121 protein-coding genes, 2 tRNA genes and 1 pseudogene (2 of these 124 only partly in view) are annotated in these 107575 nt (G+C 66.2%); 64 read left to right on the top strand and 60 right to left on the bottom strand.

What is annotated here, in order from left to right; genetic code table 11:
- Positions 1-34 carry the end of an endonuclease MutS2 gene (locus tag H8F27_RS04395; RefSeq protein ID WP_370594465.1) on the top strand. It extends 2399 nt beyond the left edge of the window, so 34 of the gene's 2433 nt are visible here — the last part of the coding sequence; the start codon falls outside the window, past its left edge; it ends in the stop codon at positions 32-34.
- Positions 35-86: 52 nt separating this feature from the next.
- Here H8F27_RS04395 and H8F27_RS04390 read toward each other — a convergent pair whose 3' ends face one another.
- Positions 87-353 carry a Txe/YoeB family addiction module toxin gene (locus H8F27_RS04390; RefSeq protein ID WP_197151518.1) on the bottom strand — a complete coding sequence of 89 codons (267 nt, stop codon included), beginning with the start codon at positions 351-353 and terminating at the stop codon, positions 87-89.
- On the bottom strand, positions 350-586 hold the full coding sequence (locus H8F27_RS04385; protein ID WP_370594490.1) for a type II toxin-antitoxin system Phd/YefM family antitoxin: 237 nt from the start codon (positions 584-586) through the stop codon (positions 350-352). Before H8F27_RS04385 ends, H8F27_RS04390 begins: the two co-directional genes overlap by 4 nt.
- 109 nt (positions 587-695) lie before the next feature.
- On the opposite strand from H8F27_RS04385, the gene H8F27_RS04380 reads away from it, so the two are divergent.
- Entirely contained in the window at positions 696-1400 is a 705-nt protein-coding gene (locus tag H8F27_RS04380; protein ID WP_197151516.1) for a Uma2 family endonuclease, read from the top strand.
- Between the two features lie 47 nt (positions 1401-1447).
- Here H8F27_RS04380 and H8F27_RS04375 read toward each other — a convergent pair whose 3' ends face one another.
- Positions 1448-1645, bottom strand: a complete 198-nt coding sequence (locus H8F27_RS04375; RefSeq protein ID WP_231596513.1) for a nucleotidyltransferase family protein — start codon at positions 1643-1645, stop codon at positions 1448-1450.
- A gap of 26 nt (positions 1646-1671) precedes the next feature.
- Positions 1672-2892 carry an ABC transporter ATP-binding protein gene (locus H8F27_RS04370; protein ID WP_197151514.1) on the bottom strand — a complete coding sequence of 407 codons (1221 nt, stop codon included), beginning with the start codon at positions 2890-2892 and terminating at the stop codon, positions 1672-1674.
- A gap of 38 nt (positions 2893-2930) precedes the next feature.
- Between H8F27_RS04370 and obgE the strand changes: the two genes are divergently transcribed.
- The gene (gene obgE, locus H8F27_RS04365) at positions 2931-3941 is read left to right on the top strand and encodes a GTPase ObgE (RefSeq protein WP_197151512.1); all 1011 of its coding nucleotides are present in this window, start codon (positions 2931-2933) and stop codon (positions 3939-3941) included.
- A gap of 23 nt (positions 3942-3964) precedes the next feature.
- Here obgE and H8F27_RS04360 read toward each other — a convergent pair whose 3' ends face one another.
- From H8F27_RS04360 to H8F27_RS04345, 4 genes are all read right to left on the bottom strand, one after another.
- Complete coding sequence (locus H8F27_RS04360; RefSeq protein WP_197153361.1) at positions 3965-4183, bottom strand: CP12 domain-containing protein; 219 nt, start codon at positions 4181-4183, stop codon at positions 3965-3967.
- 105 nt (positions 4184-4288) lie between these two features.
- Positions 4289-6211, bottom strand: coding sequence for an ABC-F family ATP-binding cassette domain-containing protein (locus H8F27_RS04355; protein ID WP_197151511.1), 1923 nt, complete (start codon positions 6209-6211; stop codon positions 4289-4291).
- On the bottom strand, positions 6208-6855 hold the full coding sequence (locus tag H8F27_RS04350; protein WP_197151510.1) for a DUF2301 domain-containing membrane protein: 648 nt from the start codon (positions 6853-6855) through the stop codon (positions 6208-6210). The genes H8F27_RS04355 and H8F27_RS04350 overlap by 4 nt, the downstream gene beginning before the upstream one ends.
- Complete coding sequence (locus H8F27_RS04345) at positions 6842-7819, bottom strand: glutathione S-transferase C-terminal domain-containing protein (protein ID WP_197151508.1); 978 nt, start codon at positions 7817-7819, stop codon at positions 6842-6844. Before H8F27_RS04345 ends, H8F27_RS04350 begins: the two co-directional genes overlap by 14 nt.
- 77 nt (positions 7820-7896) lie before the next feature.
- On the opposite strand from H8F27_RS04345, the gene H8F27_RS04340 reads away from it, so the two are divergent.
- Positions 7897-8862, top strand: coding sequence for an aspartoacylase (locus tag H8F27_RS04340; protein ID WP_197151506.1), 966 nt, complete (start codon positions 7897-7899; stop codon positions 8860-8862).
- Here H8F27_RS04340 and H8F27_RS04335 read toward each other — a convergent pair.
- A complete protein-coding gene (locus tag H8F27_RS04335) occupies positions 8841-9230 on the bottom strand; it encodes a hypothetical protein (RefSeq protein ID WP_197151505.1) in 390 nt (129 codons plus the stop codon). The genes H8F27_RS04340 and H8F27_RS04335 overlap by 22 nt on opposite strands.
- A 49-nt stretch (positions 9231-9279) precedes the next feature.
- Complete coding sequence (locus H8F27_RS04330) at positions 9280-9612, bottom strand: hypothetical protein (protein WP_197151504.1); 333 nt, start codon at positions 9610-9612, stop codon at positions 9280-9282.
- A 249-nt stretch (positions 9613-9861) separates the two neighbouring features.
- On the opposite strand from H8F27_RS04330, the gene psbA reads away from it, so the two are divergent.
- Together psbA and H8F27_RS04320 are read left to right on the top strand one after the other, a co-directional pair.
- Positions 9862-10941, top strand: coding sequence for a photosystem II q(b) protein (gene psbA, locus H8F27_RS04325; protein ID WP_197147936.1), 1080 nt, complete (start codon positions 9862-9864; stop codon positions 10939-10941).
- A gap of 325 nt (positions 10942-11266) precedes the next feature.
- Positions 11267-12289 carry a fatty acid desaturase gene (locus tag H8F27_RS04320; protein ID WP_197151502.1) on the top strand — a complete coding sequence of 341 codons (1023 nt, stop codon included), beginning with the start codon at positions 11267-11269 and terminating at the stop codon, positions 12287-12289.
- 8 nt (positions 12290-12297) lie between these two features.
- On the opposite strand, the gene H8F27_RS04315 is transcribed toward H8F27_RS04320, so the two are convergent.
- Positions 12298-12369 (bottom strand) — tRNA-Thr (locus tag H8F27_RS04315).
- Between the two features lie 62 nt (positions 12370-12431).
- Between H8F27_RS04315 and H8F27_RS04310 the strand changes: the two genes are divergently transcribed.
- A complete protein-coding gene (locus H8F27_RS04310) occupies positions 12432-12686 on the top strand; it encodes a DUF3493 domain-containing protein (protein WP_197151501.1) in 255 nt (84 codons plus the stop codon).
- On the opposite strand, the gene H8F27_RS04305 is transcribed toward H8F27_RS04310, so the two are convergent.
- The 6 genes from H8F27_RS04305 to H8F27_RS04280 all read right to left on the bottom strand — a co-directional run bounded on the left by H8F27_RS04305 (position 12603) and on the right by H8F27_RS04280 (position 19116).
- The gene (locus H8F27_RS04305; protein ID WP_197151500.1) at positions 12603-13295 is read right to left on the bottom strand and encodes a low-complexity tail membrane protein; all 693 of its coding nucleotides are present in this window, start codon (positions 13293-13295) and stop codon (positions 12603-12605) included. The genes H8F27_RS04310 and H8F27_RS04305 overlap by 84 nt on opposite strands.
- Before the next feature lie 5 nt (positions 13296-13300).
- Entirely contained in the window at positions 13301-16480 is a 3180-nt protein-coding gene (infB, locus tag H8F27_RS04300) for a translation initiation factor IF-2 (RefSeq protein ID WP_197151499.1), read from the bottom strand.
- Between the two features lie 83 nt (positions 16481-16563).
- On the bottom strand, positions 16564-16842 hold the full coding sequence (locus H8F27_RS04295) for a YlxR family protein (RefSeq protein ID WP_197151498.1): 279 nt from the start codon (positions 16840-16842) through the stop codon (positions 16564-16566).
- The gene (gene nusA, locus H8F27_RS04290) at positions 16839-18188 is read right to left on the bottom strand and encodes a transcription termination factor NusA (protein WP_197151497.1); all 1350 of its coding nucleotides are present in this window, start codon (positions 18186-18188) and stop codon (positions 16839-16841) included. Before nusA ends, H8F27_RS04295 begins: the two co-directional genes overlap by 4 nt.
- A 31-nt stretch (positions 18189-18219) precedes the next feature.
- Positions 18220-18693, bottom strand: coding sequence for a ribosome assembly cofactor RimP (locus H8F27_RS04285; protein WP_197151495.1), 474 nt, complete (start codon positions 18691-18693; stop codon positions 18220-18222).
- 123 nt (positions 18694-18816) lie between these two features.
- Positions 18817-19116, bottom strand: coding sequence for a hypothetical protein (locus H8F27_RS04280; RefSeq protein ID WP_197151494.1), 300 nt, complete (start codon positions 19114-19116; stop codon positions 18817-18819).
- Positions 19117-19150: 34 nt separating this feature from the next.
- Here H8F27_RS04280 and H8F27_RS04275 point away from each other — a divergent pair, with 34 nt between their 5' ends.
- Genes H8F27_RS04275 through rpiA form a run of 3 tightly spaced genes read left to right on the top strand, consistent with a single transcriptional unit; the run spans position 19151 to position 21884 of the window.
- Complete coding sequence (locus tag H8F27_RS04275) at positions 19151-19921, top strand: metallophosphoesterase (protein ID WP_197151493.1); 771 nt, start codon at positions 19151-19153, stop codon at positions 19919-19921.
- Positions 19922-19979: 58 nt separating this feature from the next.
- Positions 19980-21134, top strand: a complete 1155-nt coding sequence (locus H8F27_RS04270; protein WP_231596512.1) for a trypsin-like peptidase domain-containing protein — start codon at positions 19980-19982, stop codon at positions 21132-21134.
- 36 nt (positions 21135-21170) lie between these two features.
- Positions 21171-21884 carry a ribose-5-phosphate isomerase RpiA gene (gene rpiA, locus H8F27_RS04265; protein WP_197151491.1) on the top strand — a complete coding sequence of 238 codons (714 nt, stop codon included), beginning with the start codon at positions 21171-21173 and terminating at the stop codon, positions 21882-21884.
- Between the two features lie 26 nt (positions 21885-21910).
- On the opposite strand, the gene H8F27_RS04260 is transcribed toward rpiA, so the two are convergent.
- The gene (locus tag H8F27_RS04260; RefSeq protein ID WP_197151490.1) at positions 21911-22354 is read right to left on the bottom strand and encodes a secondary thiamine-phosphate synthase enzyme YjbQ; all 444 of its coding nucleotides are present in this window, start codon (positions 22352-22354) and stop codon (positions 21911-21913) included.
- Between the two features lie 21 nt (positions 22355-22375).
- On the bottom strand, positions 22376-23701 hold the full coding sequence (hisD, locus tag H8F27_RS04255) for a histidinol dehydrogenase (protein ID WP_370594464.1): 1326 nt from the start codon (positions 23699-23701) through the stop codon (positions 22376-22378).
- Positions 23702-23799: 98 nt separating this feature from the next.
- Here hisD and rpsT point away from each other — a divergent pair, with 98 nt between their 5' ends.
- From rpsT to rlmN, 7 genes are all read left to right on the top strand, one after another.
- Positions 23800-24132 (top strand): 30S ribosomal protein S20, encoded by a 333-nt coding sequence (rpsT, locus tag H8F27_RS04250; RefSeq protein WP_197151487.1) that lies wholly within the window; start codon positions 23800-23802, stop codon positions 24130-24132.
- Between the two features lie 9 nt (positions 24133-24141).
- Entirely contained in the window at positions 24142-24924 is a 783-nt protein-coding gene (locus tag H8F27_RS04245; protein ID WP_231596511.1) for a TatD family hydrolase, read from the top strand.
- A gap of 207 nt (positions 24925-25131) precedes the next feature.
- The gene (rpoB, locus tag H8F27_RS04240) at positions 25132-28422 is read left to right on the top strand and encodes a DNA-directed RNA polymerase subunit beta (protein ID WP_197151485.1); all 3291 of its coding nucleotides are present in this window, start codon (positions 25132-25134) and stop codon (positions 28420-28422) included.
- Positions 28423-28485: 63 nt separating this feature from the next.
- Entirely contained in the window at positions 28486-30390 is a 1905-nt protein-coding gene (locus H8F27_RS04235) for a DNA-directed RNA polymerase subunit gamma (protein ID WP_197151484.1), read from the top strand.
- Positions 30391-30463: 73 nt separating this feature from the next.
- The gene (locus H8F27_RS04230) at positions 30464-34570 is read left to right on the top strand and encodes a DNA-directed RNA polymerase subunit beta' (RefSeq protein ID WP_197151483.1); all 4107 of its coding nucleotides are present in this window, start codon (positions 30464-30466) and stop codon (positions 34568-34570) included.
- Between the two features lie 17 nt (positions 34571-34587).
- Entirely contained in the window at positions 34588-34761 is a 174-nt protein-coding gene (locus H8F27_RS04225) for a chlorophyll a/b-binding protein (RefSeq protein ID WP_197151481.1), read from the top strand.
- Positions 34762-34802: 41 nt separating this feature from the next.
- Positions 34803-35852: a 23S rRNA (adenine(2503)-C(2))-methyltransferase RlmN gene (gene rlmN, locus H8F27_RS04220; RefSeq protein WP_197153358.1), complete on the top strand. Its 1050-nt coding sequence runs from the start codon at positions 34803-34805 to the stop codon at positions 35850-35852.
- Positions 35853-35876: 24 nt separating this feature from the next.
- Here rlmN and H8F27_RS04215 read toward each other — a convergent pair whose 3' ends face one another.
- Positions 35877-37145 carry an MFS transporter gene (locus H8F27_RS04215; protein ID WP_197151479.1) on the bottom strand — a complete coding sequence of 423 codons (1269 nt, stop codon included), beginning with the start codon at positions 37143-37145 and terminating at the stop codon, positions 35877-35879.
- Positions 37146-37213: 68 nt separating this feature from the next.
- On the opposite strand from H8F27_RS04215, the gene H8F27_RS17940 reads away from it, so the two are divergent.
- The 5 genes from H8F27_RS17940 to H8F27_RS04195 all read left to right on the top strand — a co-directional run bounded on the left by H8F27_RS17940 (position 37214) and on the right by H8F27_RS04195 (position 39353).
- Positions 37214-37339 carry a hypothetical protein gene (locus H8F27_RS17940; RefSeq protein ID WP_254931544.1) on the top strand — a complete coding sequence of 42 codons (126 nt, stop codon included), beginning with the start codon at positions 37214-37216 and terminating at the stop codon, positions 37337-37339.
- A 22-nt stretch (positions 37340-37361) separates the two neighbouring features.
- Entirely contained in the window at positions 37362-38207 is an 846-nt protein-coding gene (locus tag H8F27_RS04210; RefSeq protein WP_231596510.1) for a HEAT repeat domain-containing protein, read from the top strand.
- Positions 38208-38272: 65 nt separating this feature from the next.
- On the top strand, positions 38273-38509 hold the full coding sequence (locus H8F27_RS04205) for a DUF2997 domain-containing protein (protein ID WP_197151478.1): 237 nt from the start codon (positions 38273-38275) through the stop codon (positions 38507-38509).
- Between the two features lie 41 nt (positions 38510-38550).
- Positions 38551-38940: a DUF1257 domain-containing protein gene (locus tag H8F27_RS04200; RefSeq protein ID WP_197151476.1), complete on the top strand. Its 390-nt coding sequence runs from the start codon at positions 38551-38553 to the stop codon at positions 38938-38940.
- A gap of 17 nt (positions 38941-38957) precedes the next feature.
- Positions 38958-39353 carry a ferredoxin gene (locus H8F27_RS04195; RefSeq protein ID WP_197153356.1) on the top strand — a complete coding sequence of 132 codons (396 nt, stop codon included), beginning with the start codon at positions 38958-38960 and terminating at the stop codon, positions 39351-39353.
- Here the strand turns inward: H8F27_RS04195 and rsmG are convergent.
- On the bottom strand, positions 39319-40092 hold the full coding sequence (gene rsmG, locus H8F27_RS04190) for a 16S rRNA (guanine(527)-N(7))-methyltransferase RsmG (RefSeq protein ID WP_197151474.1): 774 nt from the start codon (positions 40090-40092) through the stop codon (positions 39319-39321). The genes H8F27_RS04195 and rsmG overlap by 35 nt on opposite strands.
- Before the next feature lie 68 nt (positions 40093-40160).
- Here rsmG and H8F27_RS04185 point away from each other — a divergent pair, with 68 nt between their 5' ends.
- Positions 40161-40631: a J domain-containing protein gene (locus tag H8F27_RS04185; protein WP_197151472.1), complete on the top strand. Its 471-nt coding sequence runs from the start codon at positions 40161-40163 to the stop codon at positions 40629-40631.
- Entirely contained in the window at positions 40628-40894 is a 267-nt protein-coding gene (locus tag H8F27_RS04180) for a DUF3143 domain-containing protein (protein ID WP_197151470.1), read from the top strand. Before H8F27_RS04185 ends, H8F27_RS04180 begins: the two co-directional genes overlap by 4 nt.
- Positions 40895-40912: 18 nt before the next feature.
- Here H8F27_RS04180 and H8F27_RS04175 read toward each other — a convergent pair whose 3' ends face one another.
- Genes H8F27_RS04175 through H8F27_RS04155 form a run of 5 tightly spaced genes read right to left on the bottom strand, consistent with a single transcriptional unit; the run spans position 40913 to position 44376 of the window.
- Positions 40913-41068, bottom strand: coding sequence for a hypothetical protein (locus tag H8F27_RS04175; protein ID WP_197151468.1), 156 nt, complete (start codon positions 41066-41068; stop codon positions 40913-40915).
- A 17-nt stretch (positions 41069-41085) separates the two neighbouring features.
- Complete coding sequence (gene bioD / locus H8F27_RS04170) at positions 41086-41739, bottom strand: dethiobiotin synthase (protein ID WP_197151466.1); 654 nt, start codon at positions 41737-41739, stop codon at positions 41086-41088.
- Complete coding sequence (locus H8F27_RS04165; protein WP_197151464.1) at positions 41736-42530, bottom strand: methyltransferase domain-containing protein; 795 nt, start codon at positions 42528-42530, stop codon at positions 41736-41738. Before H8F27_RS04165 ends, bioD begins: the two co-directional genes overlap by 4 nt.
- Positions 42527-43210, bottom strand: coding sequence for an alpha/beta hydrolase (locus H8F27_RS04160; RefSeq protein WP_197151463.1), 684 nt, complete (start codon positions 43208-43210; stop codon positions 42527-42529). Before H8F27_RS04160 ends, H8F27_RS04165 begins: the two co-directional genes overlap by 4 nt.
- Positions 43201-44376 (bottom strand): aminotransferase class I/II-fold pyridoxal phosphate-dependent enzyme, encoded by a 1176-nt coding sequence (locus H8F27_RS04155; RefSeq protein WP_370594489.1) that lies wholly within the window; start codon positions 44374-44376, stop codon positions 43201-43203. Before H8F27_RS04155 ends, H8F27_RS04160 begins: the two co-directional genes overlap by 10 nt.
- Positions 44377-44607: 231 nt before the next feature.
- Here H8F27_RS04155 and H8F27_RS04150 point away from each other — a divergent pair, with 231 nt between their 5' ends.
- From H8F27_RS04150 to H8F27_RS04140, 3 genes are all read left to right on the top strand, one after another.
- The gene (locus H8F27_RS04150; RefSeq protein WP_197153355.1) at positions 44608-47355 is read left to right on the top strand and encodes an RNA helicase; all 2748 of its coding nucleotides are present in this window, start codon (positions 44608-44610) and stop codon (positions 47353-47355) included.
- A gap of 61 nt (positions 47356-47416) precedes the next feature.
- A complete protein-coding gene (locus H8F27_RS04145; RefSeq protein ID WP_197153354.1) occupies positions 47417-47857 on the top strand; it encodes a 23S rRNA (pseudouridine(1915)-N(3))-methyltransferase RlmH in 441 nt (146 codons plus the stop codon).
- Positions 47858-47881: 24 nt separating this feature from the next.
- Complete coding sequence (locus H8F27_RS04140; protein ID WP_197151458.1) at positions 47882-48283, top strand: OsmC family protein; 402 nt, start codon at positions 47882-47884, stop codon at positions 48281-48283.
- A gap of 35 nt (positions 48284-48318) precedes the next feature.
- Here H8F27_RS04140 and purB read toward each other — a convergent pair whose 3' ends face one another.
- Together purB and H8F27_RS04130 are read right to left on the bottom strand one after the other, a co-directional pair.
- Positions 48319-49614: an adenylosuccinate lyase gene (gene purB, locus H8F27_RS04135; protein WP_197151457.1), complete on the bottom strand. Its 1296-nt coding sequence runs from the start codon at positions 49612-49614 to the stop codon at positions 48319-48321.
- Between the two features lie 53 nt (positions 49615-49667).
- On the bottom strand, positions 49668-49853 hold the full coding sequence (locus tag H8F27_RS04130) for a hypothetical protein (protein ID WP_197151456.1): 186 nt from the start codon (positions 49851-49853) through the stop codon (positions 49668-49670).
- Between the two features lie 112 nt (positions 49854-49965).
- Between H8F27_RS04130 and H8F27_RS04125 the strand changes: the two genes are divergently transcribed.
- Entirely contained in the window at positions 49966-50835 is an 870-nt protein-coding gene (locus H8F27_RS04125; RefSeq protein ID WP_197151454.1) for a TlyA family RNA methyltransferase, read from the top strand.
- Positions 50836-50862: 27 nt separating this feature from the next.
- Here H8F27_RS04125 and H8F27_RS04120 read toward each other — a convergent pair whose 3' ends face one another.
- Positions 50863-51201, bottom strand: a complete 339-nt coding sequence (locus H8F27_RS04120) for a P-II family nitrogen regulator (protein WP_197151453.1) — start codon at positions 51199-51201, stop codon at positions 50863-50865.
- Positions 51202-51392: 191 nt separating this feature from the next.
- Between H8F27_RS04120 and queF the strand changes: the two genes are divergently transcribed.
- Positions 51393-51812 (top strand): preQ(1) synthase, encoded by a 420-nt coding sequence (gene queF, locus H8F27_RS04115; protein ID WP_197153353.1) that lies wholly within the window; start codon positions 51393-51395, stop codon positions 51810-51812.
- Here the strand turns inward: queF and H8F27_RS04110 are convergent.
- From H8F27_RS04110 to H8F27_RS04080, 7 genes and pseudogenes are all read right to left on the bottom strand, one after another.
- Positions 51809-53104, bottom strand: coding sequence for a cytochrome c biogenesis protein ResB (locus tag H8F27_RS04110; protein WP_197151451.1), 1296 nt, complete (start codon positions 53102-53104; stop codon positions 51809-51811). The two genes, queF and H8F27_RS04110, sit on opposite strands and share 4 nt — an antisense overlap.
- Complete coding sequence (locus H8F27_RS04105) at positions 53101-53844, bottom strand: cytochrome c biogenesis protein CcdA (RefSeq protein ID WP_197151450.1); 744 nt, start codon at positions 53842-53844, stop codon at positions 53101-53103. The genes H8F27_RS04110 and H8F27_RS04105 overlap by 4 nt, the downstream gene beginning before the upstream one ends.
- 9 nt (positions 53845-53853) lie before the next feature.
- Positions 53854-54996 (bottom strand): FtsW/RodA/SpoVE family cell cycle protein, encoded by a 1143-nt coding sequence (locus H8F27_RS04100; protein ID WP_231596633.1) that lies wholly within the window; start codon positions 54994-54996, stop codon positions 53854-53856.
- Between the two features lie 238 nt (positions 54997-55234).
- Positions 55235-55435, bottom strand: coding sequence for a phycobilisome linker polypeptide (locus H8F27_RS04095; protein ID WP_197151449.1), 201 nt, complete (start codon positions 55433-55435; stop codon positions 55235-55237).
- 33 nt (positions 55436-55468) lie between these two features.
- A complete protein-coding gene (gene apcB / locus H8F27_RS04090) occupies positions 55469-55957 on the bottom strand; it encodes an allophycocyanin subunit beta (protein ID WP_197151448.1) in 489 nt (162 codons plus the stop codon).
- A 42-nt stretch (positions 55958-55999) separates the two neighbouring features.
- Complete coding sequence (locus H8F27_RS04085) at positions 56000-56485, bottom strand: allophycocyanin (RefSeq protein ID WP_197151447.1); 486 nt, start codon at positions 56483-56485, stop codon at positions 56000-56002.
- Between the two features lie 908 nt (positions 56486-57393).
- Positions 57394-59646 (bottom strand): annotated as a pseudogene (locus H8F27_RS04080) (phycobilisome rod-core linker polypeptide); the annotation flags it as partial.
- Positions 59647-59788: 142 nt separating this feature from the next.
- Between H8F27_RS04080 and H8F27_RS04075 the strand changes: the two are divergent.
- The 15 genes from H8F27_RS04075 (at position 59789) to H8F27_RS04005 (ending at position 70840) form a co-directional block, all read left to right on the top strand.
- Entirely contained in the window at positions 59789-60988 is a 1200-nt protein-coding gene (locus tag H8F27_RS04075) for a bifunctional 2-polyprenyl-6-hydroxyphenol methylase/3-demethylubiquinol 3-O-methyltransferase UbiG (protein ID WP_197151446.1), read from the top strand.
- 45 nt (positions 60989-61033) lie between these two features.
- Positions 61034-61459, top strand: coding sequence for a hypothetical protein (locus H8F27_RS04070; RefSeq protein ID WP_231596509.1), 426 nt, complete (start codon positions 61034-61036; stop codon positions 61457-61459).
- A 57-nt stretch (positions 61460-61516) separates the two neighbouring features.
- Complete coding sequence (gene atpB, locus H8F27_RS04065; protein WP_370594463.1) at positions 61517-62236, top strand: F0F1 ATP synthase subunit A; 720 nt, start codon at positions 61517-61519, stop codon at positions 62234-62236.
- Between the two features lie 133 nt (positions 62237-62369).
- Complete coding sequence (gene atpE, locus H8F27_RS04060) at positions 62370-62618, top strand: ATP synthase F0 subunit C (RefSeq protein ID WP_106502337.1); 249 nt, start codon at positions 62370-62372, stop codon at positions 62616-62618.
- Between the two features lie 96 nt (positions 62619-62714).
- On the top strand, positions 62715-63185 hold the full coding sequence (locus H8F27_RS04055) for a F0F1 ATP synthase subunit B' (RefSeq protein WP_197151445.1): 471 nt from the start codon (positions 62715-62717) through the stop codon (positions 63183-63185).
- Entirely contained in the window at positions 63182-63706 is a 525-nt protein-coding gene (locus H8F27_RS04050) for a F0F1 ATP synthase subunit B (RefSeq protein ID WP_197151444.1), read from the top strand. Before H8F27_RS04055 ends, H8F27_RS04050 begins: the two co-directional genes overlap by 4 nt.
- Entirely contained in the window at positions 63706-64254 is a 549-nt protein-coding gene (gene atpH, locus H8F27_RS04045; RefSeq protein WP_197151443.1) for an ATP synthase F1 subunit delta, read from the top strand. The genes H8F27_RS04050 and atpH overlap by 1 nt, the downstream gene beginning before the upstream one ends.
- 63 nt (positions 64255-64317) lie before the next feature.
- Positions 64318-65835 carry a F0F1 ATP synthase subunit alpha gene (atpA, locus tag H8F27_RS04040; RefSeq protein WP_197151442.1) on the top strand — a complete coding sequence of 506 codons (1518 nt, stop codon included), beginning with the start codon at positions 64318-64320 and terminating at the stop codon, positions 65833-65835.
- Positions 65836-65851: 16 nt separating this feature from the next.
- Positions 65852-66805: a F0F1 ATP synthase subunit gamma gene (locus H8F27_RS04035; protein WP_197151441.1), complete on the top strand. Its 954-nt coding sequence runs from the start codon at positions 65852-65854 to the stop codon at positions 66803-66805.
- Positions 66806-66928: 123 nt separating this feature from the next.
- Positions 66929-67195: a hypothetical protein gene (locus H8F27_RS04030; protein ID WP_197151439.1), complete on the top strand. Its 267-nt coding sequence runs from the start codon at positions 66929-66931 to the stop codon at positions 67193-67195.
- A gap of 17 nt (positions 67196-67212) precedes the next feature.
- Positions 67213-67980 (top strand): putative 2OG-Fe(II) oxygenase, encoded by a 768-nt coding sequence (locus tag H8F27_RS04025; RefSeq protein ID WP_197151438.1) that lies wholly within the window; start codon positions 67213-67215, stop codon positions 67978-67980.
- A gap of 445 nt (positions 67981-68425) precedes the next feature.
- A complete protein-coding gene (locus H8F27_RS04020) occupies positions 68426-69067 on the top strand; it encodes a hypothetical protein (RefSeq protein ID WP_197151436.1) in 642 nt (213 codons plus the stop codon).
- Between the two features lie 47 nt (positions 69068-69114).
- On the top strand, positions 69115-69468 hold the full coding sequence (locus H8F27_RS04015; RefSeq protein WP_197151434.1) for a 2Fe-2S iron-sulfur cluster-binding protein: 354 nt from the start codon (positions 69115-69117) through the stop codon (positions 69466-69468).
- Positions 69465-69677: a hypothetical protein gene (locus H8F27_RS04010; protein ID WP_197151432.1), complete on the top strand. Its 213-nt coding sequence runs from the start codon at positions 69465-69467 to the stop codon at positions 69675-69677. The genes H8F27_RS04015 and H8F27_RS04010 overlap by 4 nt, the downstream gene beginning before the upstream one ends.
- Entirely contained in the window at positions 69674-70840 is a 1167-nt protein-coding gene (locus H8F27_RS04005; protein WP_197151431.1) for a DUF3326 domain-containing protein, read from the top strand. Before H8F27_RS04010 ends, H8F27_RS04005 begins: the two co-directional genes overlap by 4 nt.
- Here H8F27_RS04005 and ald read toward each other — a convergent pair.
- The 5 genes from ald to H8F27_RS03980 are packed head-to-tail and all read right to left on the bottom strand — an operon-like array spanning position 70752 to position 76601.
- Positions 70752-71864 carry an alanine dehydrogenase gene (ald, locus tag H8F27_RS04000; protein WP_197153348.1) on the bottom strand — a complete coding sequence of 371 codons (1113 nt, stop codon included), beginning with the start codon at positions 71862-71864 and terminating at the stop codon, positions 70752-70754. The two genes, H8F27_RS04005 and ald, sit on opposite strands and share 89 nt — an antisense overlap.
- A 60-nt stretch (positions 71865-71924) precedes the next feature.
- Positions 71925-73649 carry an NAD+ synthase gene (locus H8F27_RS03995; RefSeq protein WP_197151430.1) on the bottom strand — a complete coding sequence of 575 codons (1725 nt, stop codon included), beginning with the start codon at positions 73647-73649 and terminating at the stop codon, positions 71925-71927.
- Entirely contained in the window at positions 73649-74284 is a 636-nt protein-coding gene (locus H8F27_RS03990) for a nicotinate-nucleotide adenylyltransferase (protein WP_197151429.1), read from the bottom strand. The genes H8F27_RS03995 and H8F27_RS03990 overlap by 1 nt, the downstream gene beginning before the upstream one ends.
- Positions 74281-75588 (bottom strand): GTP-binding protein, encoded by a 1308-nt coding sequence (locus tag H8F27_RS03985; RefSeq protein WP_197151428.1) that lies wholly within the window; start codon positions 75586-75588, stop codon positions 74281-74283. The genes H8F27_RS03990 and H8F27_RS03985 overlap by 4 nt, the downstream gene beginning before the upstream one ends.
- Complete coding sequence (locus H8F27_RS03980) at positions 75585-76601, bottom strand: CNNM domain-containing protein (RefSeq protein ID WP_197151427.1); 1017 nt, start codon at positions 76599-76601, stop codon at positions 75585-75587. The genes H8F27_RS03985 and H8F27_RS03980 overlap by 4 nt, the downstream gene beginning before the upstream one ends.
- A 106-nt stretch (positions 76602-76707) precedes the next feature.
- On the opposite strand from H8F27_RS03980, the gene H8F27_RS03975 reads away from it, so the two are divergent.
- Positions 76708-78027 carry an aminopeptidase P N-terminal domain-containing protein gene (locus H8F27_RS03975; protein WP_197151423.1) on the top strand — a complete coding sequence of 440 codons (1320 nt, stop codon included), beginning with the start codon at positions 76708-76710 and terminating at the stop codon, positions 78025-78027.
- A gap of 3 nt (positions 78028-78030) precedes the next feature.
- On the opposite strand, the gene H8F27_RS03970 is transcribed toward H8F27_RS03975, so the two are convergent.
- Together H8F27_RS03970 and H8F27_RS03965 are read right to left on the bottom strand one after the other, a co-directional pair.
- Positions 78031-78840, bottom strand: coding sequence for a TIGR01548 family HAD-type hydrolase (locus H8F27_RS03970; protein ID WP_197151422.1), 810 nt, complete (start codon positions 78838-78840; stop codon positions 78031-78033).
- Positions 78840-79499 carry a transaldolase family protein gene (locus tag H8F27_RS03965; RefSeq protein WP_197151420.1) on the bottom strand — a complete coding sequence of 220 codons (660 nt, stop codon included), beginning with the start codon at positions 79497-79499 and terminating at the stop codon, positions 78840-78842. The genes H8F27_RS03970 and H8F27_RS03965 overlap by 1 nt, the downstream gene beginning before the upstream one ends.
- Positions 79500-79543: 44 nt before the next feature.
- Here H8F27_RS03965 and H8F27_RS03960 point away from each other — a divergent pair, with 44 nt between their 5' ends.
- From H8F27_RS03960 to H8F27_RS03950, 3 genes are all read left to right on the top strand, one after another.
- Entirely contained in the window at positions 79544-80047 is a 504-nt protein-coding gene (locus H8F27_RS03960; protein WP_197151415.1) for a 30S ribosomal protein PSRP-3, read from the top strand.
- Positions 80048-80159: 112 nt separating this feature from the next.
- The gene (locus H8F27_RS03955) at positions 80160-80885 is read left to right on the top strand and encodes a response regulator transcription factor (protein WP_197151414.1); all 726 of its coding nucleotides are present in this window, start codon (positions 80160-80162) and stop codon (positions 80883-80885) included.
- Between the two features lie 3 nt (positions 80886-80888).
- Complete coding sequence (locus tag H8F27_RS03950; RefSeq protein WP_197151412.1) at positions 80889-82268, top strand: sensor histidine kinase KdpD; 1380 nt, start codon at positions 80889-80891, stop codon at positions 82266-82268.
- Here the strand turns inward: H8F27_RS03950 and atpC are convergent.
- Both atpC and atpD read right to left on the bottom strand, forming a co-directional pair.
- A complete protein-coding gene (gene atpC / locus H8F27_RS03945) occupies positions 82207-82614 on the bottom strand; it encodes an ATP synthase F1 subunit epsilon (RefSeq protein WP_197151411.1) in 408 nt (135 codons plus the stop codon). The two genes, H8F27_RS03950 and atpC, sit on opposite strands and share 62 nt — an antisense overlap.
- Before the next feature lie 29 nt (positions 82615-82643).
- Positions 82644-84104 carry a F0F1 ATP synthase subunit beta gene (gene atpD, locus H8F27_RS03940; protein ID WP_197151409.1) on the bottom strand — a complete coding sequence of 487 codons (1461 nt, stop codon included), beginning with the start codon at positions 84102-84104 and terminating at the stop codon, positions 82644-82646.
- A 266-nt stretch (positions 84105-84370) separates the two neighbouring features.
- Here atpD and groES point away from each other — a divergent pair, with 266 nt between their 5' ends.
- The 4 genes from groES to H8F27_RS03920 all read left to right on the top strand — a co-directional run bounded on the left by groES (position 84371) and on the right by H8F27_RS03920 (position 87658).
- Positions 84371-84682, top strand: a complete 312-nt coding sequence (gene groES, locus H8F27_RS03935; RefSeq protein WP_094561335.1) for a co-chaperone GroES — start codon at positions 84371-84373, stop codon at positions 84680-84682.
- Positions 84683-84759: 77 nt separating this feature from the next.
- Complete coding sequence (gene groL / locus H8F27_RS03930; RefSeq protein ID WP_197151408.1) at positions 84760-86394, top strand: chaperonin GroEL; 1635 nt, start codon at positions 84760-84762, stop codon at positions 86392-86394.
- A 199-nt stretch (positions 86395-86593) separates the two neighbouring features.
- Entirely contained in the window at positions 86594-87277 is a 684-nt protein-coding gene (locus tag H8F27_RS03925; protein ID WP_197151407.1) for a hypothetical protein, read from the top strand.
- Between the two features lie 177 nt (positions 87278-87454).
- Complete coding sequence (locus H8F27_RS03920; protein ID WP_197151405.1) at positions 87455-87658, top strand: hypothetical protein; 204 nt, start codon at positions 87455-87457, stop codon at positions 87656-87658.
- Here the strand turns inward: H8F27_RS03920 and msrB are convergent.
- From msrB to gpmI, 3 genes are read right to left on the bottom strand one after another with little or no spacing between them, the layout of a single operon-like run.
- The gene (gene msrB, locus H8F27_RS03915; protein WP_197153347.1) at positions 87616-88098 is read right to left on the bottom strand and encodes a peptide-methionine (R)-S-oxide reductase MsrB; all 483 of its coding nucleotides are present in this window, start codon (positions 88096-88098) and stop codon (positions 87616-87618) included. The genes H8F27_RS03920 and msrB overlap by 43 nt on opposite strands.
- A gap of 22 nt (positions 88099-88120) precedes the next feature.
- Positions 88121-88351, bottom strand: coding sequence for a preprotein translocase subunit SecG (gene secG / locus H8F27_RS03910; RefSeq protein ID WP_197151404.1), 231 nt, complete (start codon positions 88349-88351; stop codon positions 88121-88123).
- 39 nt (positions 88352-88390) lie between these two features.
- Positions 88391-89965 (bottom strand): 2,3-bisphosphoglycerate-independent phosphoglycerate mutase, encoded by a 1575-nt coding sequence (gene gpmI / locus H8F27_RS03905; protein ID WP_231596508.1) that lies wholly within the window; start codon positions 89963-89965, stop codon positions 88391-88393.
- Positions 89966-90212: 247 nt separating this feature from the next.
- On the opposite strand from gpmI, the gene pyrR reads away from it, so the two are divergent.
- The gene (gene pyrR / locus H8F27_RS03900; protein ID WP_197151403.1) at positions 90213-90749 is read left to right on the top strand and encodes a bifunctional pyr operon transcriptional regulator/uracil phosphoribosyltransferase PyrR; all 537 of its coding nucleotides are present in this window, start codon (positions 90213-90215) and stop codon (positions 90747-90749) included.
- A gap of 12 nt (positions 90750-90761) precedes the next feature.
- Here the strand turns inward: pyrR and H8F27_RS03895 are convergent, their stop codons facing one another.
- The 3 genes from H8F27_RS03895 to H8F27_RS03885 all read right to left on the bottom strand — a co-directional run bounded on the left by H8F27_RS03895 (position 90762) and on the right by H8F27_RS03885 (position 93535).
- Positions 90762-90980, bottom strand: coding sequence for a ferredoxin-thioredoxin reductase variable chain (locus H8F27_RS03895; RefSeq protein ID WP_197151402.1), 219 nt, complete (start codon positions 90978-90980; stop codon positions 90762-90764).
- Positions 90981-91032: 52 nt separating this feature from the next.
- Positions 91033-91824 (bottom strand): hypothetical protein, encoded by a 792-nt coding sequence (locus H8F27_RS03890; protein WP_231596507.1) that lies wholly within the window; start codon positions 91822-91824, stop codon positions 91033-91035.
- Between the two features lie 106 nt (positions 91825-91930).
- Positions 91931-93535, bottom strand: coding sequence for an Hsp70 family protein (locus H8F27_RS03885; RefSeq protein WP_197151400.1), 1605 nt, complete (start codon positions 93533-93535; stop codon positions 91931-91933).
- A 62-nt stretch (positions 93536-93597) separates the two neighbouring features.
- Here H8F27_RS03885 and H8F27_RS03880 point away from each other — a divergent pair, with 62 nt between their 5' ends.
- From H8F27_RS03880 to H8F27_RS03870, 3 genes are all read left to right on the top strand, one after another.
- The gene (locus H8F27_RS03880; RefSeq protein WP_197151399.1) at positions 93598-93828 is read left to right on the top strand and encodes a DNA-directed RNA polymerase subunit omega; all 231 of its coding nucleotides are present in this window, start codon (positions 93598-93600) and stop codon (positions 93826-93828) included.
- Positions 93829-93838: 10 nt separating this feature from the next.
- Complete coding sequence (locus H8F27_RS03875) at positions 93839-94213, top strand: DUF1818 family protein (protein ID WP_197151396.1); 375 nt, start codon at positions 93839-93841, stop codon at positions 94211-94213.
- A 433-nt stretch (positions 94214-94646) separates the two neighbouring features.
- Complete coding sequence (locus H8F27_RS03870; RefSeq protein ID WP_370594488.1) at positions 94647-94859, top strand: DUF2811 domain-containing protein; 213 nt, start codon at positions 94647-94649, stop codon at positions 94857-94859.
- On the opposite strand, the gene H8F27_RS03865 is transcribed toward H8F27_RS03870, so the two are convergent.
- The 6 genes from H8F27_RS03865 to H8F27_RS03840 form a co-directional block, all read right to left on the bottom strand.
- Positions 94792-95547 (bottom strand): hypothetical protein, encoded by a 756-nt coding sequence (locus tag H8F27_RS03865; RefSeq protein ID WP_197151394.1) that lies wholly within the window; start codon positions 95545-95547, stop codon positions 94792-94794. The genes H8F27_RS03870 and H8F27_RS03865 overlap by 68 nt on opposite strands.
- Complete coding sequence (locus tag H8F27_RS03860) at positions 95544-96002, bottom strand: EVE domain-containing protein (protein WP_197151393.1); 459 nt, start codon at positions 96000-96002, stop codon at positions 95544-95546. The genes H8F27_RS03865 and H8F27_RS03860 overlap by 4 nt, the downstream gene beginning before the upstream one ends.
- A gap of 50 nt (positions 96003-96052) precedes the next feature.
- A complete protein-coding gene (gene murD, locus H8F27_RS03855; RefSeq protein WP_197151390.1) occupies positions 96053-97444 on the bottom strand; it encodes a UDP-N-acetylmuramoyl-L-alanine--D-glutamate ligase in 1392 nt (463 codons plus the stop codon).
- Positions 97445-97539: 95 nt separating this feature from the next.
- A tRNA-Val gene (locus H8F27_RS03850) sits at positions 97540-97611 on the bottom strand.
- A 34-nt stretch (positions 97612-97645) separates the two neighbouring features.
- Entirely contained in the window at positions 97646-98428 is a 783-nt protein-coding gene (locus tag H8F27_RS03845) for a photosystem II S4 domain protein (protein ID WP_231596505.1), read from the bottom strand.
- Between the two features lie 18 nt (positions 98429-98446).
- On the bottom strand, positions 98447-98950 hold the full coding sequence (locus H8F27_RS03840) for a hypothetical protein (RefSeq protein ID WP_197151389.1): 504 nt from the start codon (positions 98948-98950) through the stop codon (positions 98447-98449).
- 81 nt (positions 98951-99031) lie between these two features.
- On the opposite strand from H8F27_RS03840, the gene serA reads away from it, so the two are divergent.
- The 4 genes from serA to H8F27_RS03820 all read left to right on the top strand — a co-directional run bounded on the left by serA (position 99032) and on the right by H8F27_RS03820 (position 102443).
- Positions 99032-100618, top strand: a complete 1587-nt coding sequence (serA, locus tag H8F27_RS03835) for a phosphoglycerate dehydrogenase (protein ID WP_197151387.1) — start codon at positions 99032-99034, stop codon at positions 100616-100618.
- A complete protein-coding gene (gene prmA / locus H8F27_RS03830; protein WP_197151381.1) occupies positions 100618-101538 on the top strand; it encodes a 50S ribosomal protein L11 methyltransferase in 921 nt (306 codons plus the stop codon). The genes serA and prmA overlap by 1 nt, the downstream gene beginning before the upstream one ends.
- Before the next feature lie 141 nt (positions 101539-101679).
- Positions 101680-101979: a ferredoxin gene (locus H8F27_RS03825; protein WP_197151379.1), complete on the top strand. Its 300-nt coding sequence runs from the start codon at positions 101680-101682 to the stop codon at positions 101977-101979.
- Between the two features lie 80 nt (positions 101980-102059).
- Entirely contained in the window at positions 102060-102443 is a 384-nt protein-coding gene (locus tag H8F27_RS03820) for a hypothetical protein (RefSeq protein ID WP_197151378.1), read from the top strand.
- Here the strand turns inward: H8F27_RS03820 and psbV are convergent.
- The gene (psbV, locus tag H8F27_RS03815) at positions 102434-102955 is read right to left on the bottom strand and encodes a photosystem II cytochrome c-550 (protein WP_197151376.1); all 522 of its coding nucleotides are present in this window, start codon (positions 102953-102955) and stop codon (positions 102434-102436) included. The genes H8F27_RS03820 and psbV overlap by 10 nt on opposite strands.
- Positions 102956-103053: 98 nt before the next feature.
- Complete coding sequence (gene rnz / locus H8F27_RS03810) at positions 103054-104013, bottom strand: ribonuclease Z (RefSeq protein WP_197151375.1); 960 nt, start codon at positions 104011-104013, stop codon at positions 103054-103056.
- Between the two features lie 72 nt (positions 104014-104085).
- Between rnz and H8F27_RS03805 the strand changes: the two genes are divergently transcribed.
- From H8F27_RS03805 to H8F27_RS03790, 4 genes are read left to right on the top strand one after another with little or no spacing between them, the layout of a single operon-like run.
- Positions 104086-105309: a SpoIID/LytB domain-containing protein gene (locus tag H8F27_RS03805; protein ID WP_197151373.1), complete on the top strand. Its 1224-nt coding sequence runs from the start codon at positions 104086-104088 to the stop codon at positions 105307-105309.
- Positions 105310-105311: 2 nt separating this feature from the next.
- Positions 105312-106079, top strand: a complete 768-nt coding sequence (locus tag H8F27_RS03800; protein ID WP_370594462.1) for a glucosamine-6-phosphate deaminase — start codon at positions 105312-105314, stop codon at positions 106077-106079.
- Between the two features lie 57 nt (positions 106080-106136).
- A complete protein-coding gene (locus H8F27_RS03795; protein WP_231596632.1) occupies positions 106137-106643 on the top strand; it encodes a proline iminopeptidase-family hydrolase in 507 nt (168 codons plus the stop codon).
- A 39-nt stretch (positions 106644-106682) separates the two neighbouring features.
- Positions 106683-107084: a hypothetical protein gene (locus tag H8F27_RS03790; RefSeq protein WP_197151371.1), complete on the top strand. Its 402-nt coding sequence runs from the start codon at positions 106683-106685 to the stop codon at positions 107082-107084.
- 31 nt (positions 107085-107115) lie between these two features.
- On the opposite strand, the gene H8F27_RS03785 is transcribed toward H8F27_RS03790, so the two are convergent.
- Positions 107116-107575: the 3' portion of a YebC/PmpR family DNA-binding transcriptional regulator gene (locus H8F27_RS03785; protein ID WP_197151370.1), read on the bottom strand. The gene runs 326 nt beyond the window's last position; the window shows 460 of its 786 coding nt (coding positions 327-786); its start codon lies off the right edge, out of view; it ends in the stop codon at positions 107116-107118.

Genomic DNA, 107575 nt, shown 5'->3' with positions numbered 1-107575 from the left:
GGGCGCGGGCTGCAGCGTGGTGTGGGTGAAGTGAGGGGGCTGCCCTTCGGCAGGGACATGACGCTCGCCCCAGCCAGTCACGCCTATTAGTTGCGAGTCCACATGCGTAACACCTTCACCAGGCGCAAGTCCTCCAGCACTTGATACACCAACCGGTGTTGGATGTTGATCCGCCTGGAGCAGCATCCGCTGAGATCTCCCACCAGGGCTTCGTAGGGCGGTGGTTGTTGGTAGGGATCAGCAGCCAACAGATCAAGCAGGGCCTGGGCTTTCTGCTTTAGAGCAGGCGAGGCGGAGGCAAGTTTGCGGGCATCCTTCTGAGCCTGTTTGGTGAATAAAACGGTCCAGCTCACCAGCCTGGTTCGCTGCTCAGTTCTGAGGCTTCGGTGGCCATTCCTTCCAGGATCGACTCGCGCATCCCGGGAATGGCCAACAGATGGAGCGTTTCCTCAATCGAGTGCCAGTCGGCCTCGGAAATCAGGACCGCGTTCCCCCTCTTGCCGTGGATCTGCACCGGTTGATGGGATTGCCCCACCTCATCAATTAAGGCGTAGAGGCGCCTGCGAGCTTCCGTGGCCGACACAATGGTCGCACGGACCTCGGAGAACGTACGTAAAAGCGTACCGCGAGACCCGAGACGATGTTGTGATATATGGGATGCTGCCTTTAGCCTTGGGCCATCCTTCGGCAGGGACATGACGCTCGCCCCAGCCAGTACCGAAGCGCCGCTCTCCCCCAAGCCGCCCTGCACTGGCTCGCCCTGCCCTGGGCTTTTGATCCCGGAACAACCGTGCGGCTCGCTGACTCTGCCGCTGCCGCTCAGCGGCAGCCTGAGGCTCAACCCGGAGCAGTTCGCCGAGCTGTGCCAGGCCAATCCTGAGGCCGTGCTTGAGCTGGCCGCTGATGGCTCCCTGATCCCGATGACTCCTACCGGAGGCGAAACAGGAGCCCGCAACGCCAACCTGCTCTTTCAGATTCAGGCCTGGACGCGTACCGCCGGCGGCTGGAAGGTGTTCGACAGCTCCACCGGTTTCCGCCTGCCGGACAACTCGGTGCTCAGTCCTGATGTCTCGCTGGTTGACCTGGATCGCTGGCAGGCCCTCAGCGGGGCAGAGCGCCGTGGCTTCGCGCCGCTCTGCCCCGATCTGGTGGTGGAACTGGCCAGTCCCAGCGATGACGGCCCGCGCGGGATCACCGCATTGCGCCAGAAGATGGCCGCCTACCAGCGCAACGGGGCCAAGCTGGGCTGGTTGCTGATCCCAGCAGAGCGGACCGCGGAAGTGTGGGGACCGCTGGCCGATGGCAAGCAGGGCTGGCGGATCGGGGCTGCCACCCGGCTGGATGGGGCGCCCCACTTTCCCGCTCTGGTGCTGGAGCTGGAGGAAATCTGGGCGGGCTGAAGGGGGTGCGAGCCGCGCGGGCCATGGCGGTGCCGGAGGCGATCAGTTCACCGTGCTCGGCGGGAGTGAACACCAGGGCACAGCAGATCCAGGTCGCTGCCCACGCCGGCGTCGCCGCGGCCGTAGCTGCCGAAAACGCCCACCCGCTCCAGGCCGGGGTGCTGCACCGCCATCAGTTCGGCCCAGCCGAAAACCTGGTGAAGCACCAGCTCCGGCTCAGGCCAGCGCAGTAGTGATTGCGTCAACGATCGAACGGGCATGGCGCTGGGCGTCACGGCAGCTTCAGTTCCGGCAGCGCGGCCCGAGGCCTCGATGGGGGCAGGGCATCGCCAGCCCGATCGAACAGGCGCCAGCCGCGGGGATCCACATCCAGGTGCAGGCTTGCCCCCGGCGGCAGGCTTACCTCTGGGCCGACCCGAACCTGCACCAGGTGACCGCCCTCCTCCAGCCGGCAGGTGAGCAGTTGTTCGTTGCCCAGGGCTTCGCCATGGCTCACCTCGGCCCTCAGGTTGCGGTTGGTGGCGGGAGCTAGCTGGAAGTGCTCCGGCCGCAGCCCACCGGTGAGCTCCTGGCCGGTGCGGGCCGCCAGCGCCTCGGCCAGGGGACCCTCCACTGCAAGCTTGCGGCTGCCCAGCTGCACCTGAGCCGAGCCGATCGCCTGCACCGGCAGCAGATTCATCGGCGGGCTGCCGATGAACTGGGCCACAAACAAATTGGCGGGCCACTGGTAGAGCTCCATCGGTGTGCCCAGTTGCTGCAGCCGGCCGGCGTTGAGCACGGCGATGCGGTGGCCCATGGTCATGGCCTCCACCTGGTCGTGGGTGACATACAAGGTGGTGGTGCCCAGGCGCCGCTGCAGCTCAACGATTTGGGTGCGGGTGCCGGTGCGCAGCTTGGCGTCGAGGTTGCTGAGCGGTTCATCCATCAGGAACACCGCCGGCTGCCGGGCGATGGCCCGGCCCAGGGCCACACGCTGCTTCTGGCCGCCGGAGAGTTCCTTGGGCAGCCGCTCCAGCAGCTGGCCTAGCTCCAGGGTTTCGGCCACCTCGGCGATCCGCTCGGCAATGCGCCCTTCCCGTGGCGAGTGCAGCTGCAGTCGCCGCGGCAGGCCCCGGCTGGCCAGGTGCAGGCTGTCCTGCAGCTGCTGCAGGAGGCTGCGCCGGCGGCTGCGCCGCAGCCCGAAGCCGATGTTGTCGGCCACGCTCAGGTGGGGATAGAGCGCATAGCTCTGAAACACCATGGCCACGTCGCGCTGGGCCGGGCGCAGCTGGCTCACGGGCCGGCTGCCCACGTAGATCTCGCCGCCAGTGGGCTGTTCCAGGCCCGCCAGCAGGCGCAGCAGGGTGCTCTTGCCGCAGCCCGACGGCCCCACCAACACCAGGAATTCGCCGTCCTCGATATCGAGATCGAGTTGGCGCAGCACCTCCACCGGCTCGCTCCCCCGGCGGGGTGGGTAGGTCTTGCTGACCTGCTGGAAGCGAACCTCTGCCAAGACGGGCCTTCAGACGGCGCGATCCTAGGTTTGGAGCAATGCAGTTCATCGATCAGGCCCGGATCGCGGTCAAGGCCGGCCGCGGGGGTGACGGAATCGTCACCTTTCGGCGCGAGAAATATGTGCCCGCCGGTGGGCCCTCCGGCGGCGATGGCGGTCGTGGCGGGGATGTGCTGCTGGTGGCCGATGCCAACCTCCAGACCCTGCTGGATTTCAAGTACAAGCGCCTGTTTGCCGCCATCGAGGGGCGGCGGGGCGGCCCCAACCGCCGCACCGGTGCCAGCGGTGATCACCTGGTGATCAAGGTGCCCTGTGGCACCCAGGTGCGCGACGCCCGCACGGCAATCCTGCTCGGCGATCTCACCGACCCCGGCGAGGAGCTGCTGGTGGCCCTGGGCGGCCGCGGCGGCCTGGGCAATGCCCACTACCTCAGCAACCGCAACCGGGCGCCGGAAAAGTTCACCGAAGGCAGGGACGGCGAAGACTGGCTGCTGCAGCTGGAGCTCAAACTGCTTGCCGAGGTGGGGATCATCGGCCTGCCCAATGCCGGCAAGAGCACCCTGATCGCCGTGCTGTCAGCGGCGCGGCCCAAGATCGCCGACTACCCATTCACCACCCTGGTGCCAAACCTGGGCGTGGTGCGCAGGCCCAGTGGCGATGGCACCGTCTTTGCCGACATCCCCGGCCTGATCGCCGGTGCGGCCCGGGGGGCAGGCCTGGGCCACGACTTCCTGCGCCATATCGAGCGCACCCGCCTGCTGGTGCATCTGCTCGATTCCAGCTCAGGCGACGTGCTGGCGGATCTGCAGGTGGTGGAAAGGGAGCTAAGCGCCTATGGCCATGGCCTTGATCAACGGCCGCGCCTGGTGGTGCTCAGTAAGATCGAGCTGTTGGAACCTACAGAGCTGGCGAGCAAGCTCAAGATCCTGAATCGCCATGTGGCGGGCCAGGGTGGCCAGCCGGTGCTGGCCATTTCGGCGGCGGCAGCCAGGAATTTGCCGGAGCTGCTGGCCGCGGTGTGGCAGCAGCTCGGCATTGCCTCGGCATAACCTCTGGGGTAGTCCCTGGGGCCTCAGTCGTCGTAGACGCGGCACTCGGGGGCTGAGGGGTTCAGGTCGCAGAACACCTCCAGGGGGGAGGGGTCGTGGCTGTCCTCGGGATGGTGCTCCTTGAACTCCTTGAGCCCCTGGAGCTCCTCTTCCAGGTGGCGAACCTTGCCCATGTCGCCAGCGGCACGAGCGGCTTCTATCTCGCTCTGGTCTTGCTGGATGTGCTCATCGATGTTCTTCATACGAAAACCGGCCGGATCGGACCGGAGCTGATCGCGGCCCACCTTACGGCCGTGGTCTCGCCCACGTGTTGGCTTGGCAACAATCCGGCCCCGCCGTTGGGCCCCTCAGCCCGCCAGCTCGCTCAGGGCCAGCCAGCGCTCCTCGCCCTTGCTGATCCGCTCGCCCAATTCGGCCAGCTGCTGGGTGCACCTCTCCAGGGCGGTGTAGTCGCTGCCGGCTGAGCTCAGGGCCTGCTCCAACTGGCGGCGCTGCTCCTCCCAGACCGGCAGGCTGGTTTCCAGATCGGCCAGTTCCCGGGTCTCCTTGAAGCTGCGTCGCCGGGGCTGGTTTGCGGCGGTTTTGACCTGGGGCTGGAGGGGGCTGGTTTTCTTGGCGCCACCGCTGGCAGCTCCGGCAGCTCCGGCAGCTCTGGCCGCCAGGCGGCTGGCGCTGGTCTCCAGGTAGGCGCTGTAGTTGCCCTCAAAGCGCTGCAGCTCGCCGTTCTCGAAGCAGAACAGCCGATCCACGGTGCGATCGAGGAAGTAGCGGTCGTGGGAGACCACCACCACGCAGCCGCGGAAGTCTTCGAGGAAGTCTTCGAGCACGCTCAGGGTCTGCACATCCAGGTCGTTGGTGGGCTCGTCGAGCAGCAGCACGTTGGGGGCCCCAATCAGCAGCCGGCAGAGATGGAGCCGTCGCCGCTCGCCGCCGGAGAGCTTGGCCACCGGTTGGTGCTGCTGGGCCGGTGGAAACAGGAAGCGCTCCAGCAACTGGGAGGCACTGAGCTCCTCGCCGTCCACCGCAACCCGGCTGGCGGCGGCCTGCACCACCTCCAGCACCTTCTGGTCGGGCTTGAGCAGCACGTCGCTGTGCTGGTCGAAGTAGGCGAGCTTCACGGTGGCGCCCAGCTCCAGGCTGCCGCTGCTGGGCTGGCGCCGGCCGGCGATCACCTCCAGCAGGCTCGATTTGCCTACGCCATTAGGCCCGATGATGCCAACCCTGTCTTCCGGGCTGAAGTCGTAGCTGAAGGCCCGCAGCAGGGCCCTGGCCTCGGCCCCTTCGCCCGCACTTACCCCCAGCTCCTCGGCGGTGATGGCCCGCTTGCCCAGCCGCCGGCTGCTGGTGGCCAGGCTCACCAGGCCCCGGCCTTGGCGCTGGGGGGCCTCTCGCATCTCCTCAATGCGCTGGATGCGGGCTTTCTGCTTGGTGCTGCGGGCCTTGGGGCCCTGCCGCAGCCAGGCCAGCTCCCGCCGCAGGGTGCCCTTGAACTTGGCGGCCGAGGAGGCTTCCGATGCCTCCTCCTCGGCCTTGTGGGTGAGATAGGTGGCGTAGTTCCCGGCGTAGCTGCGGGCCAGACCCCGATCCACCTCCACGATCCGACGGGTGACCCGATCGAGTACGTAGCGGTCGTGGGTCACCAGCACCAGGGCACCGGGGAAGCGCCCGAGGTAGCTCTGCAACCACTCCACCCCGTTGGCGTCGAGGTGGTTGGTGGGCTCATCCAGCAGCAGCACGTCGGGCTCGGCCACCAGGGCCGCCGCCAGGGCCACCCGCTTGCGGTAGCCGCCGGAGAGGTCGCCCACCTTGCGCTCGATGTCGGAGATGCCGAGCCGCTCCAGCACCTCGCGGCACTGCTGCTCCAGCCCCCAGGCATTGAGCTGGTCCATGCGGCCATGGAGGTCGCTGAGCTGGGCCAGGGCGATGGCGTTGTCGGGGCCATCAGCCACCGCCTGACTCAGGGCCGTGTGCTGCCGCAGCAAAGCCATCTTCTCGCCGCTCCCGGCAAACACCTGCTCCAGCACGGTGTGCTCCGGGTCCAGCCCGGGTTCCTGGTCGACGAGCACCACCCGGGTGCGGGGGGCGCAGCGGCGCTGGCCGCTGCCCAGGGGTTCAATTCCCGCCAGCACCTTCAGCAGGGTGCTCTTGCCGGCGCCATTGGGGCCGATCAGCCCCAGCCGCTCGCCTGCGCCGATGTGCAGGCTGAGGTTTTCAAACAGGGTGCGGATGCCGAAGTCCTTGCCGGCATCCACCAGGCTGATCAGGCTCAAGGTGTGGCTCCTTCGGCACCGCTCGCCTGGGCCTTGAGGTAGGCGAAAACGCTTTTGTCGCCCACATCCGCCGCCGCGGGCATCGGGAACTTGCGCAGGCAGAGCACCAGCAGCAGCCCACTCTCGAGGGCCAGCAGGCTCGTGGTAACCCGGCCGTCCAGCAGGCCGACCAGATGGCCGAGCAGGGCGATCGGCAGCAGCAGCGTCACGCCGATGGCCTCGGGCCTGCGGAAGCAGAAGAACTCCTTAAAGCCCACCCCGGCCAGGGCTGCGAAGAAGGGGCCGATCGCCAGGATCCAGAGGGGCTGGCTTGCTACGGCCGTCACCATGGCGCCCGGGCCGCTGCGGGCCGCCAGCACCAGGGCGCCAGCGCAGCCCAGTAGCCAGAAGAGCTGCAGGGCCCGGTGCAGGGGCACTAGGTAGATGTGGATCCAGCGCAGGGCCAGGCCCAGCCCCACCGCCATCAGCACCATCCAGGGCCACACCAGCTCCGGGCCCAGCTGGCGCCACTGCAGCATCAGCCCGGCCTGGCCCAGGGCCACGGCGGTGAGGGCCAGCCGGTAGCCCAGCACTTCGCGTCGGTCGGTGGCATCGATGGTGTAGGTGCCATAGACCCCTTCAAACACCGGGTCAGTCATGGTCATGTTGCAGGCCTCGGGGGGCTGGTCGGCTTCCAACCAGTGTGGCTAGGGGCGGCCCGGCCGGGATGATCCCGGAGGGATGCAGGGGAAAAAGGGCTCCGAAATAGTCGCGCCGCCAGGCCTCAGGCCAGCAGGTGGCGGCCACGCCGGGCAGGTGGAAGAAGCGTTGGCGCCATTCCCACAGCGCCGGCAGCTGCCAGAGCGGCAGCCGGCTGCAGCCAAACAGCGGCGCATAGACCAGCTCCAGGCGGATCAGGGTGGGAAACAGCACCACATCGGCCAGGCTCAGCTCAGCTCCAGCTAGCCAGGGGCTTTCCTGCAGGACCCGATCCGCTTCGGCCAGGGCGCCAAACAGGGCGGCCTCAGCCCGGTCGTAGGCCGCCTGGGTGCGGGCGAAGCCGCAGCGATACACCCCATCGTTGACATCGCTCTGCAGCAGCTCGCGCCAGCGCAGGGTGGCCTCCTGCTGGGCCCCAGGCTCCAGATCGGGCCCGTCGGGGGCGGGCCAGCGGTTGAGCAGCTCAATCAGCCGGGCACTCTCACTGACCAGGATGCGCTCCTGCCGGCGCGAATAGAGGGCCGGCACCGTGGCCCGCTGGCCGGAATCGGCGCCGGAGCGCTGGTAGAGCTCGATCAGGTTGGCGCAGCCCCCGAAGGGTTCGGCGAAGCGCCAGCGCCCCTCGGCGGGATCGGGATCCACTACCACCAGCGTGATGCTGGCGTCGAGGCGGCGCAGAGCCCACACCAGCCAGGCCCGGTGGGCCCAGGGGCAGCTGCGGCCGACAATCAGCACATGGCCATCGGCGCTGGCTGCTTCGCTGGGCAGGGGCGGCAGGCTGGTGAAGGCCCCAGCGGGCCGCTGGTAATTGCCGGCGGCATCGGCCGGGCCCAGGCCCCCCATCAGTTGGCACCACTGCCAGTGCCAGATGGCCCGCGCCGTGCGCACCAGGGGAGCGGGAGGGGCCATGGTCAAGGCGGCGGCAGAACCCCGAATCTGCGTCAGGCTGGGCCTGAAATCCAGTGCCAGGCGCGAGCCTTCCGTTGATGGGCCCCAATTCGAACCCGGCCAAGGTGCTCGTGGTGGCAGGCACCCACGGCAATGAGCGCAATGGGCCCTGGCTGCTCGAGCACTGGCGGAGCCGGCCTGGGGCCCTCCAGAGCCATGGCCTGGCGCTGGAGCTGGTGCTGGGCAACCCCGCTGCCCATGCCCAGAACCGGCGCTATCTCGAGCGGGATCTGAACCGCTGTTTTGCCCCATCCCTGCTGGCCGATGCCAGCCTCGATGGGGCCGATCTGCAGCGTGCCCGGGAGTTGCTGCTCCGCCATGGCCCCGCAGGGGAGGCACCGTGCCTGGTGGTGCTGGATCTGCACAGCACCACCAGCGCCATGGGCAATGCGCTGGTGGTCTACGGCCGCCGCCCGGCGGATCTGGCCCTGGCGGCGGGCGTGCAGGGGCTGCTGGGCCTGCCGATCTATCTCCATGAGGCCGACCATGCCCAGACAGGTTTTCTGGTGGAGAGCTGGCCCTGCGGCCTGGTGATCGAGGTGGGCCCCGTGCCCCAGGGGGTGATCCAGGCCCAGATCTGTCGCCAGACCCAGCTGGGCGTTGAGGCTGCCCTGGAGGTGCTGGCGGCGGCCCAGCGGGGGCCATTGCGGTTGCCCGCCGAGCTGGTGGTGCATCGCCATCTCGGCAGTCTCGATTTGCCGCGGCGCCCGGATGGCTCTCCTTCTGCCTGCCTGCATCCGGCCCTGCAGCACCGCGACTGGCATCCGCTCCAGCCGGGGGACCCCGTTTTTCTCGATTCCCATGGGGCGACCTTGGGCTTCGTGCCGCCCAGGGGCCTGGAGGGCCAGCCCGTCTGGCCCGTATTTGTCAATGAGGCGGCCTATGGCGAGAAGGGCATTGCCCTGAGCCTCACCAGCCGGGAATGCTGGCCCGTCAGCAGCGAGTGGCCCAAGGCCCTCGAAGCCCTCTCGAACCGGCTGGCTCAGCGGGGAGCACCGTTGTAATCCACCCCTAAAACGCTTTTTCCATCGCTGGAAATCCGGATCTCCGTCTCCACGCTGGGGGCTATGTCGAGCTGCTGCCAACCGGGTACCCCGCCAAGGAAGCGGAACTGGTAACCGTCACTGGAGCTGATCAGGCACTGGTTCCCTGCCCCGGCGGTTTCAAACATGCATTTGGCGGGGCGATAGACGTTGAGGCCCCCGTTCAGTTGCACCGCCGTGTTACGGGCCAGGTTGAGAGCCCGTACGGCGCTGAAGGGCACTGGTGCGTCCTGGGCCAGGGCCGCCTTGGGGGCCAGCATCGGCACGCTGCCGGCGAGCAACCCCGAACCCAGCACCGCTGCTGTGATGCCTATCAGGCGAAAAACCATGGTTCAAAGTCGACTAGCTCCCCCAGCTCAACGCGGGGTCAGGGGCCTGTCAACCGCATACCAGGGTGGCCTGCTCCTGCTTGCAAGGCAGGTTTGTGGTGCTGCCGTCGGCCCAGTAAATGCGCAGGCGGTCGTCTGCGGTGCCGCTGCGGTAGGTGAGTGATTTGATGGCGCCGGCGGGGGGCTTGCCGGCCGGGTCGGCACCGTTGCCGGGAGCCACGGCATTGAGCTTCTGCTCCAGTTGCTGGATCTTGACCTCGACCTGTTCCTGGCGCTGCTGCATCTGCTGCAGCTCGGCGGAAGGCTGGCGTTGGCAGCTGGCCAGCAGCAGGGCGGCGCCAGCCCCGGCGGCCAGGGCTTGAAGCGAAGAGATGCGGGCCATGCCGAAAAGGGCCTGTGCAGCTGTCTTCTTAGCAGTGCGGGCAGCCCCTGGCTACGGATTCCCGTCCCTGGCACCGCCCAGCAGGGGAGCAATAGAAATTCTTCCCAATTGCCTCTCAGGCTCAGCGCAATCTTCCGTTACAGTTGCGAGAGACGGGATTCCGTCCGGCGGTTTCCGCTTCGGCTGCCTCGGCAGACCGGATTCCCGCCTTCCATACCCGTTCCCTAGGAACACTCTCTTCTCGTTCTCATGACAACCACTATTCAGCAGCGCCAAGGCGCTTCTGCGTGGAACCAGTTTTGCGACTGGGTCACCTCCACCAACAACCGCCTCTACGTGGGCTGGTTCGGTGTGCTGATGATCCCCTGCCTGCTGGCTGCCACCATCTGCTTCATCGTGGCCTTCATCGCCGCACCCCCTGTCGACATCGACGGCATCCGTGAGCCCGTAGCTGGCTCCCTGATGTATGGCAACAACATCATCTCCGGTGCCGTTGTGCCCTCCAGCAACGCCATCGGCCTGCACTTCTACCCCATCTGGGAAGCCGCCAGCCTCGATGAGTGGCTGTACAACGGTGGGCCTTTCCAGCTGGTGGTCTTCCACTTCCTGATCGGCATCTACGCCTACATGGGCCGCGAGTGGGAACTCTCCTACCGCTTGGGCATGCGCCCCTGGATCTGCGTTGCCTACAGCGCCCCTGTGGCAGCAGCGTCTGCTGTGTTCCTGGTGTATCCCTTCGGTCAGGGCTCCTTCTCGGATGCCATGCCCCTGGGTATCTCCGGCACCTTCAACTACATGTTGGTGTTCCAGGCTGAGCACAACATCCTGATGCACCCCTTCCACATGCTGGGTGTGGCTGGTGTCTTCGGTGGCAGCCTGTTCTCTGCCATGCACGGTTCGCTGGTTACTTCTTCGCTGGTTCGTGAGACCACCGAGAGCGAGAGCCAGAACTACGGCTACAAGTTTGGCCAAGAGGAAGAGACCTACAACATCGTGGCTGCCCACGGTTACTTCGGTCGCCTGATCTTCCAATACGCCTCGTTCAACAACAGCCGCAGCCTCCACTTCTTCCTGGCTGCCTGGCCCGTGGTTGGCATCTGGTTCACCGCCCTGGGCGTGAGCACGATGGCCTTCAACCTGAACGGTTTCAACTTCAACCAGTCGATCCTCGACGGCCAAGGCCGCGTGGTGAACACCTGGGCAGACGTGCTGAACCGCGCTGGTCTGGGTATGGAAGTGATGCACGAGCGCAACGCTCACAACTTCCCGCTTGACCTGGCTGCTGCCACCGCCACCCCCGTGGCACTGACCGCACCGGCTATTGGCTGAGGCTTTACAACCTGGCTAACGCCAACCCATAAACGGAATCCCCCCGGCCCCCTCGCAAGAGGGGGTTTTTTGTTGGCTCGACAACAGCCAATCAGTCGCGGCTTGAGGGCCCCTATTCCTAGGGTTTGGAGGAATCCTTTCAGCGTGATTCGTCTCCCCTTGTCATGTGGCAGCGTCCTTGAAGTCGTCTGAATTCCTGCTCGCCCAATCCCAGTCCCATCTTTCCTCGACGCCCACTACCTACCCCAGCAAGGCGCAATTGCTGGCCTGCCTTCCTGCCTCCCTGCTGACCATTGACCCCGTCAAGGCCTGGGGAAGTTTGGCCATGTCTCTAGGCCTGACCCTGCTTGCCTACGGCGTGGGCACCCAGATACCCCTCCGGCTAAGCGCTACGCCACTCTGGCTGCTCTATGCCACGGTGACAGGGACTGTGGCGGGCGGTTGCTGGGTGATTGCCCATGAGTGCGGGCACCGCGCCTTTCACCCCAACCCCCGGGTGGAAACGGCGGTGGGCTTTGTGCTCCACAGCCTGCTGCTGGTGCCCTACTTCAGCTGGCAGCGCAGCCATGCGGTGCACCACGCCAATTGCAACCACCTCGAAGCAGGTGAAACCCATGTGCCTCCCCGTTCCAATTCCGCTGAGGGCAGGCTGCTTAAAGGGGTGCTCAGTCGGATTGGGCCGGAACTGTATGGCGTCTACGCCCTGATTTTCCACCTGCTGGTGGGGTGGCCGCTCTATTTACTTTTTGGAGTTACAGGGGGCGCAGATTATGGCGCTCCCACCTCCCATTTCTCGAATTCATTGCCTTTTAACAAGGGCAAAAAGCAGCTGTTTCCGGATTCCGTTCGGAAGCTGATGCTGCTATCAAACCTGGGCCTGCTGGCCATGCTTTTGGTGTTGGTGCTGGCCTCATTTAATTATTCTTTTTTGCGGGTTTTGTGCGTCTATGGGCTCCCATATCTGGTGGTCAACGCCTGGCTGGTTGCCTATACTTGGCTGCAGCACAGTGATACCGATATTCCCCATTTTTCTTCGGGCGACTGGACCTGGGCGAAGGGTGCTCTTCAGACTGTGGATCGTCCCTACGGGCCCCTGTTGAACTTTCTTCACCATGGGATTGGTTCAACCCACGTGTGCCACCACGTTAACTCCCGAATTCCCCACTACAACGCCTGGCAGGCCACTGCCCTTTTGAGGCAGCAGTTTCCGGCACTGGTGCGCCATGACCCCACAGCAATACATACCGCGCTCTGGCGGGTGGCAAGTCGCTGTGTGGTCGTATCCCAGGCCCCTTCAGGCGACGGATACTTTTACGAGCCCCAAATCAGCTCTTTGGCTGATAATTGAGGCCCAAAAGCCGGTGATCGGATTTGAACCGACGACCTACTGATTACGAATCAGTTGCTCTACCCCTGAGCTACACCGGCGCCCCAATGAAATTAGCATTGACCAGCTTGCCCCACTCCCTTGCCCCGCTGCCTGCCTGAAGATGGGACCAAACTCTGACCCGATTGATCCTGCCTTGCGTGCCCGGCTTCTCCAGGAAGTCCGCACTCCCTGGCGAGGACTGCGCAGGGGGCTGTGGCTGGCCCTGGCGGCCTCAGGGGCGGTTGGGTTGGCAACGATGGCCATGCGAGCGGCGAGCGGCGCCGAGGTGGCCTCAGCCGATCTCCTGATCCAGGTCGGTGCCCTCGGCTTGTTCGGCAGCCTCCTCTGGCTGGATCGCAACCGAGCCGGCAGCTGATCCGGCAGCTGAGGCGCCAGATGCCACCTGGAGTGGCTCTAGCAGCAGCAGGGGCAGCCCCAGGCAGAGCCGCTGGGAGTCCACCTCCGCACGGGTCATAGGCGGGTAGCTAGCCAGTGGGTCCGGCTTGCGGCTCAGCAGCGCGATCGCCTGGACCAGCTCCTGCACCTGCCACAGGACCAGGGCCAGCAGCGGGCAGGCCAGCAGCAGAGCGACAAAGCGTGGGCTGGCCGTCAGTGGGGAGAGGGGCGCGGCCAGGGCGGCGTGCTGATCAAGCCACCAGAAGAGCGGCAGTAGGGCAGCGGCCCCCAGCAGCATGGCCAGCCTGGCCGGCAGGGGGCTTTGCAGGGCCGCGAGCTGGAGCTGGGCTTCGCTGCGACCCCGCACCGGCACCTGCACCAGCAGCAGGGAGCAGACGTCGGCAGGTCGCTGCCAGAGCAGGATCGCAGGCCCCAGCACGCCGATGGCCCAGGCCAGCAGCCGCTCTAGACCTGGCAAGGGGCCAGGATCGGCACCGGCCAGCAGCAGCAGCAGCCCCAGCAGCTCCAGCGGAATGGCCCCGAGGGCCACGAGCTGGAGCCAGAGCAGGGGCTCGCTGCGGGTGTTCACCGCGCTCAGGTGCTGAGGGTGCGGCGCTGGGTGACCAGCTTGTAGGCCTCCACCCGATCGCCCTCCTGCCAGCCCGTGTAGCGATCGGTGCCGATGCCGCACTCGAAGCCGGTGGCCACTTCCTTGACGTCGTCTTTGTTGCGGCGCAGGGAGTCGAGGTCGCCCTCGAACACCTTCTCCTTGCCGCGCCAAACCCGCACCTTGCAGTTGCGTTGCAACTTGCCGCTGGTGACGTAACAACCCGCCACCGCACTGCGGCCAATGCTGAATACGGCCCGCACCTCGGCTTCGCCGAGGGACTCCTCCACCAGCTCCGGCTCCAGCAGGCCTTCCATGGCCAGCTGGATGTCTTCCAGCAGCTTGTAGATCACGTCGTAGTCGCGCACATCGACGCCGGTGGCATCGGCGGCCCGCTTGGCCCCTGGCGCCATCGAGGTATTGAAGCCCACGATCACCGCACCGGAGGCGGCCGCCAGGTCGACGTCGGTTTCGGTGATCTCGCCCGGCGCCGAGAGCAGCACCCGCACCTGCACTTCGCCTTGGGGCAGTCGTTCGAGGGAGCCAAGGATGGCTTCCACCGAACCCTGTACGTCGGCCTTGAGGATCAGGTTGAGCTCCTTGAGCTCGCCCTCGCTGGCCTGGCTCGACATTGAGGCCAGGGAGACCCGACGGGAAGCCATTTGCTGGGCCAGTCGGGTGGCGCGGGCTTCGCTGGCCCGGTCACCCACCACCGAGCGGGCGGTCTTCTCGTCGGGATAGACCTCAAACTCGTCGCCTGCGGTGGGCACTTCGCTGAAGCCCAGGGCCTCAACCGCATAGGAGGGGCCGGCCTCCTTGACCCGTTTGCCGCCGTCGTCAACCATGGCCCGCACCTTGCCGAGTACGGGCCCCGCCGCCAGCACATCTCCGGCCCGCAGGGTGCCGTTCTGCACAAGCAGGGTGGCCACCGGACCCTTGGCCTTGTCCAGGTGGGCCTCGATCACGGTGCCGCGGGCCATGCGACCCGGGTTGGCCTTGAGGTCTTCCACCTCCGTCACCAGCAGGATCATCTCCAGCAACTTGTCGACGTTCACACCCTTGAGGGCGCTCACCGGCACCATCACGGTGTTGCCGCCCCAGTCTTCAGCCACCAGCTCGAGTCCCGAGAGCTCCTGCTTCACCCGATCGGGGGAGGCCCCCTCCTTGTCGATCTTGTTGATCGCCACCACGATCGGCACCTTGGCCGCGCGGGCGTGGCTGATCGCCTCCAGGGTTTGGGGGCGGACGCCGTCATCGGCGGCCACCACCAACACCGCCACGTCGGTCACCTTGGTGCCGCGGGCCCGCATGGCGGTGAAGGCCTCGTGGCCCGGTGTATCCAGGAAGGTGATCTTGCGCTGTTCGCCGGCGTGGGGAATCTGCACCTGGTAAGCACCGATGTGCTGGGTGATGCCCCCGGCTTCGCCAGCGGCCACGCGGGTTTTGCGAATGGCATCAAGCAGGCTTGTTTTGCCATGGTCGACGTGGCCCATCACCGTCACCACGGGAGGGCGACGGATCAGGTGGGCCAGGTCGCTCTCCTCGATCATCTCCACCGTCTTGGCGGCGGCCTCTTCGACGTCGTCTTCGAGCACCGGCACGCCGAATTCCTCGGCCACTGCCTCAATGGTGGAGAGATCCAGGCTCTGGGTGACCGTGGCGATGATCCCCTTGAAGAACAGGCTCTTGATGATCTCGGAGCTCTCCACCCCGAGTTTCTCGGCCAGCTCCTGCACCGTCAGGTTGCCCTCGGGCACGATGAGCATCTCCGGCCGCAATGCCTTGGCCTCACGGGAGGAGCGCAGTTCCATGGCGCGGCGGCGCTGGCGCTGGCGGGTGGTCTCCTTCTTGCGCTTGCGCATCGCCGCCATCGGTTTGGCGGCGGGGGCAGCGGCAGTGCGGGGCTTGGCGGGGCGAGCCAGGCTGGCCTGCAGGATGAAGGCTTCCTGTTCGCCGGCGTAACCGCCAGTTTCGGCGGTGAGCGCATCATCGTTTTCGCCGATGATGTGCACCTTGGTGCGCTGCTTCTGCGGCATGCGGCTGCGCAGGGCTTCCAGCTTGGCGCTGTCGTCCCAGTCGGGGCGGCGGGGTTTGCCGGCGGCCCCTGGAGCCGTGGGGGGGCGGAAGCCAGGCCGCCTCGGAGCTGCCGGAGCGGCCGGGCTGGCGTTGGGACGCACCAGATCCGTACTGCCGGGGCGAGGGGCTGCGCCAGCTTCACTGCGATCTCCCGGCCGTCGCGGCGGCGGCGCTGTGGGCCGGCCGGAGGGTTTCTGGAGCTGCATCAGCTCGCCCGGCGCCATCGGTCTGCGCATGCCGGCGGGCATGCCGGGTCTACCCGGAGCGGCTGGGCGATCGGGTGCTGCGGGCCCGGTGCTGTCGCGACTGTCGCGTCGGATCGGCTTGCCGACGAGCTCCAGGGGAGTCGGGCCGGGGCGTCCCGCCATGCCGGCCTGGCCGGGCCGGGTGGGTGCGGGAACTCCCGACCGCTGCGGCGCAGCCGGCCGCTGGCTCAGGGGGGCCCGGCCAGCCGGCGGTGCGGGCCGGCTGCTGGTGGTGCCGCCGCCGGGGCGCACCGGTAATTCCGGTTTGCGACTGCTGAGGACTGGTGTGGTTTGGGCCGGTCGGGCCGGGGCTGGGGCTGGGCTGCTGGGTCGGGCTGGCTTGGAGGCAATCACCACCGGCTTGATCGGCGCGATCGAGGGTTTGCTGGCTGGGCCAGGGGGCTTGGTGACAAGGGCCGGTTTGCTGACCAGAGCAGGAGGCTTGCTGGCAGGGGCCGGTTTGCTGGCCGGAGCTGGGGGTTTGCTTACCAGAACAGGGGGCTTGCTGACGGGCTGTTTGGTGACGGGCGGTCCCACCAAGGGCCGGGCCGGGGGCGGCAGGGCGGGTTTGGCTGCCATGGGTGAGGCACCAGCACTCTCGGCCTTCTTGACCGAGAGGATTGCTTTGGGAGCGGCTGCAGCCGGAGCTGGAGCGGGTTTCGAGGGGCTGCCGTTGCTGCCGCTCTTGATCAAAGAGCGGATGCGGGAAGCTTCGTCGTCGCTGATCGAGCTGCTGTGGCTCTTGGCAGCAACCCCCAGCTTCTCGGCGGCGTCGAGCACGTCCTTGTTCTCCAGGCCGAGATCCCGGGAAAGCTCATAAATTCTTACTTTGCCGCTGCTGGTCATTCAGGTCTCCATGGGACGGGGCCCAAGGGCCGCCGAGCGGGGCCGAGGGGCACACCAGGCCGCAGGTACGCTCCGGCCAATTGTCATCTTGCCTTAAAGGCGAGATCAGCGCCGGGTGTCAGGCGCCTTTCGAGGCTTGCAACGATGGAATCCGCAACCTGGCAGCGCAGGGCCCGTTGCAGACGCTTGCGCCGTTTCGCCTCTTCGAGGCACTCCTGATTGGGGCAGAGATAGGCCGAACGGCCCATGCCCTGATCCAAGCAGATCCCCCCCTCAGCCAGCCGGATCACCCGCCAGAGCTGCTCCCTATCCAGCAACTTGCGGCAGGCGACGCAGCGCCGCAACACCGGACTGCGAGTCATCGGGATCCGCCCTCGTCAGGGTCGGCAACGGTCTCCTCGGTGAAGTCCTCCTCGTCTTCGGGCAGGGGGTAGAGCTCCCGCAGGCGGGCATCTTCCTCGGCCCGGGCGGCCTGCTCCACTTCCAGACGGGCTTCGGCTTCAGCCTGAAGGGCCTCCTCCTCCTGGCGCTGGGCGATCAGTTCGGACACCACCGCGTCTTCAGCGGCCTGGTCGTACTCGCTGGCGTTCTTGATGTCGAGCTTCCAGCCGGTGAGTCGGGCGGCCAGGCGCACGTTCTGGCCCTCGCGGCCGATCGCCAGGCTGAGCTGGTCATGGGGCACCAGCACATGGGCGTGCTGCCCCTCCGGGTCGACCAGGCGCACCATCTCGACCCTGGCCGGGCTGAGGGAGTTGGCGATGTACTGGCCAGGATCGGGCGACCAGCGAATCACGTCGATCTTTTCTCCGCGCAACTCGTTGACCACCTGCTGGATGCGGGAGCCCCGGGCACCGATGCAGGCGCCCACCGGATCCACCTCCCGTTCCACCGAATCGACGGCCACCTTGGTGCGGGGTCCGACCGAGCGGGAGGGCGGATTGGCTTCCCGGGCTACGGCCACGATTCGCACCGAGCCCTCCTGGATCTCTGGCACCTCGTTCTCGAACAAGTACACCACTAGGCCGGCGTTGGAGCGGCTGACAAACAGCTGGGGGCCGCGCCGCGAAACCTCACTCACCTCCTTGAGGAAAACCTTGAAGGTGGCGTTGGCCCGGTAGTTGTCGTTTGGTAGCTGGTCGCGGCGGGGCAGCTCGGCCTCCACCTCGGGCCGGCCCAGGCCACTGCTGACAGCCATGATCACGCTCTGCCGCTCGAAGCGAATCACCCGGGCCGTGAGCACCGGGTCTTCTAGGTCGGCGAATTCTTCTTGAATCATGCGCCGCTGTTGGTCGCGCAGCTTCTGGGCCAGCACCTGCTTGGTGGTGGCGGCGGCCATGCGCCCGAAGTCGTCCTTTTCCGGGGTGACATCGAGTACCACCGTGTCGCCGATCTGGGCGTCATCGGTGACCTGTTGCACCTCAGCCAGGGAAATCTGGTGGTCTTCGCTCTCCACCTCCTCCACGATGATCTTGGAGGCCAGCACGCGATAGCCCTCCTCCTCGAGGTCGAGGCCCACATCAAAGTTGGAGAAGTAGTCCTCCTCGAAGGGGTCTTCGCTGATCCCTAGGTAAAGGGTGCGGCGATAGCGCTCGTAGCCCTTGAGCAGGGCTTCCCGCAGGGCGGCCTCCACCACGGGGGGCGGCAGCTTCTTCTCTTCGCTGATGTCCTCGATCAGGTTGTTCAGACCGGGGAGCAGAACCAGGGCCATGGATCAGGGGTGAGAAATGGTCAGGGAGCGTTCAGGTGGGCTGGGCTGGGGTGATCAGGGAAACCCTGATCACCGCGTCCCTTGGGATGAGCTGGGTGCGGCCGCGGACGTTGAGGTGCAGATCCTTTGCGTCGCGCTCCAGCAGGAGCCCTTCGCGCCGCACCTCGAGGCCCTGGTCGTTCCGACAGATCACCTCGATCGGAAATCCGCGGAAACTGCGGAAGTCGCGGTCGTCGTGAAGATTGTCGCTGACTCCAGGGCTGCTGACCTCCAGAACATAGGCATCGCCTAGCCAGTCGGCCGCTTCGATCGCCTCCCCAAGCGGTGCACTCAGGGAGGCGCACTCATCGAGGCTGATGTCACTGCCATCGGCCCGCTGCACGAGCACCTGCACCGTCATGGGAATCCGGTGGGTGAACAGGTGAACGCCCTTCAGCTCGAAACCTGCAGCAGCCACGGCCAGTTGGGCCAGGCGCTCGAGTTCGCTCAGGAGGGGATGGGGCAACGGTGCAGGGAAGCTGGGGGCAGGGGGCCCGCCGGCTTTTGCAGTTTTGTAACTGCCCTCAGGCAGCCCGCATTCAGCCTGAAACTGAACCGGAGCCTTTGGGATTGCCCGCCGGGCAAGCGATCACCTTAGGGGATTGCCTGTTCCAGGCCCCATGCCGCCGACGGGAGGGATCTCGATCACCGGGGCCTCGGCGAAGTAGTCGCTGGGCTGGACGGTGCCCCGCTGGCTGGCGTCTTGGTTCAGGCACTGGCACTTCTGCTCGTCGGTGCGCAGGTACTGGCATACCCGGGCCCAGAGCTTGGCGCGGCTGCCCGGGGCTCCCTGGCTGAAGTGCACCAGGTCCTTGCCGCCGGCCATGCCCTGAATCTCAACTTGACAGAGGCTGCAGCGCTGACGCTTGCCTGGGGGAATTGCTGCCATGGCCGCCGCTGCGAACAGGGGCCAACTTAGGTCGATGCGCCTCATTCAGCTCAGCGATCCCCACCTTTTGGCCGACGCCCATGGTTTGTGGCGGGGTCGCCAACCCTGGGCCTGCTTTGAGCGGGCCCTCGAGCAGGCCTGGATCCAGGCACCTGCCGCCGATCTGCTGCTGCTCAGCGGCGACCTCTGCCAGGACGAGAGTTGGGCGGGTTACGCCCGGCTGCGCGACCGCCTGGCCGCCTGGCCCACGCCCGTTGCCCTGCTGGCCGGCAACCACGACGCCCCCCACCTGCTGCGAGCCGCCCTGGGCCGCCATGCCGTTGTGGCCCCTGCGCTGCTGGAGATCGCCGGGGTGCGTCTGCTCTTGCTCAGCAGCCACCGCACGGGTTGCGTCGAAGGCTGGCTGGGTCCCCGGCAGCTGGCCTGGCTGGCTGGAGAGTTGGGCTGTTCCAACCACCTGCCCCTGGTCGTGGCGGTGCACCATCCGCCTGTAGCGATCGGGGATCCGAGCTTTGACCGCATCGGCCTGGGTGACGGCGGGGTGCTGCTGCAGCTGCTGGCAGGCCATCCCCAGCTCAAGGCGTTGGTGTTTGGCCATATCCACCAGCATTGGTTCGGCGCCCTGCCCGGCCGGCCAGCAGTGCCCCTGCTTGGCTGTCCGTCCACCCTCTGTGCCTACGGGCCGGTGCAGCCCTGCCCCCTGGGCCGTCCCCAGGATCCCGGCGGGCGCTTGCTGGAGCTCGATGCCCAGGGCAGCCTCAGCCACACCCTTTTGCGGTGGCAGGCCATTGAGGTGGGCTCCTGAGGTGGCAGGCCGTTGCTTCCCCGGGCTCCCTAGCCTGGGATCCAATCTGAACCGGTCCATGACGGCCTTGGCGATGAAGCGGCTGTTGCTTGTACTGGTGCCCCTGCTGTGGCTGGCCCTGGGCCCCTGGAGCCCCACCGCCCTGGCGCTGGACCTGGCCCAGGATGGGGCGCTGGCTGCCCTCCCCAGCGGCACCCCCCACAGCTTCGTAGCCGAGGCGGCCCGGGCCGTGGCACCGGCAGTGGTGCGGATCGACACCGAACGGGAGGTGGCTCGCCAACCCTTTGATCCGGCCCTGCTGGACCCCTTCCTGCGCGACCTGTTCGGCGACCCCTCAGGCAGCATGCGCGAGCGGGGCCAGGGATCCGGTGTGGTGATTGACGCGGCCAAAGGGCTGGTACTCACCAATGCCCATGTGGTCGACCAGGTGGACAGCGTTGAGGTGACCCTGGCTGACGGCCGCCAGGTGGATGGAGCCGTGGTGGGGGCCGATTCGGTGACCGATCTGGCCGTGGTGAAAATCCCCGGTTCCCGCGATCTGCGGGCCGCTCCCCTGGGCGATTCGGAAGCCCTGGAGGTGGGCGACTGGGCGATTGCGATGGGCAGTCCCTATGGCCTGGAGCGCACCGTGACCCTGGGCATCGTCAGCAGCCTGCACCGCAACATCAACAGCCTCGGCTTTTCCGACAAGCGTCTCGATCTGATCCAGACCGATGCCGCCATCAACCCCGGCAATTCCGGTGGCCCCCTGATCAATGCCGGCGGCGAGGTGATCGGCATCAACACCCTGGTGCGTTCGGGGCCGGGGGCGGGCCTGGGCTTTGCGATCCCCATCAACCTGGCCCGGGGAGTGGCGGGCCAGCTCAGTGAGGGCGGCCAGGTGGTGCATCCCTATTTAGGCCTGCAGCTGGTGGCGCTCACGGCCCGCAGGGCCCGGGATAACAATCGGGACCCCGAGGCCCTGCTGCAGCTGCCGGAGCGCGATGGGGCCCTGGTGCAGCGGGTGCTGCCCGACAGCCCGGCCGAGACCGCAGGCCTGCGGCGGGGCGATCTGGTGGTGAAGGTGGACGACCAGCCCGTGCCCGATCCGGCCAGCCTGCTCAAGCGGGTCGAGGGCAGCACGGTGGGCCAGCTGCTGCCGCTCACGGTGATTCGCGGGCAGCGGGAGCTCAACCTCAGCATCAAACCGGCGGCCTTGCCCAAGGCCAGCTGAAGACTGCTACGGTCGCGGCCCGCTTGGGCGTGATCGATGTCGGACCTGCAAGATCAGATGAAGCAGGCGGTGGCGGCGGCAGCCACCGAGCAGATCCGCAGCGGCATGGTGGTGGGGCTGGGCTCCGGCTCCACCGCGGCCCTGATGATTCAGGCCCTGGGGGCCAAGCTCCAGAGCGGTGAGCTCAGCGACATCGTGGGTGTGACCACCTCCTTCCAGGGCGAGGTGCTCGCCGCCGAGCTCGGTATTCCCCTGCAGAGCCTCAACGCGGTGGATCGGATCGATCTGGCCATCGACGGCGCCGATGAGGTGGATCCGGCCTTCCAGCTGATCAAGGGTGGCGGAGCCTGCCATGTGCAGGAAAAGCTGGTGGCGGTTCGCGCCAAGCGCTTTGTGGTGGTGGTGGATTCCACCAAGCTGGTGGACACCCTCAACCTGGGCTTCCTACTGCCGGTGGAGGTGCTCCCCGGTGCCTGGCGTCAGGTGCAGGGCCAGCTCAAGGCAATGGGCGGCGAGGCCCAGCTGCGCATGGCTGCGAAGAAGGCCGGTCCGGTGGTGACAGACCAAGGGAATCTGGTTTTGGATGTGAAATTCGCAGGCGGCATCGGCGATCCGGCCGCCCTGGAGGCGGCGATCAACAACATCCCTGGCGTGCTGGAGAACGGCCTGTTCGTCAACCTCACCGACCAGGTTCTCGTGGGTGAGATCGTTGCTGGGGAGCCCCGGGTGCGGGATCTGGCGAAGCGCTGAGGCGCGATCTGAGCTTCTTTACCCACTCAGATGCCACAGAGCTGCAGCAGCACCTGGCGCTGACGGGGGCCATCCAATTCCACCAGCAGCACGGCCTGGTATCGCCCCAGGCCCAGCAGGCCGTCCACGACCGGCAGGGTGAGGTGGTTGCCCAGCTTCAGGGCGATCAGGTGGGCATGGGCGTTGCGCGGCTCATCGGCGGGAATGCCCGGCCGCAGGTGCAGGTCGTTGTGGGCGTAGGCCCGCTCGGGGGGCGTCAGGGCCAGGAAGTGGCGCTCGATGTCCCCCAGCAACCGTTCCTCGGCCTCGTTCACGACCAAGGCGGTGGTGGTGTGCTGACCGGCGGCCACCAGCAGGCCGTTGCGGATCCCGGTGCCATCCACGAAGGCCTGCAGGTCGGCGCTGATGTCGTGGCAGCTGAAGCTGGCCGTGGTGGTGCGCTCTAGCCGGGTGGAGTGAAACGTCACCATGGCAAGGCAAGCTCCCCCAGCTCAGGCCAGCCTGCGACGCACCGACTCGGCGTGGCTGTGCAGCCCCTCGCTTTCGGCCAGGGTGATCACGGCTGCCCCGGTGGCTTCCAGGGCCGCGCGGTTGAAGTGGATCAAGCTGGTGTGGCGCAGAAAGGTTTCCACGCTCAGGGCGCCGGCGAACCGGGCCGTGCCGCTGGTGGGCAGGGTATGGTTGGGGCCTGCCAGGTAGTCGCCCACGGCCTCCGGGGAGTGGGGGCCCATGAAGATGGCGCCGGCATGCTTGATCTGCTCGGCCAGGCTCTCCGGGTCTTCCACCAGCAGCTCCAGGTGTTCGGGGGCGAAGCAGTCGCTGAGCTCAGCCGCCCGACGGAGGCTCTCGCACACCACGATCAGGCCCCAGTCGCCCAGGGCGGTGCGGGTGATCTCAGCCCTGGGGTGACCCGCCAGCTGGGCCTCCAGGGCCGCCGGCATCGCCGCCGCCAGCTCTGCGCTGGTGGTGAGCAGGATTGCGGCGGCCAGGGGGTCGTGTTCGGCCTGGGCCAGCAGGTCGGCGGCCACCTGGTCGGCCCGGGCGGTGTGGTCGGCGATCACCAGCACCTCACTGGGGCCGGCCAGCGAATCGATGGCCACCCGGCCATACACGGCCTTCTTGGCCAGGGTGACGTAGAGGTTCCCCGGACCACTGATCACATCGACCGCCGGGATGGTCTCGGTGCCGTAGGCCAGGGCTGCGATCGCCTGCGCGCCGCCGACCCGATACACCTCCTCCACGCCGGCCAAGTGGGCGGCAGCCAGCACGGTGGCGTTCGGTTCGCCGTTGGGCCCGGGCGGGGTGACCATCACCAGCCGTCCCACGCCGGCCACCTTGGCTGGAACAGCATTCATCAGCACCGTGCTGGGGTAAGAGGCCCGCCCGCCCGGCACGTAGATTCCCGCCCGCTCCACCGGCCGCCAACGGCGGCCGAGCCGTTCGCCATGGGGGCCGGTGATGGCCAGGTCGGCGGGGCGCTGCTGGCCGTGGAAGGCCAGAATTCGCTGATGGGCCAGGGCCAGGGCCTCCTGCAGGGCAGGGGCCGTGGTCTCCCAGGCTGCCGCCAGGCGTTCGGGGGGAATGCGCAGGGGGTCGGGCCGCACCCCATCGAAGCGTTCGGTTAGCTCCAGCAGGGCCCGATCGCCCTGCTGCCGCACCTGGCTCAGAATTTCTTCCACCCGGGCGGTCTCCTCCCCCATCCGGCCGCTGCTGGTGCGCCCAGCGATGGCGGCCAGCCGTTCGGCGGCCTGGCTTTTCCCATCAGCGCTGGAATCCCGCAGGATGGCGATCGAGAGGGCGGCAGACGAAGCGACCAAGGGCAGGTCTACCTGCGGGGGCTTTTCAGGCTAGGTCGCAGGTCGCAGCTGGGCCTGAAGGTAGGATTCTTGATTGCCGATCCAGCTTCCAACAGCCTGTGGCCAATAACAAGTCTTCGAAGAAGCGCATTGAGGTTGCCGAACGCAACCGCGTCCTCAACCGCACCTACAAGTCGGCCCTGCGCACCCTGATGAAGCGCTGCTTCACCGCCTGCTCCGCCTACAGCCAGGAGCCCGGCGAGGCTGCCAAGACCGCCGTACAGGCCAGCATGAATGCGGCCTTCAGCAAGATCGACAAGGCGGTGAAGGTGGGTGTGCTCCATGGCAACACCGGCGCCAATCAAAAATCGCGCCTCAGCGCAGCGGTCAAATCGGCCACCGAGCCTGCTGCTGAGCCGGCCGCTGAGTCGGCAGCGGCAGCCCCGGCCTGAACCCCAGTGTTGGTTGACAGCCACTGCCACATCGTCTTTCGCAATTTTGACGACGATCTGGAGGAGGTCTCCCGCCGCTGGCGGGATGCCGGCGTCAAAGCCCTTGTCCATGCCTGCGTTGAGCCTGGCGAGATAGGGGCAATCCGGGCCCTGGCCGATCGCTTCCCCGAGCTGCGCTACTCCGTTGGGGTCCATCCCCTCGACACCCAGCACTGGCACCACGACACCGCTGCGGTCCTGCGCCAGGCGGCCAGGTCCGATTCCCGCGTCGTGGCGATCGGCGAGCTGGGCCTCGACCTGTTCCGGGACCACAACCTGGAGCAGCAGCTGGCCACGCTCGAACCCCAGCTCGACCTAGCGGTGGAGCTGGACCTGCCGGTGATCGTCCACTGCCGGGATGCGGCCGAGCCGATGCTGGCCCTGCTGCGGCAGCGGGCCGATCGCGGCGCCTGCCCCCGCGGGGTGATGCACTGTTGGGGCGGCAGCCCAGAGGAGATGGCAGCTTTTCTGGAGCTCGGTTTTTTGATCAGCTTCAGCGGAACAGTCACCTTCCCCAAGGCGGCAGCCACCCACGCCTGCGCCCAACTGGTGCCGGCAGACCGCTACCTAATTGAAACGGATTGCCCCTTTCTGGCTCCGGTGCCCCGCCGGGGCAAGCGCAATGAACCTGCCTTTGTGGCATCCGTCGCCGCCCGCATGGCCGAGTTGCGTGGGGAAACGCTCACAGAAGTGGCCCTTACCAGCAGTTCCAACGCTGCAGGGCTCTTTGGCCTCACGCTTCACACTGTATGATTTTAAATCGGCCTGTAAGCGGTAGCGCTCCTTGTTGTCGACGCCTGCAGTCTTGAAGAAGTCCCGTTGAGCATGCCCCCCGCGGGCAGCCTTCCCAACCCCGGGGAGGCTGTTCGTGCGGGCTGTTGTGGTCCTTCAAGTTAGCGGCGCCCGACTACGGAGCACCCCCGACCAGTCCCTTTCCACCCGTTCCTGCAGGTTCACCGCATGAGCAGCGCGATCCAGGTCGCCAAGACCGTCACTTATCTTCCCGACTTGGTGGAGGTACAGCGGGCGAGTTTCAAATGGTTCCTGGAGAAGGGGCTGATCGAGGAGCTCGAGAGCTTCTCGCCGATCACCGATTACACCGGCAAGCTGGAGCTGCACTTCATCGGTAGCGAGTACCGCCTGAAGCGCCCCCGCCACGATGTGGAGGAGGCCAAGCGTCGCGACGCCACCTTCGCCTCCCAGATGTATGTCACCTGCCGCCTGGTCAACAAGGAGACCGGCGAGATCAAGGAACAGGAGGTGTTCATTGGCGAACTCCCCCTGATGACCGAGCGCGGCACCTTCATCATCAATGGTGCTGAGCGGGTGATCGTCAACCAGATCGTCCGTTCCCCTGGCGTCTACTTCAAGGACGAACAGGACAAGAACGGCCGCAAGACCTTCAATGCCAGCCTGATCCCCAACCGGGGGGCCTGGCTCAAGTTTGAAACCGACAAGAACGACCTGCTGCACGTGCGGGTCGACAAGACCCGCAAGATCAACGCCCACGTGCTGATGCGGGCCATCGGCCTGTCAGACAACGACGTTCTCGACAAGCTGCGTCACCCCGAGTACTACCAGAAGTCGATCGAGGCCTCCAACGACGAGGGCATCTCCTCGGAGGACCAGGCCCTGCTGGAGCTCTACAAGAAGCTGCGGCCCGGTGAGCCCCCCTCGGTGAGCGGCGGTCAGAGCCTGCTACACAGCCGCTTCTTCGATCCCAAGCGCTACGACCTGGGCCGGGTGGGCCGCTACAAGATCAACAAGAAGCTGCGCCTCACCATCCCCGATGCGGTGCGCACCCTCACCGCCGAGGACGTGCTCAGCACGATCGACTACTTGATCAACCTGGAGCTCGATGTGGGCGGGGCCAGCCTCGACGACATCGACCACCTGGGCAACCGCCGGGTGCGTTCGGTGGGCGAGCTGCTGCAAAACCAGGTGCGAGTGGGCCTCAACCGGCTCGAGCGGATCATCAAGGAGCGCATGACCGTCGGTGAAACCGAATCGCTCACCCCGGCCCAACTGGTGAACCCCAAGCCCCTGGTGGCGGCCATCAAGGAGTTCTTCGGCTCCAGCCAGCTGAGCCAGTTCATGGACCAGACCAACCCCCTGGCCGAGCTCACCCACAAGCGCCGCATCAGCGCCCTGGGCCCAGGCGGCCTCACCCGGGAGCGGGCCGGTTTCGCCGTGCGCGACATCCACCCATCCCACTACGGCCGCATCTGTCCGATCGAAACTCCGGAGGGCCCGAATGCCGGCCTGATCGGCTCCCTGGCCACCCACGCCCGGGTGAATGAATACGGCTTCATTGAAACTCCGTTCTGGAAGGTGGAAAACGGCATCGTCCACAAGAGTGGCGATCCCATTTATCTCTCCGCCGACCTCGAGGACGAGTGCCGCGTCGCCCCCGGTGACGTGCCTACCAACTCAGACGGCTACATCACCGCCGATCTGGTGCCGGTGCGCTACCGCCAGGACTTCGAAAAGGTTCCACCTGAGCAGGTGGATTATGTCCAGCTCTCACCGGTGCAGGTGATCTCGGTGGCCACCTCCCTGATTCCCTTCCTCGAGCACGACGACGCCAACCGGGCCCTGATGGGCTCCAACATGCAGCGCCAGGCCGTGCCCCTGCTGCGTCCTGAGCGTCCCCTGGTGGGCACGGGCCTGGAAACCCAGGTCGCCCGTGACTCCGGCATGGTGCCGATCACCCGGGTCAACGGCACGGTCACCTTTGTCGATGCCACCGCCATCGTCATCCGCGATGACCAGGGCACCGACCACGTGCACCACCTGCAGAAATATCAGCGCTCCAACCAGGACACCTGCCTGAACCAGCGCCCGATCGTGCGTCAGGGCGATCCGGTGATCGCCGGTCAGGTGCTGGCCGATGGCTCGGCCTGTGAGGGCGGCGAAATCGCCCTGGGCCAGAACGTGCTGATCGCCTACATGCCCTGGGAGGGCTACAACTACGAAGACGCCATCCTGCTCAGCGATCGGCTGGTGCATGACGATCTCTACACCTCGGTGCACATCGAGAAGTACGAGATTGAGGCGCGCCAGACCAAGCTGGGTCCGGAGGAAATCACCCGTGAGATCCCCAATGTGGCCGAGGAGAGCCTGGGTCATCTCGACGAGATGGGGATCATCCGCATCGGCGCCTACGTCGAGAGCGGCGACATTCTGGTGGGCAAGGTGACCCCGAAGGGTGAATCCGACCAGCCCCCTGAAGAGAAGCTGCTGCGCGCAATCTTCGGTGAGAAGGCCCGCGATGTGCGCGACAACTCCCTGCGGGTGCCGAGTACGGAGCGGGGCCGCGTGGTGGATGTGCGCATCTACACCCGCGAGCAGGGCGACGAGCTGCCGCCGGGAGCAAACATGGTGGTGCGGGTCTACGTGGCCCAGCGCCGCAAGATCCAGGTGGGCGACAAGATGGCCGGCCGCCACGGCAACAAGGGCATCATCAGCCGCATCCTTCCCCAGCAGGACATGCCCTACCTGCCTGACGGCACCCCCATAGACATCGTGCTCAACCCCCTGGGTGTGCCGAGCCGGATGAATGTGGGCCAGGTGTTCGAATGCCTGATGGGCTGGGCTTCTTCCCACCTCGACTGCCGCGTCAAGGTTGTGCCCTTCGACGAGATGCACGGCGCCGAGAAGAGCAAGCAAACCGTGCAGGCGTACCTCGAGGAGGCCGCCAACCTGCCCGGCAAGGCCTGGGTCTACGACCCCAAGAATCCCGGCAAGATTCAGCTGATCGATGGCCGCAGCGGCGAGCCCTTCGACCAGCCGGTCACCGTGGGCTACGCCCACATTCTCAAACTGGTCCACCTGGTGGACGACAAGATCCACGCCCGCTCCACCGGCCCCTACTCCCTGGTGACCCAGCAGCCCTTGGGCGGCAAGGCCCAGCAGGGTGGCCAGCGCCTTGGTGAGATGGAGGTGTGGGCCCTCGAGGCCTACGGCGCCGCCTACACCCTGCAGGAACTGCTCACCGTCAAATCTGACGACATGCAGGGCCGCAACGAGGCGCTCAACGCCATCGTCAAGGGCAAGCCGATCCCCCGGCCCGGCACCCCTGAGTCCTTCAAGGTGCTGATGCGCGAGCTGCAGTCCCTGGGCCTCGACATCGCCGTCTACACCGATGCCGGCGAGGAAGTGGATCTGATGCAGGACGTCAACCCCCGCCGCAGCACCCCCAGCCGGCCCACCTACGAATCCCTCGGCGTCGCGGATTACGACGACGACTGATTGCTTGTTTGCAGCGCATCGCTGACCGCCCCTCCCTTCTCGAACTCCGCGAGCCCCAAGCCGATGTCCAACAGCAACCTCCGCACCGAAAACCACTTCGACTACGTCAAGATCACGCTCGCTTCACCCGAGCGGATCATGGAGTGGGGGCAGCGCACGCTGCCTAATGGTCAGGTGGTGGGTGAGGTCACCAAGCCCGAAACCATCAACTACCGCACTCTCAAGCCCGAGATGGACGGGCTGTTCTGCGAGAAGATCTTCGGCCCGTCGAAAGACTGGGAATGCCACTGCGGTAAGTACAAGCGGGTGCGCCACCGCGGCATCGTCTGCGAGCGTTGCGGGGTCGAGGTCACCGAGAGCCGGGTGCGTCGCCATCGCATGGGCTTCATCAAGCTGGCCGCCCCCGTCTCCCACGTCTGGTATTTGAAGGGAATCCCCAGCTATGTGGCGATCCTGCTGGACATGCCCCTGCGGGATGTGGAGCAGATCGTCTATTTCAACTGCTATGTGGTGCTCGATCCGGGTGACCACAAAGATCTCACTTATAAGCAACTTCTCACTGAAGATGAGTGGCTTGAGATCGAAGACCAGATCTACGCCGAGGATTCCGACATTGAGAATGAGCCCATAGTGGGCATCGGCGCCGAGGCACTCAAGCAGCTTCTGGAGGATCTGGAGCTCAACGAAACTGCCGAGCAGCTGCGTGAGGAGATCGCAGCTAGCAAGGGCCAGAAGCGGGCCAAGCTGATTAAGCGTTTGCGGGTGATCGATAACTTCATCGCCACCAATGCCCGGCCCACCTGGATGGTGCTGGATGTGATCCCGGTGATCCCGCCAGACCTGCGGCCCATGGTGCAGCTCGATGGCGGCCGCTTTGCCACCAGCGATCTCAATGACCTCTACCGGCGGGTGATCAACCGCAACAACCGGCTGGCCCGCTTGCAGGAGATCCTGGCCCCTGAAATCATCGTTCGCAACGAAAAGCGGATGCTGCAGGAGGCCGTCGATGCCCTGATCGACAACGGTCGCCGGGGCCGCACCGTGGTGGGTGCCAACAACCGGGCCCTCAAGTCGCTCAGCGACATCATCGAGGGCAAGCAGGGCCGTTTCCGCCAGAACCTGCTCGGCAAGCGGGTCGATTACTCAGGTCGTTCCGTGATCGTGGTGGGACCGAAGCTCAAGATGCACCAGTGCGGCCTGCCCAAGGAGATGGCGATCGAGCTGTTCCAGCCCTTCGTGATCCACCGCCTGATCCGTCAGAACATCGTCAACAACATCAAGGCCGCCAAGAAGCTTATCCAGAGGGCCGACGATGAGGTGATGCAGGTGCTGCAGGAGGTGATCGAAGGTCACCCGATCCTGCTCAACCGGGCCCCGACCCTGCACCGTCTTGGCATCCAGGCCTTCGAGCCGAAGCTGGTGGATGGCCGCGCCATCCAGCTGCACCCCCTGGTGTGCCCAGCCTTCAACGCCGACTTCGACGGTGACCAGATGGCCGTGCACGTGCCCCTGGCGATTGAGGCCCAGACCGAGGCCCGCATGCTGATGCTGGCCAGCAACAACATCCTCTCGCCGGCCACCGGCGAGCCGATCATCACCCCGTCCCAGGACATGGTGCTGGGTGCCTACTACCTGACGGCCGAGCAGCCCGGTGCCATCAAGCCTGAGTTTGGCGACCGCTCCAAGACCTTCGCCAGCCTCGATGATGTGATCGATGCCTTCGAAGAAAAGCATCTGATCCTGCACGATTGGGTGTGGGTGCGCTTCAGCGGCGAGGTTGAAAGTGATGACGAAGAGAAGCAGCCCCAGAAGGAGGAGACCCTCAGCGACGGCACCCGTATCGAGCAGTGGCTCTATCGCCGCGACCGTTTCGATGAGGACGGAGCCCTGATCAGTCGCTACCTGCTCACCACCGTGGGCCGGGTGGTTATCAATCACACCATCATCGACGCCGTGGCTGCGACCTGACGGCCGTCTAGGAACCCCAGCCAGCAGGGTTCACGTTTTTCACCCTTTTCCAGTCTCCACACCGCGCGCAGCCATGACCGCCACCCCCGCTAAAAAAATCAGCAAGAAGGCCGCCAAGAAAGCCGCCGAGGCTGCCGCCCTGGAAGTCGCCGCCACAATCAGCAACGCCGCCTTGAGCAAGCAGGCGCCGCCATTCCGCAACCGCATCATCGACAAGAAGGCCCTGCGCAACCTGGTGGCCTGGGCCTACAAGCACCACGGCACCGCTACCACGGCCTCGATGGCCGACGAGCTCAAAGACCTGGGCTTCCACTACGCCACCCAGGCTGCCGTATCGATCTCCGTAGACGATCTGCGCATTCCCAGTGATAAGGCAGCCCTGCTGGCCGAAGCCGAAGAGCAGATCACCGCCACGGAGGAGCGCTACCGGCTCGGCGAGATCACCGAGGTGGAACGGCACACCAAGGTCATCGACACCTGGACCGAAACCAACGAGCGTCTTGTGGCAGCGGTGCGCCGCAACTTCAACGAAAACGATCCCCTCAATTCGGTCTGGATGATGGCCAACTCCGGCGCCCGGGGGAACATGTCCCAGGTGCGCCAGCTCGTGGGCATGCGCGGCCTGATGGCCAACCCGCAAGGGGAGATCATCGACCTGCCGATCCGCACCAATTTCCGCGAGGGACTCACGGTCACCGAATACGTGATCTCCTCCTACGGCGCCCGCAAGGGTCTGGTCGACACAGCCCTGCGCACGGCCGACTCTGGCTATCTCACCCGCCGGCTGGTGGACGTGGCCCAGGACGTGATTGTGCGGGAAGACGACTGCGGCACCACGCGCAGTATCCCCATTGATGCCGATGAGAAGGGCAAGTTCGGCAGCAAGCTGATCGGCCGCCTGGCCGCCGAGCCCGTGGTCAGTGAAGACGGCGAAACCCTGGTTGAGCGCGACGGAGAAATCGATCCGCCCCTCTCGCTGCGGATTGAAGCCGGCGGCGTCAAAACCGTGAAGGTGCGTTCACCGCTCACCTGTGAGGCCTCCCGTTCGGTGTGCCGCAAGTGTTACGGCTGGGCCCTGGCCCACAACCAACTCGTTGATCTGGGTGAAGCCGTCGGCATCGTGGCGGCCCAGTCGATCGGTGAGCCCGGCACCCAGCTCACCATGCGCACCTTCCACACCGGCGGGGTTTCCACGGCCGAAACTGGCGTGGTGCGCTCCCTGGTGGATGGCACGATCGAATTCGGGCCAAAGGCCCGGGTGCGGGGCTTCCGCACCCCCCACGGGGTGGAGGCCCAACTGGCCGAAACCGATTTCTCCTTGACGGTGAAGCCCAGCGACAACGGCAAGCTGCAGAAGCTGGATATCGTCAATGGCTCGATCCTGTTTGTCGCCGATGGCGACTTCGTGCCGGGCGACACGATCCTGGCCCAGATCGCCGCTGGGGTGACAGTCAAAAAGAGCGTGGAGAAGGCCACCAAGGATGTGATCTGTGACCTGGCCGGCCAGGTGCGCTACGAGGAAGCCATCCAGCCCAGGGAGGTCACCGACCGCCAGGGAAACATCACCCTCAAGGCCCAGCGCCTGGGCCGGATGTGGGTGTTCAGCGGCGACGTCTACAACCTGCCCCCCAATGCCCTGCCCGTGGTGGACGGCAACAAGGCTGTCACCACAGGAGAGGTACTGGCCGAGAGCCGGCTGGTGAGTGAATACGGCGGAGCGGTGCGTCTGCGCGAGAGCGCTGGCGACTCCCGCGAGGTGCAGATCGTCACCTCCAGCCTCACTCTCAAGGACTGCAAATTGGTGGGTGAATCCACCCACTCCGGCGAGATCTGGCATCTGGAGGGCAAGGACAACATTCGCTACCGCCTCAACACCGCTCCTGGCAGCAAGATCGGCAATGGCGAAGTGATTGCCGAGCTGGCCGACGATCGTTTCCGCACCAAGACCGGTGGCACCGTCAAATTTGCCCCGGGCCTATCGATCAAGAAGGCCCGCAGTGCCAAGAACGGCTTTGAGGTCAGCAAGGGTGGCACCCTGCTCTGGATTCCCCAGGAAACCCATGAGATCAACAAGGACATCTCCCTGTTGATGATCGAGGACGGCCAGTGGATTGAGGCCGGTACGGAGGTGGTCAAGGACATCTTCAGTCAGACCGCCGGCATCGTCACGGTGACCCAGAAGAACGACATCCTGCGGGAAATCATCGTGCGTTCCGGCACCCTGCATCTGGTTTCCGACAGCAAGACCCTCGCTAAATACGCCGACGGCAAGATGGCGACACCCGGCGAGGAGATCGCCAAGGGCCTCAAGGCTGAGGCGATTGTCTTCGTGGAGGTGGTTGAAACTCCCGATGGTCAGGCCCTGCTGCTGCGGCCGGTGGAGGAATACACCATCCCCGATGAGGCCCACCTGCCCGAACTGGGCACGGTGAAACAGAGTGGCGGCCCCAGCCTGGGCCTCAAGGCCACCCAGCGCCTCTCCTTCAAGGACGGCGAGCTGATCAAGAGCGTCGACGGCGTTGAGTTGTTGCGCACCCAGCTGATTCTCGAAACTTATGACACCACTCCCCAGATGACCGTGGACGTGGATGCGGTCGCAGACAAGCGGGCCAAGACGATTGAGCGTCTGCAGCTCACCATCCTGGAAACCCTGCTGGTGCGTCGCGACACCCTCTCCGATGCCAGCCACGGCTCCACCCACACCGATCTCCAGGTGGAGGATGGCACCACGGTGAAGCGAGGCGATGTGGTGGCGACCACCCAGATCCTCTGCAAGGAAGACGGGGTGCTGCAGCTGCCTGATCTGGTGGATGGGGAGCCGATTCGTCGCCTGATCGTGGAGCGAGATGGCGATACCCGCAGCATCGATCTGGGTTCGGCTGCGCCTTTGGTCAGCGTTGACCAGCGCATTGTTGATGGCGACCTGCTGGCGGAAGGGGTTGCAGCCCCCTGTTGCGGTCAGGTGGAGGCCATCGACGCCCACACCCTCACCATTCGACTGGGCCGGCCTTACATGGTGTCGCCCGATTCGGTGCTGCACGTGCGGGACGGCGAGCTGGTGCAGCGCGGCGATGCCCTGGCCTTGCTGGTGTTCGAGCGCCAGAAGACCGGCGACATCGTCCAGGGCCTACCCCGGATCGAAGAACTGCTGGAGGCCCGTCGGCCGCGGGAATCCACCATCCTCTGTCGCAAGAGCGGCACGGTGCAGATCAAGCAGGGCGACGATGATGACTCGATCACCGTTTCGGTGATCGAGCATGACGATGCCCTCACCGAGTACCCAATCCTGCTGGGCCGCAACGTGATGGTCAGCGATGGTCAGCAGGTGAGTGCCGGTGAGTCCCTCACCGACGGACCGATCAATCCCCACGAGCTGCTGGAGTGCTTCTTCGAAGACCTACGCAGCCGCAAGCCCACCATGGAGGCGGCCCAGGAGGCCATTTCCAGGCTGCAGTTCCGGATGGTCACCGAAGTGCAGAACGTCTACAAGAGCCAGGGCGTGTCGATCAGCGACAAGCACATCGAGGTGATCGTGCGCCAGATGACCAGCAAGGTGCGCATTGAGGATGCCGGCGATACCACCCTGCTGCCGGGCGAGCTGATCGAGCTGCGTCAGGTGGAGCAGGTGAACAGTGCCATGGCGATCACCGGTGGTGCCCCAGCCGAGTTCACGCCGGTGCTGCTGGGTATCACCAAGGCCTCGCTCAACACCGATAGCTTCATCTCGGCGGCCTCCTTCCAGGAGACCACCCGGGTGCTGACTGAAGCTGCCATCGAGGGCAAGAGTGACTGGCTGCGCGGTCTCAAGGAGAACGTGATCATCGGCCGCCTGATCCCAGCGGGCACGGGCTTCAGCGGCTTCGAAGAGGAGTTGCGGGCCGAGGCCGGCCCCCATCCCGACATCCTCGAGGAAGAGGCCATGGGCTATCGCCGCGTCCAGAACCTCCGCCCTGACTACACCGTGGAGATGCCGGCCCCGGCCCCGGCGGCGGCCGTGCTCGACGATCCCTCCGATGCCGACCTGGAGGCCACCCGCAGCCGCCATGGCATCGAGGCCAGTGCCAGCGGCCTGGCTGCCTTCACCCGTCCCTCCCTCGAGGATGTGTTGGAGGAGGAGCTGATCGCCGATCCGGCCGCCCTCGAGGGCTTGCAGGAAGAGGGCCTATTGACCGATGAGTGATTCCCTGCTTGACCCCCATGGCTAAGCCCGAACGCACCAGCCTCGACACCCCCGTGCCCCAGCGCCGCTTGCCCCGCTTCGGCTTCCACTCCCACACCGAGCTGCTCAATGGCCGCATGGCCATGCTCGGCTTCATCGCCCTGCTGGTGGTGGAGTGGAAGCTGGGCCACGGCCTGTTGATCTGGCCTTGAGTGGGATAGTCGCGGTGCCGCCGGCCACCCCCCTGCTGGGGATGGGCCTGCCGGAGCTGGAGCGGTGGGCCGTAGCCCACGGCCTGGCTGCCTTCCGCGGCCGGCAGCTCCATGACTGGCTCTATGCCAAGGGTGCCCGCAGCCTGGAGGCCATAAGTGTGCTGCCCAAGGCCTTTCGCGAGCAGCTGGCTGCAGCCCCCCCCGAGACTGGCTTCGATTGGATCGGCCGTTCGCGGGAGCTGCACCGCAGCGTGGCCCGCGATGGCACCACCAAGCTGTTGCTCGGCACCCACGACGGCCTCAGCCTTGAAACCGTCGGCATTCCTGCCGACGGTCGGCTCACGGTGTGCGTCAGCAGCCAGGTGGGCTGCCCGATGGCCTGCAGCTTCTGTGCCACCGGCAAAGGGGGGCTGCAGCGCTCCCTTGCGGTCCATGAAATTGTCGACCAGGTGCTGAGCGTGCGCGAGGTGATGGACCAGCGCCCCAGCCACGTGGTTTTCATGGGCATGGGCGAGCCCCTGCTCAATATTGGGGCAGTGCTGGCCGCCATCGACTGCCTCTGCAGCGATTTGGGTATGGCCCAGCGCCAGATCACGGTAAGCACCGTCGGCGTGCCCAAAACCCTGCCAACCCTGGCTGAGCGGGCCCTGGAGCGGCTCGGGCGGGCCCAGTTCACCCTGGCGGTGAGCCTGCACGCACCGGATCAGCGCCTGCGGCAGGAGCTGATCCCCACCGCCCACGCCTATCCCCTGGAGGCGTTGCTGGAGGACTGTCGCCATTATGTGGCACTCACCGGCCGCCGGCTGAGCTTTGAATACGTGCTGCTGGGGGGCGTCAACGACCAGCCCCGCCATGCCGAGGCCCTCTCGGGGCTGTTGCGGGGCTTCCAGAGCCATGTGAATCTGATTCCCTACAACCCGATTGCCGAGGAGCAGTTCCAGCGCCCCGCCCCCGGGGCCGTGGAGGCCTTCCGCCGTGCCCTCCAGGCCCGCCATGTTGCGGTGAGTGTGCGGGCCAGTAGGGGGCTAGATGCCGATGCGGCCTGCGGTCAGCTGCGGCGGCGCCTGATCGATCCGGGCGGGAATGCCTAGCAGGTTATGGCTTGAAGGGTGTGGCTAAGTGGGGTCCTTGGCGGGGTCGAAGGCACCCTTGGCGCCGTCACCGTTCCAGGGGGTGAGCCACGCCATCAGTAGGAAGGCCGGCAGTGAGGCGGCCGCGGTGAGCAGGAAGAAGCTGCTCCAGCCCACCCCCTCGGCCACAAAGCCAGCCTGGCCGGAGAGCAGGGAGCGGCTCAGGGCGTAGACCCCTGACAGCAGCGCGTACTGGGTGGCGGAAAAGCGGGGGTTGCAGAGGCTCATCAGCAGGGCCACAAATGCCGCACCCACCAGGCCACCGCCGAGGTTTTCCAGGCCCACCGCCAGCAGTAGGGCTGCGGGGCCGGCATCGAAGCTGGCCAGGGCCCAGTAGGCCAGGTTGCCGGCGGCGCCCACCAGGGCGAACAGCCAGAGGGAGCGGTTCATGCCCAGCTTGCCGAACAGAATCCCGCCCAGAATTGTGCCCACGATCGTGGCGCCGATGCCCCAGCCGGCCAGCACCGAGCCCACCAACTCCGGTGAAAATCCCTTCTGGATCAGGAAGGGTACGGCCATCACGTTGAGCAGGCCGTCGGGCCAGCGGTAGAGCAGCACTAGGGCCAGCAGCATCACGGCCCGGCCCGGGCCGCTGCGGCGTAGAAATTCCCGCGCCGGCCCCAGCACCGCCTGGCGCAGGCTGGTGATCTGGTGCTGGATTGGCGGGAGTTTGGGGGCCGTCAGGGTGAAGGGGATCACCACCAGCATCAGCAGCGCCGAGGCGGCGAAGGCCAGGGGCCAGCTGTAGCGACCGGCCAGGATGAAGCCCCCGGCGCCGATGGCCAGCATGGCGCCGCGGTAGCCGAGGGTGGTGGCGGCGGCACCGGCGCCCCGCTCCTGTTCGGGCAGCAGGTCTGTGCGGTAGGCGTCCACCAGGATGTCCTGGGTGGCACTTACCAGGGCCAGCAGAACGGCCATGAGGCCGATGGCCGTCAGGCTGGCTGGATTCTGGCTGGGCCGCAGAAAGGTCATCGAGCCGATCACCGCCACCAGCAGCACCTGAAGTACCAGTAGCCAGCCGCGGCGCCTGTCGGGCCAGGGAATCGGCCAGCGATCCAGGGCTGGCGCCCAGACCATCTTGAGGGTGTAGGGCAGTTCGGCGTAGGCGAGTAGGCCGATCAGCCCCAGGGGTACCCCGGTGGCCGTGAGCCAGCCCTGCAGCAACTTGGTTCCCACCATGTAGGGCGTACCACTGGCCACCCCTTGGGCGGCCACGGCGGTGATGCGTCGCCAGGTGCTCGAAGACGCAGCCATCCCATGGGTTCAATTTGGCGAACCCTAGGGGCGATGATGGCTGCAGGCGCCAGCTATCCCCCAAGCCTGTGCAATTTTTTCGCTCCACCCTGTTGCCGGCATCCATCGTGGTGCTGTTTGCCCTGGCCCTGTTTGCAGTCAGCGCCAGAATCTGGCTGCCCGGCGATATGGCTGCCCCGGCACCGATCGGCTGAGCCTGTGCCGTGAGTCTTTCCCGTGAGCCTGTCCCCCCAGCCTGACCAGCCATCTGGCCCCTACGACGAAAGCCCCCAGGAGCTCTACCTCGACCCGGAGGTGCTTGCCCAGGAATTGGCCGAGGAGCTGCTCGGCGATCCCCTTGATGACTTTGACACCAGCGATCCAACCGCCAGTGATGTGGCGGCGGAGTGCGATCTGGGGCTGCAGTTCCTCCGCGGTGAAGCTGGTGGTGAAGCTGGCGGCAGCAGCCACGACCAGCGCATGCAGGGTCTGCGGATCTTTTGCGAGCACCGTGATCCCCGGGCCCTGCCCCTGCTGCTGCCGCTGCTGGCGGTGAGCTGTCCGATTGTGCGCATGAGCGCGGTCTATGCCCTGGGCCGCAATCCCAGCCCCCTGGCGGTTGAGCCCCTGTTGGCCCTGCTGGCAGCAGATGACAACGGTTACGTGCGCAAGGCCGTCGCCTGGAGCCTCGGCAACTACCCCGATGCCCCGGTGCTGAACCCCTTGATCCGCTCCCTGCAGGTGGACATTGCGGCCGTGCGCCTCTGGGCGGCCAGCTCCCTGGCGGAGGCGGGCTGCAGCGGCCCCGCCAAGGCCGATCCGGCGGCGGCCCAGCTGTTGTTGAGCCTGCGCATCGACAGCGAAGCGGCGGTGCGCAGCAACAGTGCCTGGTCCCTTGGCCGGTTGTATGGCGACCTGGTGGAGCCCCGTCAGCAGGTGGTGGTGGAATCACTGTTGACGGCCATGCTCCACGATGGTGAGTCGGGGGTGCGGGATGAAGCCCGGCTGGCCCTGGAGCAACTGGAGCAACCGGAGGTGCTGGAGCGACTCCAGACCCTGGTGGACGAAGGCCTGCTCAGCTGAGCCCGGGCCTTGGGCCCAGCTCCTCAGATTCCGGCTAACATCTCTTAACCCTCACCAGATTTGGGATGGAAGAGCACACCATCCATTTTCGGATCAGGCCCGATGGCCGGGTCGAAGAGCTGGTGGAAGGGTTTCGGGGCCCGGGCTGCGCCCAGCTCACCGAAAGGATCGAAGCCGGCTTGGGCGTGGTTCAGCGGCGCCAGAGCACGGCTGAAGCGTTCCAGACCCAACAACAGGGCCAATCCCAGCTTCAAGGCCTGGGGCAACCCTTGACCAATCCCCAGCCCTTATCCCGGCCCTAACACCCCGGCCCTCTTAATTACCGCAGCTGCCGCTCCCACCGATGTCGCACTTCAGCACGATCAAGACCGAGCTTCGCGATCGCCAGGCCTTGCTCGGGGCACTCCGGGACCTGGGCCACTCCCCCACGGAGGGTTCCCTGCAGGTGCGCGGCTACCGGGGCCAAACCCTTGAGGCCCAGCTGGCGGTGCTCCAGCCCAATGGTGCCGACATCGGCTTCCGGCTCAACACGGATACGGGCAGCTACGAACTGGTGACCGATCTCGACCTCTGGAATCAATCGGTGCCGGTGGAGCGCTTTGTGGCCCAGCTCAGCCAGCGCTATGCCCTGCGCACCATCCTTGCGGCCAGTGCGGAAGCGGGCTTTGAACTGCGCGAGCAAACCCAGCAGCAGGACGGCACCATCGAGCTTGTTGTGAGCCGTTGGGCCTAGCTGTGGACTCCCCCGCCATGGCAGATCCGGCACTGGCCTTCCAGGCGGCAGTCCAGGCCCCAGGTTCCCTGCGCACCGGCATGGAGCCTCTGCTGGGCGGGGGCCTGCGCCAGAAGGCAGTCTGGGTTGATGAGGCTGTCTGTATCGGCTGCCGCTACTGCGCCCATGTGGCCACCAACACCTTCGTGGTTGAGCCCGACTGGGGCCGCTCCCGGGCGCTCCGCCAGGATGGCGATTCCACCGAGTTGATCCAGGAGGCGATAGACACCTGTCCGGTGGACTGCATTCACTGGGTGGCCTACGAGCAGCTGGGTGAGCTCCAGCACCAGCTGGCTGCCCAGGAGATCCTGCCGCTGGGGGTGCCCTCGCCGGCCCGGCTCAAGCGCAACCTGCCTCGCCGCCAGCCGGTTTGAGCGCGGCCCCGAGGGGTTGCTTGGCGGGCAGGCCCACCGCCCTGGGGTAGCAGGCCGGGCAGGGGTCCAGGGACTTCACTACCAGGGCGTGGCGCAGGCCGCGACCGCTGGGCAGCTCCCGGCTCAGGCACTGCTCGGTACTGGCCCGCAGGAGGACCAGGGCCGCGTCCAGCTCGCCCTGGTCTGCCGCCGACCACTGCCCGCGGTAGAGCAGGGCCCGACCCTGGGGGGCCAGTAGGGGCACCAGGTATTCGGCCACCACCGGTGCCCGGGCAACGGCCCTGGCCAGGGCCCAGTCGAACTGGCCACGGCAGGCCTGGAGCCTGCCTGTGCGCTCGATCCGTTCACAGCGCAGCTGTACCCGCTCCGCCAGCCCCAGGGCAGCCGCCATTGCTCCCACCGCCTCCACCTTGCGGCCCACCGAGTCCACCAGGGTGAGCTCGGCCTGGGGAAAGGCGATCGCCAGGGCAAGCCCTGGGAAGCCGCCGCCGGTGCCCACATCGATCAGCCGCAAAGGGGCCTGGGCCGCATCCGTGCCCAGCAGGGGCGTCAGGGGCCAGAGGCTGTCGAACACCTGGGCGATCCAGAAGTCGTCGCCCTCCACCAGGCGGGTCAGGTTGTGCTTGCTGTTCCAATGGCGCAGCTGCTCCTGCAGGGCGCCCAGCTGCCTTTCCTGCTCAGCGCTGGGCTGCCAGCCCAGGGTGTGCCAAAAGGCATTGCCGGTGAGGGTTCGGGCCATCCAGCCTGGCGGAGGGTTTCAGCTACCTAGGATCACCCAGACCGGATTTTCTCGCCGGCCCGGTGCCCTTGGCCAGCCCTGCTCCCCCTGCTTCAACCAGCCACTACGCCCTGCTTCAGGTGGCAGAGACGGCTTCGCCCCAGGAGTTGCGCAGGGCTTTTCGCGGCCTGAGCAAGCTGTATCACCCCGACACAACCCTGCTGCCGGCGCCTGAAGCTGCTGCCCTGTTCCAACTGCTGCAACAGGCCTATGCGGTGCTGAGCGATCCGGAGTTGCGCCGGCGTTACGACGCCGAGCTCCATCCGGTTTTGCCCCAGCGCCCCCCCCCATTGGCGGCCATGGCTGCCGCGCCGCCGCGGCGGGTTTCGGTGCGGCGCGACCTCTCCGGCGGCGAGTGGCTGGCCCTGTTGCTGCTCGGTTTTGCCCTGCTGGTGAGCTTGGTGCTCGGCGTGGGGGTGGCCTGGATGCGGGGTGTCGAGCTGGTGCAGTTGCCCTCCTGGTGGGCTGGGGCCGGCTCCATGACAGGGTTGGGCCCATGAGCGAACTGCCCAGTCCCCAGACCCCCCTTTACCACCATCCCCTGCCGGCGCTTGAAAACTGGCTGGTCCAGCTGGGCGCCAGCCGGCAGCGGGACAACCCCTGTCTGTGGGATCTGCACCGGCCGGAATGGAGTGCTCAGATTGAGCTGGAGGTGGAGGAGCTCAAGGTGAGCTGGCATCACGACGGCCAGGTGTCAGTGCGCCACTTTCCCTATGGCCTGTCGAGGGCTGATGCCGAGGCGGTGATCCTGGCCGGCCCCTAGCCCCTTGGGGCACCCTGCTCAGCGGCAGACGCTGCTGCGGCGCTCGGCGGCCGGGGCGGTCGGCCCGCAGTTCAGCCAGCGCACCAGGGAATCTTCCACATCGGTGAACAGCACCAGCACCCCGCCGCACAGCAATACCAGGGCCCCACTCACCAGCCAGTGCTGCTTGGTCATGGCTTAGAGGTCATGGCTTAGAGCTCATCAAGGGCCGAGCTGAGGTTAGGGCCCAACTGCTGGGCCTGCCATTGGCCCGCCAGCGCTTCGGCGCTGAGGGGCTCCAGCGGCGGCAACTGGGCCAGTACCGGGGCCTGGGCCAGGGCGGCCAGGGTGGCTGGGTTGTCCTGGTGGAGCGGACCGTTGAGTACCAGGCCCAGCAGATGCAGCCCCCGGCGGCGCAGGGCTTCCACCGACAGCAGGGTGTGGTTGAGCGTGCCCAGGCCACTGCGGGCCACCAGCAGTACCGGCAACCCCCACACGGCCAGCTGGTCGATCTGCAGCCAGTCCCGCCGCAGGGGCACCAGCAGGCCGCCGGCGGTTTCCACCACCAAGGGCCCGGTCACCGCCGGCAGGGCCAGCCGGGCCGGATCGATCTTGATCCCTTCGCGTTCGGCGGCCCAGTGGGGCGACACCGGCGCCCGCAGGCGGTAGGCCTCCGCCAGCAGGCGTTCGGCGGGGAGTTGCAACAGGGCCTGCAGCCGGCCCGTGTCGCCGCCGCCCTCCAGGCCGCTCTGCACCGGTTTCCAGTAGTGGGCGCCCAGGCCCTGCACCACCAGGGCGCTGACGACGGTCTTGCCCACGTCGGTGTCGGTGCCGCAGACCACCAGCTGGCGTCTGGAACGGGTCATGGCTGGTAGTTGGAGCCGGGGCGCTGGGCCAGCAGCACCAGCACCTCCCAGCTGACCCGGCCTGGGGCCGGCCAGTGGCCCAGTAGCTGGCGCAGCTGGCCGGGGGCCAGGCGGTCGCAGCGGCTGGCGCTGGCCCCCAGGGTTTTGAGTTGCTGCAGAAAGCCCTGGCCGCTGCCGTAGTTGCGGCTGAACTGCAGCCTTTGGCAGTGCCGCAGCTCCAGTTCACCCCGGTCGGCCACTGCCTCCGACGCAACTGCCTCCAACGCTTGTGCCTCCGGCAGGGCCAGGGCGCTGCAGGGCACCCCGGCGGCGGCGGCGGCCTGGTGCCATTCGGGAAAGCTGCCGCTGGTTGGCACGGCCAGGGCCAGCCAGCCCCCTGGTCGCAGCCGGCTGCACCAGTGCCGCAACTGGGTGGCGGGTTCGTCGAGCCACTGCAGGGCAAAGCTGGAGCTGAGCAGGGCGGCCTGCTGCAGGGATTCGGGCAGCCCCTGGTTGAGATCCCAGAGCAGGCGCTGGTCCGGCCCGGCCAGGGGGTTTTGGGCCAGCAGCTCGGGGCAGATATCCAGCTGCAGCATGGGCTCCAGCCTGCCCTGCCGGCCAAGGGCCTGACCGACCAGGCCGCTGCCGGCGCCCAGGTCGGCCCGGGGACCTGCGGCGGGGATCGGCAGGGTTGCGCAGAGATGGGCCAGCCGCCAGGCCACCCCTTGCTGCAGGCGGGCCTGGCTGGAATAGGGGCCGGCGTGGCGGCCGAAGCGGGCACTCACCCGCTGGCTGAAGGGGGCAGCGCTCATGGCAGGGCCTCGATCCAGGCGCACACCATGCCCACCAGGGACGAACTCACCAGACAGTGCCCCACCCCGGCCAGCTCGAGGCTGTCGGCGGAGGGCAGGGCCTCGCGCAGCAGCCGGCGGGCTTCCGGAACCACGATCTGATCCTCCCTGCCCTCCACGATCAACACCCGGGCCCGGCTCGGGAAGCCCGCCGGCAGGCCGGTGGTGGCGGCCAGCAGGGCCAGATCCTCAGCCAGCCGCCGCCGCCCCGGCTCCAGCAGGGCTCTGGCCGTGATGCCCGGCGGCAGCTGGCTGGGCGCCTGGGGGGCCGCGGCCTTCTCCAGGAAGGTCTCAATCATGGAGTCGGCCTGGCTGCTCCCCAGCTGGTCGGCCATGGCGGCCACGGCTGCGGCCAGCCGGCGGCCGTCCTTGCCCTCCGGCAGGAAGCGGCCAAAGCTGGCCAGCAGCACCACCGCATCGGCCTGCTCCAGCACGGTGGCGGGCAGCAGGTGGGGGCCGAGCGAGTGGGCGACCACCACCTTCAGCCCGCCGCCGGCCAGCCAGTTAACCGCCTGGGGGGTCTGGCCGGCGTAACCCCGTTCGCCGCACTGCCCCCGCCAGCCACGGGCGCTCCAGGCGGCCTGGAATGGTTCCATTCCCTGGGCATCGCCGGCCCAGCCGTGCATGGCGATCAGCTGCATGGCAATTTTTGGCCTTGTGGGGATCCCAGGGCCGTCAGCAACCGTTCCAGGCTGCCCAGCGGCAGGTCGGCCCGCAGCACCAGGCGCAGCCGGGCGCTGCCCTCGGGCACGGTGGGCGGCCGGATCGCTACCCCCAGCAGGCCGGCGGCCTCCAGGCGTTGCTGCAGTTCCAGGGCCAGGCCGTCATCGCCCACCAACAGGGGCAGGATCGGCCCCAGGCCGGGGGGGCGCGGCCAGCCGGCGGCCTCCAGGGCGCTGCGCCAGCGCTTGGCCCGCAGCAGCAGTGCAGGGCCGGGGGGGTTGGCCTGGATCTGGCCGAGGGCGGCCAGGGCTGCGGCGGCCAGGGGCGGGGCCAGGGCCGTGGTGTAGCGGAAGGAGCCGCTGAATTGCAGCAACCATTCCATCACCAGGGCGTCGCCGGCCAGGAAGGCGCCACCGCTGCCGAAGGCCTTGCCGAAGGTGCCGCTGAGCAGGGCGATCTCCCCCTGGCCCTTTGCCCCGTTGAGGCCATATCCCAGCCCGCGGCCGCCGGGGCCGAGCACCCCGAGGGCATGGGCCTCATCCAGCAGCAGGGCGGCGCCGTGGCTCTGGCAGAGGGCCGCCAGGGCGGCCACATCCGGACTTGTGCCCTGCATGGAAAACAGACTTTCGCTCAGCACCAGCAGCCGCTGCCCCGGCCGCGCCTGCCGCGCCAGCTGGAGGCGCCGCCCCAGGTCGTTGAGGTCGTTGTGGGCAAAGCGCTGCAGCCGGGCGCCGCTGGCCCGCACCCCAGTGAGCAGGGAGTGGTGGATCAGCCGGTCGGCCAGTACCAGGCTATGGCGATCGGCCAGGGCCAGCACGGCCGCCAGGTTGGCCTGAAAGCCGCTGGGAAAGAGCAGCACCCGCTCCCGCCCCAGCCAGGTCGCCAGGGCCCGCTCCAGGGCCTGGTGCCCCGGCCGGCTGCCGCTCACCAGCCGGGAGGCGCCTGCTCCGACCCCCTCGAGGGCCGCGGCGGCCTGGGCGGCGGCAACCACGGCGGGATGGCAGCTCAGGCCCAGGTAGTCGTTGCTGGCCAGATCCAGCAGGGGCGCCCCGTCGACCTGCAGTCGGGCGGCGGCCTGGCCGGGCTCGAAGCTGCGCAGGCCGCGGCGGCGCTGCTCCGGCAGGAGCGCCAGCTGGCGCCGCAGCTCCTGTTGCCAGGGGGTGGCTGGCGGCAGCTGGGAGTGGGAGGCGTTGGGTCCCAATGATCTCGATCTCAACGACCCGTTCCCGTCGCGGCACGTTAAATCGAGCCTGGTTCAAGCCCCTGCTGCGGTGGGCTGTGCTGGGGCGGGCCGTGCCGGGGTGGGCAGTGCTTTGGGGAGAGGGATTCCCATAAGATGGATGGATGATCCAGCCCCGACAGCAGCGTGCCTGAAGTGGCGCCCAACGGGCTCGATCCGGCTACAATTTTTCTCTTTCCCCTAGATGATTTCCAGCTGGAGGCGATCGATGCCCTCCAGCAGGGCCATTCGGTTGTGGTGAGTGCGCCCACGGGTTCGGGCAAGACCCTGGTGGGCGAATACGCCATCTACCGGGCCCTGGCCCATGGCCAGAAGGTTTTTTACACCACGCCGCTGAAGGCGCTCTCCAACCAGAAGCTGCGCGATTTCCGCGAGCAGTTTGGCGCCGAGAGGGTGGGGCTGCTCACCGGTGATATGAGCCTCAACCGGGAGGCCCAGGTGGTGGTAATGACCACCGAGATCTTCCGCAACATGCTCTACGCGGAAGCCGATGCGGGAGATGACCCGCTGGAGGGCGTGGAGGCGGTGGTGCTCGACGAGTGCCACTACATGAATGATTCCCAGCGCGGCACCGTGTGGGAAGAATCGATCATCCACTGTCCTCCCTCAATTCAGCTGGTGGCGCTGTCGGCCACGGTGGCCAATGCCGGCCAGCTCACCGACTGGATCAATCGGGTGCATGGCCCCACCTCGCTGGTGCACAGCGACCACCGGCCCGTGCCCCTGGCCTTCAGCTTCTGCAGCGCCAAGGGCCTGCACCCCCTGCTCAACGACGAGGGCACGGGTCTCCATCCCAACTGCAAGGTGTGGCGGGCTCCCAAGGGCAGTCGCCGCAAGGGCCCCAAAATCCCCAAGCCGCCCCAGCCCGAGGCACCGCCCCTGGGCTTTGTGGTGGCCCAGATGGCCGAGCGCGACATGCTGCCGGCCATCTATTTCATCTTCAGTCGCCGCGGCTGCGACAAGGGGGTCAAGGAGCTGGGCAGGGCCTCTCTGGTGACGCCCGCCGAGCAGGCCCGCATTCAGGCCCGACTGGATCTGTTTGTGGCAACCACCCCCGAGGCCGTGCGCGAGGGAGGCCATGCCGAAGCCCTGCTGCGGGGCATCGCCTCCCACCACGCCGGGGTGTTGCCGGCCTGGAAGGAACTTATCGAGGATCTCTTTCAGCAGGGCCTGATCAAGGTGGTGTTCGCCACCGAAACCCTGGCCGCGGGCATCAACATGCCGGCCCGCACCACAGTGATCTCTGCACTATCGAAGCGCACCGAGCGGGGCCACCGGCCGCTGATGGGCAGTGAATTCCTGCAGATGGCCGGCCGGGCCGGGCGGCGGGGGCTCGACTCCCAGGGCTACGTGGTGACCGTGCAGAGCCGCTTTGAGGGGGTGCGGGAGGCGGGCCAGCTGGCGACTGCGCCGGCCGATCCGCTGGTGAGCCAGTTCACGCCCAGCTACGGCATGGTGCTCAACCTGCTGCAGCGCTACCCCCTGGCCAAGGCCAGGGAGCTGGTGGAGCGCAGCTTTGGCCGCTACCTGGCCACCTTGGATCTGGTGGAGGACGAAGCCCGAATTGCCCAGTTGATGCAGCAGCTGGCGGGCCTGGAAGACGGCTCGGGCGAGGTGCCCTGGGACGATTTTGAAGACTACGAAAAGCGGCGGGCTCACCTGCGCGAGGAGCGCCGCATCCAGCGGACCCTGCAGCAGCAAGCCGAGGAAACCCTCGCCCACGAGCTCACCTTGGCGCTGCAATTTGCCAGCGAGGGCAGCCTGGTGAGCCTGAAGGCGCCCCAGTTGCGCGGCCGGGTGACGCCGGCAGTGATTGTGGAGAAGGTGAAGGGGCCCGGTCAGTTCCCCCTGCTCAAGTGCCTCACCGATGAGAACCTCTGGGTGTTGCTGCCCTGCCAGGGGGTCGTGAGCCTGCATGCCGAGCTCAGCTGCCTGCAGGTGGGCCAGGTGGATGCCCCCGAGCTAGGCCACGCCGGTGAGATCCGCCATGGCGACCAGGCCAGTGGCGGCCTGGCCCTGGCGGTGGCCTCGATGGCCAGCCGCCACGACATGGCCACCCCCCAGTACGACCTGGCCGGTGAGGTGCGGGCCCAGGCCCAGCTCGTAGATCAGCTGGAGGAGCGGCTCGAGCTGCATCCGGCCCACCGCTGGGGCGACCGCCGCCAGCTGACAAAGCACCGCCGCCGGATGGAGGAGCTCCAGGTTGAGATTGGCGAGCGCCAGCAGTTGCTGCACTTCAGGTCGAACAGGCACTGGGAAACCTTCCTGGCCCTGATCGAGGTGCTGCGACACTTCGGTGCCCTGGCCGGCCCCGAGGGTCTAGAGCCCACCGAGGTGGGCCGCACTGTGGCGGCCCTGCGCGGCGACAACGAGCTGTGGCTGGGCCTGGCCCTGATGAGCGGCCACCTCGACGAGCTCGATCCGCCCCAGCTGGCGGCGGTGTTTGAGGCGATCTCCACCGAGGTGAGCCGGCCCGATCTCTGGAGTGGTTATCCACCGCCCCCGGCGGTGGAGGAGGCCCTGCACGCCCTGCGCGGCCTGCGCCGGGAGCTGGAGCGCCAGCAGGAGGGGGCCAAGGTGACCTTCCCGCTCTGGTGGGAGCCAGAACTCACCGGCCTGGTTGACGCCTGGGCCAAAGGGGCCAGCTGGAGCGACATGATCGCCAACACCTCCCTCGATGAGGGGGATGTGGTGAGGATCCTGCGCCGCACCGTGGATCTGCTGGCCCAGGTGCCCTACTGCGAAGCGATCAGCCAGCAGCTGCGCAACAACGCCCGGGCCGCCCTCAAGGCGATCAACCGCTTCCCGGTTTGCGAGATCGAGGATCTGTTGCCCAAGGCGCCGGCGGCGATTGCCAGGCCGCCTGGGGATCCTGGGGGTTGAGCTTCGGCATGAATGGCGTTGCTTCGACAGTAGGTTGAATGCTGCGCCGGCTTCGCCCTTGATCAACCCCGCCCGCATCCGCATCCTGGCGGTGGGCAAGGTGCGCAAGGGCTGGGTGAGCGAGGGGGTGGAGCTATATCGCAGGCGCTTGCCAGGGCTGGAGATAGTTGAGCTGCGCGATGGCGGCCTGGCCCGCGAAGCCGAGGCGATCAGCTCCGAGCTGCGCCGGGGTGAGCAGCTGGTGGCCCTGTGCGAAGAGGGCCAGACCTATGACTCGCTGGCCTTCGCCCAGGCACTGGAGGGATCCGGCTCCGAGCAGCTGGCTTTTGTGATCGGCGGTGCCGCTGGCCTCGATCCGACGCTCAAGGCGCGGGCCAGCTGGCGCCTGAGCCTCTCGCCCCTGACCTTCCCCCATGAGTTGGCGCGGCTACTGCTGCTCGAGCAGCTTTACCGGGCCCGCTCGATCCAGCAGGGCGGGCCGTACCACCGTCCAGGCGCTTGAGTGGGGAGGCGCTTACGCCCCGCGATGACCACGATCGACAGCCGCTACGAGGGAGCCCTGCGCTGCCACTCCAGCCATGGCCCCTCGGGCTCTGTGCTCGAGACCGATGCCCCCACCGACAACCAGGGCAAGGGGGAGCGGTTCTCGCCCACCGATCTGGTGGCCACGGCCCTGAGCACCTGCATCCTGACGATCCTGGGAATCGTCGCCGAGCGCCACGACTGGCCGCTGCAGGGGGCCACCGCCCGGGTGCAGAAGACCATGGGCTCCGAGGCGCCACGGCGCATCGCCCTGCTGGAGGTGTGGATCAGCCTGCCGGCTGGCCTCAGCGAGCAGCAGCGGGATGTGCTGCAGCGGGCCGGGGAAAGCTGTCCGGTCAAGCTGAGCCTGGAGGGGGCGGTGCCGATTCGGCTGCACTGGGGCTGAGCAGCTAGCTAGAGCCCCCAGCTCAAAACCCCAGCTCAAATCCCCAGTCGCTGCCAGATCACCCCCAGATGGGCTTGGTGCAGCTCGGTGGAGAAACAATCCGCCAGGGCTGCCGGGCTGAGCCGCGCCGTCACCTCCGCGTCGGCCGCCAGGTTGGCGCGGAAATCACCCCCGGCGGTGTTCCAGGCGGTGTGGGCGTGGCGCTGCACGATCCGGTAGGCGTCTTCGCGGTTGATGCCGGCTTCCACCAGGGCCAGCAGCACCCGCTGGCTGAACACCACACCGCCATAGACATTCATGTTGCGGGCCATGTTGCCTGGGTAAACCCCTAGGCCCTTCACTACCGCGGTCATCTCGCGCAGCATGAAGTGGAGGGTCACCGAGCAATCCGGCAGCATCATGCGCTCCACCGAGCTGTGGCTGATGTCGCGCTCGTGCCAGAGGGCGCAGTTTTCCAGCGCCGCCACCACATAACTGCGCAGCACCCTGGCCAGGCCGCTGATCCGCTCGCTGCGGATCGGGTTGCGCTTGTGGGGCATGGCCGAGCTCCCTTTTTGCCCCTTGGCGAAGTTTTCCTCCACCTCCAGCACATCGGTGCGCTGCAGGTTGCGGATCTCGGTGGAGAAGCGCTCCAGGGCCGCCCCCACCAGGGCGAGGGTCTGCACGTATTCGGCGTGGCGATCGCGGGCGATCACCTGGGTGCTGGCCGCATCCGGCACCAGGCCGAGCCGCTCGCAGGCGATGGCCTCCACCTGGGGGTCGGTGTTGGCGTAGGTGCCCATGGCGCCGCTGATCTGGCCCACGCTCACCACCCGCTCCAGGCGCTCGAGGCGCTCCTGGTTGCGCACCACCTCCGCCAGCCAGCCGGCCAGCTTGAAGCCGAAGCTGATCGGCTCGCCGTGGATGGCATGGCTGCGGCCAATCATCACGGTGCCCTTGTGCTCGCGGGCTAGGGCCCTGAGGGCATCGGCCAGGGCATCGAGCTCGGCGCGCAGCAGCTGCACCGAGGCCTTCAGTTGCAGGGCCAGGCCGGTGTCGAGCACATCGGAGCTGGTCATGCCGACGTGGATGTGGCGGCCGGCATCGCCCACGTGCTCGTTGACGTTGGTGAGGAAGGCGATCACGTCGTGGCGCACCTCCGCCTCGATCTCGAGGATGCGCTCCACCGAGAAGGCGGCCTTCGCCTTGATCGCCGCCAACGCTTCGGCCGGCACCCGGCCGAGCTGGCAGTTGGCTTCGGTGGCGGCGATCTCCACATCGAGCCAGCTCTGGAACTTGGCCTGTTCGCTCCAGAGGTTGCCCATTTCGGGCAGGGTGTAACGCTCGATCAAGGCCGCGAAGGCTCACATCGGGCCAATCTATTGGGGCGCTCGCTGGAGCTTGTTCAGGCCACGCTGGTGAGCCGGCGGTGTTCCACTTCCCACTGCACCTGCTGACCCCAGGCCTGCTGGCGCACCCAGCAGCGACCTCCACGGCACTGGAGCAGCTGGAAGGGCGGCAGGTCGGCGGGTTGGTTGCGCAATTTCACGAAGCTTCCCGGGTAGAGAAGCTCCACCACGTTGTTGGCCATCACTGGGGCATGGGGAAGATGGGGCCATCCTGGGTCGGGTTTGGCCATGGCGCCCTGATGCTTGGAATCTGTTCCGTTTGAGTTGTGGTTTGATCACAGAAGCGCAAGTGCCATGGGCCGCAGACAACGCCTGGATCAGGAGCTGGTGGCCCGCGGCCTGGCCGCCAGCCGCCAGCAGGCCCAGCAGCTGATCCGGGCCGGGCGGGTGCGGCTGGGCGATCGGGTGCTCGACAAGCCAGGCACGGAGGTGTTGCCGGAGGCGGAGCTGCACGTGCAGCAATCCCCCCGATTTGTCTCCCGGGGCGGGGAGAAGCTGCTCCAGGCCCTGGCCACCTTCCCCCTGGAGGTGCGGGGCCGGGTCTGCCTCGATGGCGGCATCTCCACCGGGGGCTTCAGCGATTGCCTGCTCCAGCACGGCGCAGAGCGCGTCTATGGCATCGATGTGGGCTACGGGCAGACCGCCTGGAGCCTGCGCTGCGATCCGCGCCTGGTGCTGCGGGAGCGCACCAACCTGCGCCACCTGTTGGCGGCCGATCTCTATGGGCCCGCTGACCCCTGGCCCGATCTGGCGGTGGCCGATGTGTCGTTCATCTCACTTTCCCTGGTGCTGCCCGCCCTGCTGGGCTTACTCCGGCCCGAAGCGGCCTGGGATCTGCTCCTGCTGGTCAAGCCCCAGTTTGAAGTGGGCAAGGGGCGGGTGGGCAAGGGGGGGGTGGTGCGGGATCCTGCTGCCCACTGCGATGCCATTGCGGGTGTGGTTGGAGCGGCGGCGGCTTTGGGCCTGGAGGCCTGGGGGTTGGTGGCCTCCCCACTCACCGGTCCGGCGGGCAACCACGAATACCTGCTCTGGCTGCGGCCCACTGGCCTTGGCCCCCAGGGAGCACCAGCAGACAGGGCCATCCCAACCGCTGGGGTCAACCCCGCCACCATCAGGGCCCTGGTGGCCACCACCCTGGCCCCTTGCCTTGCCGCCAAGGGCTGACCCCAGAGCTGACCCCGGGGCTCAGGCTTAGATGGCGCCGCTGTCGCGATCGCCCGTGCGGATGCGGATCACGGCGTCGATTGTGCTGACGAAGATCTTGCCGTCGCCGATTTCGCCGGTGCGGGCAGCCTCCTGGACGGCTGAAACCACCGTATCCACCTTGTCGTCATCGACGACGATCTCCAGTTTGAGCTTCTGCAGAAATTCCACGGTGAATTCCGAGCCGCGGTAGCGCTCCACCTGGCCCTTCTGACGGCCAAAGCCCCGCACCTCGCTGACGGTCATGCCCACGATGCCCGCGTTGACCAGTGCGATCTTGACGTCCTCGAGCTTGAAGGGACGAATGATGGCCTCGACTTTTTTCATGGAAGCAGCTGATGCTGATGGGAAGTCTCTCAGGTGCCCGCTGCCGAGGGCAGCTGACAGGCCTATTAGGCCCGAGTGCCGGGGCGATCGTGGTAGCTGTGGCTACCGGCCAGCACAACTGGCAGGCAGGTCTGGGCCCGTTCCTAGGATTGGCCTTCAGCCGGTTTCTGGCCGGGCCCTATCGCCTTTCCATGTCTTCCAGCCCTGCTGCCGTTTCCGATCGCACCCTCACCCCCGCCTATGGCGAGCGGGCCATCGCCGAGGCGGAGCTGATCTGTTTTGACAACCCCCGGCCGGGCCGGGCCTACGAGATCTCCATTGAGCTGCCGGAATTCACCTGCAAGTGCCCTTTTTCGGGCTACCCGGATTTTGCGGTGCTGCGCCTGATCTACCAGCCTGGCCCCAGGGTGGTAGAGCTCAAGGCGATCAAGCTCTACGTAAACAGCTACCGCGACCGGGCCATCTCCCACGAAGAGGTCACAAACCGCATCCTCGATGATCTTGTGGCTGCTACCGAGCCCCAGTGGATGCAGCTGGAGGCAGACTTCCATCCCCGCGGCAACGTGCACACCGTGGTGCGGGTGAGCCACGGCAGCCGGCTTGCCTGTTAAAGCTGGCTGAGCAGCTGGGGCAATTCGGCGGCAAAGCCGGTGAGGTTGCGGTTGCAAAGGCCCGCCACATGCAGCTGGCCCGGGCCAGGCCCTTCTTCGGCGATCGCCCAGAGTTGGCGGGTTGCCACCAGGCTGAGCCCCCCGCCGGCTAGGGCGATCGCGAAGCCTGCGTAGACGAGCGGCACCCCTGGATCTCGTTTCAAAAGGATGCCACTGGCGGGCAGCACGCTCGCCACCCGGATGGGTAGACCCTTGACCTCCAACGCTTCGCCGCCGGGGCTGATCTGGCCCAAGGGGCTGCCGTCGGCGCCGTACACCTCCACCGGTCCCTGCTCACTGCCCAGGCTGAGGAGCACAGGCTCACTGCCATCGGGGCGGGTCGGCAGCACGAGTCCCCACACCTGCTCGCCCAGCTGGGGGAAGCTCTGCAGGGGCAACTGCAGCAGCGGACTCCTGCCCAGCTGCAGGCTGATTGCCGCCAGGGCCCAGTCGGCCTGGTAGAGGGTCACCCCTTGGAAGCGCAGGGGGTGGTTCACGCTGATCTGGGCCTGTTTCAGCAGGCTGCCGCCGCTGCCATCGCCTTCGAGGATGCGCAGCTGGGAGGTGAATTGCTCTGGCCGGCCGGCCGGATCGCGCTGGATGGAGAAGTTGTCGAGGGCGAGGGTGAGCTTGCTGCTGCCCCGGCTATCCATCAGCTCCAGGCTGCGGCCGGGGGCCAGGTATTGCTCGGCACGCTGGCCTGCCACGGCCCCCCAGGCGGCCCCCAGCATCAGCACCACCATGCCGGCGTGTACCAGCAGGGGGCCAACCTTGCCCAGCAGCCCCTTGCGAGCCGCCAGGCGATCCCCCTGGCGGCGGATCTGCCAGCCCTTGCCCTGCAGCAGTTGGGCCAACTTTTCAAGGCTTGCTCCGGGCTGGTCGGTGGCGAGGCTTTCGGCCAGGCTCAGCTTGCTGAGTTGGCGCGGCTTGCGGTAGTCAATCCAGCGCAGCGATGCCCGCAGGGCGGGCCATTGGCGCCGCCAGCTGCACAGCAGCAAGGCCAGGGCCAGCCAGGCCAGTAATCCCAGAAACCAGCCGCTGGAATAGATGTGGTCGAGCTGCAGGGCCAGTACCCCTTCGCCAGGTAGCAGGCCAAGCCAGGGCTGGGGGTCGTAGAGCCGATGGTAAAACTCCGCCGTTTCCCGCTGGGGGATGGCTGTGCCCACGCCGCTGGCGATGGCTATCACCAGCAGCAGCACGATCGCCAGGCGCAGATCGGAGATCAGGGCCACCAGCCGGGGGAGGGCCTTCATCTCCAGTTGGCCACCAGGGTGACGGCCCCGGTGGTGACCAGCACCACCCCGCTGATCGGGGGCACCCATTGGCCGACGCGGCGCAGGCTGAGCAGGCCGGGCAGGCTGGCGGCGGCGGTGCCGGCCAGCAGCAGCGGCACCACCTGGCCGGCGCCAAAGCTGCTGAGCAGCAGCATCCCAACCAGGGGTTTGCCGTTCTGGGCCATCCAGGCCAGCAGCACTGCCAGCACGGGGGTGGTGCAGGGGGTTGCGGCCAGGCCGAAGGCCAGGCCAGCGGCCAGAGGTGCCAGCGGGGCAGGCACTTTGCGGCGCCAAATCTCAGGATCGGGCCCCGCGGGCAGAGGCAGCCTGAGCAGGCCCAGCAGATTGAGGCCCATCAGCAGGGCCAGCAGGGCCACCACGATGGGTACGAGCCCGGGAATCTGGCCGTAGATGCGGCCCAGGAAGCCGCTCACCAGGCCGAGCAGCACCAGGGCTGCCACGATGCCAGCGGCAAAGCTGAGGCTGCGCTTCCAGGGGGCCTGGCGCTCCAGTTCCTGGCTGCCGGCAGGGCCGCTGAAGCCGGCCAGGTAGGCCAGGGTCACCGGCAGCAGCGAGAGGGAACAGGGGCCCAGGCTGGTGAGCAGACCCCCGGCAAAAACCACAGCCACGGTGCTCGGGGTGGGGCTGGCTAGGGAGTGCTGCAGCAGGGCCTCGCTAGTGCGGGCCCAGTCGGCCAATTGGGGCCCAAGGCTGATCATGGACCCAGCCTATCGGGCAGGTGCTGTGCGGCGGCGGCGGCGGGGAGTAGGGGCCAGGCCACCGGCTTCCAGGGAGCAACGGATCAGCAAGCCGCAGACCAGCAGGCTGGCCATCAGGGAATTGCCGCCGTAACTGATCAGGGGCAGGGGCAGGCCTGTGGTCGGCATGGCGCCGCTGGCCACGGCGATATTCAGGATCGACTGGCCCAGCAGCAGGGTGGTGCAGCCAATGGCGATCAGCCGCTGCTGGTTGCTGCGGCAGCTCAGGGCGACCCGCAGCCCCACGAAGCCAAACAGCATCAAAAACAGCAGCAACCCCACCGAGCCCACAAAGCCAAACTCCTCGGCAAACACCGCGAAAATGAAGTCGGTGCTCTGAATCGGCAGATATTGCAGCTTCTGGGTGGAAAGGCCAAACCCTTCCCCCAACAAGCCTCCCGAGCCGATTGCCAACAGGCTCTGCACCAGCTGGTAGCCATCCCCCTGGGCGTCACTCCAGGGATTGAGGAAAGACACCACCCTGATGCGCTGGTATTCGTTGAGCATGATGCTGCCCATGCCGAGCAGCCCCCCAGCTCCGGCCGCGCCCAGCAGCAGGGGCATCGAGAGGCCGGCGGCCATGGCCATCAGCCAGAGCAGCAAGCCGGAAAGGGCGGCTGTGCTGAGGTTGGGCTGCTTGAGGATCAGCAGGATCAGGGCCCCAAACACCCCTAGCCACAGCAGTTTCTGGTCGATGCCGATGCGTTTCCAGTGGGCAAACAGGGCGGCCCCTTGCAGCACCAGGAAGGGCTTGACCAATTCCGATGGTTGGAGCTGAACCGGCCCGATCACCAGCCAGCGGCTGGCACCGTTGACGGTGCTGCCCATCACAAGGGTGGCCGCGATCAGCAGGATGCCGCCCCACAGGCCCAGGGGAGCCAGATGCAACCAACGCCGCAGGCTGGTGCTCAGGCCCAGCCAGAGCAACCCCCAGCTGGCCACCATCCAGATCAGCTGCCGCTTGAGATAGAAGGCTCCATCCCCCATTTCCCGTTCGGCGACCCACCAACTGGCCGAGGTGAGCACCAGCAGGCCGATTCCGCTCCACAGGCCCACCATCGCCAGCAGCAGGCGCGCTTCTGCGGGCCACTGCTCCCATGGCAAGGGCAACAGGCCCCAAGCTTTTTTGGAACGGGGGGGCGGTTCGCTGTTGCGACGGCGGGTTGCGGTTCGAGCCAATGGCTGAAGGTGGGGATGGCTTGGAAAACGCCATCACGAGGCCCCATTCAGCCGTGCACCAGGGGTGGTTGTCGAGCCTCCGGTGGGGAATGGTTAACCAAAAATGGCCCATAAAAAAGCCCGGCCTGGGCCGGGCTCTGGGTTGCTAAGGGGATTCGGCCTGGCCGGGAGCTCAGTTGCCGACGTTTTGTTGGCGGCGGCCCGTGGCCAGTTCCACCTTGAGAATCTTGCCGCCCTGCTTCATGATTCGCTGCTGTTCAGCAAACCAGCTGTCGTAGGGCACCCATTTGGTGAAATAGGTGTTCTGAAGCTCACGCTGGGTGCGGCTCTTTTCCGGGCTGGGGATGCAGGCCGTGATCTTGAACAGACGCATGGAGATGATCCTCGGGTGTGCCGCTGGCAGGGATCAGTTGCCCAGGCCGGAGCAGATGTAATCAAAATAAACGGCCATTTCCCGACCGGCATCCGGACCCACCAGGGAAGCGGTGGTCTCCTTCATGGCCTGGATCGACTGGACCGTGGCGCCGATGGGCACGCCTAGGGAGTTGTAGGTTTCCTTGAGACCATTGAGCACCCGCTCGTCCAGGATCGAGGTGTCACCGGCCAGCATGGCGTAGGTGGCGTAGCGCAGGTAGTAGTCCAGGTCGCGGATGCAGGCTGCATAGCGACGGGTTGTATACATGTTGCCGCCCGGACGGGTGATGTCCGAATAGAGCAGCGACTTGGCCACGGCCTCTCTGATGATTGCTGAACCATTCGAGCTGATGGTGGCAGCGGCGCGAACGCGCAGTTCACCACTGGTGAAGTACTGCTCTAAGCGGCCCATAGCCGAGTCGTCCAGGTACAGGCCCTGAACGTCGGCCTGATTAATTACGTTCGTGATGGCGTCTTGCATGAATCCAGCTTTGGTGGCGGGGAGTAGTAAAAGAACGCTGTCTTAGGAGAGGGCGCCAATGACGTAGTCGAAGTAGAAGCCAGCTTCCTCGGCGTCAGAGCCGGTGAGTAGGCCCATGGCAGCCGACTTCATTTCACGCACGGATTCCGCCATGGCATCGAGGGGAGTCCCGAGCGAGCGATACATCTCCTTCGCTCCGATGATTCCAACCTCTTCGATGGGTGTTACATCGCCGGCGATAATCCCGTAGGTCACCAAGCGCAGGTAGTAGTCCATGTCGCGAAGACACGAAGCGGTCATCTCCTCGCCGTACGCGTTTCCGCCGGGAGAAATCACGTCGGGACGCCGCTGAAACAGCGCGCCACCAGCGGTTTTGACGATGCGCTCGCGGCTTTCGCCTAGAACCTGGGCGACCCGAATACGACGTTGACCAGCGGCCACGAAGGACTTGATCTGGTCGAGTTCACCAGGGCTGAGATAGCGGGCTTCCGCATCCGCGTTGATGATCGAGTTGGAGACGATGCTCATGCAGTTCTGCCTCGAAACAAGCGGCCGCCTTGAAGGAGACCGATATCCGGTGGGTAAGGGAATGGATCGACTTGCGCCGATCACCTAATCATTCTGCGGCAAAGCCCAATCACCGCCCCCTTGGCGGTAACAGTTCTTCACGGCGCTTGTGTTAGGAGAACCCGCTGCGGCGCAATGGCTTTGTTCAATTTTGGCGACAGCGGCTTGGCGTAGCAATTATTCATCATTTTGCTCCGCTAACCGCCCCACTTGTTTCGACTTTCGGCTCAACTTTTGCGACAATTGTTGTCATGAATCATCCCCCTCCTTCGCCTGAAGTGTCTCCGGGAGGGGTTTTTGGGCTAGGAACGCAATCTTCGGGTGCGGATCACCGTGATCACGGGAATGCGCTCACCTCATCGAGTTGGGGAGCTCGACCGAGCAGGGCGAGATAGTCCGATGAAGCAGTGCGTAGGGGTGCCATGCGGTTCAGGCGTCGTTGGAAATGTTCGTTGCCAGCTACTTTGCTAACCAGCTCCTCCACCGTGAGTTGCTGGTTGTGTAATTGGAATTAGATGTTTCCTATGGGCTATTCAGCAACAGTGATTCTATTTAGCAGATACTTGTAGACGCTTTCCAGCTCTTGTTGCACTGGGTTTCACTACTGGTGCGTTCAGGCTAAGCAAGGCGCCCCACGCTTTGGCGGCGGCTTTGCCCTTGGGGTAATCCTGTATGAATCTGGCTCACCATGGTGGCGCCTGGCCGGTTGACAAACCCTATGTGCTTTCGAGCAGTTTATCAGCTCCACAGCGGCAGGCTGTGCTGAGGCTTCAGAGGGCGTTGCTGGACATAGGGGTCTGCTTCCAGCGGCGACTCGGTGCAGGTGCTTGACGGATGCTGCCTGGTCCCGGGGTGAAGTTGTCTTGGGGCTGAGATGCCTTCATGGTTTCGCCTCCGACGGTCTGGGCTGTCCAGCTCCCCACGACAATCTGCCGGCGCGCCGACAAATTTCGATTGGTTATATCCCCGGTAGTGCGTATGGTCTGATCAACGGGCACGTTTGGACGTTTGTCCTGGGCAAATTCATTGGCATAGGAAGATGCGTCGAAGGGGCGGTTGAGGCCGGGCACCTTGCGGGCATTTCGATCAGTAGCGGTGACAAAACGCTCGTAGGGGACTGTGTCTTCGCCATAGGTTTCGTTGTATTCGCTGCTGTTGAGAATCCCGTCGACTACCCCATAGAAGCCGGTGCGGGCTGCGGTATCGAAGTAGCCGTCAATTTCCCATCGCCCGAAGGTTGGGCGACCTAGCAGCCGGCGATGGATCACCTCGATGGCCTTGGTGATGTAAAGGCCGCTCCAATACCGGCGGCGGAAGGCCTTGGAACGGGCGACCTGGCGGATAAACTCTCGCAGGCTGATATCGCCGTTCTCGAGCTTGATTTCCTCAACTTTATTGCGCTCTCCGGCATAGCCAGCAGTGCCTAAAACTTGCACATAGACCGCATTAATAACTGCCTGGGTGCTGGCTTCAGTGCCACGAATGCTGGGTTGGCCGCCGCGGCGGGGCACGGAGCTGCCGCCGGTTGCAATCTGCTGGAGCCGCACAACCTTGGGACCCACTCGGCGGGGAGTGGCCTTGCGGAACTGGACGCTGTCCATCTGGCCAGGCTGGGCCAGGCCATTGCCGATCAGGATGCGGCGGCTGTCGTAGCCATAGGGGGCGGGCCTGGTGGCCACCGAAGCGGTGCCGGAAGGGAAAATCGCGCCGTAGTTGAGGGCCAGGGGATCGTTACCCCCGCCGTAGACATGCTGATCTGCGAAGGGTTGGCGATAGGAGGCGTAAAGGGTGACGTACTGGGGCGCACCTTCAAAGGGAGCGCTGAAGCGGAACAGCTTGCGGTTTGATCCCCAGCCGGCACTCTCCTGGGCTTCTTCACCGAGATCGCGCAGATAGGGCACGGTTTCCTCGCCAAACACCCTGGCGTATTCCTGGGTGTTGATCAGGGAATCCACTAGGCCATTCAGGCCTTGGACGCTGACGATGTCGAAGTAGCGGGTAAATTCCTCACGTGAGCTGATGCCGCGACCGAGGAAGTGGCGGAAGGCCAGCTCAACCGCCCGGCTATTGGAGAAGCGGCCGAAAAACTGCTGGCGATATTCCTTGCTGTGGCCGAGGGAGCGAATGAATTCCCGCATCGACAGCTGGCCCTGACGCACCTGGGTGGCTTCGACCGGGCAGGGCGTCTGGCTGTAGGCCTTGGCGATGTCGCGCTCGAACACCTGGCGGTAGGCGGCCCGAATCACTTCGGCCTTTTGGGCACCACTTAGGCGCGGCCGCATGATGAAGCGCTGCTTACCGTCAGCGGCTAGGGCATAAATGGCAGGCAGTTGGAGGCCCTGACTTTCAGGGCTGCCGAGGCGCTGCCGGGTGCTTGGAGTGGCCACCTGCAGTTCGGCGAGCAGCACGTTGAAGTACTGGATCACCAGCTCGCGTGCCTGGGGGTTGTCTTTGCAGAGGCCGGCGGCTGCGGCGCGCATTTCCTGCAGGGCCACATTGGTAGCCGCCAAGGAGCAAGCCTTCTCCAATATGTCGCGCAGGCCGCGGGTGTTCACGGCCAGGATGCTGGGGTCTCCTGCCACCAGGGCGTAGCCCACATAGCGGAGGAACCAGCCCATGTCGCGCAGCGACTTGCGCATCCGATCGGTGCCGTAACGGCCCACGGCAATCGGGCTGAAGCCGGTGGGCAGCACAACCCTTACATCGGCGTCGCCACCTGTGCTTTCGAGTAAGCGTGTGATTAGGTTGCCGCTGGAGTTGCCGGTGCCCTGGGCGAAGGTCTGCACCGAACGCTGGAAGGCGGCCTGGTCAGCGGCCAAGGGGGTGGCGTCGCTGGCGCTGGGGCCGGAGGTGCTCAGCGGCGCGTCGAGGTAGGAGAGCGGCGTGCCGCCGGAGAAGATCCGGTTGGCCGCCTTGGCCACGATGAAATCAGCGTTTTTAGAGATGCGGCGTGCAGCTTCTAAGCGCTGCTGGCCACTCTGGTAAAACGCCTTCAGCGTTTCAAGCTCCCCGCCGTCGGGGAAGCGGTCCTGTTGCTCCGCCTGACGAACGCTGGAAAGCGGCAGGGTGTCGTAGCGCTGGGCGGCAACCCTGGTGCTGCCGCTGCTGGCGGTCACGGTCATTGACAGGAGCGAACCGGGTTTGGTCACGTTACGGCTGGCCCATTGGGCCCAGCCCGGCCTTGAACAAATGTTTGCAGCCGGAGCTCCTGAGCCTGGGGGTGGGCGGCCGTGAAAAGCTCGGCATGTAGCCGCCGATGCCGCCGTGCCCGCCAGTGATGCCGCCACGCCGGTGGTGAGCGCCTTCTACGACCGCTTCCCCTACCCGGGCGACCCCCTTCAGGACGGGCCACCTCCTGGTTACAACTGGCGCTGGTGCGTTGACAGTGCCTGGGCAGCAGCCACCGGCTGCCTGCCCCCCCGGGCCGGCAGCGGCCCCCGCCGCTGGCGAATTCTGGATGCCGGCTGCGGCACCGGTGTCAGCACCGATTACCTCTGTCACCTCAACCCAGGCTCTGCGGTGCTGGCGGTGGATATCAGCGCCGGGGCCCTGGAGGTGGCCCGGCAGCGCACTCGCCGCTCTGGCGCGGCCGCCCAGGTGGAGGAGCTGCGCATCGAGCAGCGCAGCCTGCTCGACCTGGCCGGTGAGGGCCCCTTTGACTACATCAATTCGGTGGGGGTGCTGCACCACCTGCGCGAACCAGAGCAGGGGCTGGGGGCCCTGGCGGGGTTGTTGCGACCCGGGGGATTGGTGCATCTTTTCCTCTACGCCGACGGCGGCCGCTGGGAAATCCATCGCACCCAACGGGCCCTGGCCCTGCTGGGTGCGGGCACGGACGAGGCGGGCCTGCACCTGGGCAGGCAGCTGCTGGCCCAGTTGCCTGAAACCAACAGGCTGCGCCGTCACCACGAGCAGCGCTGGGCCCTCGACACGGCAGCCGATGCCAACTTCGCCGACATGTATCTCCACCCCCAGGAGACCAGCTACAACATCGAGCGTCTGCTGGCTTTTGTGGCTACGGCTGGCCTGGAGTTCGCCGGTTTTTCCAATCCCGAGGTGTGGTCACCGGCCCGCTTACTCCAGGGCGAACTGCTGGAGCGGGCCCAGGACCTCAGCCCCCGCCAGCAGTGGAGCCTGGTGGAGGAGCTCGACCCCGACATCAGTCACTTTGAGTTTTTCCTTAGCAAGGGCCCGGTCTCCGTTGCCGATTGGAGCGCCGATGCCGCCCTGCTAGCTGCCCGGGGGGAGGTGAACCGCTGCCTGTGGGGCTGGCCCTCCACCAGCTTGATGGGCCCGGATCTGCAGCCGCTCAGCCTGAGCCAGGAGAGCTTTGAGCTAATGCGGGCGCTCGAGCAGGCTCCCAACCTCTCGATCGGCCAGTTGCCCCTGGGTTGGCCAGCCGCCACCCGGGCGGCGGTGGCCCGCCAGCTGTTGGAGCAGCGGCTGTTGCTGCCGGTGTTGTGACCTGCACGTGATAGATTCCGCGCGCCTTACAGGGGGGTTAAGCGCTTGTCGATTTCCCTCCCTAGCCAGGTGGATGTCCCCGTCGTTGGGGATCGTGCCCCGGCCGATTCCAGTGATGGAGATTCCAGCAATGGAATGGACAGCTATTTTCGGCTCCAGCGCCGGCTGTTGGTCGCCACCATGCTGCTTTCTGCAGTTGTCGTGGTGGTCACCGCCATCGCCGGATCCCTAGCCACGGCCTTCAGCCTGTTGGTGGGATCCGTGGCTGGCTTGCTCTACCTGTGGCTGCTCAGCCGCAGCGTTACCCGGCTTGGAGAAAACTCCCGCCGCTTGAGCAGAACCCAGCTGCTGGTGCCCGTGGTCCTGGTGCTGGTGGCCTCCAGGTTGCCCCAGCTTTCAATCCTGCCGGCCCTGCTGGGCTTTTTGCTCTACAAGCCGGCCCTGATTCTCCAGGCTGTCTTCGACAGCTAAAACTTTCCCACCGTTCCGTCGCTTCGGCGATACCGAACTCCCCCCTCGCTGGCTCCAATGCCTCTCACCCTTCCCCTTGCCGAATTGGAGGTTGGTAAACACCTCTATTGGCAGCTTGGCAATCTCAAGATCCATGGCCAGGTCTTCCTGAGCTCCTGGGTTGTGATCGGAGCTCTCCTGGCCCTGGTGGTGGTGGGTACCCGCAAGCTGGAACGGGATCCCCGCGGCACCCAGAACCTGCTCGAGTTCGTGTGGGACTACATCCGCGACCTCTCCAGGGAGCAGATCGGCGAGAAGGCCTATCGCGACTGGATGCCCTTCATCGGCACCCTGTTTCTGTTCATTTTCGTGAGCAACTGGGGCGGCGCCCTGGTTCCCTGGAAGCTGATCCATCTGCCCAGTGGTGAGCTCGGCGCTCCCACCGCTGACATCAACACCACCATCGCCCTGGCCCTGTTGGTTTCGCTGGCCTATTTCTATGCGGGCTTGAGCCGCAAGGGCCTGCGTTATTTCGAGTACTACGTGGAGCCGACGCCGATCATGCTCCCGTTCAAGATCGTCGAGGATTTCACCAAGCCCCTGTCCCTCTCCTTCCGTCTGTTTGGCAACATTCTGGCGGACGAACTGGTGGTGGCAGTGCTGGCGTTTTTGGTGCCCCTGATTGTGCCCTTGCCGGCCATGTTCCTGGGCCTGTTCACAAGCGCCATCCAGGCATTGATCTTCGCCACCCTTGCCGCCTACTACATCGGTGAGGCGGTGCACGAGGAGCACCACTAGGCGCTCTGCTAAATCTGCCTCGCGCAGGTCCGGCCGCACCCCGGGCCCATCCCCATTAGGGATGTCCCAAGCGCCGGGTTTGAACCCAGCTCCACTACGCGCCATAACCGCGACTCCCATCCCCCACTCCACCATGGATTCCATCACCTCCGCTGCGTCTGTTCTGGCTGCTGGCCTGGCTGTCGGCCTCGGTGCCATCGGCCCCGGCATCGGTCAGGGCACCGCAGCTGGCGGCGCCGTTGAAGGCATTGCACGTCAGCCCGAAGCCGAAGGCAAGATCCGCGGCACCCTGCTGCTGTCCCTGGCCTTCATGGAAGCGCTCACCATCTACGGCCTCGTGGTCGCCCTGGTGCTGCTGTTCGCCAACCCCTTCGCAGGTTGATTGTTCCGTGAGGCGTGGAAGGCGGGGGCTTGAGCCCCTTGTTTCCCGCCTCACGCCAGTCCCCACTCGCCCGATCGTTCCAGCGCCCTCGCCCCAATGACCAGCTGGCTTCTGCTCGCCGAAGCAGGTGTCCCTGAGGGAGGTCTCTTTGACCTCGATGCCACCCTGCCGCTGATGGCGGTGCAGGTGGTTCTCCTCACCTTCATTCTGAATTCGCTGTTCTTCCGTCCCGTTGGCCGGGCGGTGGAGGATCGCGAAAGCTTCATCTCCACCAGCCGTGCCGAGGCCAAGCAGAAGCTGGCCCAGGTTGAGCGCCTGGAAGCCGATCTCAGGGAGCAGCTCAAGGACGCTCGACAGCAGTCCCAGAAGCTGATTCTTGAGGCTGAGCAGGAGATGGATCGCCTCTATCGCGAAGCCCTTGCCCTGGCCACTGCCGAGGCCAACTCATCCCGGGAGCAGGCCCGCCGCGAGATCGATGCCCAACGTGATCAGGCGATGACCCAGCTCAACATGGATGCCGACAAGCTCGGTGACCTGATCGTGTCCCGCTTGCTGGCCACCCCATGACCCCCCTGATTCCCACCCTGCTCGCCAGCCACGGCGGCTTTGGTCTCAATCTCAATTTATTTGAGACCAATATCATCAACCTGGCCATTGTCATCTTCGGGCTCTGGAAGTTTCTGCCAGGTTTCCTCGGCGGCATTCTCGAGCGCCGTCGCAATGCAATCCTCAGCGATCTCCAGGATGCTGAGCAGCGCCTCGCGTCTTCCACCACTGCCCTGGCCGAGGCCCAGCAGGGGCTAGCCGCAGCCCAGCAGAAGGCAGAGCAGATCCGCGCCGATGGCCAGGCCCGCGCCCAGGCCCTGCGGCTGGAAAGCGAAAACCGCACTATCCAGGAGATGGCACGACTCAAGCAGGGCGCCATGGCCGACCTAGGTGCCGAGGCTGCCCGAGTTACAGACCAGTTGCGTCGCGAAGCGGCCAACCGCGCCATCGCTAGGGCCCTGGCCTCCCTGCCGGGCAAACTCGATGGTGATGCCCAGGTGCGGCTGATCGACCAGTCCATCAAGACCCTAGGGAAAGCCTGATGCCTCTCCTCAATTCCATTGCCACCCCCTACGCCGAGGCATTGATTCAGGTGGCAGAGGCCCGCAAGGAAACGGACACCGTGGCCGAGCAGGCCAAGGAAGTACTGGCGGTGCTCAATTCCAGTCCCGAACTCCAGGCGGCCCTGGCCTCGCCCCTGCTGGAGCCCGACGCCAAGAAGGCTGCCCTGGGCAAAATTTTTAACGACCAGGTCACCCCCAGCGTTCAGAACCTGCTCAAGCTGCTGGCCGACCGCCAACGCTTACCCATGCTGGATGCGGTCATGATTCGCTTCCTGGAGCTCTACCGCGAGCTGCGCCACATCACCCTGGCCAAGGTCACCTCGGCGGCGGCCCTCACCGCTGAGCAGCAGGCCGAGCTCAATAAAAAAGTGCAGGCGATCGCCGGTTCAAAGGCCGTGGAGTTCGACCTCGTTGTCGATCCCAGCCTGATCGGGGGCTTCATCGTCAGCATGGGCTCCCAGGTGATCGATGCCAGCCTTTCTGGTCAGGTGCGTCGCCTTGGTCTGGCGCTTGCCCAGGTGGGCTAGCTACCACCCCTTCCACTTCACCGCCCTCCCTTCCATCAGCTCCCCTTGTGGGGACTTCCTCCCATGGTTTCCATCCGCCCCGACGAGATCAGCGCCATCCTCAAGCAGCAGATTGAGGACTACGACAGGTCGGTATCGGTCAGCAACGTCGGAACGGTGTTGCAGATCGGCGATGGCATCGCCCGGGTCTACGGCCTGCAGCAGGTGATGGCCGGCGAACTAGTTCAGTTTGAGGATGGCACCGAGGGCATCGCCCTCAACCTGGAAGACGACAACGTCGGCGTGGTGCTTATGGGTGAGGGGCGCGGCATTCAGGAGGGCAGCACGGTCAAGGCCACCGGCAAGATCGCCGCCGTGCCCGTGGGTGACGCCATGCTGGGTCGGGTGGTCAATTCCCTCGGCCAGCCCATTGACGGCAAGGGTGACATCGCTACCACCGAAACCCGCCTGATCGAATCGATGGCGCCTGGCATCATCCAGCGCAAATCGGTGCACGAGCCCATGCAGACGGGCATCACCGCCATCGACTCGATGATTCCCATCGGGCGGGGCCAGCGCGAGCTGATCATTGGCGACCGCCAGACCGGCAAGACCGCCATTGCGATCGACACGATCATCAACCAGAAGGGCGAAGACGTCGTCTGCGTCTATGTGGCAGTGGGTCAGAAAGCTGCCTCGGTGGCCAACGTGGTGGAGGTGCTGCGCGAGAAGGGTGCCCTCGACTACACCATCGTGGTGGCGGCCAGTGCCTCAGAGGCCGCCGCTCTCCAATACCTCGCTCCCTACACAGGTGCGGCCCTGGCCGAGTCGTTCATGTACAAGGGCAAGGCCACCCTGGTGATCTACGACGACCTCACCAAGCAGGCCCAGGCCTACCGCCAGATGTCCCTGCTGCTGCGGCGCCCGCCCGGTCGGGAGGCCTACCCCGGCGACGTGTTCTACTGCCACAGCCGTTTGCTGGAGCGGGCTGCCAAGTTGAGCGATGCCATGGGCAAGGGCTCGATGACCGCCCTGCCCATTATCGAAACCCAGGCTGGCGACGTGTCGGCCTACATCCCCACCAACGTGATCTCTATCACCGATGGCCAGGTGTTTTTAAGCTCCGACCTGTTCAACTCCGGCCTGCGTCCAGCCATCAACGTGGGGATCTCGGTGAGCCGGGTGGGTGGTGCGGCCCAAACCAAGGCCATCAAGAAGATCGCCGGCACCCTCAAGTTGGAGCTGGCCCAGTTTGACGAACTGGCCGCCTTCTCCCAGTTTGCATCCGACCTCGATGCCGCCACCCAAGCCCAGCTTGGTCGCGGCAAGCGGCTGCGCGAGATCCTCAAGCAGCCCCAGTTCAGCCCCCTGATCCTCGCTGAGCAGGTGGCTGTTGTGTATGCCGGCGTCAAGGGCCTGATCGATGAGGTTCCAGTGGAATTGGTTGTGCAGTTTTGCCGTGAACTGCGGGAGTATCTCAAGAGCAACAAGGCCGATTTCATCTCCAAGGTGCAGACCGAGAAGCAGCTCAGCGAAGTGGCTGAAGCCATGCTCAAGGAAGCCATCAATGAGGTGAAGTCGACCATGCTCGCCTCCGTTTGAGCAGGGGCATCACCCAATGGCAAACCTCAAAGACATCCGTGACCGGATCGGTTCGGTCAAGAACACCCGCAAGATCACCGAGGCCATGCGTCTGGTGGCGGCTGCCAAGGTGCGCCGCGCCCAGGAGCAGGTGCTGCGCAGCCGGCCCTTTGCCGACCGCCTGGCCCGCGTGCTGGAAAACCTCCAGTCGCGCATGCGCTTTGAAGACGCCGAAGCTCCCCTCCTGGAGCAACGGGATGTAACCACCATCACCCTGCTGTCGGTAACCGGCGATCGAGGTTTGTGCGGTGGCTACAACGCCAACATCATCAAGCGCACCGAACAGCGCTACGCCGAACTCTCCAGCCAGGGCTACAAGGTGGATCTGGTGCTGATTGGCCGCAAGGCGATCACCTATTTCCAGAATCGGGCCAGCCTCTACACGATCCGGGCCACCTTCACCGGCCTGGAGCAGGTGCCGAAGGCCAGCGAGGCCATGGGCATCGCCAATGAGGTGCTGGCTGAGTTCCTCTCCGGCTCCACTGATCGTGTCGAGATCATTTTCACCAAGTTTGTCAACCTGGTGAGCTCCAAGCCCGTTATTCAGACCCTCCTGCCTCTAGATCCCCAAGGCATTGCCATCCCCGAGGATGAGATTTTCCGTCTCACTACCCGGGAGGGCCAGCTTGGGGTGGAGCTTGGCACCACTGCCAACGAGCAGCCCCGTCTGCCTTCGGACATTGTCTTTGACCAAAGTCCGGACCAGCTGCTCAATGCCCTGCTGCCCCTCTATTTGGAGAACCAGCTGCTGCGCTCCCTCCAGGAGGCTGCGGCCTCGGAGCTGGCCAACCGGATGACGGCCATGAACAACGCCAGCGACAACGCCAAGGCGCTCGCCAAGAGTCTCACCCTCGACTATAACAAGGCCCGTCAGGCAGCCATCACCCAGGAGATCCTGGAAGTGGTGGGTGGTTCTGCCTCCATGGGTTGAGCTTCAGCTAGTAGCTGGGTAGGCGGCGTCGCTTAGGGCGATAGGCATCTTGGAAGCGATCCCGGGCCACCAAATTCCCAGCTGCTCGAGCGCAGTGAATCCAGTATCCACACCATCGACCAGGTGGTTGTGGTGCTGGTTGAGCAGTTAAGTCGACTTACGCTGGGTCCCATCGTCGTTGCTGCACATACTGTGCCCATGAAGCAACGCTTCATGCTCGACACAAATGCGATGCGCATGCTGTTGGAGCGTCGCTCTTCCCAGCTTGATCAATGGTTTGCGCAAGAGCGCTGCAGCCTTTCGGCCATCCTGGCGGCTGAGCTGCAGCGACTTGGCATCACTCTGGCGGCGATGGACCTTCTAAGCGCCGCCCATGCGCCATCAGGATGAATCCTTCTCCAATCGCCATGCCCCCGCCTTTGCCTGCCCCTGGATCGCTGGTGATCCAGCCCCTGTTCCCGGTGGCCCTCGGTCAGGTTCAGCTGCGCCCAGACCCGCTCGAGCTGGCTGCCCAGCTGCAGGCCCTGCTGGCCCTGCGGGGCGGCGCCGCCAGCAATCCTGATCCTGGCTGTGCCTGGACCGGCGATCTCAACGGGGTGTGGCAGCTGCATAACCAGCCGCTCTTTGCGCCTCTGGTCACCGCAATCGCAGGCCATGCCGCGGGCTATCTGGAGGCCCTTGGCTTCGGGCTCGATCGGATCTGCCTGCACATACAGCGCTGCTGGCCTGTGGTGAGTGAGCTGGGCCAGGTAGTGGGCCGCCACCACCACCCCAATGCCCATCTCAGCGCGGTGTACTACCTCAATGGCGATGGCAGTGGGCGCGGTGGCTGTCTGCGGCTCTACCCCCCGCAGCAGCTAAACGAGCTCGTGCCAGGCCTGGCGGTGGGCCATGGGGGGCCGATTCGGCCAGGCACCCCAGCCATGGCCCAGTGGAATGCGCCCTGGTTTGATCTGGCGCCGCGGGCGGGCTTGTTGGTGTTGTTTCCAGCCAGCGTCGATCACGCGGTTCTGGAGAACGAGGACCCCGAGGACAGACGCTTCTCGATCAGCATGGATCTGGTGCTCACCGCCCCGCCAGCGCTGCAAGCTGCAATAACGGCGGAGAGATCACTGGCCAGCTCTGCTGAATACCTGGCGCCCCATCCGGCTGATTGGTTGGCGGTGACTTGGTAACCCCAAGGCTGCATAGGGCCCAGGATCTCAGCGCGGCGGTTCCGAGGCCCTGGGAACCAAGCAGTCCAAAGTCCTACAAGACTGCACGGTATGGGTTTGCCCTTTTGCAGTCTGCTGGTATGTGCCCCAGGCGTCCTGCCGGGTAGCTGTCGGGAGATCGGCTGGCCCATTCGGAACGATTCAGCCGCTGCAGCTGCTCTTCCATCTGATGAGGGGCCAGCTCTGTTCTGGCAGCATCACCCCCTTTGCACGACGGGTGGCATACGAAGACAGGCCGCTGTCTGTTCAAGACAGAATCTGGGCTGGGGGCTTGACAATTCTAGATCGGGAAGTCAATGCTTGAAGCCCTTTAGGCTGCTGGTCGCAATTGCCGAAGCACCACTCCGCCTTCCAGGCTTTTCCAGAAGCCTCCAACCTGAGCCAGCCCTGCGGCAAGCCAGCGCGCTTGGCCAGGCTGCTTGCTCCGATCGCCCTTGCTGGCGCAGCCCTTGGCCTTGCGGCCACCCCAGCCCAAGCCTTAACCCAGTTTGCTGGTTACTACGCCCCAGCCAACTGGACCCAAATTCAGGGCAACGGCTCCATTGACACAAGTAGCGCTCCAAACAGCGTTACCTTAACGAGCGCCGATGGAGGGGTTGCAAGCGCTACTCAAGACACGGATTTCACTATCACAGCACCCAGCGCGGGAACCGTAAGTTTCAACTGGTCTTATTCTACTTCCGACATTGATCCAACTTATGATCCTTTTGCCTATCTATTGAATGGAGCTTTTACGCAGCTCACTGATGACTTAGGGGCATTAATTCAGGCTGGTTCAACAAGTTTTGCTGTGGGTACAGGAGATGTGTTTGGCTTTAGGCAGTACAGCACTGATTCTATGGGCGGCGCCGGAATCACAACGATCAGCAGCTTCAATGGGCCTACCGCGGCTCCTGGGCCTGCGGATGTTCCAGGCCCTCTGCCCCTGCTTGGTATTGCCGCTGCCTTCGGCTGGAGCCGCCGTCTACGCAAGCGAATGGCCTCCAGTAGCAGCCTGAAAGCTCACTACCCCACTAAGTCCCAGCCTGGGCTGGAATCTGAATCCTGACTGCAAGGGGTGAGCAAATTTCAACCTCTGGCTCGCGTTCAGCCAATATGATTTCAAAGCAAGTCAATTCGGTGAGTGCAACCCCCACCTTTGAGATCCAGGCCAATCTCGATGGCATCACCCATACCTTCCCCTGTCGCAGCGACCAGACCGTGCTGGCGGCGGCAGAGGCGGCTGGGGTGCCCCTGCCCAGTTCCTGCTGTTCGGGGGTCTGCACCACCTGTGCGGCCCTGATCACTGAGGGCACCGTGCTGCAGGCGGACGCCATGGGCGTCAAGCTTGAGCTGCAGCAGCAGGGCTATGCCCTGCTCTGTGTCTCCTTGCCCCAGTCCGATCTGCACCTGAAGGCCGGCCAGGAGGATGCCCTCTACGAAGCCCAGTTTGGCCAATACCAGAAGTGAGGCTGGAGCTGCTGCAGCTCTGGTTTAAGCCCTTGCAGGGGCCAAAGCTGAGCCAGTTGCGGCCGGCTCTGCTGACGGCCGCCCAGGAGCAGGCGGGGCCCGGGGCCGAGCTGCTGCGCTGGGCGATCACCGCCGCCGAACCGGGGCGGGGCCTCCACATTGAGGCGGTGCTGCTGGTGGGTGACGCTCCGGCACCGACGCGATCGTGAGCGCTTCCCCTCCTCCCCTGCCCACCCTGCTGGTAATCCCCACCGGGGTGGGCTGCGCCCTAGGCGGCTATGCCGGCGATGGCCTGCCGGCGGCCCGGCTGCTGGCGGCGGCCAGCGGCTGCCTGATCACCCATCCCAATGTGATGAATGGGGCCGCCCTCTACTGGAGTGATCGGCGCATTCAATATGTGGAGGGCTGGGCCCTGGATCGCTTCGCGGCCGGCGAGCTGGCCCTGGCACCGGTGGCTGGCCGGCGGGTGGGATTGCTGCTGGATGCGGGCATCGAACCGGAGTTGCGTCAGCGCCAGATTCAAGCGGCCGAGGCTTGTCGCGCCAGCTTGGGTCTGGCGATCGGCCCGGTGCTCATCAGCGACGAGCCCCTGGGAGTGGGCCTGAGCCTGGGCTCCAGTGGCGCCAGCTGGGGCTGCCTGGAGTGCCCAGATGCCCTGCTGCGCGCCGGCGAAAAGCTGGTACTGGCAGGAGCCAGCGCCATCGCCGTGGTGGCCCGCTTCCCCGACGATCCCGATAGCGAGGCCCTGGCCGCCTATCGCCATGGCGCCGGGGTCGATGGCCTGGCCGGCGCCGAGGCGGTGATCAGCCATCTGCTGGTGCGCCACCTGGGCATCCCCTGCGCCCATGCCCCTGCCTTGCAGCCGCTGCCAATGGATCCGGATCTGGATCCCAGGGCGGCGGCGGAGGAGCTGGGCCATACGTTCCTGCCCTGCGTGTTGGTGGGATTGAGCCGGGCGCCGGATCTGGTGCCGCTGGGCCCCGCGGGCCAACCCTATGGCGATGGGATTGGCCTGGGGCCGGCTGGAAGCCTGCTGACGGCGGCCGCCATCGGCGCCGTGGTCGCCCCAGCTGGTGCCCTCGGCGGTGAAGCTGTGCTGGCCTGCGCTGAGCGGGGAATCCCGGTGGTAGCGGTGCACAACCCCTGCCTGCTGGAGGTGTCGGCCCAGGCCCTGGGCCTGGAGGTGTTGGCGGCCGCCAGCTATGCCGAGGCTGCTGGGCTGGTGCTCGCCCTGCGGGAGGGGATCGATCCGGGGGTGTTGCGGCGGCCGCTGGGGGAGCGGCTCAGCGCAGGCAGGCCATCGGGTGGCGGTTGGCCACTCCCAGGGCCCTGGCCACGCTGGGATGGCATACGGAACCATCGATGGTGTTGAGGCCGGAAACCAGTTCGGGGCGATCGGTGAGGGCTTCCACCAGGCCCCGTCCTGCGATGGCCAGGATGTAGGGCAGGGTGACGCTCACCAGCGCCTCAGTGGAGGTGAAGGGCACGGCACCGGGCATGTTGCCGACGGCGTAATGCTGCACGCCGTGCAGGCTGTGGACCGGATCGGTGTGGGTGGTCTCCTGGCTGGTGGCGATGCAGCCGCCCTGATCGATGGCCACATCCACCACCACCGAGCCCGGCCGCATTTGCCGCACCAGTTCTTCGCTCACCAGCGTGGGGGCGCGGCCGCCGGCGGTGAGCACGGCGCCGATCAGCAGGTCGGTTTCCGGCACCAGATGCTCGATCAGGCTGGGGCTGCTGATCAGGCTGACCAGTCGGCCCTGGCGATAGGTGTCGAGGCTGCGTAATTTCTGCGGTGAGCGATCCAGCAGGTACACCTCCCCATCCATCGCAGCGGCGATCCGGGCCGCATTCCAGCCGACGCTGCCCGCCCCCAGCACCAGCACCCGGGCCGGCTTTACGCCGGTGCAGCCGCCCAGCAGGATGCCGCGCCCGCCGTGGGGCTTCTCCAGCAGGTGGGCTCCCACCTGGGCCGCCAGCCGGCCTGCGATTTCGCTCATCGGCGCCAGCAGGGGCAAGCTGCCGTCTTCGAGCTGGACGGTTTCGTAGGCCACCGCCGTGGTGCCGGCCGCCAGCAGGGCCCGGCCCACATCCTGATAGGCCGCCAGGTGCAGGTAGGTGAACAGCAACAGGTCGGGGCGCAGGAAGGCGAATTCCTCTGGTTGGGGCTCCTTGACCTTGACCACCAGGTGGGCGGCCCAGGCCTCTTCGGCATTCACCAGGCGGCCCCCGGCAGCGCCGAACTGGTCGTCGCTGAAGCCTGCCCCCAGGCCAGCTCCTGCCTGGATTCTGACGTCCATGCCCTGGCCCACCAGCTCGCGCACGGCGTCGGGGGTGAGGGCTACACGCTGCTCATCGCGCTTGATCTCAGCCGGAACACCGATGCTGGCCATCGGCGCGGTGAGGCTCGCGGCGCTTTGGCTGGGGGCTGCCATGGTTCAGCTGCTGGGTCGTCACTCCAGGTTGGCGGCGGCGATCGGCATCCGCCAGCCGCTACCGAAGGCCCGCGCCCCGATCTTGAGCAGGGGTGGGGCTTGGCGCCGTTTGAATTCGGCCCGGCGCAGCAGCTGCATCACCCGATGGGCCAGCTCCGCAGGGGTGCCGCTGGCAACCAGCTCCTCCGGGCTGCGCAGGGCTTCGATGTAGTCCTTCAGGATTGGATCCAGCACGGCGTAGTCGGGCAGGGAATCGCTGTCGAGCTGGTCTGGCCGCAGCTCGGCGCTAGGGGGTTTCTCGCGGATTGCCCGCCCCACCAGCTCGCCGTCCTCCGGCAGCCCCAGCTCGCGGCGACAGGGGCCTGCTGCGGTCGAATCGAGCCAGGCGCAGAGGGCGAAGACCTGGGTCTTGTAGAGGTCGCCGATCACGGCCAGGCCACCGTTCATGTCGCCATAGAGGGTGCAGTAGCCCACGGCCAGCTCGCTCTTGTTGCCGGTGGAGAGCAGCAGCTGGCCCTGCTGGTTGGCCACGGCCATCAACAGGGTGCCGCGGATGCGCGACTGCAGGTTTTCGGCACTGAGGCCCCCTGGTGGGCCGCCGAGCACCGGGGTGAGGGTGGTGTCGAAGCTGGCCATCAGCGGAGCGATGGCGGCGGTGTGGCTGCCCAGCCCCAGGCGAGCCGCCAGGGCCCTGGCATCGCGCAGGGAGCCCTCCGAACTCCAGGGTGAGGGCATCAGCAGCGCCCGCACCCGAGCGCCCCCCAGGGCAGCGGCGGCGATCACCGCCACCAGGGCCGAATCGATGCCGCCGCTGAGGCCCAGCAGGGCCTGCTGGAAGCCGCATTTGCGGGCGTAGTCGGCCACCCCCAGCACCAGGGCCCGAAACAGCTGCTCGAGCGGTTCGGGCAGCTGGGCGGGGGAAGGGCAGCTGGCCTCGCCGCGACCATCCCAGCAGGCCACCAGGACGCGGCTGCAGGCCAGCTGGCACACCACTTTGCTGTCGGCTTCGCCCCCACCTGTGGCAGCCAGAACGAAGCTGGCACCGTCGAACACCAGCTCGTCGTTGCCGCCCACCTGATTCACGTACACCACCGGGCAGCCCAGCCGGGCGGCGGCCCGAGCGGCCAGGCTCTGGCGCAGGGCCACCTTGGCCTGGCCGAACGGGGATGCCGAGAGGTTGAGCAGCAGGTCGATGCGGCTTGAGAGCAGGTCGGCGACGGGATCGGCACCAGCCAGGCGGTGGCCCTGCAGTTCCTCCTCAACCCAGAGGTCTTCGCAGATCGTTAGCCCCAGGCGCCAGCTCCGGCCGCCCCGTTCAAGCTCCAGCACGCTGGGCCCGGTGGCGGCGCAGAAGTAGCGCTGCTCGTCGAAGACGTCATAGGTGGGTAGCAGCCTTTTGCGGGCCACCACGCGCCAGCTGCCGGCTTCCACCAGGGCCACCGCGTTGAAAAGGTTGGGCAACGGCGCCGCGCCGGAGGGCTCGGCCATGCCCACCAGCACGGCCAGCCGGGGCAGCTCCCGGGCGAGGGCGGCGGCCAGCTGGTCGAGCACGACGCCCTGCTTGGCGATCAGGCTGGGGCGTAGCAGCAGGTCCCGCGGGGGGTAGCCCCAGAGGGAGAGTTCGGGGGTGAGCGCCAGATCGGCCCCCTGGGCGGCGGCCTGGTGGCAGGCGGCCAGGATTAGCTTGCCGTTGCCCGCCAGATCCCCCACCAGCGGATTGAGTTGGGCCAGGGCGAGGCGCATCAGGGGCTGGTGGAGTGGCTGGTGGAGTGGCGGGTGAGGCTCGGATCGCCCAGGCCGTAGAGATTGTGCTCGAGCAGTAGGGGCAGCAGGCTGGCCGGAATCTGGCTTGGATCGGGGTTCTGGCGCAGGGCCGAGCTGGCGCTGGCGGGCACTTGCAGGCCAAGGATCACTACCCGCCCGCCGAGCCCTTCCAGCTGCTCCAGGCAGCCCGGCTGCAGGGGCCAGCCGGCCCTGGGGGCGATCGCCAGCACGCAGCGATCCAAAACGGCCTCGACCTGCTTCCAGGAGGGGATCTGGGGGGCCAGGTCGCTGCCGACCACAAACACCAGTTCGCGGCCTGGCCAGGCAGCTGCGGCCCGTTGCAGGGTGGAGATTGCCCAGGGGCTGCTCAACTCCTGCCGGTGGCTGAGCCGGGGGTTGCCGATGGCGGCCACCAGCTGTCCCAGCAGGGCTGAACGCTGTTCCAGGCTCGCGCCGTGCTGCTTGAGCGGGTTGTCGCTGGCCCAGGTGGCCACTTCGGGATAGGACTGGACTAGGCCCTCCAGAAGGACCTGGTGGCCGCGGGTGGGTGGGTCGGCGCTGGTGCCGAACAGGGCGAGGGGCCCCTCATCGGCCTTGACGACCCCGCCGCTCATGGCAGCAGGGCCTGCAGGTTTGCTGGGGGCTCGCTTCGCTCGCCCAGCCACAGGCGCACCTGGGGATCTCTCTGGGCCAGGCGTCGCAGCAGGGCCCCTGGGCGCCCCCCCCGCTGGGCCCCCCGCAGCAGCTCGGCGGCCGCCAGCCGGCCCGTGAGCCGGGTGGTGTGTACCGCCAGGGCCGCCTGGGCCAGGGCCACCGGCGCCGCAGAGGCCAGGCTCAGCCCCGCCGTAAAGGGTGCCCCCAGCAGCAGCAGTTGGCGCAGGGCTCCCAGGGCCAGCTGGATTGCGAGCTGGGCGCCGCCCAGCAGGGCGTTGTGGCCGGATAACCTCTGCAGGAGCTGGCGGGCACCGGCGCCGCCCATGGGCAGGCCGTAGAGCTGGCAAAGCTGCAGCACCAGGGCGGTGTCGCAGGCCAGGCCACCGGCCAGATCCAGCAACACCAGCGGGTTGGCGGCCACGCCCGTGGCCTTGATGGCGGCGAAGCGGCCGATCAGGCTCTGGGCCGCCTGGCGACTGGCCCCCAGCCGCCAGCGCTGCAGGGCCAGGTGGAAGCGTTCGGCCCCTGCCAGGGCATTGAGGGCGAGCAGGAGCTCGCCGTGCTGCTCCAGCAGGTCCACCAGGGCCCGGCGCAGGGGGCTCACCCGGGGCGGCTGGGTCACGCTGCGCACCCGGCCATCGGCCAGCAGCTCCGGCTGGCGGGGGGCGGCGGCCACCGGGATCAGCTCGAGGTGGCGGGCCGCCGCCGGCAGGCGTCGCTGGATGCTGGCGATCAGGGCGGTTTGTTGTTGCTCGCTCCAGCAGTCGCAACGGTTGAGCACCAGCAGCAGGGGCTTGCCACTGGCCAGCAGGGGCGAGAGGGCATCGTGCTCGACGCTGGTGAGATCGCCGTCGAGCACCAGCAGCACCAGGTCTGAGCTCAGGGCAACCCGCGCCGCCAGTCGGGCCCGGGCGGCGGCGGCGATCTCATCGATCCCGGGGGTGTCCACCAGCTCCACCTGCGCCAGGCCGGCAATCGGTTGATCCCAGGCCCGGGCCTCCTGGTGGCGGGTGCAGCCATGGGCCACGTCGGTGGCGAAGGCGGCCTGGCCCAACAGGGCGTTGAGCAGGCTCGACTTGCCCACCCCCACCCGGCCGAACACGGCCACCCGCAGCCGCCGCTGCTGCAGTCGATCCAGCTGATGGTCCAGGGCCTGCAGCTGGCCCCCCAGTTGGCTCTGCTCGCGGCCACTGAGCTGCAGCTGGCTGCGCCACTGCTCCAGCAGCAGGCGGCAGCGCTCCGGCGTGGCGGGAACCTGGCTCATGGCCGGCCCGTCTCGCCCGCCGGTTGGGGCCGGCGCCACCAGCCCGCCAGCACCGCCAGCACCGCCTCGGCCCCGATCACCCCGACGAAGCCGCCGAATTCATCCACCACCACCCGCACGCCGGTGCTGTTGCGACGGAAGCCGGTTAGCAGCCGGTCGGCCCGGATCATCTCCGGCACGTAGTCCACCGGCGCGCTCAGGGAAGCGGCGTTGCGGCCGCCCTCACCCTCCAGCAGGGCGGTGAGCAGGCGCTCGCGGCTGGCCACCCCCAGCACCTCATCCACCTCCTCGCCCAGCACCACCCACCACTCGGCGTTGTTGGCCAGCAAGATGCTGCGCAGCTGCTCCAGGCTGGCCGCGCCCTCCAGGGTTGGGGCCGCCACCCGCGGCGTCATCAGGTCGCGGGCGGTGAGGTCGTTGAGCTGGAACACCTTGGCGATCATGGCCGCCTCGTCGGCTTCTATCTGGCCTTTCTGGGAGCCCAGGCGGGCCAGCTGCCGGATCTCCTCTTCGTCGGTGCTGATCTCGTTGTCGGCCGTGATTGCCGGCAGCAGCTGTTCCAGCACCAGCACCAGCGGCAGCATTAGCCGGGCGATCACCGCCAGGGTGGGTGCGCTGCTCAGGGCTACCGGCAGGGCCAGGCGACTGCCGAGGGCCTTGGGCAGGATCTCGCCCAGCAGGATCACCAGCACGGTGAGGCTCACGGAAAAAAGGGGCAGGGCGATGCCCCCAATTCCCAGTCTTTTGAACACGATGGCGGCGTAGCCACCCAGCATCAAGCTGCCGAAGATGTTGAACACGTTGTTGGCGATCACCAGCACCGAGAGGGTGCGGCCCAGCCGCTGACGCAGTTGCTCCAGCCGGCGGGCGCCCCGAACGGGCTGGCTGCGGGCCGCCAGTTCATGCACCCGCACCGGATTCACGGTGAGCAGGGCGGCCTCCACGCCAGAGCAGAGGGCCGATCCGGCGATCACCACTACCACCAGCAGCGCCAGGGCGAGCAGGTCGTTCATTGGGCCGGTTTGCCACTCGCCATGCCCCTATTCAATCGTCTCTGCCAACGCCTGGCCCGGTGGCTGCTCCAGACTGGTCTCGGCCAGGGCTAGAAAACTGCGCACCATGACCGATCCGTCGACCTTTGCCCAGCGGCGTGGGCGCTTTTTTGCCCAGCTCGGTGGGGCAGCGGCGGTGATCCCGGCGGCGCCGCTGGCGGTTCACCACGCCGATTGCGAGTGGCCCTTCCGCCAGAACAGCGACTTCTGGTATCTCACCGGTTTCGATGAACCGGAGGCGGTGGCCCTGTTCCTGCCCCACCGGCCAGAAGGGGAGCGCTTCGTGTTGTTTGTTGCCCCCAAGGAGCCCAGCGCCGAGGTGTGGCACGGCTTCCGGTGGGGTTGTGAAGGCGCGGTTGCGGAATTCGGGGCCGACCTGGCCCATCCCCGTCAGGAGCTGGCCCAGCGGCTGCCTGGATATCTGAAGGGGGCCGAGGGTATCGCCTTCCGCGTGGGCAAGCATCCGCAGGTGGAGCCCCTGGTGCTGGCGGCCTGGGCCGGCCAGCTAGACCGCGCTCCCCGCAGCGGCTCGGCAGCCTTCGGTCTGGTGGCCCCCTGCCCCTTGCTGCACGAGCTGCGGCTGCGCAAGGGGCCCGAGGAGCTGGAGCGCCTGCGCGAGGCGGCCCGCATTTCCGCCGAGGCCCATGAACTGGCCCGCCAGGTGGCCCGGCCGGGCCTCAGGGAGCGGCAGGTGCAGGCGGTGATCGAGCAGCACTTTCTGGAGCAGGGGGCCCGCGGCCCTGCCTATGGCTCGATCGTGGCCGGCGGCGACAACGCCTGCGTGCTGCATTACACCGCCAACAGCTCCCCCCTGCGGGATGGCGACCTGCTGTTGATCGATGCCGGCTGCTCCCTGGGCGACTACTACAACGGCGACATCACCCGCACCTTTCCGATCAATGGCCGTTTCAGCGGCGAACAGCGGGCCCTCTACGAGTTGGTGCTGGCGGCCCAGATGGCGGCGGTGGCGGAGGTGGCGCCGGGCTGCACGGCGGAGGGCGTGCACGACACGGCTGTGCGGGTACTGGTGGAGGGGCTGGTGGAACTGGGCCTGCTGGCGGGTTCGCTGGACGGAATCATCGAGCAGGGGGCATATCGCCACCTCTACATGCACCGCACGGGCCACTGGCTGGGCTTGGATGTGCACGATGTGGGCGCCTATCGGCTGGGCGAGCACCACGTGGAGCTGGAGCCGGGCATGGTGCTCACGGTCGAGCCAGGCCTGTATGTGAGCGATCGGCTGCCGCTGCCAGAGGGGCAGCCCGCCATCGAAGAGCGCTGGAAGGGCATCGGCATCCGGATTGAAGACGACGTGGCCGTCACCGACCACGGCCACGAAAACCTCACTGCAGCGGCCCTCAAGGCGCCGGCGGCGCTGGAGCGCTGAGGATCACGGCCAGCGTTCTGGGTTGATCTGCTGGCTGATGGCATCCAGCCGTTGCAGCTGGTTCAGCAGCATGGCAGTGCTGGGGATAACCGCATCGGCGCCGGCCTCCAGTAGCTTGGTCTCGTAGGCGAGTCGTGCTAAGGGATCGCCGTGTAGGTGGGGCGGCGCCACCGCCAGGCTGAGGAAGAGCTGGCCGGGGCACTGGGCCCGGGCTCTCTGCACCGTGAGCACATCGGCCACCGTGTCGCCCAAGTAGGCCACCGGCGGGGCACCAGCGCCGAGGCTGGCGCCGGCCAGCCGGGTGGCCAGGCGCAGCAGACCGGTGGGATCGGGCTTGTCCGGCGCATCCCCCATGGCGATCAGGGGCGGATCGGCCAGGCCCAGCCGGGTTTGCAGCACGTAGCGGCAGGAGGGGGGCTCGGAGCCGCTGACGAAGCCGTAGGCCAGGTTTGCCGCCGTCAGGGAGGCAAAGAAGGGCGCCTGCACCAACAGGGGCTCCTGGCCGATGAAGCCTCGCCACAGGCCGGGGTCGCCAGCGGGATCGCCGCCGAAATAGAAGGTCTCAAACACCGCGACCAACGCTTCAAGGGCCGGCAGGGGTGTGTGTCCAAGCCGCCGCAGCAGCTCCAGTGAGGCCTGCCAGTCGTTGTTCCAGCAGCCTTCGCCCTTGAGGGCGTCGATGGCGGCCGGCTTGGGCCGCTGGCCCCCGTAGTGATGCACGGTCTCAACGATTGCCCGGCGGTAGCTGGCGCTCACGTCGCGGATCACGCCGTCGATGTCGAACAGCACCACGGCCTGGGGCGGGGTGGGCATCAGGATTGGGCCTCGCGCTCGAATTGGGCGCTGGCGGCGGCGGTGGCCCCACTGCTGAACAGGGCTGCGGCCAGCTCTGGGCTGATTGTGAAGCTGTTCAGCCCGGCGCCGGCCAGCTCGCTGAGCTCGCCGGGTTGACGCAGGCTCGCCGCCAGCAGGCGCACACTCGAGCCGACGCCCTCCAGGCAGCGCTGCATGGCGATCACCGCCGCCATCCCGTCGCGGCCCTGATCATTGATGCGCCCCAGGTAGGGGGCGATGTAGGTGGCCCCCAGGGCGGCAGCGATCAGCACCTGGTGGACTTCGTAGCAAGCGGTGAAGGTCACGGGGATGCCCCTGCGGCCGAGCTCTCGGCCCACGGCTGCCCCCTGGCGGGTCACAGGCAGCTTTACGGCTATGCGGCCGGGGGCCAGGGCCGCCAGCTGCTCTGCGCAGCTCAGCATCTCCGCCGGGGATGGTCCCCAGGCCTGCAGGTGCAGCTCGGCGATGCCGTGGCTGAGGGCCATCGCGCTGAGGGCGGCCAGGTTGTCCAGACTGCAGGTCTGGGCCGCCCGGCAGAGCAGGGTGGGGTTGGTGGTCACCCCGTGGAAGAGGCCGCTGGGTAGCCACTCCTGCCAGGCATGGGGGTCGGCAGAATCAAGGAACAGGCGCAGGGCCATGGGCTGGGGAAGCGGCTGGTAGGTTAGTTGTTTGAATCGTTGCCTTGAGCGCCGAGCCCATGCCAGCCCCCGAGAGCGCTCCTGGCGCTGCTGTGATCGAAGTGCCCGTGTCGGCAGAAGTTCCCACGGCGGCAGCAGATGACACCACCACCCAGGGTCGTCCGGTGATGCGTGGCGGCAGCGCTGCCCTGGCCACGGCCACCATTGATGAAGACGGTGTTCCTTCCGGCTATACCCCCAAGGCCGATGAGGGTCGCTTCCTGCTGAAGATTCTCTGGCTGCCCGACAACGTCGCCCTGGCAGTGGATCAGATCGTCGGTGGCGGTCCCAGCCCCCTGACCGCCTATTTCTTCTGGCCGCGGGAAGATGCCTGGGAAACCCTCAAGGGTGAGCTGGAGGGTAAGAGCTGGATCACCGACAACGAGCGCGTTGAGGTGCTCAACAAGGCCACCGAAGTGATCAACTACTGGCAGGAGGAGGGCAAGGGCAAGAGCCTTGATGAGGCCAAGCTCAAATTCCCCGACGTCACCTTCTGCGGTACCGCCTGATTTCTGGCGAGGAAACTTGGCGCTAGTCTGGACACGTTAGGGGCTCTAGGTACAAGTCCTTGGGCACAAGTCACTAGGCACAGGTCATGGCGCTCCCATCGGACTGATCGACGTGGCCGAAACGATTTGGATCCTCGACGACGATGCTGAGCTGGGAGCCCTGCTCCTGAGCCAGTTCGCCCAGCGGGGCTGGGAGGCCCGTCACCTGAGCCATCCTCGCGAGCTCGAGCTTGCCCTTGACCAATCCCAGCCGGATCTGCTGGTGCTCGATGAGTTGTTGCCCGAACAGCGGGGCACCGATGTGCTGGCGCGTCTGCGCCGGGGGCTGCCCCACCTGCCGGTGCTGATGTTGTCCGCCCTGGGGGCACCCCGGGATCGGGTGGCGGGGCTGGAGGCCGGAGCCAACGATTACCTGGGTAAGCCCTTTCTGTTTCGGGAGCTCCAGTTACGGGTGGAGCAGTTGCTCAAGCCTGCCCAGATCAGCCGGCTTGGGGCCCAAGCCTGGCAACTCGGTGAGCTCCAGTTCCAGCCCCAGCAGCTCTGGCTGGGCCACCCCCGGGGCGCGGGCCTGGACCTCTCCCGCGGCGACGTGGCCCTGCTGCAGCTGCTTTGCAGCCGGGCCGGGGAGGTGGTCAGTCGCCAGGACCTGGGCCAGGCCAGCGGCAGCCTGGTGGATGTGGAGCAGAGCCGCAGCATTGATGTGCGGTTATCCCGGCTGCGGCGCCTGCTGGCGGAGCTGGAGCCCGAGCTCAATGTGATCGAAACGGTGCGGGGCCGCGGCTATCGCCTGGTGGCGCCGGTGCGGCGGCTACAGCCCGGCGGTGACCCAGGGAGCTGAGCCATGGCGCGGCCCAGGGCACGCCTGGCGGGGGTGGATTGGCTGCTGCTGGTCGTCAGCCTGGCTCTCGGGGGCATCGCCGGTTACCTGGGCCTGTTGCTGGGCATGCGCCTGCTGCTCGAGCCGCGCATCGTCAGCGAAACGGCCCTGCGGCTGAGCAAGTACACGGTGCTGGTCGAGCAGGTGTTGCAACACGCTGGGGAGCCCCTGCCTGCGGGGGTGCTGGTGCGCCAGCAGAACCAGCTGCCGAGCGGCTCGCCGGCCCAATCCGGGCGGTTTGAGCGGCTGGTGGAAGAGGCCATGGCCCGGGAATTCGGGCTGCAACGGAGGCTGCAGCGCGACCAGCCTCCCCTGCAGGACCCCTGGGGCGGGCATTGGGTGCAACTGAACAGAATTGACCAAAGAACCGGCCAGACCCTTTGGCTCTTCCAGTCCCAGCTCCTTAGCAACAGTCTCTGGTATCTGCCCCCGCTGCGCATCCTGGCCATCGTGATCGGCGCGCTGGCCGGGCTGGTACTTTTCCTGCGGCTGAAGGTTGAACGCCCCCTTGGCCATCTGTTGACCCTGCTGGCGGAGCAGGGCTCGGCGGCCCCGCTGCAACTGCTGCCTGAGCAGGGCATTGCCCCGATCCGAAACCTCAGCCTGCGCATCAACCGGCTGCTGGAGCGCATCAACAACACCGCTAGCACCCGACGCCAGCTGCTGCATGGCCTCACCCACGACCTGGGCGGCCCCCATGCCCGGCTGATGCTGCGCACGGAAATTCTTTGTGAGCGCCTCAGTGGCGAGAATGGCCAGCTGGCCCAGGCCATGGCCCTCGATCTGGACCGGTTGCGCGAGCTGACCGACCAATTGGCCCTGCTGGGGGAGCAGGAACTGCCGGCCGAGAGGCGTCAATCCTGCGCGCTCGACGACCTGTGCGGCCGCATTGTGGCCAGCCACCCTTCCAGGTTAATCAAGCTGCGGCTGCCTCGCTTGCTGGTGAATCTCGACCCCGAGGGGCTGCAGCGGGCGCTCAACAACCTGATCGACAACGCCCTGGAGTACGGCGCACCACCGGTGGAACTAAGTGCGGTGCGCCGCGGCAGCGATCTGCTGTTGCGGGTGGATGACCACGGCGCAGGCATCCCAACCGAGACCCTGCTGGCGATCCCGGGGCCCAGTCGCAGCAACGATCGCCAACGCCAGAGGCATCGGGGGCTGGGCCTGGCGATCGTAGAACGCTTCTGCGTTGACCACCAGGGCAGGCTGCGGCTGCTGGAGGCCCCAGGTGGGGGCCTCCGGGCCGAGCTGCAACTGCCCGTCTTGGTTGAATGGGTACTCAGAGTGCCTTGCTGGCCTGAAAACGGGCCCGGGCAGTGGCCAGAACTTGGCTGGCCTTGACTTTCTCAGGGCTGGAGGCCTGGCCCTCGAAGCTGGCTGCAGCGCTCTGGGCCTCCTCGAAGGCGGCTTCAGCGGCGGCCGCATCGATGCTGCTACCCAGCTCGGCAGCGTTGACCAGCACGGTGACCTCATCGGCTTCGACTTCAGCGAAACCGCCCATCAGGGCAATCGTTGACCAGACACCGGCGGAGCGCAGGCGCATCACGCCGGTGTCGAGGGCGGCCAGCATGGTGACGTGACCGGGAAGGATCCCGACCTGGCCGGTGGTGCTGGGCAGGATCACCTCCTCGGCGCTGCCATCAAAAACGCTCTGATCAGGGGCCAGAACGCGCAGGGTGAGACTCATGGGTGGGGGTCCTCAGGGGAGAGTGGGGATCAACCCTTGGCTTCGGAGACGATCTTGGCGGCCTTGGCCTTCACCTGGTCGATGTTGCCGACCAGGTAGAAGGCCGCTTCCGGCAGGTCATCGAGTTCACCGGCCAGAATCATGTTGAAGCCCTTGATGGTGTCATCGAGCTTCACGTATTCACCCTTCTGGCCGGTGAAGATCTCAGCCACAAAGAAGGGCTGCGAGAGGAACTTCTCGATCTTGCGGGCCCGGTCAACGGTGCGGCGGTCGTCCTCAGAGAGTTCGTCCAGACCCAGAATGGCGATGATGTCCTGCAGTTCCTTGTAGCGCTGCAGGGTGCTCTGCACGGCCCGGGCCGTGCGGTAGTGCTCATCACCCACCACGGCGGGTTGGAGCATGGTGCTGGTGGAATCCAGGGGATCCACAGCCGGATAGATGCCCTTGGAGGCCAGGCCGCGGCTAAGCACGGTGGTGGCGTCCAGGTGGGCGAAGGTGGTGGCCGGCGCCGGGTCGGTGAGGTCGTCGGCAGGCACATAGACGGCCTGAATCGAAGTGATCGAGCCTTCCAGGGTGGAGGTGATCCGCTCCTGCAGCATGCCCACGTCCGTGCCGAGGGTGGGTTGGTAGCCCACGGCAGAAGGCATGCGGCCCAGCAGGGCGCTCACCTCGGAGCCGGCTTGCACAAAGCGGAAGATGTTGTCGACGAACAGCAGCACGTCCTGCTTGTTGGCGTCACGGAAATGCTCGGCCATGGTGAGGGCAGAGAGACCGACGCGCATCCGAGCACCGGGGGGCTCGTTCATCTGGCCGTAGCAGAGGGCCACCTTCGACTTGGATAGATCATCGGGGTTGATCACGCCCGACTCCTTGAACTCCTCATAAAGGTCGTTGCCTTCGCGGGTGCGCTCACCGACGCCGGCGAACACCGATACGCCGCCGTGCTCCTTGGCGATGTTGTTGATCAGCTCCTGGATCAGCACGGTTTTACCTACGCCGGCGCCGCCGAACAGGCCCACCTTGCCGCCCTGCCGGTAGGGGGCGAGCAGGTCGATCACCTTGATGCCGGTCTCGAACACCTTGGGTTTGGTCTCCAGCTCGGTGAGGCTGGGGGCGGGGCGGTGGATCGATGCGGTTTGGCTCGTGGTCACCGGGCCCTGCTCGTCGACGGGTTCGCCGAGCACGTTGAAGATGCGGCCCAAGGTGGCTTCACCCACGGGCACGCAGATCGGGGAACCGGTGTCGAGGGCTTCCATGCCACGCACCAAGCCATCGGTGGTGCTCATCGCCACGGCCCGGACCCGGTGGTCGCCCAGCAGTTGCTGCACCTCGGCGGTGAGGGCGACCGTTTGGCCGGCGGAGTTTTGGGCTTCGATCCGAAGCGCGTTGTAAATCTTGGGCAGCTTGCCGGCCGGAAATTCAACGTCGAGAACCGGGCCAATCACCTGCCGCACAATGCCTTTGGTGCCGGTGGCGGTAGCAGCTGCCATAGGAAAGGAAGACGCAAAGAGCGCCCAGGGGGAACCATCCCACCTGAAGCGGCGCAACCTTACCACCGCGGCCGACGCGTCCCAAGCCCCCACCTTCGAACCCCGGAGGGTTCGGTGACCCGCACAGCCGGGGCCTGGTAGAGACCACCTGCGGCCGCATAGGTTGGCACTCATCGGGCTCGAGTGCTAATTCGCCTTTTTGGCCCACTCAGGCTCGTTGTTCAGTGGCGTCTCAGGCGCCATGCCATTGCTCTCGCAATTCATCCATGGCTGCTGTCTCTCTCAGCGTCTCCACGGTCAAGCCCCTCGGAGATCGCATTTTTATCAAGGTGTCCGAGTCGGAGGAGAAAACCGCCGGCGGGATCCTGCTGCCCGATACCGCTAAGGAAAAGCCCCAGGTGGGTGAGGTGGTTCAAATCGGCCCCGGTAAGCGCAATGACGACGGCAGCCGCCAGGCTCCCGAAGTCAGCGTGGGCGACAAGGTGCTCTATAGCAAGTATGCCGGCACCGATATCAAACTCGGCAGCGATGAATTCGTGCTGCTGTCCGAGAAGGACATCCTCGCCATCGTCAATTGAGTCTCGGGACTGCCCAGTCCGCGATTCGCTGACCTGGCTTCCGATCACGATCCAATCCCATCACGACATCGCCTTCCATGGCTAAACGCATCATCTATAACGAGAACGCCCGCCGGGCGCTCGAAAAAGGCATTGATATTCTGGCCGAGGCCGTGGCCGTCACCCTCGGGCCCAAGGGTCGCAATGTGGTGCTGGAAAAGAAGTTCGGCGCCCCCCAGATCGTCAATGACGGCGTCACCATCGCCAAGGAAATTGAGCTGGAAGACCACATCGAAAACACCGGTGTGGCCCTGATCCGTCAGGCCGCGTCCAAGACCAACGATGCCGCCGGTGACGGCACCACCACGGCCACCGTCCTGGCCCACGCCATGGTCAAGGCGGGTCTGCGCAACGTGGCCGCCGGAGCCAATGCCATCACCTTGAAGCGTGGCATTGAGAAGGCTGCTGATTTCCTGGTCAAAAAGATCGAGGAGCACGCCAAGCCGATTTCCGATTCCAGTGCCATAGCCCAGGTAGGCACCATCTCCGCCGGCAACGACGAAGAGGTGGGCCGCATGATCGCCGATGCGATGGACAAGGTGGGCAAGGAAGGCGTGATCTCCCTGGAAGAAGGGAAGTCGATGACCACCGAGCTGGAGGTCACCGAGGGTATGCGCTTTGACAAGGGCTACATCTCGCCCTACTTCGCCACCGACACCGAGCGCATGGAAGCGGTGCTCGAGGAGCCCTACATCCTGCTGACCGACAAAAAAATCGGCCTGGTGCAGGACCTGGTGCCCGTCCTCGAGCAGATCGCCCGCACCGGCAAGCCCCTGCTGATCATTGCCGAAGACATCGAGAAGGAAGCCCTCGCCACCCTGGTGGTGAACCGTCTGCGCGGTGTGCTCAACGTGGCCGCCGTCAAGGCGCCTGGCTTCGGTGATCGCCGCAAGGCCATGCTCGAAGACATTGCTGTCCTGACCAATGGCCAGCTGATCACCGAGGACGCCGGCCTCAAGCTGGAGAACGCCAAGCTGGAGATGCTGGGCACTGCCCGCCGCATCACCATCAACAAGGACACCACCACCATCGTGGCCGAAGGCAACGAGGTGGCCGTCAAGGCCCGCTGCGAGCAGATCCGCAAGCAGATGGACGAAACCGACTCCTCCTATGACAAGGAGAAGCTGCAGGAGCGTCTGGCCAAACTGAGCGGCGGTGTGGCCGTGGTCAAGGTGGGCGCTGCCACCGAAACCGAAATGAAGGACAAGAAGCTACGCCTGGAAGATGCCATCAACGCCACCAAGGCGGCTGTTGAAGAGGGCATCGTTCCCGGTGGCGGCACCACCCTGGCCCACCTGGCTCCTGCCCTCGAGGAGTGGGCGGCCGCCAATCTCTCCGGCGAGGAGCTGATCGGAGCCCACATCGTGGCTTCCTCCCTCACCGCACCGCTGATGCGCATTGCCCAAAACGCTGGCGTCAATGGCGCCGTGGTGGCGGAGAACGTGCGCAACAAACCCTTTAACGAGGGTTACAACGCGGCAACCGGCGAGTATGTCGACATGCTGGCCGCTGGCATCGTCGATCCCGCCAAGGTGACCCGCTCTGGTCTGCAGAACGCCGCTTCGATCGCCGGCATGGTGCTGACCACCGAGTGCATCGTGGCCGATCTGCCCGAGAAGAAGGAAGCGGCCCCCGCCGGCGGCGGCATGGGCGGCGGCGACTTTGACTACTGATCGCAGTAGCTCGGTCTGATTTCTTCAGATCGCTTGGGAGAGTGAGGGTTTACCCTCCTCTCCCTTTTTTGTGGCCTTCGTTGCGTGGAGCTTTGGGGCGCTGGGGAGGATCTCGATGTTTTGATTTGTACGGTTTCCCAGGGTATGGGGTTGTTGCCCCGGGCTGGCTTCAACAATCTCCAGGTGCCTGCCCGCTGCCTTGGTTGAGTTGCCCGTGCTGGAGGCCTTCGAAGGCTTGCTCTGGTTGCAGGCCGCCGTTCAGGTGGAGCGGTGCTACGGCATCACCGAAGCCACCACCAGCCGCTACCGCAAACGTTGTCTGCAGTTGTTTGAGCTGGCGATGGAGTGTCGCCACGGTGAATGGGAGCTGATCGGCGACACCAGCCTGTTGCTGCGGGAACGGCATGTGCACCAGGAAGCCCGTTGGCGCGGCTATCGACCGCTGCGCCTGGAGGCCACCTACTGGTCGGCGCCCTTGCTCAGCAGCCCACCGCTGCAGGGGTGGCTGTTGGGCGAGTCGAACATTATGGGAGTGCGACGCGCCTTCCAGCTGGTGGAGGAGCGCGTTGTCGATGCCTTGATCACGGGATTTCCCGATCTGCCCACCAGCCGGAACCCCGATCTGGTCGCCATTCCCATCATCCCTCCCTTGCCCTGCCGGAGGGGACCTACCCCCTGGTGGAGCAGGAGTTGGTGGTGGCTTACGGCACTGCGCTCAGCCTGGTGGCGAGCGGCGACACCCTCTGTCGCCTGCCCCTGCAGTTGCCTTTTGGCTAGGGCGATGGGCTGGTGGTACGGCGTGAGTATGCCCACCACCCAACTTGCAGGCCCTGCTGCTGGAGCTTTATCGGCGCTACCTGTCGATGGTTCGCAACCATGTTGAAGTCGACTTTGACAAGGTTTTTTGGCCGCATCGGCATGCGAGCCGGTTGTTTATGCAGAATCTGCAAGCTCCTCCAAATAGCGTTGTGTTCGGCTCGGTGCGCGCCTTTTTAGTGGCTTGGTGGCGATACTCTCTCGTGGCTCAGGCTGGGCAGTGCAGGTGGTATCGGTCGAGGTCTTGGCAGCGTTGGATTCCCTGCTGTGGCTGCGTACCGGTGATCGCGCCGCTGCCCATCTGCGCTGCTTCCAGTCGACGGTGAGCCGCCATAGCCGCCGCTGTTTTCAGGTGTTTGACCTGGGGATGGAAAAACGGGCAGGTGAATGGTGGCTGAAGGAAGATCAGCCTGGCTTGAAGCTGAGCGCCACGCCGTTGTTGCAGTAGCGCTTGCCGCTGGGTTTGGGGCCGTCGTCAAACACGTGGCCCTGGTGGCCGCCGCAGCGGCTGCAGTGGTATTCGGTGCGGGGCACGATCAGCTTGAAATCAAGCTTGGTGGCTATGCCCTTGGGCAGGGGTTGCCAGAAGCTGGGCCAGCCGGTGCCGCTCTCATATTTGGCCTTGGAGCTGAAAAGGGGCAGGGCGCAGCCAGCACAAACGAAAGTGCCTGGGCGTTTTTCGCCGTTTAACGGGCTGGAGAAGGGCCGCTCTGTGCCCTCCTGACGGAGCACCTTGTAGGCCGCCGGGCTGAGTCGTTTTTTCCAGTCGGCCTCACCCAGTTGCCAGGCCGGATCCTGGGCCTTGGAGGCGGCCTCAGCACTGGCTGCGCCACTGAAGAAGGCACCCAGGCTCGATCCCAGGGCCAGCAGCAGGTTGCGACGGGGCATGGTTGGCATGGACATGGAAGTCTCAGCCCAGCCAGCCGGCACTGAGCACCACGGCCAGGGCGAGAAAGATGGCCAGCAGGGTCCAGCTGATGCGGTTGAGGGTTGCCTCGGCGCTGCGGGCGCTCGTGAACATCGAGCCGCCGCTGGCCGCCAGACCGCCCATCCCGTCGCCCTTGGGGCTGTGCAGCAACACGCTGATGATCAGCAGCACCCCACTGCCGATCCAAACCCAGGACAACACCGATGTGACCATGCGCGCTCCTGGCTTCCTGCAAGCTAAGACAAGCGCAGGTTAGACGCCCAGGGCCTGGGGGATGGGGCTGGGCTCGGAGCTGGCGCCAGCCGGCAGAACTAGGGATTCACCGCTCATCTTTGGCGGTTTGGGCAGATGCAGGAGCTCGAGGATGGTGGGAGCGATGTCGGCCAGCCCACCGCTGTTGCGGAGCAGCACGTTGGTGCCATGGCCAGGCAGCTTGCGTTTCTCACCCTCAACCAGGATCACGGGCACCGGGTTGGTGGTGTGGGCTGTCCAGGGACGGCCATCCGGGCCTTCCATCATCTCGGCATTGCCGTGGTCGGCGGTGATCAGCAGGGTGCCGCCCATGCGGTTGGTGGCCTCCATCAGCCGGCCCACGCAGCCATCCACGGTGCTGATTGCTTCAGTGGTGGCAGCCATCTTGCCGGTGTGCCCCACCATGTCGGGGTTGGCATAATTGATCACCACCAGGGCATAGATGCCCTTCGAGATTGCGGCGATGCAGCTGTCTGTGAGCTGGCCAGCCGACATCGCCGGGGACTGGTCGTAGGTGGCTACCCGGGGGGAAGGCACCAGGTGACGGTCTTCTCCGGGGAAGGCCTGCTCAATCCCACCGTTCATGAAATAGGTGACGTGGGGATATTTCTCCGTTTCCGCCGTTCGGAACTGGCGCAGCCCAGCCTCCGCCACCACCTGGCCCAGCAGGCCATCGAGGGATTCGGGTGGGAAAGCCACTGCCAAGGGCAGGCCCTTTTCGTATTGGGTGAAGGTGACCACGTCGAGGGGGCTGATCAGCTTGCGCTCAAACTCTTCGAAGTCAGGCAGCACCAGGGACCGGATCAGCTGGCGCACCCGGTCGGGTCGGAAGTTGAAGCAGACCACCCCATCTCCGGCCTGGATCTGGCCTGGAGCCAGGCGCATCGGTTCGAGGAACTCATCGCCGATCTCCTGGGCGTAGGCGGCATGGATGGCGTTGATCGGGCTGAGTTCGGAGATGGGGCTGGGTTCGGTGTAAAGGCGGTAGGCCTTCTCGGTGCGATCCCAGCGGTTGTCGCGGTCCATCGCCCAGTAACGGCCGCAGAGGGTGGCGATGCGGCCGATCCCTGCCCTCTGGATCTGCTCCTGCACCTGGGCCACGAAACGGGGGGCGCTGCTCGGATCGGTGTCGCGGCCATCGGTGATCACGTGCACACACACGTCTTCGAGGCCTCGCTCGGCTGCCCAGTGCAGCAGGCCGGCCAGGTGGTTGATGTGGCTGTGCACCCCACCGTCGGAGCAGAGCCCGATCAGATGGAGGCTGCCGTCCCGTTGCAGCAACTTGTCTGCCAGCGCGTTGAGGGCTGGGTTGGCGTTGATGCTGCCGTCTCTGACAGCCTGGCTGATGCGCACCAGCTCCTGGCGGATGATCCGACCAGAGCCGATGGTGAGGTGGCCGACCTCGGAGTTGCCCATCTGGTGGTCGGGCAGACCCACGGCGCCGCCGCTGGCTTCGATCAGGGTGTGGGGGTAGGCATGCCAGAGGGCGTCCATAATCGGTGTGCTGGCTGCACGGATGGCGTTGTGCTCGCTCTGGGGGGAGTAGCCCCAGCCATCGAGAATGGCCAGAACCACGGGCGCGACGGAAGCAGACTCCCTGAAGGGGGGAGTGGATTCAGGGGCGAAGGGGGATTGCTGCTGGGAGGTAATAGTTGTCACCCGTCAAGCATGGCGGCGTCACTCCAACGCCTTCAAAATCCAACCTACAGTGCAGATGTGCGGCAAACCCGCCCGGCCCTGGCGGGGTCAGCCTTTGGCCACACAGGGCAAGATTAAGGCTCTGGCTTCACTGCTCTGGCTTCACTGATATGGCATATCTCTGATGCATCGGCTGGAACTGCTCTCGGCCCAGGATCTGGCCCGAACCCTCGATCGGCTGGCCTCCCAGGTGCTCGAAAGCTCGGCCGATAGCCATTCCCTGCTGCTGCTGGGCATCCCCACCCGCGGAGTCGCCCTGGCCGAGGTGCTCGCCCAACGGCTGGCGGCCATGACTGGCCACCCGATTGACCAGGGGACGGTTGATCCAACCTTCTATCGCGACGATCTTGAACGGGTGGGCACCAGGCTGGGCCAACCCACCGACCTGCCCGTGGCGCTGGATGGCCGCCAGGTGGTGCTGGTGGATGACGTGATCTTCACGGGGCGAACCGTGCGTGCTGCCCTGGAGGCCCTCCAAGCCTGGGGCAGGCCCACGGGGGTAAGCCTGGTGGCGATGGTGGATCGCGGTCATCGGGAATTGCCGATCCAGCCCGATTTCTGTGGCCGCGTAGTGCCCACCAGGCGGCAAGAATCTATCCAGCTCTGCCTGCAGGCCATTGATGGAGAGGAGGGGGTCTACCTAGTCAAGCCAGATCCCTAGAGAACTCCTTTCCTAGACCGCTTCTAGCTCGTCGTCGCGGAAGTGGGCGCGAAATTTACCGAAGGCCACCACCACCGGCAGGGTGGGACTGATCACCCTCCCTTTCCAATTGTTGAGGACGGTGACGACCTCGCCCATTTGGCCCTGCAGGTCGTAGGCCTCACCGCGGTGCTGGGGATGGTGATACACGACCACGCTCTGGGAGACCTTGACCTGATCACCTGGTTGCATAGCCCTCTCCTGACATCACCAAGGGCATCCTCTCACGGCCTGCCAGCGCTGATCAGCGCTGGCAGGCCGTTTCTGGTCCGGCCTCCACAACCTTCCCCCCGAGGGCTCGGCAGGCGTCCTGGAAAGCCGACCATTCGTCCATGCCCTTAGCCAGTCGTTGGCGCACCAGGGTGTCGAGTTGGTCGCTGGGCACCGTGTGGGGCAGCTGGCCGTGGGCGTCGTGTTCCCGTTCCTTGCCCGCCAGGCTTTCGATCCCTTGCTGCACCGTTGCCTGCAGGGCGAGGCCCTGGGTTCTCCACCAGGGATGGTCGATCCGATTGAGGGCTTCGAGGGCTTCCCACCAGCGCCGTTGGGCGCTCAGGCCCTTGGCCCGTTCGAACTGGAGGCGATTGCGAGTCCAGATTTCACGCAGCTTGTCGCCCAGGCTGGTGCCATCGGTGCGGCGGTCTTCGCCCATGGCGGCAAGTAGGGCCATAGATCCGTTGAGATCCCCCTCCTGAAACCGCGCCAGTGCCCGCTCTTGCAGGTTCTGTTGCCAGAGGAGCAGTTGTTGCCGGTCTTGGTCGTTGCCGGCCTGGGAGTTCACCAGTTGCAACTGCTGCTGCAGGGCAGCGGCCCACTGCTCTTGCTGCCAAAGCTGGGCCGCTTGGCGCCGCCGGCAGCTGCCCTGGGCCCCAGGGGCCTGGCCGCCCAGCCAACGCAGGGATTCCAGTTGCTCGCTGTAGCGCAGGCAGGCCTCCAGATCCCCCCTTTTGGCGGCCTGCTCCAGGCGGCGGGGCAGCTGTTGCTCCCACCAGTAGGCCGTTGCAACTCCGCAAGCCACCAGGCCGAGGGTGAGTGCCAACCAGAATCGGGGCAGCCTGTGGCGGCGCAGGGCCAAAGGGGTAGAAGGCTTCAAAACCCATTTTACGTTCGCAATGGGCGCGGTTTTTTATGGGCGCCAGTCCTTCTCAGCGCAGGGGGCCCAGCCGCTGGGTTGGGTTGCGCCTGCCGCTGCGCAGGTCGGTGACCTCCAGGATCAGCTGGCCCTGGCCATCCACTTGAAAGGCCAATCTCAGGCAATCCTCGCCAGGTTGGCCCGGGCTGTCGAGGGCCAGGGGCGGTGGCTGGTTGGTCCAGGCCACAACCCGGCCCTCTCCCGCCGGCCGTTGCCGCAGCACTGGCAGTCCAGCTTCAAATACGACCTCGCTGCGCCGTTCATTTTCGGGTTCCCCAAGCACCACTTCCAGAACCCTCTGGTTGGCGCTGCTGCATGCCAGCACCAGCTCCAGGGGGCTCTCCGTGGGCCAGGTTTGGCCCGCAACGAAGAGGGGCCGCCAGCGATGTCGACCTGAGCGTTGGTCCCAGCAGCGCAGGCTGACCCCGCGGCTGAGCACATCGCGAACCCGCACTCCCGGGGTGAGGGCCAGGGCCCCTAGGGCGACGGCCTCCACCGGCCGCTGCTCGCGCAGGGGAATGTTGCCGCAACGCTGGGCCAACCACTGGCGGATCAGGGGGAGGCGGCTGCTTCCGCCCACCGGCAGGACGGCGGTGATCTGGCCGAGGGCGAGGCCGTCGCGATGGGCTGCGGCGACCACCTGGTCAAAGAGGGCATCTAGCTGCTCCACTAAGCCGTGCTGACGCAGCAGGGCCTCAAGGTCGCTGCGGTTCAGCCTCAGGGCTACGGGCGGCTGGCCGCTGCGGCTCCAGAGCACCAGCCCTTCCTCCTGCTGGCTGAGCTGGCACTTGAGGGTTTCGGCTGCCTCCAGCAGGCTGCCATCGAGGGGCACGCCGGGGCAGAGGTGGGCGGCGATCCAGCGGTCGAAATCCCTGCCGCCCAGGGCCAGGCCTGCCTTGCCGATCACCCGGGCGCAGCGCAGGGCCTGGCGGCTGGCACCCAGATCACGGCCAGCGAAGCGCAGCAACTGGGCCATTGGCGCCGGCCGGCCTTCGCCCCCTTCCAGGGCCACCAGGGCCAGATCAATGGTGCCGCCGCCTAGGTCCACCACCAGCACGGTGCTGCCGGCGGGGAGTCCGGCGCCGATGGCAGCGGCGGTGGGCTCGTCGACCAGGGCCAGTTCCGGCACCTGCAGATCGCGGCACACCTCCTGCAGCCACTGGCGATAGCGCGGATAACTGTCAATTGGCGCCGTCAGCACCAGGCGCTGGGGTTCAAGCTCGGGCGGGAGGGCGGCCCAGAGCCGACGTAGCAGCAAGGCGCCAGCCTGCTCAGGGCTAAGGGGCAAGGCAGGGGCCGGGCCAGCGCCGGAAGCCGAACCAGAAGCCGAACCAGTAGCGGTAGCTGGGGTGGTGGCAGCCGGATTGGCGCCGATCTGCCGTTTGAAGTCGCGGTGTAGCTGGGGGCCGTCGCCATGGGCCAGGCCGGCCTCCAGCACCTGGCGTCCGATCAGGGGGTGGCTTGTGGCTGGATCGTTGAGCCAAAGCAGGGTCGGCACCACCACCGGCTCGCAGCTGCTGTAGGGCGGCAGGGCCAGCAGCTCGGCCGCGGCGTTGGGCCCCTGGTAGGCCACCACCGTGGTGGTGCTGCCTAGATCGATCGCCAGGGTGCCCTGCATAGCTCCCTTCTAGCCAGGGGAACAGGGCCGCTGACCTAGGCTTTAGCCATTGGGCTGGATCTATGAAAAGCGGTTTTGATGTCAACCCCAAGGAATTGGCCCAGCGGGCCGACAGCCTGATCCGCAACACCAGCAACCGCTACCTGACCACGGTGCGCATCGCCTTCCGGGCCAAGCAGCGCCGTTTTGATGATTTTGATGGCCTCCTCGACGATTCGATGGTCAAACCGGTGCAGCGGGCCATCATTGAATTGAGCGACGAGCAGGACCAGCCCGACCTGCTGCCCGGCTGATTCCCCCAGGATGCAGGTTCAAGAGGGGGAAGGGTGGCGTTGGCTGGTGGACCCGGCCCGCCACCCTTTTTCCGTTTTGGTTGGAGGCCCGGGCTGGGCCGTGGAGCTGACCGCCGCCGAGGCTGGCGAGCTGCAGAGAGGCTTGCTCGAATTGCTGCGGGAGCATTGCGCCCTGGCCGCCCAGCTGATGCCCCAGGAGGCGATCACCCTTGAATTGGAGCGGGGTCAGCTCTGGCTGGCTCTGGAGGGAGACCTGGAGGCATGGACGCTGCGTTTCGTGCTGACCCCCTCGGGGGGGCTCCGAGCCGTGGAAGGCAGCTGGCCGCCATCGGTCAGCCAGGCATTGGTCGCAGCCCTAGGGGCTCTCGGCAACAATTCAGGTTGAGATCCGGCTGGATCCGGGCTTTGATCAGCACTGTTGATTACGGCCCGATTCCCGCCTAACCCCCAGGTAGTGCGGGGTTTTGCCCAGCTTTTCCCCAGCTCGCCGCTCCAGAGCCCGCCCGGGGCCCGGGAGCTGGGGAGAATGGCGGCCTTGGCCAGTTTCCCCTTGACAACTGCGGCCCTGGAGCCACCTGCTGGGACACTGTTGGCCTGGGCCCGGCCAGGGACCAGGCCCAGAGCCCAATCTCAGCGCGGGATGGGGGGCGAAAGGCTTGCCTGACGAGATTTGACGGTCTGCAGCGGATGTGGGGAACTGGTGCCAAGACCCCGCTCATACCGCCGTGGAACCGCAGGCCCTTGGAAGCGTCCGAGCAAGCGCACTCGAGCCCCCAGTGGTTGGGGCCTCTGGCTGTGAATCTGGGGAAAGCCAAACCATCAGCTTCTGCACTGAGGTGCCCCGGGAATTGCTGGCCTCGATGGCAGGCTTCATTGCCCAGCATCCCAACTGGGATCAATATCGCCTTTTCCAGGCCGCGCTGGCCGGTTTTTTGGTGCAAAACGGCCTGGGCAGCCGCGAGGTCACCCGCTGTTATCTCGCCAACCTGTTCCCTGCCCAGCTCCGAACAATTGCTGATATGCGGCAGTGAGTGTGCAGGTGGCGACCGGTAGGGCGACCACCAGGCCCACCACCAGCACCAGGAAACCGGCGAGCACCATCGCGAGCAGCACCATGGTTAGTCCCAGGGCGTGGAGCCAGTGGGGATCGGTGGCGGCCCGGCTGCCCTGAAAGGCGGCCACCGGATTGAGGCCCCCGATCAGGCTGAGGGGCAGGCAGAGGATCTGGTCTGCACTGAGGTAAATGGCAGCAGCCACGCCCGCCAGCAGCGGCAGCGGTGCCAGTAGCGGCTGGAGCAAGGTGAGCAGCCAGGCACTGGCCTGGGCCAGGCGCACGATCAGCGCCAGCACCACCAGGGCCAGGCCCAGGGTGCCAAAACAGCGAACCATGGCCCGACCATCCAGCCGGATCAGATCGCCGAATCGGGGCCGGCCTTGGTCGAGGGCCAGCAGGGATCCGCGCATCAGCCCCACGACCATCCAGAGGCCCGTGGCTACATACAGGATCCAGGCGCCAGCGGCCAGGCCGATCGCCAGGCCATCGGGCTGGCCCAGCTCAGAGATCACCCGACCACTCGCGCGCCGAAACCACACCTGGGCCAGGAGATTGCTGGCGCCGCTTACCAGGGTGAAGCCCATCAGCACCCAGGGACAGTGGCTGAAGGCCAGCCAACCCCGCTCCACGGCAGATCGGATCGCCAGGGGGGCGGGGCCGCTCATGGCGCCTCGAGCAGGGCCAGCAGCCGCTCCGCACAGGGGGCAGATACCGGCAGGATCGAGAGGCGGTTGCCCCTTCTCACCACGCCGAGCTCTTCAGGGCTGAAGCTCTCGCGCAGGGCGTCGAGGCTCAGCAGGTTTGGGAAGCTGCGCAGATAGCGCAGGCGAGCGCAGTCCCAGCGGGGCCGCTCTGGGGTGGCTGAAGGGTCAAAGTATTTGGAGCTGGAATCAAACTGACTGGGATCGGTCAGGTTGGTTTCAATCACCTCCATCAGGCCCACAATGCCCGGTGGTTTGGTGTTTGAGTGGTAGAAGAAAGCCCGGTCGCCGATTTGCATTGACCGCATGAAATTGCGGGCCTGATAGTTGCGAATCCCATCCCACAGAGTGGTGCCTTCCCGCTGTAGATGCCCGATCCCGTAGACATCAGGCTCGCTCTTCATCAACCAGTAGGCCATGGCCCCAACCCTGCAATCTTCCCGACCCGATGCTAGTCCTCCGGCCAGGTTTACAGGGCCTCCACCAGTTGGCGGAAGTGGTCGCCGCGGGCTTCAAAATCGCCGTATTGATCAAAGCTGGCGCAGGCTGGAGACAGCAGCACGGCCCGGCACTGATGGGCCTGGGCCAGCTGGGCCGCAAGGGGGACGCCGTCTGTGAGGGCTTGGCAGCGGTGCACGGCCCCGGGAAAGCCAGCCTCCCTGAGCAGCTCTTGGAATTCCGCCTGGGCTGCTCCAAACAGCACCACAGCCGCAGCCTTTTCCCCAAGGGCCGCCAGCCAGCTGCCGGGATTGCCCTGTTTGGACTGGCCGCCGGCCAGCACCACCAGCGGCCCCGTCAGGGCCTTGAGGGCGACTTCGGCGGCGTCGTAATTGGTGGCCTTGCTGTCGTTGTAAAAGGTGATTCCCTGTCGTTCCGGCAGCCGCTCAAGCCGGTGGGGCACCCCGGGAAAGGCGCGCAAGGCCCTCTCCATCTGGGCGCCGCTCAGGCCTGCTTCGAGGCCGGCCGCCACCGCCAGCAGCAGGTTTTGGCGATTGTGGGCGCCTGGCATGGCCAGACAATTGGAGTCCATGAGCGCTTTGCCGCCCCCCATCACCGTGTCGTTTTCGATCCAGAGACTGGGCTGGATTGGGCCCGGTAGGGAGTCCCGGCTGCCGGCTGTGATCCAGGTGGCCCGACTCCAGCTGGCGGCGTGGGCGCGGAGGTCGGGATCGTCGGCGTTGAGGATGGGCACCGCCGATCGCTCCAACAGGCTGCGTTTGATGGCGCGGTAGGCCTCAAGGCTGCCGTGGCGCTCGAGATGGTCCGGGGTGAGGGTGGTCCAGATGCCAAGCCGGGGAGCCAGCTTCGGAGCTGCTTCGATCTGGTAGCTGCTGAGCTCCATTACCAGCCAATCGGGAGGGGGGGCGCCGCTTTCGAGCCGTGCGAGCACCAGCTCGGTGGCTGAAAAGCCCACATTTCCTCCCATGGGGGCGTCCAGGCCCCCATGCCGCAGCAGGTGGCTCACCAGGTGGGTGACTGTGGTTTTGCCATTTGTGCCGGTGATGCCGATCCAGGGCACGCCGCCGCTGGCCCCAAAGGCCAGCTCCATTTCCCCCTGGACGCAGATTCCCTGCTGCCGCAGCCAGGCCAGGGTGGGGTGGTCCCAGCGGATGCCGGGGCTCACCACCACGCTTCTGACGGCGGGGGTGAGAGCGGCGAAAGTCTCGGGGCTCAGGGGGGTGCCAAGTTGAACCTCGATACCGAGCTGCTGCAGTTGGGCTGCCTTGGCTTGAAGCTCGGGGCTGCTCTGGCTTTCGATCACCAGCACCGGCTGGCCGCGATGGCGTAGCAGCTTGGCGGCCCCGATACCGGAGCGAGCCAGGCCGACAACAACGGTCAGATCGGTTGCCGTGATTGCCATCTGGCCGAAACGTAATTGATGCTCAGGTGTAAAAATGGTCGAGTTAAAACTGTTAAATTAAAGACGGGCGAGGCGAGAAAGATTGATGCAATAAATGGGCGATACTGGAATCGAACCAGTGACTCCTACCGTGTCAAAGTAGTGCTCTACCTCTGAGCTAATCGCCCCAGAAGCCTTTCGACTTTACAGAACCACCAGCCCCTAGCAGCGCAGGATGGCGATTCGCCAGCGCTCCCGCTTGGTGGATTCCACCGCCTCAAGCCTCAGCTCACCGCGGCCTTCCAGCTGAACCCGATCGCCCTTCTGCAGCAGCCGGCTGGGGCTGCTGATCGGTTGCCAATTGAGCCGCACCTTGCCCTGGCGGATCTTTTCGACCATGCGGTTGCGAGCTAGGCCAAAGCCAGCTGAGGCCACCGCATCCAGCCGCAGGGATGCCTCCACCGTCTGAAAGCGACGGGGCTGGCGCTCGGCTGGCAGCTGCAGCTGCTCCAGGGGGCGGACCTCCAGGCGCACTTCCACCGAGCGCACGCTGGCGCCCAGGCCGTCCAAAGAGGCGGCCTGGCTTGCGGTGACGATGGCCTGGGCGCCGCGGTCGCCCCGCAGCCAGATGTCGCCAAGGCCACCCTGGCTGGCGCCGGCCGCCAGCAGGCCGCTGCGGAAGTCGGCCCGCTCGGCCTGATCAAACAGGAAGTTGCCGCTGATCTCCAGACCCAGCAACCCGCTGGGGAGGGCGTTTGCTGCCAGAGCTGTTTCGCGGCGCTGCAGCAACAGTCGCCGCCGCTCAGCGCCCGGAAAACCTCCCCAGCTGGCCAGGTCGAGTTCGGCCAGGGTGGCCAACCGTTGCTCCGCCTCCTCGCGCAGACCGCCGTCCATGAAGTCTGTCCAGACGGGCTCCCAGCTGCGCAGGCCCTGCTCAGCCGCCGCAATCACGGCCTCGAGCTCCTGGGGGTGGGCACTGCCTTCGAGTAATTCGTGCCGTGGCAACGTCAAAGTGATTCCCCGTTAACCATCGCCCAGTCGCACCACGGCGAGGGGTTTGGCCTGCTGCAGGCTGATCCAGGGCATCTCCACCCCATTGGCGGTTTCCGCCAGCAGCAGCCAGTTGCCCTCCTCCACCCGGTTGCGCAGGCTGCGGATGCGGTCGTCTTCCTCCGAACTCACGCTGGCGGCGGCGGCGAAGCTGCCCATCCAACCCGAGCCCATGCCGAGCAGGGCGCCGATCAGGTGCTGGCTCCAGGCTCCGGCAAAGGCGAAGGTGTCGAGATCGGTGATGTAAGTGAAGGTGAGGCCGGCCAGGAAGCCAAAGGGAATCAGCCAGCGGGCCATGGTGCGCTGCCGATTGCGACGGGCGATCGCTGGGTTGAGTCGGGCCACCTCGGCCAGGGTCTGCTCGCCTGGGCCGATCGCCTCCAGTTGCAGCAGGGGTGGCTGCAGATCCGCCAGGCGATCCCGCAGTTGCTGCATCCGTTTGCGGTCATTGAGCACCACTACCACACTCGTACCCACGCTCTGCTCTCTTGGTTCGGGATGGGGAATTCTCACCGCTCACTACACTGCACCCCCGGCTCACCCTCCCCACCGCTGGGCATGACAAAGGTTCTCGTTTCGGATCCGATCGACCAGGCGGGGATTGACATCCTTTCCCAGGTGGCCCAGGTGGATGTGCGCATTGGCCTTCCACCGGAGGAGCTCAGGGCGATCATCGGCGACTACGAAGCCCTGATGATCCGCTCCGGCACCACGGTGACCGCCGAAATCATTGAAGCGGCCGACAAACTGCGGATCATTGGCCGCGCCGGCGTCGGGGTGGACAACGTGGACGTGCCGGCCGCCACCAAGCGGGGTGTGCTGGTGGTGAACTCGCCTGAGGGCAACACCATCGCCGCTGCTGAGCAGGCCCTGGCCCTGATGCTGGCTCTTTCGCGCCATGTGCCCAACGCCCACGCCAGCACCATGGCCGGCGGCTGGGACCGCAAGAAATACGTCGGTAACGAGCTTTATAAAAAGAAGCTTGGCGTGGTTGGTCTGGGCAAGATCGGCTCCCACGTGGCCCGGGTGGGCAAGGCCATGGGCATGGATGTGATGGCCTACGACCCCTATGTGTCGGCCGAACGGGCCCAGCAGATGCAGGTGCGGCTGCTGACCCTGCCGGCCCTGTTTGCCGAGGCCGATTACGTCAGCCTGCACCTGCCCCGCACCCCCGACACCGAGAACCTGGTGAACGCGGAGCTGCTGAAGACGATGAAACCGACGGCCCGCATCGTCAACTGTGCCCGTGGCGGCATCATTGACGAGGCAGCCCTGGCCGCGGCGGTTGAAAATGGCACCATCGGCGGCGCGGCCCTTGACGTGTACGCCAAGGAGCCCCTTGAGGCCGGCTCCCCCCTGCGATCGGTCAAGGAGCGGCTGATCCTCACTCCCCACCTCGGCGCCTCCACTGAAGAGGCTCAGGAGAATGTGGCCATCGACGTGGCTGAGCAGATCCGCGATGTGTTGCTGGGCCTGCCCGCCCGCAGTGCGGTCAACATCCCCGGCCTCAATGCCGAGGTGATGGAGCAGCTCAAGCCCCACCTGCAGTTGGCCGAAACCCTCGGCCAACTCATCAGCCAGCTGGCCGGCGGCCCGATCAGCCAGCTGGAGGTCCGCCTCCAGGGTGATTTCGCCGTGCACCCTGCCCAGCCGCTCGTGGTGGCGGCCCTCAAGGGTCTGCTCTCCACAGCCCTAGGGGACAGCATCAACTACGTCAATGCCAGCCTCGAGGCCAAGGAGCGGGGTATCCATGTTCTGGAGGTAAAGGACGACGCCAGCCGCGATTTTGCCGCTGGCTCCCTGCAGTTGCGCTCCCGCAGCCCCCAGGCCAGCCACAGCGTCACCGGGGCGGTGTTCGCCGAGGGTGAGCTGCGTATTACCAGCATTGATGAGTTCCCGGTGAACGTGGTCCCCAGCCGCCACATGCTGTTTACCCGCCACCGCGACATGCCCGGGATCATCGGCGAGCTGGGCTCCCTGCTGGGCGAACACAACGTCAACATCGCCTCGATGCAGGTGGGTCGCCGCATCGTGCGCGGTGATGCCGTGATGGTGCTGAGCCTGGACGACCCGATTCCGCCGACCCTGCTGGCTTCGGTGCTTGCCATCAACGGCATCCAGGCAGCCCATCCGGTTACCCTCTGATGCCATGCCCCCTGAGCTGGTGGCGGCTGGAGCTGGCATGCCCGCCAGAACTGGAGGAATCCCTGCTCTGGAAGCTCGAATTGCTGGGCATCCCCAGGGTGGCGCTGCGCCACCGTCCGGAGGCGCCCCTGCAGCGGCAGCTGCTGGCCTGGCTGCCTGCAGCCGATTGGCCCGAAGCAGAGCGGCAGCAGCTGGAGGCGGCCCTGGCGCCCCTGGCGGAGCCCTTCGCCCTGCAACTCCCGCCGATCACCTGGACCCTCCAGGACGACGAGGACTGGAGCCTTAGCTGGAAGCAGCACTGGCAGCCAGATCCGGTGGGCCGCACCCTGCTGATCCTGCCGGTCTGGTTGGAGCTGCCCGCTGCCCATGCAGACCGGAGGGTGATCCGGCTGGATCCAGGCAGTGCCTTCGGTACTGGCAGCCATCCCACCACCCGGCTGTGCCTGGAGGCGATCGAGGCCCTGGCCGATCAGGCTGGCGGCAGCCTCGGCCCCATCCGGGTGGCGGATCTGGGCTGTGGCAGCGGCATCCTTGGCCTGGCTGCCCTGCTGCAGGGGGCGGCCCGGGTGGCCGCCGTGGACACCGATTGCCTGGCGGTTCGGGCCACCCAGGACAACGCCGCCCTCTCTGGCTGCAGCGATCGACTCCAGGTAGGGCTCGGGTCGGCCCAAACCCTCGCCGCCCTGCTGGAGGGCCGGCCCGCCGATCTGCTGCTCTGCAACATCCTGGCTCCGGTTATCGAGGCCCTCTCCCCGACGTTTCACACCCTGCTGGGCGCCACCGGGGTGGGCCTGCTGAGTGGGCTGTTGGTGAACCAGGCTCCAGGCCTGGAGCAGGCCCTGTTGGAGCAGGGCTGGCGGGCCCAGCTCACCGCCCAGCAGGGCCTGTGGGGCCTGATGACGATCCGGCGCGTTGCATAAGGCACGCTGATCTGTGCCCTGGTTTTGATTGGGCTTCCAGCGTCCTGGCCTGGAAATGGCCAGGAAAGGCTTGCGGCGGATGTATGAAGGTAGGGTCCTACAGGCCCGGCTTTCGGGTACCTGTGAGCCCTAATCCTTTTCATGGCTTCCTACAAGGTCACCCTCATTAGCGAGAGCGAAGGCCTCAACAAGACCATCGAGGTTCCTGACGACCAGTACATCCTCGATGCCGCTGAGGAACAGGGTGTCGATCTGCCCTACTCCTGCCGGGCTGGTGCCTGCTCCACCTGTGCCGGCAAGCTGACCACCGGCACCGTTGACCAGAGCGACCAAAGCTTCCTTGACGACGACCAGATCGAGGCAGGCTTCGTGCTCACCTGCGTGGCTTACCCCACCAGCGACTGCACCATCAAGACCCACGCTGAAGAAGAGCTCTATTGAGCCCCCTGGCTTGAGTGCCTGGCCCCTATCTGCCACCCTTCGGGGTGGCTTTTTTGTTGTCATCCCGGAGTCGTTGATCTGTGTCTGCCCAGGCCGCCACTGCCCTGCTCGAGCCAGGCAGCGAGCACGCCAGCCCCGGTGGTCAGTACACCTATCGGGTGCTGGGCCCCTGCTGTCGGTTGTTTGACCGTGAGGAATTGCCCTGGCCCTGCTGCCGGCTGGCCTGGCGGAGCAAGGAGCCCAGCTGGCGGCGGGTTGGGCGTCGCTTTGTGGCAGATCTGGCTTCGCGGCGCTGTCCCACCTATGCGGTGGAGCTGCTTCAGCCGGGGGCACGCCCGACCCGAACAGTGATCACCCTATTTACGGAGCGGTTGGGTTCGGAGCTGCAGGAGTGGTGGTACAGCAAGTTGCCGAGCTCCCTGGATCAGGTCAACAGGGAGCCGCCCTCCCGGGCTCAGAAGTAAATCTTGCCGCCGCCCCACTGGATGCCCTGCACCTTGGGGGCCACCAGGATGTAGCCGGCCATCAGACGCAGGTCGTCGTCGTCGAGGTCGCGCATTTTCACGAAGATGTCGCTGCTGCGCATGCTCGGATGCACGTCGGCGATGCTGTATTCCCCGTCGTAGGAGGTGGGATCCTTCATGTAGTCCACCAGAGCCTCGACGTTGTCCCGGGATGGGGTAGCCAGGGCCAGGGTCTCGGGATCGAGGCCCACGTTCTGGTTGGTCTTGGTGATGCCACCGGCGTGGCACTCGCCGCAGCTGCTGTTGAACACCTTCCGGCCAGCCTTGATTTCCTGCTCGCTGAAGGTCACCAGGGTGCCGTCTGGTGTGGCGGGCACGGTGAGCTGCTCGCTGGTCCAGGCGGCCGCCAGAGCTGGGCTGCCGAAGCCCGTGAATAGCAGCAGGGCCAGCAGGGTTCGAGCAAGAACGCGAACGGCCTTGCGGAGGGCAGCCGAGGGAAAGGAGGAGGCCATTGGGAAAAGCCGGCGGGTAAGCGGTAAAGACCGCATCGGAGACCTTGTATCACGGGGAAAGGGCCCTCCGCAGCGGAATCGCGTGAACTGTTGCAGGGCTAGGCCGTGGCCGGTTCGGCGGGGGTGATGTCCAGACTGAGGAAATCCTTGGCCACCAAGGTGTTGGCAAAGATGGCGCGGGCCTCCGCCAGCAGGTCGTCCGGGGTCATGGCGTTGCCTGGCATGTAGCGGGGGCTCAGGTGAGTCAGCACCAATTGCTTGACGCCGGCCTCCAGGGCGGTCTGGGCCGCCATGGTGCTGGTGGAGTGCTGGCGTTGGTAGGCCAGTGCCGCCTCGGCGTGGGAGAAGGTGGCTTCATGGATCAGCAGGTCGGCGCCGGCGGCCAGCTCCACCGCCGCCTGGCAGAAGACGGTGTCGGTGCAGTACACCACGCTGGCGCCGGGGCGATCGGGGCCGCAGAGGCTGGCGCCGTTGATGATCCGGCCGTCATCGAGTGTGACGCTGTGGCCGGCCTTGAGCTCGGCGTAGATCGGCCCGGGCGCAATACCCATGGCCCTGGCTCGCTCCACATCGAAGTGGCCGGTCCGCGGTTTCTGGTCAACCCGATAGGCAAAGGCCGGCACCCGGTGGTTGAGCGGGGTACAGCGCACGGTGAGGTCGTCGTCGTCGAGCAGCAGGGCGCCGCTGCTGGCTACCCCCTGCACCCTGTGGGTGCGCAGGGGGTAGCCGATCCGGGTGGAGGAGGTGCGAAGCACCCCTTCGAGGTAGTCGCGCAGGGGATCGGGGCCATAGAGATCGATGCCCGTGCAGCTGCCCGCCAGCCCGAGGCTGGCCAGCAGGCCGGGCAGGCCGAACACATGGTCGCCGTGCATGTGGGTGATAAAGATCCGCCGCAGCTGGCTGACCCGCAGCTCGCTGCGCAGGAACTGGTGCTGGGTGGCCTCGCCGCAGTCGAATAGCCACAGTTCACTGCGCTGGGGCAGGCGCAGTGCCACCGCTGACACATTGCGGCCGCGGGTGGGCACTCCCGAACTGGTGCCTAGAAAGGTGACCTGCACGGTCCTGCCGCCTCTGGCGCATGCTGCCACGCCGGGCAAAATGGAGAGCCTTGCCAACAGCTGGTGTTCCGGATGGCGTCCTGGTTGCTCTCCTGGCCCATGGCGACGCTCATGCTGGCTGCAGCTGTGCCTGGGGCCCTGGGAATGCAGTCTATGGAGCCCCAGGTGAGGGTGCTGATCCTGGAAGCGGAAAGCCTGCCGCTGGCCGCCCAGCAGCAGCCCCTGGTGCTGCGCATAGGCGGCCAGCGCTTGGCGCTAGCCGCCGGTGAGGAGGTCGTGCTGCGCCTGGCCGAAGGTGAGCTGGTGTTGGAGCGCGGCGGTGGAGTTGAGCGCCTGCAAGCGGCGAGGGAAATCTGGCTCGAGCCGGCCTCGCGGCCTGCCGAGGGGGGCGATTTCCAGCTGAAGCAGCGCGGCTACCGGGGCCGGCTGCAGGTGCTGGTAGGAGGTTCTGGCCTGCGGGCCATCAACCACGTGGGCCTCGAGTCCTACCTGCCCAGCGTGGTGGGTAGCGAGATGCCGGCCAGCTGGCCCCAGGCGGCCCTGCGGGCCCAGGCCGTGGCCGCCCGAACCTACGCCCTGCGGCAGCGCAAGCCTGCCGATCCATTTGACCTCAGCGCCACCGTGTCGAGCCAGGTCTACAAAGGGGTGGACTCGGAAACCCCCTCCACCCGAGAGGCGGTGCTCAGCACCCGCGGCCAGGTGCTGATGTATGGCTCCAGTCTGGCCAATGCGGTTTTCCACAGCAGCAGTGGCGGCGCGACCGAAAACAGCGGCGATCTCTGGAGCCAGCAGCTGCCCTACTTGGTCAGCGTGCCCGATTTTGACCAGGCAAGCCCGGTGCAGGCCTGGCAGCAGCGTCTTGAGCCCGAGCAGCTCCAGCAGGCTTTTGCCGAGATCGGCGGAGCCCAACGCATCGACGTGCTCTCCACCACCAGCACCGGGAGGGTGCGTCAGGCCCGGGTGAGTGGCCCCTCAGGCACCCTGGTGGTCAGTGGAGCCCAGCTCCGCAGCCGCCTCGGCCTCAGGAGCACCATGGTGCGCTTTGAGCTGGTGGCCTCAGAGCTGGCTGCCTTGCCGCCCCTACCCTTGCTGCCGGAGCAGTACCAAGTTGGGGATGTACAGCCCCAGGTGCAACTGCCGCTCCCATCGCTGCTGGCGGTTGGCAGGGGCTACGGCCACGGGGTGGGCATGAGCCAGTGGGGTGCCCTGGGCCTGGCCCAACGGGGCCAGAGCTATGACCAAATCCTGCGCCATTACTACCGCGGCACGGAGCTGCGCCCCTACGCCAGCCCCTGAGCGTGCAATTGCTTGCATTGGCCGACGCCCAGGCCGTGGCGGCAGCTGCGGCCGAGCGGTTGCTGCAGGCCCGCCAGGCCCAGCCGCAGCGGCCCCTGGGCCTGGCCACCGGGCGCACCATGGTGCCGGTTTATGCGGCGCTGCGGCAGCAGTTGGGCCGGCTTGGCAGCCAGCAGCAGCGCCAGATTCGTGCCGACTGGCTGAGCTTCAATCTCGATGAATATGTGGGCCTGGGGCCCCACGATCCGCGCTCCTTCAAGGCTTTCATGGCCGGCCAGCTGCAGGCCCCCCTGGGCTTGCGGCCGGAGCAGGTGCTGCTGCCCGATGGCCTGGCGGCCGATCCCCAGGCTGAAGCCCGGCGCTATGGGGCCGCGCTCGCGGTTGCCGGTGGCGTGGGGCTACAGCTGCTCGGTCTGGGCTTAAACGGCCATGTGGGCTTCAACGAGCCCCCCTGCAGCGCTGAGGCCCCCTGCCGCTGCCTGACCCTCAGCGCCGCCACCCGGACCCAGAACGCTGGCGCCTTTGGCGGCGATCCCGAGGCGGTGCCGGCCCAGGCGATCACGCTTGGATTGGCGGAGATCCTTGCTGCAGGGCAAATCCTGCTGGTGGTCACCGGCGCCAGTAAGGCCGCCATCTTGAAACGGGCTTTGCAGGAGCCCCCCTGCCCTGAGATACCCGCCAGCTGGCTGCAGCACCACCCCCGGCTGGAGGTGGTGGCAGATCAGGCTGCCCTAGGGGCGTTCCTACAGGGGCCTGGCCCCTGTAGGTGATCGGCTGTCGCCAGAGGTGGAGCCATGATGATTTAAGGCTTTTTGTCGACCTTGCCGATGCCGCCTTCTTCAGCTCCGCCCGGTTCCGGTGTTCGCAGCATTCCGGTGCGCACTGACTTCGGCACCTTTGAGGTGTGGACACGCCGCAGCGGTGCGAGTCCGCACCTCAAGCTGTTGCTGCTCCATGGCGGACCGGGCTGCACCCACGAGTATTTCGAGGTGTTTGACGGTTTTCTACCCCAGGCGGGAATCGAGCTCTATTTCTACGACCAGCTCGGTTCTTTTCACAGCAGTCAGCCCGATCACGCTGATCTCTGGGAGATCGGGCGTTTTGTAGATGAGGTGGAGCAGGTGCGTCAAGCCCTGGCTCTCGATGGCAGCAATTTTTTCTTGCTTGGTCACTCCTGGGGCGGGATACTGGCGATTGAGTATGCGCTGCGCTACCAGCAATATCTGAAGAGATTGATAATTTCCAATATGGTCTGGAGTGTGCCAGAGTACAATCGCTACGCTGAAGATCGTTTTATGTGTCAACTGCCAGCGGGTGTTCTGGCCGAGCTCTAGGCCATCGAAGCTGCCGAGGATTACGACAACCCGCGCTATATGGAGTTGTTGATCCCGCACCACTACGAGCGCCGCGTGTTGCGCCGGCCCTATGCCCAATGGCCCGATTCGGTTCTGCGTGCATTTGAGCACCTCAATCCGAAGGTCTACATCCCCATGCAGGGTCCCAGTGAGCTGGGCACCCATGGCAAGTTGGCCCAGTGGGATCGCAGGGCTGATTTACCCCGGATTCAGGTTCCCACTCTCACCATTGGTGCCGCCCACGACACCATGGATCCCCAGCAGATGGCGGCCATGGCCAAGGCTCTGCCGCGGGGTTCCCATCTCCACTGCCCGAATGGAAGCCATATGGCGATGGTTGATGACCAGGTGGTTTACATCCAGGGTCTGATCGATTTTCTGCGGCGGGTTGATGCCCAAACGATCCGAGAGGATCCTTAAGTGGGTTGGCAGGTGCTTGGAGCCCCTGCTCTCAGCCCATCACCTCCGCCAGCAGCGCCTCGTCGGCCTCCAGGTTGCTGGTGACGCTGCGCCCATCTTCCAATTCCTCAAGGGCATCGAGCAGGCGCAGGCAGGCGCGCAGGCTGTCGGCATCGCTGAGGGGGCAGGTGGTCTGGGGAATCCAGCGGTGTTCCCAGCCCGCCACTGCCCAGCCCTGGCGGCGCAGGCCGTCCTGCAGGGCCTCCAGGTCGGCGAAGCCGCCGAACACCTCCAGGGCCCCTTGCTCGAGCGGGCTGTAGCCGAGGGCGGCGGGGCCGCCCTGCTCCTCCAGGGCCAGCAACCCCTCCAGCAGGGCCTCTTCATCGATGGCTTGGCCATCCCCAGCGGCCAGTTGCACCACCGAGCGCTGCTCAAACAGGTAGCCGACGCAGCCCGTCTCACCCAGGCTGCCGTTATGTTTGCCGAAGGCCAGGCGCACCTCGGCGGCAGTG

It is taken from the genome of Synechococcus sp. CBW1108 (genome assembly GCF_015840335.1).
In the GTDB taxonomy this organism is placed as follows: domain Bacteria; phylum Cyanobacteriota; class Cyanobacteriia; order PCC-6307; family Cyanobiaceae; genus Cyanobium_A.
This window is presented reverse-complemented; position numbering and strand designations above follow the sequence as displayed.

What these genes read in the sequence shown, in the direction of transcription:
- H8F27_RS04380 (WP_197151516.1), top strand. Translation starts at nt 696, where the DNA reads ATGACGCTCGCCCCAGCCAGTACCGAAGCGCCGCTCTCCCCCAAGCCG.
- obgE (WP_197151512.1), top strand. Translation starts at nt 2,931, where the DNA reads ATGCAGTTCATCGATCAGGCCCGGATCGCGGTCAAGGCCGGCCGCGGG.
- H8F27_RS04360 (WP_197153361.1), bottom strand. Translation starts at nt 4,183, where the DNA reads ATGAAGAACATCGATGAGCACATCCAGCAAGACCAGAGCGAGATAGAA.
- H8F27_RS04350 (WP_197151510.1), bottom strand. Translation starts at nt 6,855, where the DNA reads ATGACCATGACTGACCCGGTGTTTGAAGGGGTCTATGGCACCTACACC.
- H8F27_RS04345 (WP_197151508.1), bottom strand. Translation starts at nt 7,819, where the DNA reads ATGGCCCCTCCCGCTCCCCTGGTGCGCACGGCGCGGGCCATCTGGCAC.
- H8F27_RS04340 (WP_197151506.1), top strand. Translation starts at nt 7,897, where the DNA reads ATGGGCCCCAATTCGAACCCGGCCAAGGTGCTCGTGGTGGCAGGCACC.
- H8F27_RS04335 (WP_197151505.1), bottom strand. Translation starts at nt 9,230, where the DNA reads ATGGTTTTTCGCCTGATAGGCATCACAGCAGCGGTGCTGGGTTCGGGG.
- H8F27_RS04330 (WP_197151504.1), bottom strand. Translation starts at nt 9,612, where the DNA reads ATGGCCCGCATCTCTTCGCTTCAAGCCCTGGCCGCCGGGGCTGGCGCC.
- psbA (WP_197147936.1), top strand. Translation starts at nt 9,862, where the DNA reads ATGACAACCACTATTCAGCAGCGCCAAGGCGCTTCTGCGTGGAACCAG.
- H8F27_RS04320 (WP_197151502.1), top strand. Translation starts at nt 11,267, where the DNA reads ATGTCTCTAGGCCTGACCCTGCTTGCCTACGGCGTGGGCACCCAGATA.
- H8F27_RS04310 (WP_197151501.1), top strand. Translation starts at nt 12,432, where the DNA reads ATGGGACCAAACTCTGACCCGATTGATCCTGCCTTGCGTGCCCGGCTT.
- infB (WP_197151499.1), bottom strand. Translation starts at nt 16,480, where the DNA reads ATGACCAGCAGCGGCAAAGTAAGAATTTATGAGCTTTCCCGGGATCTC.
- H8F27_RS04295 (WP_197151498.1), bottom strand. Translation starts at nt 16,842, where the DNA reads ATGACTCGCAGTCCGGTGTTGCGGCGCTGCGTCGCCTGCCGCAAGTTG.
- nusA (WP_197151497.1), bottom strand. Translation starts at nt 18,188, where the DNA reads ATGGCCCTGGTTCTGCTCCCCGGTCTGAACAACCTGATCGAGGACATC.
- H8F27_RS04280 (WP_197151494.1), bottom strand. Translation starts at nt 19,116, where the DNA reads ATGGCAGCAATTCCCCCAGGCAAGCGTCAGCGCTGCAGCCTCTGTCAA.
- H8F27_RS04275 (WP_197151493.1), top strand. Translation starts at nt 19,151, where the DNA reads ATGCGCCTCATTCAGCTCAGCGATCCCCACCTTTTGGCCGACGCCCAT.
- H8F27_RS04270 (WP_231596512.1), top strand. Translation starts at nt 19,980, where the DNA reads ATGACGGCCTTGGCGATGAAGCGGCTGTTGCTTGTACTGGTGCCCCTG.
- rpiA (WP_197151491.1), top strand. Translation starts at nt 21,171, where the DNA reads ATGTCGGACCTGCAAGATCAGATGAAGCAGGCGGTGGCGGCGGCAGCC.
- H8F27_RS04260 (WP_197151490.1), bottom strand. Translation starts at nt 22,354, where the DNA reads ATGGTGACGTTTCACTCCACCCGGCTAGAGCGCACCACCACGGCCAGC.
- rpoB (WP_197151485.1), top strand. Translation starts at nt 25,132, where the DNA reads ATGAGCAGCGCGATCCAGGTCGCCAAGACCGTCACTTATCTTCCCGAC.
- H8F27_RS04235 (WP_197151484.1), top strand. Translation starts at nt 28,486, where the DNA reads ATGTCCAACAGCAACCTCCGCACCGAAAACCACTTCGACTACGTCAAG.
- H8F27_RS04230 (WP_197151483.1), top strand. Translation starts at nt 30,464, where the DNA reads ATGACCGCCACCCCCGCTAAAAAAATCAGCAAGAAGGCCGCCAAGAAA.
- H8F27_RS04225 (WP_197151481.1), top strand. Translation starts at nt 34,588, where the DNA reads ATGGCTAAGCCCGAACGCACCAGCCTCGACACCCCCGTGCCCCAGCGC.
- rlmN (WP_197153358.1), top strand. Translation starts at nt 34,803, where the DNA reads ATGGGCCTGCCGGAGCTGGAGCGGTGGGCCGTAGCCCACGGCCTGGCT.
- H8F27_RS04215 (WP_197151479.1), bottom strand. Translation starts at nt 37,145, where the DNA reads ATGGCTGCGTCTTCGAGCACCTGGCGACGCATCACCGCCGTGGCCGCC.
- H8F27_RS04205 (WP_197151478.1), top strand. Translation starts at nt 38,273, where the DNA reads ATGGAAGAGCACACCATCCATTTTCGGATCAGGCCCGATGGCCGGGTC.
- H8F27_RS04200 (WP_197151476.1), top strand. Translation starts at nt 38,551, where the DNA reads ATGTCGCACTTCAGCACGATCAAGACCGAGCTTCGCGATCGCCAGGCC.
- H8F27_RS04195 (WP_197153356.1), top strand. Translation starts at nt 38,958, where the DNA reads ATGGCAGATCCGGCACTGGCCTTCCAGGCGGCAGTCCAGGCCCCAGGT.
- rsmG (WP_197151474.1), bottom strand. Translation starts at nt 40,092, where the DNA reads ATGGCCCGAACCCTCACCGGCAATGCCTTTTGGCACACCCTGGGCTGG.
- H8F27_RS04180 (WP_197151470.1), top strand. Translation starts at nt 40,628, where the DNA reads ATGAGCGAACTGCCCAGTCCCCAGACCCCCCTTTACCACCATCCCCTG.
- H8F27_RS04175 (WP_197151468.1), bottom strand. Translation starts at nt 41,068, where the DNA reads ATGACCAAGCAGCACTGGCTGGTGAGTGGGGCCCTGGTATTGCTGTGC.
- bioD (WP_197151466.1), bottom strand. Translation starts at nt 41,739, where the DNA reads ATGACCCGTTCCAGACGCCAGCTGGTGGTCTGCGGCACCGACACCGAC.
- H8F27_RS04165 (WP_197151464.1), bottom strand. Translation starts at nt 42,530, where the DNA reads ATGAGCGCTGCCCCCTTCAGCCAGCGGGTGAGTGCCCGCTTCGGCCGC.
- H8F27_RS04160 (WP_197151463.1), bottom strand. Translation starts at nt 43,210, where the DNA reads ATGCAGCTGATCGCCATGCACGGCTGGGCCGGCGATGCCCAGGGAATG.
- H8F27_RS04140 (WP_197151458.1), top strand. Translation starts at nt 47,882, where the DNA reads ATGACCACGATCGACAGCCGCTACGAGGGAGCCCTGCGCTGCCACTCC.
- H8F27_RS04130 (WP_197151456.1), bottom strand. Translation starts at nt 49,853, where the DNA reads ATGGCCAACAACGTGGTGGAGCTTCTCTACCCGGGAAGCTTCGTGAAA.
- H8F27_RS04125 (WP_197151454.1), top strand. Translation starts at nt 49,966, where the DNA reads ATGGGCCGCAGACAACGCCTGGATCAGGAGCTGGTGGCCCGCGGCCTG.
- H8F27_RS04120 (WP_197151453.1), bottom strand. Translation starts at nt 51,201, where the DNA reads ATGAAAAAAGTCGAGGCCATCATTCGTCCCTTCAAGCTCGAGGACGTC.
- queF (WP_197153353.1), top strand. Translation starts at nt 51,393, where the DNA reads ATGTCTTCCAGCCCTGCTGCCGTTTCCGATCGCACCCTCACCCCCGCC.
- H8F27_RS04110 (WP_197151451.1), bottom strand. Translation starts at nt 53,104, where the DNA reads ATGAAGGCCCTCCCCCGGCTGGTGGCCCTGATCTCCGATCTGCGCCTG.
- H8F27_RS04105 (WP_197151450.1), bottom strand. Translation starts at nt 53,844, where the DNA reads ATGATCAGCCTTGGGCCCCAATTGGCCGACTGGGCCCGCACTAGCGAG.
- H8F27_RS04095 (WP_197151449.1), bottom strand. Translation starts at nt 55,435, where the DNA reads ATGCGTCTGTTCAAGATCACGGCCTGCATCCCCAGCCCGGAAAAGAGC.
- apcB (WP_197151448.1), bottom strand. Translation starts at nt 55,957, where the DNA reads ATGCAAGACGCCATCACGAACGTAATTAATCAGGCCGACGTTCAGGGC.
- H8F27_RS04085 (WP_197151447.1), bottom strand. Translation starts at nt 56,485, where the DNA reads ATGAGCATCGTCTCCAACTCGATCATCAACGCGGATGCGGAAGCCCGC.
- atpB (WP_370594463.1), top strand. Translation starts at nt 61,517, where the DNA reads ATGCCTCTCACCCTTCCCCTTGCCGAATTGGAGGTTGGTAAACACCTC.
- atpE (WP_106502337.1), top strand. Translation starts at nt 62,370, where the DNA reads ATGGATTCCATCACCTCCGCTGCGTCTGTTCTGGCTGCTGGCCTGGCT.
- H8F27_RS04055 (WP_197151445.1), top strand. Translation starts at nt 62,715, where the DNA reads ATGACCAGCTGGCTTCTGCTCGCCGAAGCAGGTGTCCCTGAGGGAGGT.
- H8F27_RS04050 (WP_197151444.1), top strand. Translation starts at nt 63,182, where the DNA reads ATGACCCCCCTGATTCCCACCCTGCTCGCCAGCCACGGCGGCTTTGGT.
- atpH (WP_197151443.1), top strand. Translation starts at nt 63,706, where the DNA reads ATGCCTCTCCTCAATTCCATTGCCACCCCCTACGCCGAGGCATTGATT.
- atpA (WP_197151442.1), top strand. Translation starts at nt 64,318, where the DNA reads ATGGTTTCCATCCGCCCCGACGAGATCAGCGCCATCCTCAAGCAGCAG.
- H8F27_RS04035 (WP_197151441.1), top strand. Translation starts at nt 65,852, where the DNA reads ATGGCAAACCTCAAAGACATCCGTGACCGGATCGGTTCGGTCAAGAAC.
- H8F27_RS04025 (WP_197151438.1), top strand. Translation starts at nt 67,213, where the DNA reads ATGCCCCCGCCTTTGCCTGCCCCTGGATCGCTGGTGATCCAGCCCCTG.
- H8F27_RS04015 (WP_197151434.1), top strand. Translation starts at nt 69,115, where the DNA reads ATGATTTCAAAGCAAGTCAATTCGGTGAGTGCAACCCCCACCTTTGAG.
- ald (WP_197153348.1), bottom strand. Translation starts at nt 71,864, where the DNA reads ATGGCCAGCATCGGTGTTCCGGCTGAGATCAAGCGCGATGAGCAGCGT.
- H8F27_RS03995 (WP_197151430.1), bottom strand. Translation starts at nt 73,649, where the DNA reads ATGCGCCTCGCCCTGGCCCAACTCAATCCGCTGGTGGGGGATCTGGCG.
- H8F27_RS03990 (WP_197151429.1), bottom strand. Translation starts at nt 74,284, where the DNA reads ATGAGCGGCGGGGTCGTCAAGGCCGATGAGGGGCCCCTCGCCCTGTTC.
- H8F27_RS03985 (WP_197151428.1), bottom strand. Translation starts at nt 75,588, where the DNA reads ATGAGCCAGGTTCCCGCCACGCCGGAGCGCTGCCGCCTGCTGCTGGAG.
- H8F27_RS03980 (WP_197151427.1), bottom strand. Translation starts at nt 76,601, where the DNA reads ATGAACGACCTGCTCGCCCTGGCGCTGCTGGTGGTAGTGGTGATCGCC.
- H8F27_RS03975 (WP_197151423.1), top strand. Translation starts at nt 76,708, where the DNA reads ATGACCGATCCGTCGACCTTTGCCCAGCGGCGTGGGCGCTTTTTTGCC.
- H8F27_RS03970 (WP_197151422.1), bottom strand. Translation starts at nt 78,840, where the DNA reads ATGCCCACCCCGCCCCAGGCCGTGGTGCTGTTCGACATCGACGGCGTG.
- H8F27_RS03965 (WP_197151420.1), bottom strand. Translation starts at nt 79,499, where the DNA reads ATGGCCCTGCGCCTGTTCCTTGATTCTGCCGACCCCCATGCCTGGCAG.
- H8F27_RS03950 (WP_197151412.1), top strand. Translation starts at nt 80,889, where the DNA reads ATGGCGCGGCCCAGGGCACGCCTGGCGGGGGTGGATTGGCTGCTGCTG.
- atpC (WP_197151411.1), bottom strand. Translation starts at nt 82,614, where the DNA reads ATGAGTCTCACCCTGCGCGTTCTGGCCCCTGATCAGAGCGTTTTTGAT.
- atpD (WP_197151409.1), bottom strand. Translation starts at nt 84,104, where the DNA reads ATGGCAGCTGCTACCGCCACCGGCACCAAAGGCATTGTGCGGCAGGTG.
- groES (WP_094561335.1), top strand. Translation starts at nt 84,371, where the DNA reads ATGGCTGCTGTCTCTCTCAGCGTCTCCACGGTCAAGCCCCTCGGAGAT.
- groL (WP_197151408.1), top strand. Translation starts at nt 84,760, where the DNA reads ATGGCTAAACGCATCATCTATAACGAGAACGCCCGCCGGGCGCTCGAA.
- msrB (WP_197153347.1), bottom strand. Translation starts at nt 88,098, where the DNA reads ATGCCCCGTCGCAACCTGCTGCTGGCCCTGGGATCGAGCCTGGGTGCC.
- secG (WP_197151404.1), bottom strand. Translation starts at nt 88,351, where the DNA reads ATGGTCACATCGGTGTTGTCCTGGGTTTGGATCGGCAGTGGGGTGCTG.
- pyrR (WP_197151403.1), top strand. Translation starts at nt 90,213, where the DNA reads ATGCATCGGCTGGAACTGCTCTCGGCCCAGGATCTGGCCCGAACCCTC.
- H8F27_RS03895 (WP_197151402.1), bottom strand. Translation starts at nt 90,980, where the DNA reads ATGCAACCAGGTGATCAGGTCAAGGTCTCCCAGAGCGTGGTCGTGTAT.
- H8F27_RS03885 (WP_197151400.1), bottom strand. Translation starts at nt 93,535, where the DNA reads ATGCAGGGCACCCTGGCGATCGATCTAGGCAGCACCACCACGGTGGTG.
- H8F27_RS03880 (WP_197151399.1), top strand. Translation starts at nt 93,598, where the DNA reads ATGAAAAGCGGTTTTGATGTCAACCCCAAGGAATTGGCCCAGCGGGCC.
- H8F27_RS03875 (WP_197151396.1), top strand. Translation starts at nt 93,839, where the DNA reads ATGCAGGTTCAAGAGGGGGAAGGGTGGCGTTGGCTGGTGGACCCGGCC.
- H8F27_RS03865 (WP_197151394.1), bottom strand. Translation starts at nt 95,547, where the DNA reads ATGAGCGGCCCCGCCCCCCTGGCGATCCGATCTGCCGTGGAGCGGGGT.
- H8F27_RS03860 (WP_197151393.1), bottom strand. Translation starts at nt 96,002, where the DNA reads ATGGCCTACTGGTTGATGAAGAGCGAGCCTGATGTCTACGGGATCGGG.
- murD (WP_197151390.1), bottom strand. Translation starts at nt 97,444, where the DNA reads ATGGCAATCACGGCAACCGATCTGACCGTTGTTGTCGGCCTGGCTCGC.
- serA (WP_197151387.1), top strand. Translation starts at nt 99,032, where the DNA reads ATGACAAAGGTTCTCGTTTCGGATCCGATCGACCAGGCGGGGATTGAC.
- prmA (WP_197151381.1), top strand. Translation starts at nt 100,618, where the DNA reads ATGCCATGCCCCCTGAGCTGGTGGCGGCTGGAGCTGGCATGCCCGCCA.
- H8F27_RS03825 (WP_197151379.1), top strand. Translation starts at nt 101,680, where the DNA reads ATGGCTTCCTACAAGGTCACCCTCATTAGCGAGAGCGAAGGCCTCAAC.
- psbV (WP_197151376.1), bottom strand. Translation starts at nt 102,955, where the DNA reads ATGGCCTCCTCCTTTCCCTCGGCTGCCCTCCGCAAGGCCGTTCGCGTT.
- H8F27_RS03805 (WP_197151373.1), top strand. Translation starts at nt 104,086, where the DNA reads ATGGCGTCCTGGTTGCTCTCCTGGCCCATGGCGACGCTCATGCTGGCT.
- H8F27_RS03795 (WP_231596632.1), top strand. Translation starts at nt 106,137, where the DNA reads ATGCCGCCTTCTTCAGCTCCGCCCGGTTCCGGTGTTCGCAGCATTCCG.
- H8F27_RS03790 (WP_197151371.1), top strand. Translation starts at nt 106,683, where the DNA reads ATGGAGTTGTTGATCCCGCACCACTACGAGCGCCGCGTGTTGCGCCGG.